Below are 115,343 nucleotides of genomic sequence, written 5' to 3'. Positions count from 1 at the left end.
AACTGTCAACTATATAGAGATTACGAATCTCAACCGGAGCCCCGTTGTGCGGGCCACACCATGGGAACCGCCCGAACTGTCCCGCTCGAAGCGAGCGCGAGCCAAGCGGATTATCACGACGGACGGGTCGGTCCCCGATACCGTTGCATCACCGGCCGACGCAGTGTACACGATGCGGCCGGTTCCACGCGGGGTAGCTAGCGAGAGAGCCGCGGTCGTCGGTGCAGATCCGACAGCGTCGTGGCACGATCTCGCCGCAGTCAACGAGTCCGCCTTCACCGTTCGGAACGGCACGACTGCAGGGGTCGTCGTCATTGAACGGACGGAGCAGCGACTGAGTGATCGCCGTGTACTGGTCGTCGTTGAACCGATCGATCGGGAAACCCGATACAGTGTCGTCGTCGATATCCGAAACGAGAGGATAGACGCGTTCGTCCGACTCCGTGGGGTACCGGAGTAGTCCGGATACATTGCTGGTCTCAACAATGATCGAAAACACCCTCCAACGTAGCGAGGCCGTCGCGGCAGGCGTCTTCGTCATCTCGACCGCCCTGATGCTTTTGCTGGCCGGCCATCTCATCACGCCGACAGTAGCCACAGTCACAATCGGCGAGACCACTGTCCAATCAGGATCTCCGGGGCCGTCCATCCGAACAGTCGATATCGCCGTACTCACAGTGGCTGCGTTCACCTCCGGTGCGAGTGCCGTGGCGTTGTTCCGTGTCGATTGGGGTGCATCGGGTTCTGCTACGGACTCGCCGGACACTCGATCGCCGGACGCTGACCATGACCACGCACCGACAGCGGACCTACTCGAAGCCCGTCGGCAGGAATGGGAAGAGACTGCGAGTCGCCTCGCGAGCAACGAACGGATCGTTTATGAAATCATGCTTGATGCCGATGGGGTTCTTCCACAGAGCGAAATCGTCGATCGAACGGAGTTCTCGAAGGCGACTGTCAGCCGGACCCTCGATACGCTCGAAGCCAAGAACCTCATCGAACGGAAGCGGCGCGGCGTCGGCAACGTCGTCATCCTGTCGTGAATCCCACGCTGATCGGGCGAATTGCTCCATTCGGGCGACAGCGTTGCTGAAACCAGCCGAAGTTATCCGCCCGTAACGATCTTGGCAACGCGGTCGCGGCTGAAAAGCTGCTCATCCGATGGAATCTCTGGATAGTGATTCCCGTTCTCGTAGGGTGGCCACTCGCCAAAGATATCCGGGTAGAGCTGTTTCGCGGTCATTTCGATCTGGAAGAGATTCATGATCGGGCCGTGATATCGCATTCCGTGTGCGTATACGCGGTCGTCTTTGACCGCTGCGAGTTCTTTTCCAACGCTGTGTGACGCGAGCCTCTCGCGGACATCGTCCATGTCGTAGCGAGGTGTCATCCCCCAGAGATGGAGGATTACGTCAGGGTCCGCGTCCAGCATCGTTTCATAGCCGACCGAACCCCAGAGACCGTCCCACGTTTCGTCCCCGAAGGCGTCGTTGGCTGCGAGCGGACGCGTGTCGGCGAGCCAGAACCCCGGTCGGTTCAGGTGATACGTCCAGAATTGGCCGTCGCCAAGTGTAACCCGAACCGCGGTCGGTCGATCTTCTTCGGGTGGAAGCTTCGTCTGGATGGTCTCGATGAGTTCTTGATGAACGGCTCTGAGTTGCTCGTAACGCTTTCGTTCCTGAAACACGGTGGCGACACGACCGAACAGCTCCCACAGCGTGTAATAGTGGTAGTTCTCACTGTAGGGTTCTTGCGGGTCACCGTGTGTTCCGCTGTAGAAATTCCCGAAAAAGGGGCCGACATTGTCGACAATTTCCTCGATATCGGCCATATCCCAGTTCTCCTGGGTAATCGCCCATGCGGGGTCGAGGAAGTGAACGTCGCTACCGAGGCTGTAGCAGAACTCCTTGCTGAAATTGTCGTAGGGGTTCGGAAGGTTCTCCCACTCAAAGGAGACACCAGAGAGCCGTTCGTAGTAGTGGTTCATCGATGGCCCAGCCATATCTGGGACGAACATCGAATTGACCGCGTCACCGTGGTTAAGTGCGACTAACATATCTGCATACTGATTGTACATCGTGAAGACGCTCTCCGGTACGGAGTCGAACTCGACCTCTCCGACAGGAGAAAGCGAGGCAACGTAGGACCCCCCATCTGACGGGGTTGATGTGCCCGTTTCCTTGTCACTCGATGTTGCTGTACTGGGCGGTTCCCCACCGTTACTGGAGCAGCCGGCTACGATTGACGTGCCGAGCAGCAGACCACCGCCGGAGAGGTAGTCTCGTCTGGTGAGACTACCTGTCCCGTCTGTCCCGTCCATGGTTTAGGTTGGCCTAATATGGCGTATATGGCTTTCGGATTAACCAGTGTACTTCGCTTGCAGGACGAAGGACTGACCACTCTATCACCGCCGTGAATCTCGACCAACTTTGTTCTATGACAGATTCTTCGGAGTTGTCTGTGGATCCCATCTATATGAACTAATTGGTTATAGATATACTACTATACACCCATCGTTGGTCAAATATGGCAACTATGAATATATCAGTAAAATATCTAGACATCAAAACCGTGATCGTAACACAGGAAGCTCGATCTTATCTCTGAGATCAATATTAACAGTGTGAAAACGTACTCCTACGACTATATGGTTCTACATTGTGACTGACATCTCTTGGATAATAAAACGTACTCAATTTCAATCCGGATGTGATATGCGCGACATCCAATCAGATAGTTGCCATTCTAAACACGATCTTTTGATACCAGCGGCCGCTGAGAGCCTGTCGAGTTCGCCGGCGTCGAATAATAACATCTGTACGGATGTTATTACCCTCCTTGCTTCAGCTCTGAGACACAGCCATTTTAAGTGATACCTGGTGCGGTACAGTGTAAACCTTCGCACGACTATCACCCAAATATGACTACCAGAACAGATCTCCAGTTCCGGATTGGGTAGCGGAGGGCAGAGACCTATTGGAACTTCGACCGGCTACAGACGGTGACCGCTGAGGAAGGTCTGATTGAGACGATTCCGGAAGAACTTCTGGAGCCCCACGTTGGGCCAGTGAACAAACACTGAGAGTTCTCCCCGCTATAGTACCAATTGAAACGATGTACACACTGATCGCACTGCTGTCGTTCGATCAGGCGTGCATTGATTTTCAATGGCTACTATAGATATGGTGCGTGAGGCTCGCCATGACGACGATACCGATCATCGACGGTCACTCGTCGAGGCTGTGGTTTTCTCGCTCGAGCAGCGGTACGGCGACACGCTTCGGCCACGGACGTGGTTCGCCCAGCTCCGTGAACTCGTTCTGAGAGCGACTCTGAGAAATATCGAACTTGCTCCGTAACATCGGTCAGTACAGCCTGTGAATTTATCGAATTGCAGGTGAGCCATCTGCGTCATTTGCATCGGCTATCCACTGCGGTTGCATCGGAAGGATATCCGACGGTAAATCGTTCATGTCGAAGAATCCGACCTCGAGGGCTTCATCCTCGTCGGCCTCGGGTGTACCCCCTTCGATGGAACACCGAAAGCAATTCGTGACGAAGTGAACTGCCTTGCCTGAGGGATACGAAAACACTTGCTGTTCCGGGTGTGAATAGACGCCTATCAGCCGCTCAACCGCTATTTGCAGTCCCGTTTCCTCGTCAACCTCTCGTGTGATAGCGTCCCCGACTGGTTCGCACCGTTCGACCGTGCCCGTCGGGAGCGCCCACTGCTCTTTGTCGGCGCGTTTCAGCAACAGCACCTCATCTACGTCATTCACTACGACAGCAGCGACGCCCGGACGTAACTCATCCGGCCACGAATAGGGTGGTGCCTCCCATGTGTCGGTTGTGTCCGTGAAGAGGTGTGCAAGAGACGAGATCGTCAAATCAGGTTGCTGAAGATCACGAGCAGATGCGGTAGTCGGTTTGTCCTCGGCCACCAGAATCCCGGTGAGCCCCGCACGGTGGGCGCCGAGAATGTCCGTGGCAGGATTATCGCCAATCGCGGCCGCTTGCACGTCGTCAGCCAGCCCGTCGAGAGCCATCTCGAACATAAGCGGCTCGGGTTTGCCAACGACCATTGGCTCTGTTCCCGCCGCAGCTTCGACTGCTCGAACAATGGCCCCGGCCCCGGGTACAGGCCCGTCTAGGGTCGGGAACGACCCATCCGGGTTCGTCCCCACGAACGTCGCTCCCCGCTGGATGTGTCTCGCCGCCCGCTGGATGTCTTGATATGACGTCTTCTCGTCCGCGCCGACGACCATCGCATTGGGATCGTCGTCCGTGACTTCGATGCCTTCCTCTTGGAGTTCGATTTCCAGCCCTGCGCTACCGACGACAGCAGCGGTGGTCTCATCCTGTTGGGAGAGGTAGTGGGCGGTCGCCCAGCCTGACGTGATGATCTCGTCTTTTTCGGCGTCGATCCCCAGCTTGCGAAGCCTGTTCGCGATCGTCTCACGCTGAAAGCGTGGGTCGTTCGTCAGGAATCGTAGTTTATTGTCCCGCTCATTAAGACGATTCACCGACTCGACCGCCTCCGGTAGGGCCTCATCCCCGAGATACACTACCCCGTCGAGGTCAAGTAAGAACGCGTCGAATTGTTCAGAAACCATACTATTTTGTAGCACCATTAGCCACTTGTATCCTGTTGTCGGGGTGCATCTGCAGTTTAACTGAGTGGCTGATTTATCGTCATTAACGAAACGAACTGGCTGTTACTCCGCGTCTAAACAAAGCCGACCAGTTCAAATGTGGTTTCGTCACGTCTACCCAAACAAACCAATCGGACGGCTTATAGCATTTTCCGCTGTTGATCATTGATCACCCAATACAGTGAGTGTAAAACCAATGTCAGGGTCGCTTCTGTTCACAGATCTTGAGTATTATACTGTGATCACGCTGTACTCCGTTTTGACTGGGATAACGCGATAGCCGTGATCGCCACCTGAATAAATCTAAACCAATCTGACAGCGCTGGGACCAGATAAATTCGAACGAATCAGTTACAGTTTGACGACGTCGCCGCTCTCCGCGGCTTTGTGAATTGCCCGGATGATTCGCATATCCTGGAGGCCGTGGCGGCCGTCCGGGCCAATGTCAGTACCAGTCAAAACGCGGTCAGCGAAGTAGTCGAACTCCTCCCGCATTTCGTCCTCCGCGTCAAAACTCTCGTGTTCGACAGTTACTGTCGTCTCGTTTCGGGACAGGTGGAGTTTTGCTTTCCCATGGAACGCTGGACGGAGTTCGATCTGTCCGTCCGTCCCAGTTATTTTCAGTTGCGTATCACTGTGGGCGTTCTGGCTATCAGTCGTGACCATTTTGATACCGTCTTCCAGCGCAAGCAATGCCCCGGAGCGTTCATCAGGCACGTCGTCGAAGGCCTCTCCATGAGAATCCATCTGTGACTGCACCGCCAGTGGTTCCCGGTCGAGCAGAAACCGAGTCGTGTTGATCGAGTAAATCCCCAAATCCATCACTGAGGTGCCATAACCTGAGAGTTCCGGATCGAGCCGCCACTGGTCCGTGTCCGGATTCATCTCGAGCAGCGGCTGACTATTGTTTCCGTATACGGATACTGGCTCACCGATGAATCCGTCTTCGATGAGTTCTTTTGCACGCCTAACAGCGGGGTCAGTCTGCATCCGGTAGGCAATCATCAACGGCACAGCGGCCTCCGCACAGACCTCAACCATTTTCTGGGCCCGTTCGACTGTTGCCTCCATCGGTTTCTCGCACAGGATCGCTTTGTCTAACTCTGCGGCTGTCTCGGCGTATTCCAGATGCAAGGCGTTCGGTGTCCCGATGTAGATGGCATCAAACCTGTCGGCTGCCTCCCCGTCGTGGAACTCTTGGTAACTGATCCCGTAGTCCACACCGTTCTCGTCGGCGAGACGTTTCGCTTTCTCCGAAGAACTGCTGACGAGCGTTGTAACTTCACCCAGATCAGAGTCCTGAATCGCGGGAAGTGCTAGGTCGATTGTCCACCAGCCAAGTCCTAACAGCGCGTATCGAACCGTTCCGTCCGTGGTGGTTTGCCAGTCACGCTCATTATACGTATCAATCCAGTCTTTCATACAAATATGTTTTAAACCTTGACGCTAAAAACTTCGGTTTCTGAACACGCAAACACCATGCTGGTGGGTGGGGTGACGTCGCCGGAGTATGTCACTGTACTATGCTGTAATCTTGTTACTACTGGCTCTCTTCTTCAGCTAGTGCTATTATACTCTTTCTCACTATGGAAAAAATAGAAAGAAATTACTGCTCAAACGCACTCGTTCAAACAGTTAATACGGTATTATGCGGGTAGGTGTATCCTAATGGATATGAATCCGCCAGAATTACCCGCAAATTGTCTACTCTATGAAGGTATTATATAATCATAACTTAGAAATTAGGTTAGGCTGACATTTGTATGTACTATTTGAAACACTGCGTAGGTTTAAATCCCCTGGATTGGGGCTCTATTCAAACCCTGAGAATTGTTGGAGTGTCCTAGGTCCGTCTTTAGCAACTGATAGTGACGATTGACGGCCTCGTCTCCCATTATTTCATTAAGCACAACAGCTACGGCTGTCAATTACATATAAATATGTACTCTATATCCGACTGTAGCATAGCCGTAGTAAGCGCATATTCATGTTTTGGGAAGTCGATTGTAAACACATTGGAAAATCTTACAGGGTGCCAAGCTGAATGAAAAATACTGCAAATCGAACATTAATCTCGGGAGGAACTGTTGTTACGCCGACCAGCGAAATTGAGAACGGGACAGTAGTATTCTCTGATGGAAAAATAGTCTCGGTGGAAGCAGAATCTCATGACTCCCCGGACATTGATGCGACGGGGAAGTATGTCCTACCTGGATTGGTTGATCTTCACGGTGATGATATCGAACGGCACCTATTTCCGAGAGCTGGTGAGCGCGTCAACACGACTGTCGCTCTGGACCGATGTGATATTGCCAATGCCAGCGCGGGAGTTACGACAAAGTATCATGCCATTGCGTTCGAAGACGTCCCAGATGATAACCGGAGTATCGAATTAGCCCGTCGCTTGGCCGAGCATATCCGAGATTTCAACTGCGAAACCGGCGCCAGGGTCGATAACAGACTCCATATGCGGTGTGAACTCACCAACGAAACGGCTGTCGACGCCGTCTCGCAAGAAATCCAATCAGGGGGAGATCTCGTCTCCCTTGTCTCACACATTCCCGGAACGGGCCAGTTCGCTGGCGAAAATACACTTACACAACGCTATAATCTTCCGGACGGGGTCTCAGAGTCAAGCCTTCAGACCCTCGAAACACGCCGCAATGGTGTCTCCGAAAAAGAATTAATCTCGCGCGCACGAGAGATTACAGAGCTAGCAAGCAATAGAAATATCCCAGTCGCCTCACACGACGATGAAACCGTTTCGAGCGTGGACAACGCCGCTGCTATCGGGGTAGACATAAGCGAATATCCGCTCTCCCACCGTGTTGCCCAGCGGGCAACCGAGTTAAACTTGGCCGTTGCGATGGGTGCGCCGAATGTGGTTCGCGGTGGGAGTCTGTGGGACGGGCCCGATGCGTCTCAGGCAATCAAAGACGGTGTTGTCGACATTCTCTGTAGCGACTTTCGTCCGCAATCACTGCTTAGCTCTGTTTTCATCGAAAACGGTGACCCTCTCAAAGACCGGGTGTTACGTGTCTCTACTGCACCAGCTGCCGCTGCCGGCCTGTACGACCGTGGCCGATTGGAGTGTGGAGCAAGGGCCGATCTGATTATCGTCGACCCAGACCCGGTTCCATCGATAGCACGAACATATGTTGCCGGCGACGAAGTGTATCGCTCTGGATAGCCTACTCGTGACGCGTACTGCGTAAAAACTGCGCGCGGAACCAAACCGTTCTTATCGGGCTACTCGCTGTCCGACTCTTCGCGCTCAACTGACCAGTGATACACCGAACATGCGCCTGCAACACCCACTACCAGGGAGAGCAGACCTAAGACCATGCTCCCGGGAAGTGAGAAGGCGACAGAGGCGGCTAGGACCATCGCACCGAGCACCGAGACGGCCGCGTAATACTGATACCACTGTCGGCCCTCCGCCTCTTCTTCAGAACGGTTGAGGTACTTTTCGAAGTCGTCAGCCTTGTCGGTAAGGGTTATATGCCCTCGGTCTTGGTTAAAATCGACGACACCGATGTCGTCCATCTTCGGGAGATGGCACTGGTACAGTCCTACGTACACGCGCTTGCGCTCACTTGATGTCAACGCATCAGTTGTGGTCTCGTTCTCAATGGCCGCGACGTGTTCTGCGAGTTCTCCAAGAGAGACCTGTTCGCCTCGTTCTCGAAGAAAGTGGAGGACCTCTCTGCGGCGGCTGTTTTTCAGTATTTCAAAAATAACGTCTAGAGATGCACCTGAGTCGTCCTGCTCCTGTGACGTCGCTTGGTCCGCACTGCTTTCTTTCCCTTTTGGCGATGGGACAGATTCGTCGCTTAGTTTATTATTCGGTTCTGCTTTCGTTTGTGCGGTGTCTTTGACTCCCATATTTACCCACTTCCTGTGTGCTGCGACATCGTCCACCCGTCTGGAATCGCGCTCACACAGCCCCCCGGCTGTATCGACGGAGCGTTACGCTGTCAGCCAGCATTTCAAATCAACATCACCTTGCCACTTAATACTTTGTTATGTAATCGATTAGATAATTTTTCTTTGATTACCGCCGGGGTAGTCAGTAGTTGTTTGGGTATTCCGGGAGTAACAGTGTTCTTTGAATCAATTTTCGGTGATCGATAATAAATGTCCGCTACAGTGTGTGTTGAGATACGCAAAATACGTAGACTACCCGTAAAAACGCTGAGGCACTCCTCTGCTACGGTTACACGTCATTCACTTCCTCGAAATCGCACAGGGTAAATCGTAGCGTATATGGACCGTTTCTATCAGTCATGCAAGTAACGCAATCTTATCAGTATCAATTAAACAGCTATCTGGACCGCACAGAGGTCCCTGGAGGAACGAAGTCCTCGATAAGATGCTCTTCTGGGTTATCGTCGGGAATTGGAGCCTTACGATCTCCACGGTATCTGTTGTTGATCGGTTGTCGCCTGATTGCCGAACACGTAGGTGAAATGCGCGGTATATGAATTGAGCGGAAGAGCGATATTACTCACCACATACTCAGTATGCAGGGTACTCAACCGGAATCGTGTATGGCTACGAAGCGAGACCAAGAGACACGAGCGAAACAATTAACCACAGGCACATGGAATATCACTGTACACGAGTTTGTGTCCAAAGAAGGTAGCTGGTACACTCGTGCATACGAATAGATACGATGGCAGACTTTGATCAGTGGGACGAAGTGAGCTACGTAATCAGTTCACGGTATCGAGTCGAGACTCTCCGCCGGTTGTCAGAAGGCCCTGCGACACCGTCGCTAATTGCGGACGACAGGGAAATGAGCATTGCTCACGTTTCGCGCGCCCTACAGGAACTCCGTGAGTCGGAACTGGTTGACCTATTAGTTTCCGAAGATCGGAAGAAAGGGCGCGTGTACGACATCACTGAGAAGGGTGTCGATATTTGGGAAACAATCGAACGGAAGAACATGGCGTAACTGTCGCGTCTCGGCCTCGAACTGATAGGATTGCACAGTCGCGTCGACTTAGAACCATCTCTCTCCCTGTTTTCGATTCGAATTGAACTTGTAATTTGATGTGGGTCTCTCGCGTATGCGATATTCCATTACACCACAAGGTGGTGTGCTTTCCATAGATTCAGCTAACGGTAGTCGTTAAACTGAGGCGCCAACGAACGGTATCGACTCACTACGACTATGGCTGAAAGCTCCACTTTGGGGGACGTGTCTGGTGGTAAACGTATGCTACCCATTCTGAGACCTCCCTGTAGAAATCCGCTCTTCGATATTGAATGCAAAGAGTGTCTAACGGTGGGTATAGCAGCCGTAACAATAATGATTTGTAACATACCTGCGTACGCATGTTGTCCATAGGCTACGGAAAGTTACTGATTGGGTGCGTCGCTGGACTGTTACTCATTGGAGGTGCTACGCTGGGGCTTGGAATCGGTGGTTTCGCCGATGGACCGGCAAATACGGAGACCACTGTGAGCGAGGACGAACTGGAGATACGCACTGTGCAGTCTCCGACCGAAATTCGGCCGGATGAGCCGTTGCGTGTGCATATTCAAATCACAAATGCGGGGTCGGAAACGACAACACAACAAGTAGCGCTACGATTGAACAGGGACGGACAGTCTCCTGAAACGGTGGCAACAAAACAAGTCGAGGTTGCGGCTGCAGAACCGACGGACGTGACGTTCGCTGTCGAACCTGACCAAATCAGTCCCGGGGAATACACGCACGCCGTTGCCGTCGGTGAGTCATCGTCCCCGGAGTCAACTGGGAATGTGGCTGTCCTCACCCCGCCTACGTTTGTCCTCGCCGATACCACTGAAAACGCTACAATTGTCCGTGGAACGAACGCCTCCATCCGAGCAAACCTGACCAATGTCGGTGCATATCGTGGCGTCCAGACAGTGCGAATCGCTGTCGATGCGGACCAAAACGGCCAGTACTCCGATGCTGAAACGCTGAACGAGAGTGTCCACTCGCTTGCGGGCGGCCAGAGCCAGATGAGCACTGCCACGGTCCGAACTGCTGATCTGGAGCCTGGCCGATATCAATACAGGGTCGCCACCGAAAACACGACAACGACCGGAACACTCCATGTCCAGCAACCGGCGACGTTCCGTGTGCAGAACACGACTGCACCGGCCAACGTAACGAGGGGGGAAACTGCCAATGTCTCAGCAGTCGTCGAGAACGTTGGTGACGTGGACGGGATCGACAACGTCACGCTCCGGAGTAATTCCATGAACACCACCTATTCCCGCACCGTTTCACTTGCTGCCAACGAAACGACAACGGTGTCTATTGATGTGAATACGACGAATTTGAGCCGCGGGACACACAACCATTCGCTTGGAACTGCTGACGACATAGATACCGTCTCGATGACGGTACAGGACAGTCATTTCGAGGTGTCGGATTTGGCTGGACCGAATGTCCTGTACGTCGGTGATACGGCTGTGTTCTTCGCGGACGTAACGAACACCGGTGAAACCACCGGAACTCAATCGATCCAGCATCGTATCGACAGCGATGACGATGATCGACCGGAAGCCTATGGAGTCGACAGAAATGTCACGCTCGCACCCGGCGAGTCGACTCGCGTTCGGTTCGAGGTTGAATACACGGTAACCGACTCGACGGATTACCCCGTAGAACCACTGAGTCTGCAGACGTACGTCTATGGCATCTACTCAAAAGACGCGCGTGCGTCAACAGCTATGTCGGTCAAGCCGTCATGGGCAAAAGACGGCGGGTCCAGCGGTTCCGACGGAAGTACCAGTGTCTCTGATGGTGACCGCGCTTCGCTTGATGAAATAACCCAGGACAAGTACGGACGCTACTATAATGAGGTGAGCGGTGAAACGAAGCGCCAGATCGAAGAGATTCACGAACGCCAACCGTTCGCGGACAGTCTTGCGGCCGTAGAGGTGCGGACGCGTGAGGAAATCGCCCGGCAAGAGTACGGGGCCGATGTGAAAGCTGGGGAGAAGTTTAATTTCACAGGACTAGAAATCGAAACCCAACAGAAGGTCGAAGCGGACTTCGATGCACAGTTCCAGACTGATTCCGGTGACCGAATCGAGTCCTGGGACGAACTGGCCAACGACACGTACGGGAAGTCGTACGAGAACCTAACCGATAGTCGTCAGGCGGACATCAGGACGACGTATCAGGATCAATTCGAATAACCACTCCCTCTAACAGTAGTAATCGCCGTACGTGGGCGCTTTTCGGAATCGGCCTAACGAGATATTTATCGATCCGACAGTCCACTGTATATGACCGCTAACCCTGGAAAGTAAGGAATAACAATAGATCGATTTGTCCAACATGGCGACAGAGAGGGCCCTATTGGTGGCCGGTGAGCGGCCCTACGACCTACCATGACTATCACTGAATCAGAGGTTGCTATTGGCGCGTGGGTCTGGCATGAAAGCCGACCCGAGATGAGTAGCTCCCTTTTCGGTAACTCTGTGCGTACCGTAGCGGACCCATTCCACTCACCAACAGGGGGGACATAGAGTGTATAAAGGCTCGACCGTCGGTGTCGTCGTTCCGGCACACAACGAAGAGGGGTTCATCGGTGAGGTCGTCGACTCACTTCCGGAGTACGTCGATCAGGTGTTCGTTATCGACGACTGCTCGACAGATGGCACATGGACCGAAATCAAGGAATACGTGGATACTGAGGTGAAACACGCAAGTGTGACTGGTGACTCCGCACAACAAATAGTTGTCGCCGACGGGGCCGGGACAACGGTATCTGAAAGCCAGACGTTTCTCGATAAGCGGATCGTCCCAGTCCGTCATCAGACTAACGGCGGTCGCGGGGCTGCCGTACAAACCGGATACGAGCTAGCGCTTATGAGCGGCATGGATACGGTTGCAGTCCTTGATGGCGACGGCCAGATGGATCCGAACATCCTCGATGAGATACTCGACCCAGTCGTTGAGGGGGATGCGGATTACGCGAAAGGCAACCGCCTCATATCGCGACGCCACTGTACTCAGATGTCTAACTGGCGGCTATTCGGGAATGCGCTCCTCACGATGCTGACCAAGATTGCGAGCGGACACTGGCAAATGCGCGACCCACAGAACGGATACACCGCGATTTCTGCGACGGCGCTTGACCAGCTCTCGCTGAACGATCTGTTTGACGACTACGGATTTCTGAACGATATGCTAATTCACTTAGATGCGAATGGGATGACTGTTCAGGACGTACCGATGGAAGCACTCTACGGCGACGAGTCGAGCGGGATTCGATACGGCTCGTTCATTCCGAAACTATCGATTCTGTTACTTCGTGGGTACGTCTGGCGGTTACAGCAAAAGTATCTCTCCCGAACAGAATCAGAGTGATCACTCTGAACGGTTGGATATCGTTCTTTGACACCACATTCGACACCGTCAATGACCGTTATGCAGTTTTTACTTATCATGGCGTAGGCGTGAGCGGAACTTATGGGCAGGTGGTCGGATACTTCGCCAGCGACTGTCGATTTGCTTGTTACCGGGGGGTACACAGCGGTTGTACTCTTCGCAACGCTGTCGTCTCTTGAAGGGGTGCTCCTCGCGGCCGTCGCGTTACCCTTCTTGCTGTTCGTCCCGGGCTATGCTGTAGTCGCGGCCCTTTTTCCAACTCGGAACCCGGAGGATGAACACCACCGGCTGATTACCACAGAACGGATGCTGTACTCGGTTGTAGCAAGTATCTGTTTGGCAATTATCGTCGGAGTCAATCTTGAGTTCACGCCCTGGCCGATTCGCCCGACTCCGGTTGTCACTGCCCTTGCTATCGTAACCGTTGGGGCAACCGGAATCGCGTGGTATCGGCGCTACAAAAGGGCACAGACGGGCCTGAGCCAGACCTCGATGCCCTTCGGAAACTCACGAGCGGCCAGCGGTGGTTCCGATGGGGAGGGAGTCCAGCTGGGGACCGTAGTTGTCGGTGTGGCGATCCTCGTGACGTTTGCCAGCGTGACGCTGGTCGCGGCTCAGCCACAGCGCGGCGAAGCGTACACAGAATTCGGGCTGCTGACCGAGAATGAGACTGGCGATCTGGAGGCAAGCGGCTATCCGGAGCAGATCGCGTTGGGCGAGCCTGAACAGATGTACTTCACCGCCACGAATCACGAGATGGAGACAACCGAGTATGTCGTCGTCGTGCAGATGGCCAGAACCGCACCGACAGGAGAGGTCATCGAGCGCATACGTCTCGATACTTACAGCAACCGGACAGCGGCTGGAGACCGCTGGCTGCAGCGTCACACGGTGACGCCGGTACTGGAGGGCGAGCGCCTGCGGTTGACGTATTTGTTGTACAGGGGAAGTCCGCCGGATCAACCCACAGCTGAGAACGCGTACCGTGAGGCTCACATTTGGGTCGACATAACGTGAGCTAACAACGACAGGAGTCTGGGAGTAGGTTTTGGACAGTTCTGATGGATGGTATAGACCGGAGCTATAGTAACAATTGAAACGATGTACACACTGATCGCACTGCCGTCGTGCGATCAGGTGTGCATTGATTTTCAATGGCTACTATAGTCACGAGGGGGTGAGCGGCTCGGATCGTTTATCGACACTATCGGTGGTCTCCACCGATACGAAATTTCGAATAAACGCTTCGTACTGGTCGATCACAGCCGCGGGAGCGAAATCGTTCGCACGCTCGATCAGCACATCGCTCGGGAGTGGCTCGTCGAGCGTCGTCCGGATGGCCGCTGCGAGTCCCTCGTCGTCATCGACATCGACGAGTGGGCCGTACTCACCATCTTTGAGGATCTCTGCCGGGCCGCTGGGACAATCGGTCGAGACGACCGGACATCCGCAGGCAAGGGCCTCGATGAGCACGGTCGGCAGTCCCTCGTGGACCGAAGACATCGCGAGGACGTCCGAACCCGCCATGTAGCCGTAAGGGTTGTCGACAAAGCCGGGAAACGAAACCGCAGCGTCGATACCTAACTCGGCCGCGAGGGTTTCGAGTTCGGCTCGCTTCGACCCGCGGCCGACAATAATCGCACGCGTGTCCGGTCGAGCGGCATGGACCCGTTCGAAAGCGCGGAGGAACGATCCAAAGTTCTTCGCTCTCTCCAGGCGTCCGACACCGAGAACGACGTCAATGTTTGCCGATTCGATCCATGGATGATCCACCGGCTTCCCTGCCCGCTCTTGGACCTCATCGACAGGGATCGGATTGTGGAGGACAGACACCTTCTCGCGGTCGACACCGACGTGTTCCACGATGCTCTTAGCGACACCTTCTGAAACGGCGACGAACTGGTCCGACTGACCGGCGAGGCGACGCTGCAGCCACTGGACGAGCTTCTCTTTCGATTCCTCTTGCATCCCGAGCGTGTTGTGGATCGTCGAGATGGCGGTAGTGTCAGCGCCCGATAGAATCTGCGAAATCATGTGCATATCGTTGGCATACGTCATCTGTGAGAAGAGTATCTGGGGAGATTGTCGCCGCAGATATCGTACGAGAGCGGGAACGCTCGCACCGATTCCTATCCCTGGTATCCTCTGTGTTCCGAGGTCGACGACGTTTACGCTTCCGGCGACATCGGTCCGGAAATCCCCCTCGTTGTACGACACGACAAGGTCTACGTCATATCCGCGCTTAGAGAGCCCGTTCGCGACAGAAACTGTCACACGCTCGGCACCACCGACTGTCAGAGAGGGAACGAAGAACGCTATCGGTCCAGTGTTTTCCATTAGTTCACAGTCTGTGTGAAAGGGCTTGTTTATACTCACCCTACGCCGATTCTCGGGACACGTTTTTGACTTCCCGCAATGCTTTGGTCGATTCGAATAGCTCGAATCGTTCATTCAGGCAGCGTAACGGCCCAGAATTTCTCTGGGGACGTTCCACAGCGGACTGACAGACCCATATAGGCAGCGTTGAGCGGAAGATAGCCCGTCTGACTCGCCCATGTAGGGAGGGTATAATTTTGAGCATCGATGTAGATTACGCGAACAATGTGTGGAATCTGTGGTCAGTATGTTCGATCTGGCTCTCCTGAAACCGACGTTCTTGAGCGTATGAACGACTGCCAGTGTCACCGAGGTCCTGACGACGATGGGGTTTTCAGAGATGGAAGTGTTGGACTTGCACACCGCCGGCTCAGCATTATAGACCCCGAGAACGGGGGACAGCCGATCCACAACGAGGACGGTACCGTAACCGTCATCTTCAACGGAGAGATATATAATTACGGGGCTCTCAAGGAACGACTCACGTCCGCAGGACATCGATTTACCACTCAAACCGACACCGAAGTACTGGTCCATCTCTATGAGGAAGAAGGTCCAAGTTTCGTCGACGAACTCGACGGAATGTTCGCGTTCGCTCTGTGGGACAGTGAGCGAGAACGTCTGTTACTGGCCCGTGACCCGATGGGTATCAAACCTCTCGTTCTCGCCGAAACGGACGACAAGCTCGCGTTCGCCTCCGAGCTCCCATCGCTGTTCGAGAGCGACATTGACCTCGGCGGCATAGATCGGGACGCACTGGCTCAGTACTTCGCATTCGGATATATTCCGGCACCGAAAACGGCCTTCCGTAACGTTTCGAAGGTCAGACCCGGCGAGCGGATACTCATATCGGACGATGGTATCGACCGCGACAAATACCACGAGCCATCGATCACGCCTCGTGATCCCGACATTGATACCGCTGCCTCACACCTACGCTCGCTCGTCGAATCGGCGGTCGAAAAACGCCTGATGGCCGACGTTGACCTCGGAGCGTTCCTCAGCGGGGGGATCGATTCGACGATAATCGTCGGGACGATGGCACAGTTACTCGATGATCCCGTGAAGACGTTTACCGTCGGTTTCAATCAGGATCGATTCGACGAATCCTGGGCGGCACGAGAAGTGGCGTCTTTCCACGATACCGACCATCACGAGATCACACTCACAGCGAATGACGTACGCGAGTCCGTACCGGACGTACTGAATAAATTGGGGGAACCCTTCGCCGATCCGGCACTGATGCCGAGTTACGCTGTGTCTCGCGCCACGAGAAATAACGTCAAGGTCGCACTCTCTGGTGACGGTGCTGACGAACTGTTCGCCGGCTACGATAAGTACCGAGTCGAGTCCCTGTCAAAGTACTACCGAGCGCTTCCGTCCCAGATACGGAAATACGCCGTCGAGCCGGCTGTGAATGCACTACCCGCCTCACGAGGGACTGCGGTCGGCGACGCCGTTTACAAAGGACAGTGGTTCATAAATCGGAGCGGAGAACGATCCGTTCCGGAGCGTCACTTCGATTTAATGCGTGTCTCCGATGACCAAGCTATCCAGTCCGTGACGAACGTTGACCCAATCGAAGCTGGGCAGACCGCCCTCCGGACACAGCACGCCGCGATATCCCCAGAATTGGCCGATAGAGAGAGCTTGGCACGGATACAGGCTGTCGATACCCGCTTATCGCTCCCAGATCAGATGCTCATGAAAGTCGACCAGGCCAGTATGTACAACTCACTCGAGGTACGCGTTCCGTTCCTCGATACTGATGTCGTTGAGTACGCACTCAGTCTCCCAACAGACCACAAACTAACTGGCCGCGATCGAAAACGTGTGCTGAAACGAGCCTTCGATGATGTACTGCCGGAGTCTATCTTACAGCGAAACAAACACGGGTTCGATATGCCGATCGGTGAGTGGTTTAAACACGAGCTTGCTGACGAGTTCGTCTCGATGGTCCGTGCTACTGATCTGGGGATTCTCGATACCGCGGCGATTTTAGAACTATTCGATGAACACCTTGATGGAAACCACGATCACTCGCGGTTCCTCTGGACCGTCTACGTCTTCAAGCACTGGGCTGTGCGTATGCAAGAGCAGGGGGTCCTCGAATAGGAATACGGTAGCAGGTGTGACTACATACCACCATCTGGTGTCTTGTACTGGCTATAGAGGCCTATTACTCAAAAAATCGGACTATTAACTATACCCCTCTACCTGTAAGAGTCGGGCGAAATAAATGCACATACTCCGGGTCGCCCAAGACATCTTCCCTGAAACTGTCGGTGGTGCGCCATATCACATACATGCTCTGAGCCGTGATCAGGCTGCGATGGGGCACGAGGTCACCGTCTTGACTGTCTCGGAAGAGGTGGAAGAGCGAGAGGTTACCGATCAAGACGGGTATACGTTGATCAAACAACCGCCGAAGCTAGAGCTCCTCGGGAATCAGATCTTCGCCAACACTGTCGGTGATCTACGTGGTCTGGAAGACTTCGACGTGGTTCACACCCACTCTCACCTGTTCTTCTCGAGTAACGTGGCCGCGCTGTACTGCCGAATGGCCAACATCCCGATTGCAATCACATGTCACGGCCTCAACTCACAACGAGGTCCGTTCTGGTTCTCGCGTGCACACCTTCGTACGCTGGGTAAGTGGACGTATGACTCGGCCGACGTCACGCTTTGCTACACCGATGTCGAGCAATCCAAACTTCGTGACCTCGGTGTCGACGCTGACATCGCGGTTGTAAACAACGGAATCGATACCAACCGTTTCTCCCCTGCTGGACAGACCCATCCCGATATCGCGAACCAGAGCGGCCAGGCAATCGTGTTTGTCGGCCGCTTAGTCGACGGAAAGCGACCTCAGGACGTGTTAGCTGCATTCGATACGGTACGAGAGCGCTGTCCGGACGCATCGCTGTTCTTCTGTGGCGACGGCCCGCTTCGAGACAGTCTCGAATCGACGGTCGCTGACGAGGGACTTACAGATGCTGTAGAATTCCTGGGGCGGGTCCCCTATCAGAAAATGCCCTCGGTGTTCAGAGCAGCGGACCTGTTCGTCCTTCCGAGTCGGACTGAAGGCTTTCCACGGACAGTTATCGAAGCTTTAGCCTGTGAAACACCAGTTGTTGCCAGCGATCTCGAACAGACCTCGAAAATAGTCAACCAAACGGGAGAAACAGTCCAAGTTGGCAACGTCGAGGGATTCGCGACGGCGATTTCTGATTTGCTCAGCGATCAGCGCGCCCTCTCAGAACTGGGAAAACACGGCCGAGCAATCGTCACGACGCGTTACAACTGGGAAGAGACAGTGCAAGAGACAACGGAAATACTGGGCCAAGTGGCTGAAATCGGTGACTCCGTGATTCGAGACAAGACGGAATCGACCAGCAGTCCCACACCTGTGGTCAAGGACGAGATCTGAACGAATGGCGAATCGAGCCTCGACTGATTCCGGTTGCACAGTTCCACACCACTGTCGCGTTTTCGTGGCCCAATCGATATTGCGGTTCAGGTGGTCTATTGAAGCTGGTCGAGGCCTGACTTTGGTGAGGGCGTGTATCCACTGCGCGTTAGTCGCTGATTACTTAATATCTACCGTATGCAAGGCAGGGAAAGACGTGGACCTCACACTGCATCGCGAGCCAGAAGGGTAATAAATGAGTCACGAGACAAATCTCGACCGGGAGTCGTTCGACAGCTTCGAGTTCGCCAACCGTGACATACAGGAATATCTGGTCATACTCCTATCCGGTATCCTTATCCTCGAGAGTGCGCTCTTCCTGTCCATTCAACCGGTAACCGGATATGAAACTTCGCTGGTAGATGGACTGTCCCAGCTGTTCTGGTTCACTTTCTATTCGGTCATGATCGGTGGAATATTGACGCTGATAGCAGCGGCTATTACGCAAACGAGGTACTGGCGACATGGTCTTGGCCTCGTCCTTTCAAACTACGCGCTGTACTTCTTCCTCCCAAAAGCTCGCGGCTATCGGTTTTACGGACAAGGAACGGCAGATGCACTGCAACACTTCGGCGATGTTAGGGCGATTCTCGAAACGGGAACACTTCCCGGAATCTGGTATCCAGGTGAACATGTGCTGATGGCCGAGATGGCGATGCTAGGTGTCCCGATTGACGCGATGCCATACTTGGTAGCGTTGTTGTTTACGACGCTTCAGATAATCGGAATCGGAGTCCTTGTGAAGACGCTCTCGGGTAAACGGGGAAGTCTCGCGGCCGGATTAGCAGCCGGTAGCACTCTCATCTATACGACCTTCCATCTCTCAAACCACCCGGCGATGAACTCATTCATGATCGTTCCGGTCCTGCTCACGCTCACAGAACTGTACCGACGGAGTAACGACAACGAGTACCTGCTCTTGATTCTTCTGGTTGGCCTGTTCATCATCTACTCACACCCGATGACAACCCTGTTTATGCTAGGTATATTACTGTTAACCTCGGTGTATTCCGGGCTGTTCGGACGGCTTTCCCTATCGTCCACTCCGCAACTCAGTCCGCGGCTTGGTGTGGCCTTTCTTCCGCTCCTATTCGCCTGGCTCACCAATTTCGGTCAGACACGCCAGGCCATAATAAAAGTCGTTGCGGCACAGGATGATATGAACCCAGCAGCCAGAGAGGTACAACGAGCCGGCTCAGTCCAGTTTTCACCTCTACAGCTCGCCGAGAAATTCATCACTCTGTACGGCTCGACCACAATTTACTTCACTATCGCCGGGACATTCGTCCTTTTGACCCTATACTGGTTTCTCTCCGAACGGATGCGGTACGACTGGGGCTTCGGTTCGGTTCACTTCGTTGCAGGACTCGGTATCGCAGCGATCTTCCTCCTTAGCAATCTCATCGTGAAAGGTATAATAAGAGTAAACAGATACGCACTCCTGTTCGCTGCAGTCCTCGTGGGGATGGCACTCATCCATAGCGCCACCAAGCGCAACTCGGTAACCACCGTTGCTTTGACCGTACTCGTACTCCTAAGTGCCTGTCTCGCTGCAAGTGCTGCCTACGAGCCAAACCGTCACATGACCTACGCAGAGTACGATGGGTCTCAATTCATGGCAGCGAATATTGACGAAGGGGTTCCGATCCATGCAATGGATACGTCACATAAGATGGAAGCGTTCGTCTTAGGCACAAACCATCCCCGCTACTACCCACAGAGTTTCGGTATGAACAATAACTTGCCTCGGAACCTCGGCTATTTCAGCCAGGATGTTATCGCCTCTGATACGTTTGGCCGAAGTTACGTTGTCACGAAGACACACGATGTCAAACAGCACACTGCCTCGTATTATACAAAAGACCAACAGGAATATCTATTCCGATACGGTGAAGACAGTCTGGCGAGAATACACAACGATCCAACGGCAAACAAGGTTTATACCAACGGTGGGTTCACTGGGTGGTCCGTAGCGCCCCAAAATTAGCCAGCAGAGCCACGCATAGCCAGACACTAACTTTAGATGCCGCAAACCACCACCAGCCATATGCCAAATCCGCTCGTCAGCGTTGTCCTCCCGACATACAAACGACCGGACAGACTTCGGAGTGCAGCACGGAGTGTCGCAGAGCAAACGTACCCAAACATCGAACTCATCGTCATCGACGATCACTCCCCGCAGCCGGCAGCCGATACACTAGCCGGAGAGCCGCTACGGGGTATTGAAGTCAACTGTGTCCGTCACCAAGAGAACAGAGGAGCGAACCAGGCAAGGAACACAGGCATTGAGCGGGCAGAAGGCGAGTACATCGCGTTATTAGATGACGACGACGCCTGGGACTCCGAAAAGATTGCTCGACAGGTTACTGAGATGGCAGAGAGCGCTGACAGCGTCGGCGTAGTCTACACCGGCTGTGAGTACGATTACGGGGACTACACACGGGACGTTATCTTCACGGCGGAAGGGAATGTTACCAAAGACCTCCTCCTGGGGGAGTCGTTCGGTGAATTCTCGACACTGATGGTTTCGGCTGATATCATCCCACAGGCCGGGCTGCCTGACGACCGGTTTCCCAGCTGGCAAGATAGAGAGTGGCTGATACGACTCTCGCTACATAGTGAGTTTCGCGTGATCCCCGAAGTACTGACATATCGGAACTGTCCTGAGAAAGCGGACCGAATCAGCAATAACTACGCTGAGAAGCGGGATATCTCCTACCCGTTAATGGTAGAGAAACACCGAGAACTCGCTGCAGGGTACGGACGCCGGTACGAACGGGCCTTCCTCGCGTCACTGCTGTTCATTCTTGGACAAGAAGCGTTACGTTCCAGAGCATACTCTGATGCGAGAACGCAACTGCTTAAATCAGTGTATTATTGGCCGTTTCGAACCGACAGGTGGCTGTTTGCACTCGCTGCGCTTGGGGGCAGATTTAGCTACAAGCCGGCGAAAAACGCCATGAAGGCCCTCAACTCGATTAAAACTGAAACAATTACGAAATGAGATGTTTTCGGTAGATATCCCGTCCAGTCACCGGGTACTGTTTTTTTTATGTGCTGTTTCATACCTCGTAGGTGTGTCTTTACTATATTGTTGTAGTAGCCACCCTCTGATAGCATGGAGATCGACGTAGAGAACGTCCTCATATACGTTGACGACGCTGTCAGATATAACGCAATTAACGATGATCTCGCGGAACTCGGGCAGACCCATAAGACGATTGCAGCATCAACACACACGCCCACGTCGTTCGGGAGTTTGTTGACCGGGCTGTTACCACCGAACAGCAACATCCACAGCTTCAAGCATTCTGTGCCTGCAAACGTCCGCTCAGTATTCGATATTGAGAGTCACGAGGTTTCGATAGCTGCTCAGGGCGGCATGAATCACAGTATTGCGGAGATGTTTGCTAATCCCCCACGGAAATCGATTGACGATGTCGAGCCACCATTCGTCCACGTTGCGCGCCGGCCCGGTGGCCACGCGCCGTACGACGGATTCGACTGGGACGACTACGAATACCGCAACGAGACCGCTCTCGAATATCTCTGGCGCGTATCGTCGGACCCGGAAACGGCGAGAAAAGACTACTACAATGGTGTAGACCGGTCGTTCGAAGAGTTCAAGCGCGTCCTCCAGACGCTTGAACGCAGAGGCCTTCGTGAAGATACCCTCGTTATCTATACCAGTGACCACGGTGAGGTCCTCGGAGAGTACGGGTACTTCGGACACACACACCTCGCGACGCCTGAGGTCGTATACGTTCCGACGTCGTTCATTCATCCGGAGCTGGACTCCTCTGGCGAGAACGGGCTCTTACACCATGTGGACATCTTACCGACGGTCACCAGTGCGATGTCCTCGCGACCTGATTTCGGTAGGGTGGATGGGAACACAGAGGGAGAGGGTCGGACGACGGGCTATACGCACCTGAACCACATTCGATACGGCTCGTTACCGGGGCCCGCCGAGACGTTCGTCAGTCTCACTGGCGGGTTTGAGCGGACAATCAGGAGCCTCTGGGACGAACACGGTGGCCACACGTTCGTGGACGGACACAAAACGACATCATCGATTGTCTTTCTGGCGTTGCTACTGCAGAAACCCTTCGGTCGACAGGTCTTCCACAACAGGAAGCTTCGAGATTCATACTGTCGGTTCCTGCCGGGACATCAGGCGTATGGGGCCCCGAAGTTTACTGAGGACGAAGCGCGGGCGGAGATCGCGGATATCCTCTCCGGGGAGAGTGAGGAGACAGTACGCGACATCGACGAGGAGACGACAGAACAGCTCGAAAACATGGGTTACCTTTGAGCATGACCGTTCCCGTGAACACGGAGTCCACACCTCATCTTACAAATAGCAGACAGCCCTATGGAGTGATTCAAGAATGACAGCGGAGCGTAAGACTCTCTGGTACTTTATCGGTGCACTTGTCGTCGGTGGTGCCGAGCGCACACTCATCGACCTGGCGAACGAAGTCAACGGAGAGGAGTACGACGTCACCATCTGGACAATATTCTCTACGAACCCGCTCGAAACAGAACTCTCACCGGAGGTCACCGTTCGGTCGCTTACGGACGCTGGTCGTGTTGCGAACGGGGCGATAGAGGGCGTCGAAAGCCCGCTCGTCTATCTGTTCGCCCCGCTCAAGTTCTGTCTCGCCGCCCGTCGTGAACAACCCGATCTCATACAGTCATTCCTCTTTTACGACAACGTAATTGCCAGGCTCGCCGGCGTGTTCTGTTCTGCATCCATTATTACCGGCATTCGTGAAGTACCTAACGAGGAACCGTTCGTACGCAGCGTTATCGATCGGATGACGATCTCACTTTCAGATGTGATCGTTTCGAACTCCACAGCGGGACGGGACTACGCTGTTGAACGCGGTGCAGAGGAAGAAAACGTGGCAGTGGTCTACAATGGCCGGAACATCGAACAGTACCGAACGACAGACTCGGCGGAGCTGCGATCAGAGCTAGACATCCCGATGGGGGCCACTGTAGTCGGAACCGTCGGTCGTCTCGTCGAGCGGAAAGGCCATTTCGATCTGCTTGATGCGTGGCCGTCTATCGTCTCCGAGATACCCGATGCACATCTTGTTTTCGTCGGTGACGGTCGCGATCGGGAGAGGATGGCGGAACGGGTCGACTCACTCGGATGTGCTGATTCGGTTCATTTCCTCGGAACGCGACAGGATGTCCCAGCGCTTCTCGGTGCGATGGATGTCTTCGCCTTCCCATCTCATTACGAGGGGCTCCCTGGTGCAGTGATCGAAGCGATGGCCGCGGAGCTTCCGATCGTCGCGACACCTGTGGATGGTACTAGCGATCTGTTGGAGAATTACCGGACGGGGTTGTTCGTCGACGTGCAGGCACCCGACGAAATTGCGTGGGCCACCATCCGTCTACATCAGCACCAGCCACTCGCTGAAACGCTTGGAACCGCCGCAGGACAGCGGGCGGCAAGCGAGTTTACGATCGAATCGATGGTGGACGGGTTCGAGCGATTGTATCAGGAAATCGAGACAGAGCCCGAAGAGACCCCCTACGTACAGCCGCTGACCGGGTAACGGTCCCCCGCAAGCTTACCGGGAGAGTAACAACAGTATATTTTACTTGGTTTGTGTAAATTGACAGATATGGCTGAAGAGACGCCGAATCATAGCTACCAGCGTCCGGATCGCGGAACACAGGATTGGCATATCCCGTTGAACGAGAATTTCTCTCGTATCGATACTGAGGTCGAGATCAAGGATGCTGCCGAAAATCTGGATCAGTATCAACCAAAAGAGGGGGCCAAGTTCCTCGCGACAGATTCGCGACGCATATTTATGGGAAGCGGAGAAGAGTGGCTGGAGTTCGGAAGCACGGCAGGCCGCGCACGTTCCGTTTCGCTTGGTGAGACCAGTGAGAGAGCCACGGTAATGAGTGACGGAACGTTCATCGCCCAACCAGGACAACTACAAGACGTTATCGATACCGCATCTACTGGATCTGAGTTCGGACAGGCTCCTGCACAGACAGTCAAGATGGTCTCCGGAGAGACGTACGAAGTATCCGAGACGGTCCGGCTCAAGAGAGGTGTTAGACTGGAGTGTAATGGGGCTAGAGTCGTCCCGACTGGCGATTTTGATGTTTTCGAACTCGTCCGTGATACCGTTCTGATTGACCCGTTTGTCGATACTCGCGGCAAAAACTGGAGTTCGACACAGATTGTTATTGGTCCCGAAGACGCACAGAAGTTAGATACGGCCAACCGCGCCTGGGTAAAGGACGCGTATCTCCTTGGAGACACAGGCAAGGGTATCGGCATTCAGTTTCGTGGTGGATCGAAACCCTGCTCGATGCAGGTCGCTAATGGGACCCTCGACGGGTTTGATCGAGCAGTAGATTTCTACGCTGCTGGGGAGAACCGCGATCCGCAAGGCGACTGGTCGAACGGGAATCAGTTCTGGGGGCGGATACAGGACTTCCGGATCGGGATTAGTATGCGGTCGGACGGTGCGGAGGTGAGCGGGAATACCGTCCGCGTACAGACTCAGCCTGACCCAGAAGTAAGTGAATGGCTCTGGAAAATGAAGGACGACCCCCGAGAGTCTCGCGGTGATAACAAATTCGTGATGAAAGGCAATACTGTAATGGCTTATCCGTGGGACGTATCGTCATTCAAGCAGAACAACTCATATTATTCAGAGAGTGATCGAGATGCGCCATTCTGGTTTATCGGACGTGGTCGTCGGTACGGAAATTCACTCATGGATCTGAGCGGGGTACGAGGAAACCAGTACGTACTCAACGATTCAGATACGCCCGACCGAAACGGTATCTTCACTGCACACGGTGGCTTCGTCGTTGGTACAACAGAGTTTGAGACAAACCCGGCATATCAGCGAAACGATAGCCGACATTGGCACCCGCAGTCGCGCAATGCGGAGTAGATAGTTACTCCCACGCTATTATCGCCTAAGGGCCGCTCAGACCTTAGTTCTTTGAGTCTTCGTGCCACATACGACTTTCGCTATTCCGCTGGTACGCAGGCGGGTGTGAGAACTGCCTGGTGCCGGTGACTTCGCCACCATGATAGGTGAAAATCCCGTTCCGATCTGGGTAATCCGAATTGTTAACGATATACTGGTTCCCGAGCTTTCCGGACTGGTCAACGAGTGAATTACCGTAGTTTATTCCCTCGCCGATATACCACACCGGCGGCTTACGGTCGCTACTCTCAGCGAAGGGATTGTTGTCGATATAATTGTTGTTGTCCCACGGATACACCATCATGGTGTTCCCAGACTTCCGGTACATATTGTCGTCTCGGTCGCTTTCGGATCGGGGGTCGTCCTCCATGTACCAGAGCCATTCGCTCACGTCGTTGTCAGGCTGGACCATCAACTTGAAGACGTTACCGGAAACTTCGGCGCCCTCAGAGCGCTGGTTGACGCCAACACGGAAGGCTTCCAGTGAGCCGTAGAACTGGTTCCCGTTCGACCAGTCGCCCTGTCCGCTGTAATCGTCACCGCTGGCATAGAGGTCGATCGCGATATCGAATCCGTGTATTGTTCCGCTGGCGACCTGCATCGAGCAGGGTTTCGAGCCGCCCAAGAACTGGAGTCCGATGCCCTCTCCGGGAGTCCCCCAGAGATAGGCATTTTCGACGGTTGCGCGGTTCGCCAGTTCGATTTTGTCTGCGTCCGGTGCGCCGACGACGACCTGCGTCGAATTCCAATTGACCGATCGGGTGTCAATGAACGGGTCGATGAGTTGCGTCCCGCGGTACATCTCGATGACGTTGAAGTCACCTTCCGGCATGATCCGAGCGCCGTTACATTCGAGTCGGATGTTACGTTTCAGTTTGATAGTATCCGACGGGAAGTAGTTCTCCCCGGAGACGAGCTTTACAGTTCGGCTCGGTCCCTGTGCCCATGTGTGTGACTTGGACGCTTGATCGATCACGGACTGTACTTCGCCCGGCGGTGCGATGAGCGAACCGTCGTCGGCCTCGGAAACTGAGTCGTCGGACGCACTGAGGCTCCCGACGCGGTTCCAGTTGCTGCCATCGCCAATGTATACCGTGCCGGTATCGGTCGCGAGGAACTTCGACCCCGTCTTCGGTTCGTACTGGCTGATGTTGGACTCAGCGTCCCGGAGTTCGACGTGGCTGTCGAGCTTTTCGAAGTTTTCGTTAAGTGGTACGTGCCAATCGAGCGTGCCCTCCGCGGGTGTGTTGTATCGTTCTGCCATTGTTCTGTTGTATTACTGGGTACCCCCGTACCCACCCATTCCGTAGCCGTCGCTGCCGAAGTCGTCAGTGTCTGACTCCGTCATGGTCTCGGTTTCTGTCGGCGTCTCCGTTTCGGTCGGTGTCTGTGTCGCCGTCTCAGTTTCAGTCGATGTTTCCGTCTCGGCCGCTTCGCGGAATTCGAACCAGTTGAAATCAATGCCGGAGCCAACTGCTTTCACCTGGATGACGTGCTCGCCACCATCCTGGACCGTTACGTCAGGAAGCGTTGCCGTTTCCCAAGTCGTCCAGCCGCCGGTGTTCGGTACATCCACTGTCCCGAGTTGCTCGCCGTCGAGGCTGAACTGCAGTTGCCTGTTGTCTCGTGTCGTCGCGACGCGAACGTCGATGTCGTATGTTCCGGCCGGCACCTCCGCGGTGTATTCGAGCCATTCGCCGTCCTCGAAATACCCAACGTTGTACTTCCCGGAATTGTCCTGCGTTTCCCGGATATCGACGTCGGAGTCCCGATAACCGAGATCGTACTCACTGCCGGCAGTAGTGTCGTGATACGACACGCCCTCGCCGCCCAGGTCGAATGCTTGTGACTGTACCCTGCTAGGAAGCGTCGGGACGCCGTCGAACGGCTGATTCCCGGCGACCTCGAACTCGGCCCAGTTGAAATCGATGCCGGACCCGATAGCTTCGACCCGGAGCACTTGCTGTCCATCGGCATCGATGGTCACGTCCTCAGCTATTGCCGTCTCCCAGGTCGTCCAGCCGCCGGTGTTCGGCACGTCCACCGTTCCAAGTTCTCGGTCGCCCAAGTGGAACCGGAGCTGTCTGTCGTCCTGTGTCGTGGCGACACGGACTTTTAGATCATACTGGCCTGGCGAAACATCAGCCGAGTATTCGAGCCATTCGCCGTCTTCGAAGTAACCGATGTTGTACTCCCCAGAGTCGTCTTGGGTCTGCCGGATGTCGACATCGGTGTCACGGTAACTGGTGTCGTATTCGTTCCCAGCGGTCGTATCGGAGTACGATACTCCTTCGCCACCCGTGTCGTAGTTTTGTGCCTCGATGCGCCCGGGAATCGTTGCTAGAGTCCCATTGTACGGTTTCTGCGCATCGACTCTATCGAATTCAAGCCAATTGAATTCTACACCGGAATCCAGTGCTTCGACGCGAAGCGTCGATTGCTGCTCGGACTCGATTTCGATGTCTTCTACTGTGACTGTCTCCCACGAGGTCCAGTCGCCCGTATTAGGGACAGCGACCGTCGTGAGGGTACGATCTCCAAGAGACAGTTCGAGTCGCCCATCAGAGAGTGCTGACGCCACTCGGACTCTAATATCGTACGTCCCCGGCGAGACATCAGTTGTGTATTCGAGCCACTCTCCGGCCTGAAAGTAGCCGATATTGTACTTTCCTGACTCGTCCTCTGTTGGTCGGATATCAACGTCAGTATCTCGGTTAGCGGAACCGTAGATATTTCCGCTAGACGTGTCGTGGTACGCCTCGCCTTCGCCACCGATGTCGAAGTTCTGGGCCTGAATACGTCCGGGAATTGCCCTGACTGTCCCTTTGTACGGTGACTGAGACTGCGTCGTACTATCCGTCGAAATGGTGAGTGAGTAATCGCCACCGCTTCGACTGACGTCCATGACTTGCAGGTAGTGTGTACTACCGGCTGAGAGTGATTCCGGCAGATACACCGGGACATCTGAACTCGCGTACGCCTGGGAGAGTAATTCACCATCCGGATTGAACAGTCCGACCGCAGCAGCACCTGTGTCTGTACCCGGTGTGAATTTAACCGCTACATTTTCGCTGTCGGGCCTGAACGCAAAGAGATCAGAGGAGCTTGGAGACAGTGTTGTTGAGAGCGGAGAATCGATGCTGAGGCTGCTGACCGAACTTGCCATACTGGTGTCTTCGGCCACCTTCGAAACATCGACTGCGCTGAGTTGTGTCGTAACTGCAGGCTCACCACCGTATCCGAATTTTGCTGCCGATCCTCCTGCGGTAGGATCACCTTTACCGGCGCATCCTGCCAAAGACGCAGCGGCAACACCTGCTAATTTCATGCACGTGCGGCGGTCTATGACGGTTGTTCCCGTCGTACTACTTTTATCTCGCGACACCTCACCACTGTCGTGCGAGCGATTCTGTTCTTCGTTGGTCACACTCCGGTAATCCCTATTTACTATTTTATTCGTTGTTACCGGTTGAATCTTGTTTGCATAACTTGCTGACCATGCGATACTTTCTTGCATACCACATTTGGAACAAATATTATAATCGAAAATGGCAGTTGGGAAACTAATACTCGTTTAGTATGGTAGCATTACGGTATCTTTGTAATGTTAGGAAGGTACTACCATCTGATATCACTCTACTTCGTGACCAGCAGATCCGCTCGATCTGAAAGTCAATCGGCCTAGGTCACCGAGTCCTGTTTCAGAGACCACGACCTCGTCGCTCAAATTCTCTTGTGGTGGCAAGATGTTCAAGCCGTTTGCGAGTAATTTTGTGGTCTCTATCAGTCCTGTCCGATTTACATGCTATTCTCAGCAATGAGTACAAGATGGCTGTCACTCACGTCTGTAGCTGTGAACCATTACAGCCTCTCGGAGTATATTCGGTTCAGCAGCCGTACTATTGGGCTGCTCATAAGATGCGGATTGACATTTGTGAATCACCTCGTGCAATACTTCGGTACTGGCATTTTCGATTGCGATGAATTCTCTCGAAAACAACCTTGTTGCTGGACCTAACGCAGAGTGTATTCAAAGGCGATATTCTCTGGGAAAATGCGTCCCACGCTCCACGCGATATTTCTGAATGAGGCTCTACTTTGGAGCGGTCTATCTCATTCCGCGGTCGGGTCCTCGACTCCGACTCGACACCGACGTTGTAGGGACTCCTTCTCGTTTGCCAGGCACGACAGCGAAATGATGGTGTCAGCGTTCAGGAGAGATGTCTGAAACGAAATGTGGTCGCCCACTCCAATCCCGCTGTAGAGCGTTCTGGATGTCCGGTATTCTATCGTTCCGGTCCGACTGAACGCTTTGGGACTGTCGTTGTGGTGGTTTACTGTGACGTGGAACCGTATCGAGTCGTACCTTTCCCGCAGGGAGGTTGCAACCTCAGGTGATATCTCTGCTGGTGACTGCCCAAGCTGTCCCTCGTGTTCGGATGAAACAGTTGTCCCGTCATCGTCAGTGACGGTGATCTCAGTCGTCTCCCCCTCGGCGATGCCGATGAACCGCTTTTGAACTATCTCACCTTGATTCACGAGCAGCAGCTGATCTAACCACCGCCCGACCTGTAAGAACGGGACGACGCCAGCAAGCACTGTTCGTCGCTTCATCGCGCTGTGCTCCTCTTTTCGCCGGGTCGATTGATTTGGATTGTCTGTCTCATTTCGATCACGCCAACGCATCGAATATTGATTCGAGGTTCTGCTTGACTTCCCAATTGAAACTAAACATGAGAGCCAGGGCCAGGGCCACATAGACTCCAATACCAACGAGGACCAACAGGATAAACTCCAATACCGGCGCATTGAGGGTCACCGTCTGATAGACGTAGGCCACTGCGACTGCCATCCCAAGACTCGCCACCAGTGGATACGATACCTCCTTGAGGACTCGAACCGGAGACGCTTCCACGGTCCGGGCGATAAGATAGATGTCGATCGGCATCATCGGGAAAATGTAGATACCCGTAATGAGAGCTGCAGTACCTTCGATTCCATACATCATCGTGACCGGATAGATGAATACAGCAATGAGGGCCACACGTACAGCAGAGAGTTTAGCGATATAGTCCGGTCGCCCGACTGCTTTCCAGACCGGTCCCATCGTCGCACCCATCGAACGCAACAGTCCGTAGATAGCCAACAACTGCATCACTGGTATCATCGGCTGCCATTCGGGGGTAAAAAACGCCTCGACAAACGCGGGTGCGACTGCCGCGATACCCATTGCCGCTGGGAACGAAGCCAATGTGGTCATTCTGAGCGTCTGGAAGTATCCGGACCGCAGCTTCTCGACGTCGTTCTGCACTTTCGAATACGCCGAGAACGTCACACTGGAGATTGTCTGTGTGATTTCGGTCGCCGGCGCGTTCGAGAGCCGGTAGGCGAGCTGGTAAAATCCCAGTGCACTTGCCATGAGCGCCCAGCCGACAAACGCGTCGTCTCCTCTACTGTACAGGAAATACAGGATTGAATTGGCCGTAACCCACTTTCCGAAACTGTAGCGCTTCTTCGCGACATCGATATCGAACGAAGGCCACGGACGGTACCCGTCTGCCAGATACGAGACGAGAAACCGGGCGGCGTCCCCGGCGATAAATCCGATTGCCAGTGCATAGACAGTTGGGTCATACAGAGCTATGCCTACGGTGACGACGAAGTATGCCACCGCGCCGCTGACCCTATACACGAACTCTTTGTGGAAATCTAGACTCTTCTGGAAATAGACGACAGCAGGGTTTCGTAACCCAACAATAAACGGTGAGAGGGCGATGACCCGAAATAGATCGGTCGCCGCAGGTTCGTTGAACAACGACGCAATAAACGGGGCCCCGAGGAACAGAATAACGGCAATTACAGTCCCTCTGGCTGTCTCGATTGTCCAAGCAGTGTTGAGCTCGTCGTCGACGTTGTCCTCCTCGGCCTGTATCAGAGCGGACTTGATTCCCAACTCGGAGAACTTCTTGAGTGAAGAGAGCGTCAACAGCGCGATCCCCATCAACCCGACTGCACGCGGGGACAACAGTGAGGCAACGATGACTAGCAACAACAGTTCTAGTCCCCGTTCTGTGACGTTCATCACACCGACCCACACGCCACTCTTTACGGTTTGCTCCATCACGTCATCACTGGCCGGGAGCAGCCTCTTTATCAACCGTTTCAGTTTATCTAGCATCGCCGTTCGAACTCCCTGTTGCGTGTGTGACGAGCCACAACACTAGGCCGATTGACGGACACCAGTGTGTTCTTCCGACTCAGTACTCGATATTGCTGTGCCTGCATAGACTCTCCGTTGCTACATACTTCGGATACCATCTGTTTGTTATGGGCGGGGTAACTGTGACGCAGCCGCATTATCAGGGCGTATCTTGCCACTCAGTCTCAGTGTGCAACTGTTCGGGGTGTACTGGAATTTATCGATTGTCAGCAGTGAGTACTTGCCCGCTTTCGACCATCGACTCCAGCGGGTTGTCGTCGATTTCTAGTGGGAAATCGACTCGCCCACACCGCCGAGCTGACTCCCAGCACCCGAATATAAGCTCCGTTGCCTGCAGAGCATTGTCAGCTGAAAGTTCAGGTTCACGACCCGCGTCCAGTGCGTCGACGGTGTCCGCTATGGCACGGTCGATATAGGTTTCAGGTCTCGCGTTTTCTACAGTGGCTCCCGGTATACGAGCGCTGATCTTCTGTTTTGCAGCGTCGAATATTGTCTCGTTGGGACCATGTACGTCCTCTCCCCCAGTGTCGACCGTTGTCCAGTTTTTCCCGGTCCGGACCCGTAGCGGAACCTCACCACCTATTTCTATCATTCCGTCTGAGCCCAGCAACCGCATATGACAGTCGACAATGCCACCGTCCCCTGTCGATGCGAGCCCGTTGACACCGTTCGTATACCGCCATTGCGCGATGGCCTGATTCTCGTTGTGGGCCCCAAACTGCACGTTTTCCTCGCTGTATTCGATCCCAGCCATCACCCATTTCGACATCGCTTGGTCAGTGAAGTACCCACAGAGGTCAAACAGGTGCGACCCGTAATCAAATAGATTTTTTCCACCGAGTTCGATTCGCTCTAATGAGCCTATTTTTCCGTTTTCAAGCAGCGACTTGGCCGTCCGGAACGGCTTTCCGAACCGTCGTTGGTGGTTGAACGTAAGCTGGATTCCGGCCCGCTTACAGGCCGATGCCATTTTCTGACAGTCCTCCCATCTCGTTGCCATCGGCTTTTCACAGTGGATCGCGTCCATTACCCCACTCTCAGCACACGTCATCACGACAGGTGCGTGGATATGGGGCGGAACGCAGACACTGACAATGTCGGGCTCGACAGCAGTGAGCATCTTCTCAGTGTCCGTGTAGACGTTTCCGTCAGGGAGGTTCCATTGTTCTCCGAAATTTCTCGCATTCTCAGGGACGACGTCGGCACAGGCGGTAAGTTCACACGAGTCTAACCGCCTGTACGCGCCTGCGTGCCTATATGCCATTGCGAACCCGTCGGTATCCGGGTCGTCCGGATCTGCACCAGTCCCAATGACTGCGACAGTGTAAGTCATCGATGGAAGGTGGGATAGTAGCCTCAATAGTAGTAACCTCGTACCGATTCATTCAGACAGTCCACGCTGACTGGCTGGTCTACCAATGCTACCGTGACAATATATCTGAAACTCTGGCCTCCTTCTATCAGAGAGGGTGTACGCAGCCATCTCGTGTAGTTTTAGAACACGCACAGTGTATTATATGACTCTTAACTACTGCGATCTTGGCGGATTCCAACCAGGACAATCAGACCACCAGCTAAGCATCTGTTCACTCGTGAACTGACCACGGTCGCTTCTTGATCGAATATATGAAGCCAGCTAAACCAGTTGGCGTTTAATCCCGGGATGCCCCTATTTGTATAGTAGCCGGGTCTCTGTCCAAATCATATGTGATCAATGATGGGATACGCTGCAGCATGGCTGCCGGTATGGCCTGTTTACTAAAACGGTCTCCGTCGTTGGATTCTTGATAACGATGGACCACATTCGTCGCCGACAAAGCGTAGCTACGGTCGCGAGGGGGACTATCTCACCGTACTGATGTCTTCAGATGAAGAGACTAGAACCGTGGAGTCGGAGCAGGCGACCCGACGGACCATTCTATCCCTTGTTGCGACTGGACTCTCGTTCGGAGTTGCAGTGCTTTTGAAGCGGGAGATATTGTATCGTGGGTACGGCGAAGATGGGTATGGTGAACAGGGGTTCGGCGAGTAACTAGTACGGCATATATCACGACTCTCTCTGAGGAAAGAGTTGGGCCAGCAGCTGCTAGTTTGCCTAAATTCAGAACACCGAAGAGACCCAGAGACAGTTAGTCTGACGGTCCCGCGGATTCCGAGGGTCGGTCAATATTAGGTACTTCGCCTCTGTCCTCTTCGTAGTGGGTGTGGTTGAGGAATCCTCGAATACGTCCAGCTGTCTTTGCAACAGTACTGCCCGCTTCTATAACGGTAGCTACCGGCGTTATTCTGACGTAATTCAGCGGGTCAAGTACCTCACAGAAAATATTCTTGAGTTGATCTGATCGCGAGACGTTACATTTTGACCAGTAGTACGGACTCTTTGTTTCGAGCTTATACTGTTTCTTCCAGTATTCAGTAATAGACGACGCGTACGGATGGTCAACGATGAGTTCGGGATCGTACCGAATATCAAACTCGGCTCTAACTCGCCTGGCGAGTTCCTTTTCCTCGTGACCCCACCCCATCTGTTCGTCCCACCCACCGACCGCCTTGAACACGTCCCTGTGAACGCCCATGTTACAGCCCCAGAAGTGGTTGACGTAGCAAGGATCGTCCCCCCAGTCGTAATGGGTGGTGAAATGGCGAGCAAACACATCATTGACTGGGTGAATGGTTCGACCGGCGTATGCCGCCTCTGTTTCGAGGAGTTCATCCGCTTTTTGAAGATATTCTGGGCGAGGTCGGGAATCATCATCCAGAAATACGATCTTGTCGGTTGTGGCTTGTTTGATCCCCTCATTTCGGGCTCTAGTCACAGGGCTCTCATCACACACGATAACCTCAAAGTCGTCGAACGCGTGCTCTTTGAGGCACTGTATTGCTTCAATCTCATCCCGCGGCTTCAATGTCGCGATAACAACGCTGACCGATACCATTAATTCTTCTATGAAGTAGAACTCCCCTTCAAGACATTAGTATAGGCATCCTGTCATTAGTAGGCAACGCATTCACCTGTCCTACCCTGGCATGGTTGCAATGACTGCCTGTACCCACGATACAACTCCATAGATGAACACCACAAACCCACCCATGGAAACCCAGCGTAGTCGTTTGTGATTTTTTGGGCGGACACCGTCTGGGTTACTGAGTTCGACCGCAAACAGAAAGCCTGCGTAGCTGAGCAGGTAATACAACAACGGGTTCCAACGGCCGATAAATATCATCCCCCCCAACGTCGCCGAGAGCCAGATGATGAAGACTCCCACGAACTGTCGAACCCATCCAGCGCACATAGCCAATCAATACATGGTCTTCCCGTTTTGTTATGCTACTACTAGCGCGTACTATTTGAAGGTGGTTTGGATCTCCTTACAGCGGCAGCCACCGTGTGGTAACTGCCGGCGCACAATCTCTGCCATAGAAAACTGGCAATGAAATGGACAGTATTTCGAAGCCAATGAAGTAACTGACGTTGGGATCCGCCATCAACTCACGATAAATCATATAGCTAACTGATAGGAACTCTCAGTGCCACATCGTCGTGATCCTAGTGGACAGATCTTTTGAGTGAACCTTCGATGTCAGGTTAGTGTAGCCGCTTCTTCTGAAAGGCGCTGTTCTGCAGTCTTCCTGTCTTCAGGATACCCAACGTCGACACGCCACCCGTTGAGACGAACAGCGTCGATCGTTCTTCCGCTGTCCATCAGTAAATCAATGGCATCGCTAAGTTCGTACTCGCTACGGTCAGAGGGCTGAACCAGACTACATGCTTTGAATATTGCTGGCGAAAACGTGTAAAAGCCGGTCATGACCAGGTTTGACGGAGGGTCGTCCGGCTTCTCAACTACATCGGTTATTTCACCATATTTATTCGTCACGCAAACGCCATATCTAGACGCTTCGTCTTCCGGAACCTCCTCTACCAGAAATGCGCAGTCGACACGCTGTTCTCGTTGTCGTTGTACGACTGTGTCGAGGTTTCCTCGAAACACATTATCTCCCAGCATCAACATAAAATCGTCCTCGATTTCCGGTTCGGCCTGTAACAAGGCGTGCGCTAGCCCAGCAGGTTCCTCCTGATGGACGTATGTTATCGGGACGCCGTTATACGAGTTTCCGTAATAGTCGATAATCTGCTCTTTTCGGTATCCGACGACGATAACAAACTCGTCTGCATCAAGTGAAACGAGCTCGTCAAGACAGTGGGTCAGAAGCGGTTTTTCGTCTACCTCAACTAACGCTTTCGGGAGGTCATCAGTCAGCGGCTGAAGTCGTGTGCCCTTCCCGGCCGCGAGAACTACTGCTTTCATCACTCACACGCTTTCCCAGATACCACATTGTAATGCTGCTACTAATCGGCCCTGTCATCGGTGGGTAAACCACTATTCTTTCCGCTGGTAACGTTGTTCAGCTATCGGCGTAGATCTCGAAGCGAATCCGAGTGGATAACGATGAACTCTTCTTCACCGAGTTGTGACTCATGCTCCGGCAAAAATATCAACTGTGAATCAGTCGAAGATTTGACAACAGTTAGTTCTTCCATCTCGTAGCCTAGGTCCGATTCCCAGTCTGGATCTGTCGGTACGTCTTCCCACTCCTCTGAGGACATCATTCAGCCGCCACTCCATTCAAATTTCCCGGTCTTGACAAATTCAATCGCTTGTGTGTAAACCGCGCACTCTGACCCTGGCCCCATAGCCCTACTCTTAGATTAAGACAATCTTTAAATTGTCTCTCTACTGCACTTACATCGAGCATATCTCGGAAAGGTGTAATTACTATATTAAAGATTGCGTCCTTATACCCAGCATCTACACATCATTTATACTCCATTTACTTACCAATCTATCCTACCGTCTCCCCCCAATAATACGGTGAAAACAGACTAATCTCCAATGGTAGGATAAAATTACTCCGACATTCGATGAACTAGACTGGGACATATCACTGTTTTGTGGCATAGCGCGGAGGAGCAGATGAACTGGGTACAGCCTTCGAATTTACTATCGGATCAAGTTCATTCGGAGATTTTTGAGTGTCCCCGTATCAGTGCCTCTCATATATCTGAAATCCATGTTCGCTCATCCGTAGCACATTGTTGATTTCACAACGTTGCTCGAAGAGCGTGTTTGAGAGCGTCTCGGCCGGGTTTCCGAAACAGCTCTCGNCGCTCATCCGTAGCACATTGTTGATTTCACAACGTTGCTCGAAGAGCGTGTTTGAGAGCGTCTCGGCCGGGTTTCCGAAACAGCTCTCGGCGTAGTTGAAACGCTCTGAGATACTGTGTTAGCTTGTCTTTGGAGATACCTCGGTGGGGCGAGAGCCACCGTCGCACCCGCGACGCGTGGCTCTCGCAGGTGTTGACGTGCACCTCGTCATCGGCGTATTCGCCGTCGCCGTGGACGACATATTCGCGGTCGAATGCGTTGTCGTCTTCGAGCGGTTCGTACGCTCGAAAGCCGTCGGTATAGACAGTGAGCGACTCCTCTTTGCGGTCGGCCAGCAGGAGTCGAATCGTCGATTCGTCTGCGGCTTTCGCCGGGATCACGTACCGCTGTCCGGTGCCGCGGTCGGCGATGATGAAAACGGGTGGTTTGTCTCCACTATACGAACCACGCCCACGCGTGGACAGGCCACGCGAGCGCGACTCCCGGTCGCGCTCGCGGCCTTTCTTCCCGGCAGAGACGTACACTTCGTCGATTTCGACCGGACCAACGAGATTGAGGGAAGGCGCATCGAGCGCTCTGGCGAAGCGCTCGATGCGCCGGTGCATCGTTTTGTATGTCACTTCGATTTCGCATTGTAGTTGGCGAAGATTCGTGTTAAACCGGAGAAACGCGTAAATTGAGAACAACCACCGTCGGAGCGCAATCTTCGAGTGAGCGAAAATTGTGCCCGTCTTGTCGTTGAACGTGCGGTCGCAATTCTTACAGAGATACCGTTGAAACTCTCTGTAGCTGCCGTTTCTGACCGTCCGGTCAGAGCGGCAGCGAGGACAGGTAACACCATCACGCCAGCGGACCTGCTCCAACAGGTCCGCTGCGACCGATTCCGACCCAAACACATCTAGCGGAATCATTCGTGTCGGGCACCGCTGACGCGGTGCCCTTGTCCTCTTCGACTCCGCAGCCACCGCTCTGCAGTATCAACAATCTCCTACGCAAGAGCGATCAACGAATGTAACGTGAGTCAGTCTCGAATCAGAAAAGTCAGCCTGTTGTAAATATGTATTGCGAAACGTAGCATCAAACAAGTCGGCATTCTCAAAATCCGCAAACCCAAGGCCGCCTGCTACCCGAGTTTCAGTTGACAGATCTGCATGAACTAAGGAAGCGTCGGTAAATTGTGCACCACGCCCTTCTATATTCTGGAAAACAGCATGGTCGGCGTGACAATCTGTAAAATCAGCATCATCGATATGAGTACCCGTAAAATCTGCTCTGTGGAGAAAGCAACCAGTGAAAATCGCCCCTGAGAGTCTTGAAGAGTTGAATTTCGCCTTCCATAACTGGCAATCTTCAAAGCTAATATCATCTCCCGAGGTTACTCCACAAAGATGGGGTTGATCTATTCTCTCAGGTCGATTTAATCTTCTATCTGCTAGCTCATTGGTCGGTTTGCCATATTCTTCGGCGTGCCAAATACAGTAGTCTGTTCCGTTCCAGGTCTCGCGCCAGCAACTCACACCACCTAATTCATCCCGTATATCATCATGAGGAGTCACATAGTCGCAGCGATTTGAAGAGTTGGGCGCAGAATTAGTGGCAGTATATTCTGATTTAACCTTTTTCGATGAGGAAGAATTCTGAGTGAGATATGTCCATATCTTCTTAGCACGGCCAGCCAACCGATAGATTGGTTGATATTTATTAGAAAAAATATTAGATGAGACGGTAGCCAGCATATTGGTAGCGTATCCTTGGTGGTGTATTAAATTGTGGAAATAGTTGTAAAATCACAGAACAGTGACACTCACGCCCAAACCTTCGGCCGTGAGATGGCGGGAAAAAAGCCGGTATGCTCCAACCACCAGTTTCGCGGTGGTTCGCTGGAGCAGTATCTACGCGACGGGTACCCGAAAGGCCGTACAGTCTGACTCTCGCCACGGCAGTTGCTCTCGCCCGTTCTCTTCAGACCATGCGAGGATCGCTTCGACGAAGGTGCGCTGAGGGTCTAACACGGACCCTTCTGGCTGCCTTCTAATTGAAATGCGTTCGTAGACGGTCTGTTTCCGTAGTCGTCAGATGTGGTCGAGGTAGCCCCGGCGCTGCTCCAGTTTCACCTCCTCGGACCGCTTGTCGTAGTGCTGGTCAAGCACTTTGCGGCTAACGTTCATCCTGTCACTGACTATCTCGACGGGCACGTCTTCTGAGAGGAAGTGCGTGATACTGCCTCGCCTGACCGAGTGCGGACTCACCGATTCGGGGCACCTCGGTTTCTCATCGCCCTCGCAGTCGGGGCAGGGTTCCCCGCGGTAACACGGTGCAGTAACGCGATATATCCTCTTGCGTATCGTCCCTCGGTGCATCCGACCGTAGTTCGTCGTCAGCAACGGGTCACGTCCGTAGTCGTCTGTCACGTCCAGACGCCGGTCGGCGATGTAATCTTCGAGCAACTCACCGAGCGCCGGCGTCATCGCCACTAAGCGCTCCCCGGCTTTCCCGTTCTTCAGCGTGGTGTCCTCCTCGGGACGATGGACTAAGCGGATGCGCCCCTGTTCGAAGTCGACGTCCTGAACGTCGAGAGAGTTCGCCCCACCGATCCGCATCCCGGTCTCCCACAGCAGGCTGAGGATGACGTGCTCGGTCGACCCGTACTCGTACTTCGTGAGGTAGTCGAGAATCTCTTGGGCCGTGTCGGAGTCGAGCGTCTCGTCGCGTTGCCGTTCTTCGGGGCGCACACGCGGAATCATGACTTTAGTGTAGAGGTTCTCCGGGACCGCTTCGATCGTACCGGCCCACTTCAGGAACACGCGAAGGGAGCTCATCTGCATGCGGAGCGTGAGCTTGTTGAGTCCGCCGTCGCCCTTCCGCCACAGCCGGTACTGTTGAATGTCGCGGCCTGAGAGCGCGTTGAGATTGTCTATCCCTTCCTCCTGGCACCACTCGATGAAGTGGTTCGTCCGGTAGAGATAGTTCCGGACCGTCGACTCTGAGCAACCGGTCTCCTTGTGATCGAGGAATAGTTCCTGAGCTGTACTCGGATCTAACGGTTCTAATTCGTCTCTATCCGTGGTCATCGTTGTCACGGGCCGCCTGGAGAACCCCTCTCGCGCGCGAAACCAGCATCGAAGAGTCAAGGCGCACTGCTAGACTTATCCGCCCCAACCCATTCTTGTGACGAACAGGCGTGAGGAGCAGAATGGTCCGGCGGATTCGGACCCTGCGAGACGAACGCAGTGAGTCTCGCTTCGGTGAGAATCCGCCCCAACCCATACGCTCGCTTCACACCTTTGAAGGACAGAATACCACTGTATGAGGCTGTGCTACGGCAGTTTCCATCGAGGCCAGTAGTACACGGAGAGCGAGGGGTTTGCCCGTCTGCAGGGCTTTGTTCCACCCGCGAGAGCAGATTCGATACCGGTGACGGCAGTGTCACCGAACCAAGACCAAAGAGTGATTGCAGTTCACTCCCGACAGTTTTTACCGCTCGGTAAACAAGGAGGAGTATGACTGAGAGCGAGTCGCAGGCGTCGACTGACAGGCCCATCTCCGGAGAGTCGGTCCGCCATGGGACGGGTGTGAATTCGAACCGTGCGTTTCCGACGGACGGCTATCCGCACAATCTGGACCCGTTCGTCCTGTTCGAGCAGTTCTATATCGACCCCGACAAGGGGTTCCCGATGCACCCCCACCGGGGGTTCGAGATCGTCTCGTACATGATCGAAGGCGGCATGGAACACGAGGACTCGCTCGGCGTCGCAAACACCGCGTACGAGAGCGATGCGATGCGAATCACGACCGGAAGCGGGATTCGCCACTCCGAGTTCCCCGCGGATGGGCAGGCCTGTACCGGACTCCAGCTTTGGGTGAATCTGCCGCAGGCGGAGAAGGACGCTGAGCCGGACTACGTCGACGCGACGGCCGACGCGCTTCCGACGGAGAAACGGGACGGCGCGACGGTCACGACAGTTGTCGGCGAGGGCTCGCCGATCAGCCTCTATACGCCGATGGAGTATCTGGACGTGTTAGTGACCGACGCGTGGACGTGGTCGGTTCCGGAGGAGTGGTCCGGGTTCCTCTACGGTGTCAGTGGGAACGGAACGGTCGAGGGGCATTCGTTCACTGACGGTGATGTTCTGCCGGTCACTGATGCGCGGTCAGTGACACTCCGGAGCAATGAGTCGCTCCGTGTCGTCGCCGTCTCGGGCCGTCCGCACGGCGAGCCGATCCGACAGCGCGGGCCGTACGTTCTATGAGTGGCCGGCGTTATCCGGTTGAGAGACATATGTGACCTTCCGGCCGAATTTTACCAGATGGTAAAACTCTTTTATTGGTGGCCCCTGGCTTGAGACATGGCAGATGTAGCAGTTGTCGGCGGCGGCCCCGCCGGACTGAGTGCGGCACAGTACGCGGCGAAAAACGACCTCGAAACGGTCGCCTTCGACACGGACGAGTCGTGGGTGCACAAGGCCCACCTGTTCAACTACCCCGGCGTGCGATCCATCAGCGGCGACGAGTTCCTCACCATCGCTCGCGGGCAGACCCGCGACCGTGGCGCAACGCTGCACGAGACAGAAGTCACCGACATTGAGCAGACTGACGACGGGTTCGTCCTGACGACGGACGACGACGAGTACACCGCGGAGTACGTCGTCCTCGCGACTGGTGGCGACCGCAGCCTCGCCGAGGACCTTGGCTGTGCGTTCACCGATGAGGATGTCGTCGACGTGACCGTCGACATGGAAACGTCGGTCGAGAACGTGTACGCGACCGGTGCAATGGGGCGAGCGGAGAAGTGGCAGGCGGTCATCGCAGCCGGCGACGGCGCGGCCGCCGTCCTCGACATTCTCTCGAAGGAAAAGGGCGAGTATTACCACGACTTCGACATGCCGTCGGACGTGCCGGAGCTCTAACGATGCAGCCGGAATCTACAAACACAATGAATCCCGCTACTATCCCGAATTGTACTGTTGGAAACACTCGTCTGACCTCGGTGGTGAGTTTGTGATGGCACCCGGACTCGACGTCGTGTTGCTCGTCGTCGGCCGCGTCCTCTTCGGCGGCGTGCTCGCCTTCACCGGCCTGAGCCACTTCACGCAGACCGAACAGATGGCCGGCTACGCCGAGTACAAGGGCCTCCCGGCGCCCAAATTCTCCGTCCTCGCGTCCGGCGGGCTCCTCATCCTCGGCGGACTCGGTGTGACCGTGGGCGTCTTCCCGGTCGTCGCGGCGGTCGCCCTCGCCGCGTTCCTCATCGTTTCGGCGGTTGCGATGCACGACTTCTGGGCCGTACCGGATGAGGACCGGCAGGACGAACTGAACAGCTTCCTGAAGAACGTGACGCTCGCTGGCGGCGCGCTCGTCGTCGCGGCGTCCGCAACCGGGACGTGGGCGCTCAGCGTCGGTATCAGCCCCGTCTGACGCTGTCTTTTCCAGTCCCGTCTACTGCGGCGGGTACAGCGAGTCGAGAATGAACTCGTTGACGGCGCGCTTGGCTTCGTCGGGTGCGTCCTCGTGGCCAAGGGCGATCCGTCGGCCCCGGGCCGCGTGAATCACGTCCGTGACGAGCTGGCCCATCAGTTCGGCGTCGACGTCGCGAAACGTGCCCTGCTCAACTCCGTCTTCGATGACAGTCGAGATGCTTTCTCGAAGGCGGTCGTAGTGCTCGTTGAACAGCGCTCGGTGCTCCGCGTCGTTTTGCGCGTAGGCGTACAGTTCGTGGTACACCTTCATCCGGTCCCAGTGCGAGAAGTCGTCGAACTCCGGGCCGAACAGGCATCGGTCGATGCGTACATCGAGCTCTGTGCGGGGATCGGTTTCGTCGTCGACCTCGACGCTACCCTCGTACTGGTCGATGATGTACTCCAGAAACGAAGATATCAGGTCGTACTTGCCGTCGAAATGATAGTGGATCACCTGCCGGGACATGTCCATCTCCTCGCCGATGTCCCGGACCCGCAAGTCCTTGTAGCCGTGCTTGCTCAGCGCCCGAAAGGTGGCCTCCATGATGACCTCGCGGGTGTCCTGTGGCGTGCTCTGCCCGTCCGATTCGCTCATGGTCTGTTTTATCGTGGTAGGCACATATCGGTTTCTCCCTCCGTCGGGACTGGCGATCCGGCGTCGAGCGGGACGTGCCTCGCCTCGAGGCTGTACCCGCTCCCCTCGCTCACGCGCGTTCGACGAACCGAGCGTCGGCGGAGGTGTGATCTCGGTTGAACGACAGCACCTTCGCCCGGATCACGTCGCCGGCCGACACAGACGACGGCACGTCCTCGGTGAACAGGACGAATCCCTCGACTTTCCCGACAGCGACGCGGTCGCCGGAGTGATGGTCGCTAAATTCGGTGATGCCGAACTCGTAGGTCTCGCCGAGTTCGACCGGCGGGTCTCGCTCCTGTGCGGCCTCGTGAGCGCGTTTCGACGCACTGCCGGATGAACGGCGGGTAATCGCGAACGCCAGCGCGAGGCCCACGGCGAGGGCGGCTCCGCCGGCGGCGAGCCAGATCAGTTCCATGCCAAGGGTTGCAGGACGAACGGATTAATACCTTTCAGACTCCGGCGACAGAACTTACAGTCCGAGGCGGTCCCGGATACCGCCGCCGCTGGCGTCAGAATCCTCGCCCTCAGGGCCCCACTCCGTCGGTAGCTCGGCCGCGAGCGACGTGACCTCGTCGTCGCTGTAGCGGTGGTCCGCCGTCGCGTCGTCGAGCCAGTCCGCCCACTCCTCGGCCGTCATCCGGCCCTGCGAATCGACCTCCCACTGGTCGACGAGCGCCTCCCGGTCGCGGAACGGGATGTCCATGCCGCTGTCGCCCCAGTACAGCGGGGAGAGCGCGAACTCGTGGGTGTCGTCCTCCAGCCAGACGACCCGATAGGGGTAGTCGTTGTAACAGAACACGTCGTCCGGCGAGACGACGTCGCCGTTGGGGAGCTCCAGGGTTCGGGACATTACGCTACTGTAGGGGCTACCCACGTTTCAGGATTATGCGTCGGTAGGAATACCGGAGCCACCGGAGCAGCGCCGCTACACGAGCGGGTCACACAGCGCCCACTCGTCGCGCTCGGGGTCGAGGTTCGAGGGTTCTGCGCCGCGGTCGGTCACGATGCCGGCGTGGTAGTAGATCGCCTTCAGTTGGAAGACGGTGGGTGAGTGGTAGACGCTGCCGTCGGTGAGTTCCGAGCGGCGGAGTTCGCCGTCGCCGGTCAACACTCGCTGGCGAACGGTCTCGTCGCCACGGAGGAACAGTTCGACGGTGAACTCGGGGTGGAGGGCGTGGAGGTACTCGACGAACTCGACGAGCGACGGGGAGTCGAAGCCGTCCCGGTGGCAGGCGTAGAGCCCGTCGACGAGCAGCTCCGTGGCCGGGTAGTCGGAGACGACGCGGCGGACGAGCTGGCCCCACTGTGGCGCGACGTCGATGAATCGCTTGCGGGAGCGCTGCCAGTCCTCGAACCGTCGGAGGGCAGCCTCAACGTTGCCAACCGTCCGGAGCGCGAACCGGACGACTTCCCGACCCAGCGGTGTCAGCGTGAGCGATCCCTGGCCGGCGTCGATCAGGTTCAAGAACTCCGCACCGGCGAGAGCGCCGTCGACGGCCCCGACGACATGAGACGCAAGCAGGTCCCGTGCGTCGCCGTCATGGTAGACGGCCAGCGGGACAGCGATGTAGTTCTTCGGATGGTTGAGCCCGAAGTTCTGGTCGGCGACGCCCTGGGCACTGGCCTGGAACCGGATCGCCGAGGCGGCGTCCATCGATCCGTGGCCGACCACGCGGGGCCGTTCGAGGACCGAAACCGAGCCGTCGGGGTCGACGCCCAGCACGCCGACGTTCAGCTCGCGGGCCATCGTCCGCGCGGCGGTGGAGATGCCGCTTCGCGGGGCGGTCAGGAACGCGACGTTCGCCTCGTTGAGCCGGTCGTGGGCCTGGACGACCCCGCGCTCGGCGTCGACGCCACCGCCGCCCGTGTAGCCCTTCGCCTCGACAGCGATCAGCGGCGGCCGGTCGCCGAGCCGGTCGACGGACAGCAGGTCCGTCGAGAGCGTCTGCACGCCGACGAGGTCGGGATAGCCCGTTCCGACCTGGATGTGGTTGAACGGCGCGAGCGTCGCCTGCACGGACGCCTCGATGGGCGTCTCGTCCAGCCAGCGCCGCTGGGCGAACTGCGTGTCCGCGACGACGTAGGCGTCCTCGCGGTCCGCGAACAGCCGGTCTTTCGTCCGGGCGAGTACCTGTGGCTCGGAGAGTCCCGACGCCGCTGTGGCCATAGGCGGCGTTCACACAGGGCGGACATGAGTGTTCTGTCCCCGGAGAATCAGATCGGGGCCGCCGCTCTGGGCCACACCACCCGGCAGCAGTGTTATCTTCTGCCACGGTCGATAGGTAGATATGACAGCACCACTACCGAACAGCGTCCGGGACTGGTTCTGGAGCCGCCACTCGAATCCCAAGAGCGGCTGGTCGCGCGTTCCGACCGGCGCTGTCATTGTGTACGCAGTGTATCAGCGTCGCTGGCGACTCTTGGCCGCGGCGCTGCTATGGACAGCTATCAACCCAATCCTGTTCGCGCCGCCGGACACCGAGGATGCTTGGATGACCCGCGCCGTGCTGGCAGAGCGGTGGTGGCTCGGGGAGCAGGACAACGGAACGATGGGCCTCGATTATCCGAACGTGTGTAACACCGGCGGCGCGCTGGCGTCGGCTCTCGCGCTGTACGCCGCCTGGCGTCGACGACCGGTCAGCGCCGCGGTTGCCACGCTGGCGATGAGCGGGCTGAAGCTCTGGTGGCTCAGAGAGATCGTGCAGCGGTACGACAAACGCGGTTCGGAGCAATCGGCGCTCGCGTGAACGGCGAAGCGAGCCTCGAAAAGAGGAATGTCTCTGTTGGTCGTCAGTACTGGTGGAGCGGTTGCTGGCGGATTTTGGCCCGCAGCTCCCCGATCGAGGGGTCGCCGTCGCCGCCGAACTGCTGTGTCACGGAGTGGACCTCCTCGCGGGAGATCTTGACGTTGCCCTGCTCGATGACGTCGGCGGGTCGCTCGCGGAGTTCCCGGATCGTCCCGACGGCAAGCAGGAACGGAATCGCCCACGCGGAGAGCGTGTTGCCGCGGGTCTCCGGCATGGCTTCGAGCCACGCCTGCGCGTCGTCGAGGTAGCCCTCCGCTCGCTCGGTGACCTGCTCGATGACGGGGACCAGCGAGTCGACGTTGTCGGTGTCGCTCACGTCGCTGTGGTCGAGCCCCTGCTCGTGGAGCAGTTCCAGCGGGAGGTAGACGTTGTTCTCCTCTTCCATGTCCGTCGCGGCGTCCTTGGCGACGTTGACGAGCTGGAGCAGGAGGGCAAAGGAGCGGGCGTTTTCTTCCATCTGGGCGACCTGCTCGTCGGTGGCCTCGTGGGAGACCAGCCCGGTCACCAGCGTGCCGACGGTGCCGGCGGCGTACCAGCAGTACTCTTCGAGTTCGTCGAGCGTCTTGATTCGCAGTCCGCCGGCGTCGGCGTAGCGGTCGACGAACATCGCCATCCCGTCGACGAGCTCCCGGACCGGCCCGCGAATCGTTTGCGTGGAGTGGTCGTCGAGGGTGTGAAACACGTCGACGATGCGGCCCGCGTTCTCGACGACCTCCCAGTCGGCGTTCGTCGTCGTTGGAATCCACTCCTCGACGGCGTCGTGAAACGACGACACGGTCGTCCCGCTCGACGGTTCGAGCGAGCGGCTGTACGTCTGCAGGAGTTCGGTCTGCACCGCTGGAGGGAGATGACCGGCGTCTTCTATCGTGTCAGCCACACGGCAGAGAAGATAGCCCAGACAGATGTCCCGGGCCATCGGTTCGTTGAGTTCCGAAATTGTGAGACTAAACGTCCGTGACACACGATGGACGGCATCGTAGCACCACTCGATGTCTTCCGAAGACGACCGGTCTGTGTGGTTCTGAGACATTCCCGACATCCGGGGTAGGGCATACGATGATAAAAATGGGACGGCTACGGCGTCAGTTCGATCCCCGTCACGGTTCGATGTTTCGACAGACTCACCAGTGTCCGAGTCTAACTGTAAGTATGAACGGCACAGCGACGGGGAGGCCGCGACCGTGAACAGCCAGGACGCAGTAGTGTTGGCGCTGACGGTCGTCGCTGCGATCATCCTCCCGGGCCTCGCAAACTGGGGGTTCAGCACGCTCGGCTACCCCTGGATCGGGAGCGCCGCCTGGGCGCTGGGGTACGGCCTCGGCGTCGTCTTCATCTGGCACGAGTGGGTCCGGCCGCTCGATATCACCGGTCCAGAGGGCGTCAGCCGAAGCGAGGACTCGGGCGAGTAACGCGCTGCTCGGCCGCACCTGACTACCGGCCATCAATTTTCTCAGCCAGCCACGTCGCAAGAACTGGAATGTTGAATATCTTTCATACAACACCTGTGGTACCCGCCTGACAACATTTATACCCGTGGTCGGCCCAACGTGAGTTATGACAAACGAGGCGCTCGGCGAGGGTCGTCCCGGGACGAAGGGACGCGCCGGGTGGACACGCGAGCAGGCGAGTCGGATCGAGCGGACCGACGACACCGTTGCCCCCATCGTCTACCCGCCCGCGACCGAACAGATCCCTGAGGTCCACATCTGGGATACCTGGTTCCTCCGCAACCGCGACGGCACGCTGGCGACGGTCGACGGCTACCGGGTCTGCTTCTCGCTGACGGCTCCGTCCGACTTGCTACCCGGCAAGCGCCACGACGTGGCGACTATCCGCTGTTTCTACTCCGACGACGGCCGGAACTGGCACAACGCCGGCCCGGTGTTCGAGGACGCGCTGGGCCAGCGCCAGTGGGCCGGGTCCGCCTTGTACGACGACGACGGCAGCGTCTATCTGTTCTATACGGCGGCCGGCGAGGAGGGAGCCGACGACCTGACCTACACGCAGCGGATCGTCGGCGCGGGCGGCGGCAGCATCGACACGACGGACGGGTTCGAGCTCTCGGGGCCGTGGACCCACCACGAACTGCTCCAGCCCGACGGCGACCGCTACGAGCGCGAAGACCAGTCCCGCGGGATGATATACACCTTCCGCGACCCGTGGTTCTTCGAGGACCCCGAGACGGGCGAGACCTGGCTCCTGTTCGAAGCGAACACGCCGGTTCCGGAGGGGAGCGACGTCTGCGATGGCGACGCCGCATTACAGGAGTTCAACGGGAGCGTTGGCGTCGCCCGCTCGCCGACGGGCGACCCGCTGGAGTGGGACCTCGAAGACCCGCTGCTGGACGCCGTCGGCGTCAATCAGGAGCTCGAACGGCCCCACGTCGTGTATCGAGAGGGCCTGTACTACCTGTTCATCTCCAGCCACCTCCACACGTTCGCGCCGGGGGTCGAGGGCTTCGACGCGCTGTATGGCTTCGTCGCGACGGACCTCCGCGGCGAGTACGTCCCGCTGAACGAGTCCGGACTCGTCGCCACGAATCCCGAGAATGCGCCGTTCCAGTCCTACTCGTGGATGGCGTTCCCCCACGGCGACGAGGTGCTGGTCCAGAGTTTCTTCAACTACTACGACTTCGACGGCGACACGCTGGACGAAATCGCCCATCTGTCCGAATCCGAGCAGATGCGTCGGTTCGGCGGCTCGCTCGGCCCGACGCTCCGGCTCGATGTCGAGGGGAGCCGAACGCGTATCATCGGAACTCTCGGGCACTGGCACATCCCGCTGGACGGCGAGACGCTGCCGCTGACGGACAGGGAACTGATCCGGCGCGGAAAGGGCAACGAGACCAGCGCCGGGAGCTACGGCACCCGAACCGAGACTGGCACCGAGTCAAAGTAACGAGCGCGGAATCCGTCTTTTCGCAGGAATCCAGTCGGGCTGGTTACCAGACTGAGTCCAGTTCCCAGATATCCAGCGACGCGATAGTGGCGCGCCCGCCGTCGGCCGACAGCGAGATACCGGTCGCGTCCTCGCGGGTCGGATACACGCGGCTGGTCAGGCAGTGCCGTTCGTTAGCGAACACCTCGACGACGCTCCCGTCGACGAAGACACGCAGCGACAGCGGCGCGTCGTACGGCTGGACTCGCATCGACTGGGTATCGCCGGTCGCTTGCGGGTCGATGCTCGACGCCGACCGGTCGACGGCGATCTCGCTCTCGTAGGAGTATCTGATGGGTGTCCGCTCCTCGCCGTCCGGCGATTCGAGGACGGACAGCTCGACGGCTTCGGCGTCTTCCAGCCGGACGGTGGCGCGGAGTTCGAACGACCGGCTCTCGACCGGCAACTGCTCGGTGTCGCCGGGGTCGAGGCGCACCACGTCGTAGCCGGTGTTCTCGCCCCGTAGCTCGGTGAGCTCGGGGGCCGGCCGCTGGCACAGGCCGCCGTCGTCAGCCAGCGACAGCTCCCGGGGGAGCGACATCGCGCCGGACCAGCCGGCGTCCCACTGCCCGCTCACGTCGCGGGCTTCCGGGAGCCACCCCCAGGTCAGGATGCGGCCGTCGTCGGTCCACATCGACTGCGGGGCGTAGAAGTCGCCGTGGTCTAGCTTATCGCGGCGGTCGACGTCGAACTCACCGTCATCGTATGTCCCGAGGAAGTACACCACGTCCTCGTAATTCGAGATGTGGAGGAGCTGTCGGTCACCGAAGTCGAGCAGCTCCGGGCACTCCCAGACGGTCCCGGCGGTGTCGCGGTCGCCGGCGAGGATCGGTCCCTGATACTCCCAGTCCCGGAGGTCGGAAGACTCGTACAGCAGCGCCGCCCCGCCGCCACCCTCGATGCCGGCCCCGATGAGCTGGTACCAGGTCCCGTCCTCGCGCCAGACGCAGTGGTCCCGGAACTCCCCCTCCCAGTCCTCGGTGCGGAGCACCTCCGGTTCCGTCGGCAGTTCCTCGATGATGGGGTTGTCCGCGTCCTTGTCCCAAGTCGTGAGGTCGTCGTCCGCGGCGGTCGCGATACAGGGAAGCTGGCGTTTGTCCCGGCCGCCCGTGTACAGTACGGTCGGGACGCCATCGTTGTCGACCGCACAGCCGGACCAGCAGCCGTCCCGGTCCGGGCCGTCGGGCGAGGGCGTGAGCGCCACCGGGCGGTCCTCCCAGTGGACGAGGTCGTCGCTGACGGCGTGGCCCCAGTGGATCGTGTTGTGGAACGGCCCGGCCGGGTTGTACTGGTAGAACAGGTGATAGCGACCGTTCCAGTGGATAAGGCCGTTCGGGTCGTTGAGCCAGTTCGCCGGCGGCGTTACGTGGTAAGACGGGCGACTCGGGTCATCGCCGAGCCGCTCGCGCAACTGCCCGAACGTGTCGACGTCCTTCGGACGGCCGGTCAGCGGGTGCCGTTCGTCCGTCGCCAGGAATCCCAGCGCGTTCTCGATGAGCGTCTCGCGGTTGCCCCGGCACACGTCGTGGGTCGGCTGGGCGAACGCTACGGACGACCCGATGCCCAGCACCTGCCCGGCCCCGGGCTTCCAGGAGAGAATCGACATCTGCTTGACCACGTCGGTGTCGCCACGGACCGTACTCGCGAGCACGTCCCCGGACTGGGGCGCGATGGACTCGTATCTCGCGTAGGGGATCGTGACGCCGGCACCGCGCGTATGCACGCGGAGGGTGTCGTAGTCCGCGTGAATCGGGTGGTCCTCGTACAGGGCCTGCCAGAGGTGGCCGGTCGGCTCCGGAATCTCCTCCCAGCCGGTGGCGTCGGGCGCGACGGCGTCGAACCCAAGCGGCTCGACGGCCGAAAGCGCGCTCAGTGTCAGCAGGAGCGAACCGCCGTCACGAACATACGCGGCCAGGGCCGGCGCGTCGGCCAGCGCTCGCTCGTCGAACAGTTCGTCCCGATGCCACCAGAGGACATCGTACTCGGTCGGATCGACCGACGAGAGCGCGCATCGCTCGGCATCGTCGACTGTCTCCTGACACCAGTCGTACGCCGCTGCCTGCTCGTCCGTGCAGGCGTCGGCGTAGAGACAGCCGATGCGTGGCGAATTTCCCATTGCTCGGTTATCCCCTCCTGAAATATAAAAACATTCGGCAATCGTTCCTGAACGAATTTGCACGCTCTTGTAGGTTACGTCGCTGAGTGGCCAGTGAAGCGTCAGGTGGGCGGCCCATAGCGTGGCCGCAACACGAGTCAGCGACGAGGCAGAGATATCGGCAACGCCGTCAGTAGCCAGAGCAGTGGCTGAGAGTGGGACTGTCGGTGGAAAAGTGGGCTGGACCGGTCAGTGAACGCGGGCGTTGCGGGCCTCGTCCTTCCAGTCGATGACGGTTTCGTGACAACTGGGACAGACGAACTCGGTGAGTTTTGTCGTCTGATCGTTGTATGACATCCGCGTGCCACAGTTGGTGCAATCCATTATAATTGTATATATTCCACTAATGGATATAAATTTTCTCCTGACCATAGTCGGCCCGGCCGGGAGACGGCCTGACACGGCTGAATTATGCTATATCATCACACGCCACTGATTAGAAGCCCTCATTCTGTGACGATAGCGCCACCGCTACACAGTTTCTGCAGAGCGCGGACGGTCACAGGCAATGGACGGCCAGCCGAGAACGGATGGCTGGTGGGGACTACGACCCGCTGTGTCCCGTCGAGTCGATTTTCGGATCGGTGCCGTCGATACCGTTCTCGATATCCGAGAGGTCGGTCGTGTCAGTCGGTGACGGCGAGCGTTCGTCGGCGGTCGTGATGTCCAGGTCCGGCGTTGTCCCAGTCTCGTCGAAGCGGTCGTCCACGTCGACGGGTTCGCCATCGAGTCTGGACATCACGACCGCCGACGAACGCTCGCCGTCACCGACTGACACGACCGACCTCTCGGATATCGAGAACGGTATNGGTCGTCCACGTCGACGGGTTCGCCATCGAGTCTGGCCTCCGTCCGCGAGAGTCGCTGTTCCACGGCATCCAGTTCCGCTTTCAGGTGGTCGGTGGCGTCCGGATAACAGTCTCTGGCGTCCGCCAGCGCAGTTTCGAACGCCGCTTGCGCCGTCTCGTACTCCGCTAACGCGGCGTCGGGCTGGCTGGCTGGCGTCGGCGTACCAGTCCCCGGCCTCCATCGCGTCCGTCGCGACCGTCCGCCGCGCGGCGACGAGGTTCTCCGCGACGGCCCCCAGTCGGTCCCGGACCTTCTCGGGGTCGCCGGCGAACCGCCGCTCGTCCGCGCCCCAGTCGAGTTCGAGGACGTCCCGGTAGGCTTCGAGCGCCTCGGCCCAGTGATCGGCGGCGACAGCGGGGTCTTCCGCCGCGACGGCCTCGTTGTCGGCCGCGACCGCAGTGCGTAGCGGCGACTGTTCGAGGTCCTCGATGACTGTGTCGAGCCGGTCCCGCTCGGCGCGGATATCCGGAAGATCGGTGACGGCCTCTGTCGGGAGCGAAAAGAGCTCGTCGTACTCCGCTCGCGCCGCCTCGTAGGCGTCGTACGCCGCTTCGAACTCGTTCTCCCGCCAGTGCCGCTCACCGGTGTCGACCGCCCGCCGGGCGCGGCTCCGGCGGACTTCCGCGAGTGTCGCAACGTGGCGCTCCCGCACCGTCGTGACACGCCCTTCGAGCGCGTTCGCGTCTCCGGGCGGCCCGAACTCGGTGGCCGTCTCGCCGGCCGCGTCGAGGCGGTCCCCGGCTTCCAGTACCGTCTCCAGTGCCTGCTCGTGGTCCCCGCGGTCGCGCTGCTCGGTCGCCGTCACGAGGAGCCGCTTGACCTCGTCCAGGATATTCTCGACGCGGACCCACGCCTGTGACGCGTGCGAGAGGTACGCCGTCAGGTCCACCAGCCCCTGCTTGCCACAGTGGACCTGCCACTCCGTGTCGCCACACCGCCGAAACGTGATCCGGCCGTGTCCGAGCGACCGGTCACCCGAAATCTGGTCGATATCGACGTGTGGGATGGCGAACCGCGTGTCGCCGTCGTCGTCGCCCACCAGCAACAGGAACCGCTTGTCAGTCACGATCCCGATCATCCGGTAGTTACTTCCTGGTCGCACCGTCTCGCCGGACTCCGACGTGCCGATTTCGATGCCGTGCTTGCGACTGGTGAGGGCGAACTGTGCCGTCTCGTCGTCGTCGACGGCTCCCAGTGCTGGCCCATCGTGGAGATATCCGGCCGAGAGGAGTCCGCCCGAACCGGTGCCGGTGAGAACGTCGGGCGGATCTCCATCGAAATTATCTAAGTTGATAATTTTTCCCATTACCGGGTAGAATAGGCCTTAAGACTTGATATTCACGTATCTATTCTGATATCGTTGTAGTAAATTAATCTGGTTCGAGAGCATATCGTGCTGCTGTTCTTCGGTCACGGCAGCCCTGTCGACTACGCCGTGACCCCCTACCGTACGTCAGCCGGCAGACGGCTGTCTGACTTGGCTTTAGGTATCATGTCTCCGTACTCGGTCACATGCCACGTACCCGTCTCAGCGGGGGTTCGTCTCAGGAGCGACAGGGTGGTGGTCTCTCGACCGACGCGACCCGCCTTGGAATCGACACTGACGTATTCGAACTGCTCTCGACCGATCGTGGTCACGAAATGGCACAGTCCGAGCCCAGAATCGAACGGTGGCTGAACTGCTGGCGGAACCCCTAGTTGGTCTCGACGAGACGCGCCGCGATCCGCTGTGCGCCGATGGTCGGCGCGACGTCCGGTTCGTCGGCGGCGATGACCTCGATGTCACGGTTCAGCTCCGCACTGAGTCGTTCCTCGAACTCGTCGACGATGCCGGGGATACAGGCCATGCCGCCGGTGATGGCGATCGGCCGGTCCAGTGCTAGCTGGTACACTTTCATGTAATCGTTCGCCAGCTCCGGCAGGAACGTGTTCGCCAGTTCGTCGACAGCATCGTCGAGATACTCGTTGACCGCGTCCATCACCGAGCGCTCGATGGTGAACTCGTGTGAGCCGCCGCCGGGCTGCTGGATGATGTCCGTGAACGGCTCGAAATCGACGAAGTCGGCGTGTTCTTCCTTGTATTCGCGGGCGGTCTGGTTGTCGATGTTGACACGGCCCTGCGTTTCCTCCTCGACGTAGTTGGCGATCATCCGGTCGACTTCGTTCCCGGTCACCGCACCCGTCGTGAACGGAGAGAGCTGTTCACCGCGGCGGTACGCGGAGGCTTCGAGGTTCGTCGACCCCATGTTGACGGCGACGAAGATCTCGTCGATGGCTTCCAGGTCGTCGCCGAAGGCCGGAATGGAGCCACACAGGGACTCCGGATAGCTCTCGACGAGTTCCAGCCCGATAGAGGAGTTCTCGATGACGTTCTGGAGGTTCTCCAGCCCGGTCGGGTTGTCGATAGTCGGGATGGCGTACACGACGCCGCTGTTTGCCGGAATGTCGTGCTCCTCGATGATCGCCTCGAAGAACGTCTTGGTCATCTCGGCCCGGTCGGCGTCCTCGGGGAGCCCCGACCGAAGCATATACTCGACGCGGTCCGGATACTCGCGGGCCGCTTCCTCGCCGTAGAGGATCTTCTCCTCGCCGGTCAGGGCGTCCTCGTACGTCGCCATGCACGTCAGTGTCTTGATGATCCGGTTCTCCGTGCCGTGTTCGCCCGGCAGGGCAATGACGGTCCGGGTGCTCCCGAGTTTGACCCCGACCGGAACAGCGGCAGCGCCGTCCGACGACACACCGGCGTCCGATTCGGACCCGGTGCCGTCGTCCGCATCCTCGTCACTCATATACGGTCGTCCTTGTCGACCGCCCGATATATATCCTCTCCCTAGTATTCAGGACTGATAGCTGTCCTCTCAGGTGGCTGATACTGAAACCCCTTCCGTAGCGGGGATTCGAAGCGAAAAACTGGTGTTGAAAACGAGAGTTACGTCATCGCAGTGAGCTTCGCGACGTAGACGAGACTCAGCATGTGGTCGTCGACGCTCAGTTCGTTGTCGTCGTTCGTCGCCGACTCGTCGATGCCGAGCAGATAGTCTGAGAGGTCGTCCTGTACGTCCTCGGTGATCCAGTCGATGGATCGGTAGTACTCGAGCGCTTCGTCGGCCCCCTGATACCCGGAGTGCATCAGCAGGAACTCCAGCCACTCGAAGACCACGAACTCCGCGGCGTAGGTCTCGGGCAATGTTTCGAGATAGGGCTTCTCGTTGGCGTCGCCGCCGAGGAACGGCAGCAGTTCACGGTACAGCCCGGAGCGGAACGAACTCCCCGCAAGCACCTCTTCGTCGGAGTCGTCAAGGCCCATGTCGAGGCCCGTCGGGTCCGGGACGTCTTCGTCGCTCATCCCGTTCCCCCGCTGACGAGCCATCTTCCGTAACTCGTCGAGGTCGTAGTCGCGCGGGTTGATGGTCATGATACTGACCCTTCAATCTACACAATCATAAATCTTGCACACCGTCAGACGGCCGTCATGCACACGCTCGCGGGCGTTTCCGTCTCGTCCGCGTTCCGTCCCCCAGTTGCGACGTTGATAATCGGGACCACATTTTTATAGTGACTCGGAGTCGACCTGTGGACACTTGGATGATGAACCGGCAATCAGAAACCGGTCCAGCCCGCTTCTGTGTGACCAACGCGAAAGGCGGGACCGGAAAGACGACAGTTGCTATCAACGTAGCCGGTGCACTGAACGACCGCGGCCGGGACGTCCTCTTTATCGACCTCGATCCCCAGGGCAACGCCACGGAAGGCGTGGGTCTCGTCGAGGCGTACGACGCCGACCCCCCGACGCTGTTCGACGCACTGACCGGCGACCCATCGGCGCTGGGTGAGCTTATCTGCGAAGGCGAGGAGATGGACGTGATCCCCTCCAGCATCGATATGCTCCAGGCCGAGCACGAACTGACCATCGCCGACCTCATCGCCCGGGTCAACACCCAGGGCGGGGATATCGATCAGGCCGCGCTGGCCTCGTTCGCGATCAACATCACGCCGGAGATGGTCACGGGGTCACATGCGCTCGACACGCTCGACCGGGCGCTGTCGACGCTCAACGGGGACTACGACTACGTTATCATCGACTGCCCGCCGTTCTACGGGAAGCTGACCGACACTGGCATGTACGCCGCACAGAACGTCCTCATCCCCGCACTGACAGAAGCCACCTCCGAGCGGGCCATCGAACTGCTGATGGATCAGATGGCCGCGATGGAGCGCCAGACCGACGCGTCGATCAACACGCTCGGCGTCGTCGCCAACCGCGTCGAGACCACGTCCGAGGACGAGACGATGCTCGAATGGTTCAACATGGCGTTCCCGGACAGCCCGGTCTGGGAGGTCCGCAAACGGGTAGCGCTTCAGCGCGCGTTCAGCGCCGGCCAATCGATTTTCGCGACCGAGGAATCGTGTGACATGGCGGCCGTCTTCGAGGACATCGCCGCTGAACTCGACGAGCAGTTCGGCTTTACCGACACAGAGGTACCAGCATGAGTGACGACGAACGCATGGACAGGGCGGAGCGCATCCGGCAGATGCGCGAGGGGAACAAGGCAGAAACCACCGACGACACCGAGGAGACAGACGACGCCTCCGCGGACGGCTCCGGTGAGCAGCCCACCGACGAGGGCGAAACCGAGGAGACAGCAACTGAGGCAGTCGCCACGGACTCAGCGGCCGCCAGCGGTGACGCGGCTGACGAAGCGGGTGCTGCCGATGAACAGGCCACCGACGACGGCGGCAGCGACACTGGCGCCGACGGCGCAGCGACTGATCAGAGCGACACTGACGCGATGGCCGCCGCACAGCGAGCGGCTGAGGCCTCCGCCCAGGTGTCCACTGAGAACGACGACACCGGTGTTGCCGACCAGCCGACGGACGACCTTTCGGCGTCGGCCAGCCCGATGCAGGGGCCGACCGGCGTCGAGTTGCCGGACCAGGAACTCATCGAGGAGGCGATGGCGTCGGACAACACCGCCACGACCGAAGGCGGCGCTCGCGCCGCGGCTATCGACGACGACGCGACCCAGACGGAAGAGATGGTCCGGGTACTCGAGTTCGCGCTCGGCGACGAGTACTACTGTCTCGACATCGACTACGTCGAGGAGATCGTCAAACGCGAGACGGTCACCCGCGTGCCCAACACCGAGGACTACGTCGAGGGCGTCGTCGACCTCCGCGGGCAGATTACGACGATTCTCAACCCCAAGGCGATGATGGACATCGACAGCGACGGGACTGAGAACCTCATCGTCGTCTTCGACGCAGGTGTGTTCGAGGAACAGGGCGCGATGGGCTGGATCGTCGACGAGGTCCGGCAGGTCGTCCCTGTCGCCGAATCCGAAGTGAACACCGCCCCGGTCGACGGCGAGTACATCAACGGCGTCGTCGACCGCGACGGCGAGGACGAGTTCGTCATCTGGATCGAGCCCGACGACGTACTCGGGAACGCAACTGCGGACAGCGAGGACTGACGCGCCGCTGTACTGTTTTCAGCTTGACTGCATCCCCTCGTAACGGACAGAACTGCCGTGCTGCATAGAGCGGTTCCACGCAGCACAGGCTCCGTTCCTTTCGTGTCGGAGACGTTGAACCAACCGCTCGTTGACCGACAAGAACGGTGTGAGAGTTGGTTCGAAGTCGATGTCTGGTCCTACGTGAGACCGAGTACCACCGGGAGTTGCGGGGCTGAATCGGTCTCTGCATATTGACCCGGCGGGGTTCGCGAGATACGCCGTCAGGACTCGCGCCACTTGTGGCCGCAGTCGACGCAGGTGAACAGCCGAACCTCGTAGGAACCGCCCGGTTTCGGCAGCATCTCGTAGTAGGCCCGGTCGCTGTCGCAGTCGTCCGCCGGACAGGGCTCCTGCATCGTCTCGGAGGTGCTCTGGGTCGCGTCGGCCACGGCGGGTGCCCCGTCATCCCGCTGTGCATCCTGGGTCGCCATCGCCGCTTCTGCTTGCGAGTCCCGGGGCGCCTCGTTTTCACAGGAGCGACACACCCAGGTGTCGCCCTCCGTGTGCATTACCGAACCACACTCATCACAGAATTGCATATAACGTCGGGATACACGGGTGTCGGATATATGTGTTAACTTCCGCTCCGCCGTGGGTTTCAGGTACCCGCTCGTGCTGACGCCCGTGAAAATCTCTCGTCTTTGAGAGGGTCACCCGGGCCGCTTTCCTGCCTCTTACTCACTGTCCGGCTTCTCGTCGTGGAGGTCCAGTTCCTCGCTGACGAGGTCGACCGCGTTCTGGACGGCTCCGACCGTTCCGAGATAACCCGCGCCGACAGTCGTCTTGAGCGCCAGCGCGGCCCGCCCGGTGAGGATAGAGGGGCCGACCTTCGCCACGGCGTCGTCGCCGACCGAGACGAGCCACCCAGGGACGTTGAACTGGTACTGGGTCAGTCGGGGCTGGAAATCGCCGGGGCCACCCTGCTGCTGGTCGACGAGCGTCCCGATGTTGTCCGCGGCCACGCGGGCCTCGCGGATGGCCGCCGCCGCGCTCGCCGGCACGGCCTCGCCGTCGCTGTCGACGACCCGGGCGGCGTCGCCGACGGCGAACGTCGACTCGCCGAGTCGGAGGTCCGCCCGGACGACGGGGCGGTCGGCATCGAGCGCTGGCGACCCCTCGATACCGCCGGTCCAGACGAACTGGTCCATCGCTAGGTCCGTGCCGTCCTCGAGCGCAATCGCGTCGGCATCGGCTCCGGCCACGCCCGTTCCGGTCCTGACTGTCACGCCGGCGTCGACCAGCGCGTCGTGGACGGCCGACTGGAACGACGCCGGGAACGACGGCGCGACGGCGTCTTCCTGTTCGAGCAGCAGCACCTCGATATCGCTGTCCGAGGCCATTTCGGCCAGTTCGCCGGCCACCTGCACGCCAGACAGGCCAGCGCCGCCGACGACCACGCGGTCGCCGTCGCCGAGGTCGAGGAACTGCTCGCGGATCTCGCGGGCGTCGTCGAGGCGCTTCAGCGGCGCCGCGTGCTCGCGCACGCCCGGAAGGTCGTAGAAGGCCGTTTGCGCACCGAGACACACCGCACCCACGTCGTAGGACAGCGTCTCGGAGCCATCCAGCGTCGCCGTCCCTTCGTCGGGCGAAACGTCCGTGACCGTCGCCTGTCGGACCTCGCAGTCGAGGACGGCGTCGAGGTCGACAGTGATCTCGTCGGCCAGCGACGGCCGGCGGACGACCCGGTGGAGTTCGTGCTGGACGAGGTGTTCGGGCTCCTCGTCGACGACGACCAGCGAGACGCTATCGGGAAGAGTCTGTTCGAGCTTTCTGGCGAGCGTGAGCCCGGCGTATCCGGATCCGAGAACGGCGACGCGCATTGTGTTCTCCGGTTAGGACGGCGTCGGGTTAACCCTGTGCTCGGGAGCGACGATTCGATCAGTGCCGGTTCAGAACAGCGCCTTGTCCTCGTCAAGAATCTGTGCGGGGCCGCCAACATCCCAGACGCGGGTGTCGACGCCGCAGTCGGCGACCGTCTCTTCGACGCGGCCGACGTACTCCTCAGTCGTATTGATGTAGACGCTCGCGCCGGTGTCGACGGAGAAGTACACCGGCACGTCCTCGGTGTTCCGGAGCTCCCGGACGGCGTTGAAAATCTCGATGGTGCGGGGCTGCCAGTACACCCAGCCGGCGGGACCGGTCATCGTCGCGGCGGCCAGCGACAGGGAGTCCTTCTCGGCGAGGTCGAAGACGGCGTCGAAGTCGCCGTCGTACAGCGCGTCGCGCATGTCCGAGATCTGGCCGTGGATGTGGGCCATCCGCGACTCGAACATGTGGCTCTCGGCAGCCTCCTTGTGGGCTTCCTCGGTTTCCTTGTAGGATGGGACCATCCCGGCGACGATCCGCAGGTCGTCTTCGAGGTCCGTCTCGATGCGCTCGCTCCGACAGTCCTTGTCGTTCATGCCGGTCCGCAGGTGGGAGAACGCGCCCGTCACCGCGCGAGCGGCCGAGGAGGAGCCGCGCCGGGCGACCGTCGATATCTCGGGTCGCGTCATGTCGAGCCCTGCTGCCTCAACGAGGGCCATCGCCGCGGCGGCAAAGCCCGAGGAGGAGGAGCCAAAGCCGATGTTCGTCGGGAAGTTGTTCGCCGACTCGAAGCGGACGCCGTGGTCGATGCCCGCCAGGTCGCGGACGTGGTCCACGACGGCGTCGATGCGCTCGGCACCGCGGCCAGTGACCTCCTCGCCGTCGATGACGTACACGTCTTCCTCGCGGTCCGGGTCGAAGGCGGCCGTCGTCTTCGAGTGGCTCGGTGCGGTACAGACGGAGATGCTGTCGTGGTACGGCAGTCGCAGTTCCTCGTCGCGCATCCCGTGGTACTTGACCAGCCCCTGAATCGGATGTGCCTTCGCGGTCGCTTTCATACCTCACCCTTCCGGGCCGGTCACTTTGCTATTGCGAACCGCCGGCGCTAGCATGGAGTCAAGTCACGACGGCTACCTACCCGACAAAAAACGTCCTACAGCGTCAGTAGTCGGGATTCTCCTCGCGGATGCCCTCGCGCTTGTTGACGAGGCGAGCGAGCGTGAACAGGGCGTCAGAGAGGCGGTTCAGGTAGATGATCGCCGTCTCGTTGACGCCAGCCTCCTCGGCAGCAAAGGAGACGCAGCGGCGCTCGGCGCGCCGACAGACCGCACGGGCGTGGTGGAGCTTCGCCCCGGGTTCGGAACCGGAGGGAAGGATGAACGATTCGAGCGGGTCAAGCTCCGAATCGGCCTCGTCGATGAGGTCCTCCAGCGTTTCGACGTGGGACTCCTGTATCCGCGGGTCGCCCTCGTCGGGGTCGGGGTTGGCGAAGTCGGCCTGGACGATGTGGAGGTGGTTCTGGATGACACGGAGCTTCTCGTCGATGTCGTCGTGGCCGGTCGGCCGCACGACCCCGACCAGCGCGTTCACCTCGTCGACGGTCCCGTAGGCCTCGATACGGCGGCTGTCCTTCGATACCCGCTCCATGTTCCGGAGATCCGTCTGGCCCTGGTCGCCGCGGCCGGTATAGATAGTCATAGCTGAATCTGGCACTGCCAGCGTCTTATAGCCGTGGGCGAATCGTTGGGGCGCGCGGGCAGCCCGTGGCGACTGGAGACCGCCAACACCGCGTTCAGAGCCGGCGGCGCACTTCCGAGAGCGCAGCCGGCGAGATATCCAGCTCGGCGAACAGCGCCTCGCGTTCGTCACCCTCGCCGTGGCCAGCGACGAAGCCGTTGAGCCGGGCGGCGACCGTCGAATCGACGAACGTGTCGCCGTAGCGGTCTTCGAGCTCGTCGGCGACCACCGGCGTCGAGCGGAGCTCGTACTTCTGGTGATACCCCTCTGCCAGGTAGAACCGGTCGAGGGCTTCGATTGCCGTCTCGACTGACTTCCCCGTCCGCGATTCGAGTTCCTCGCGCGTCCGCTTGGCGGTTTCACGCTGCTGATCGTTACGAGCCAGCACCACGCCGCGGTACTGGCGTTTCAGAGGGGCAGAGAACGGCGCGTGATTCGCCCAGAACACGTCCAGCAGGTCCTCATAGCGCACTACCTCGGGGTCGTACTCGACCTGGACGACCTCGGTGTGGTCGCCCAGCGAGTAGTAACTGGGGTCCGGGTCGGTGCCGCCGGCGTAGCCGACTCGTGTCCTAACCACGCCCGGTGTCGCGCCGAAGCGGGCGTCCGGCCCCCAGAAACAGCCCATGCCGAACGTCGCCGTCTCGGTCGCCGACGGCGGCAGCGATTCAGCGTCGACGGCCAGTTCGGTCGGATGGGTCGGCTCGTACGCGCTCGGAATCATACTGGGATACAGGGGTTCGAGCGGTTTGCCTGCTTCGACGCCCCGAGTGGAACCGGGAAATTCAACTGTACCCCCGCGGAAACAACTGGATATGGGCCTCGAACTCGAACACTACTGTCCTGAATGCGAAGAGTACCGCGACTTCTGGAAGGTCGCGAGCACGACGATGCACCTGGGGACCAAGATCAAGTGGCACTGCCCGGAGTGTGACTACGGGTTCGTCCGCATCGACGGCGAAGTCGACACCGGCCAGGCGGCATAGCTCTCCGGAGCGGTATAGAGACCTCTTAGCAGCCGTTTTACATCGTCCCTGAGAGATATCCATTACCGATGAGTCTCGACCCGGACGGTGCGGGAAACGCGACCGCCGAGCGAACGCAGGCCCCGCACGACCTGTCGATGACCGTGGTTGAGTACACCGGCGAACCGGACCGCTGTACCGTGTCACCACGGGGGCTCTCCGGCATTGCCAAACTGTCGACGTGGATTACCGTGGATAAGGCGGTCGTCGTCGACCTGAATACGATGCGGTGACCGAGAGTTTTTATCGGGGAACCACGGACCTAGAACCGATGAGTATCGAGGTCCTACTGGTAGACGAGGATGTAGACGTTCTGGACATCGTCGGGACGTTTCTGGGACAGGAAGACGGGTTCGAGATCACGACGGAAGCCGACCCAGAGGCGGCACTGGACCTGGCAACTGACGGCGATTTCGACGCCGTCGTCAGTGACTACAAGATGCCCCGACTCGACGGGATGGAGCTGTGTGCTGCGCTCCGAGAGAACGACGTTGACATCCCGTTCCTGCTGTTTACGGCCCGCGAGTACGACGACGTCGCAGATGCTGCCGCGGAGCACGGCGTCACTGCCGTGGTCCAGAAGGGGACGGGCACGGAGCAGTACAGCGTGCTCGCCGACCGGATCCGCGACGCCATCTAGGTATCCAACCGAGGCAGTTCTAGCGTGACGACTGTCCCGCCGTCCCGGCCGCTAGCGAAGTCGACGGTGCCGCCGTAGGTTTCGGTCACCCAGACGACCAGCCACAGGCCGAGTCCCGTCCCGTGACGGAGTTGTGTAATCGGTTCGTCGCCGGTCACGACGTCGAGTTCGTGCTGTGGAATCCCCGGGCCGTCGTCGGCGACAGTGATTGAGACGGTTCGCTGGTCGGCCGTCACGTCGACGCTAATCGACGGGTCGTCGCCGGCGTGTTCGAGGCTGTTTTCGAGGAGTTCACCGAGGATTCGATGTAGCCGCCCATCACCCGCCGTAACCGACACATCCGGGAGGTCTGTTTTGATTTCACCGGCGTACTCGTCGTGATACGAGGATACGGTATCCGTAACGGTTGCGGGCACGTCGACCGAGTCCACGCCGTACTGGTCGCGGCGAACGGAACGCTCCATGTCGCGCGCCCGCTCACTCAGCGACGCCATCTCCTCCGCCTTTCGCTGAAGCCTGTAGAGAATGGCCCGCTGGTCCTCGTCGTCGATACGCTCGTCCAGCGCGTCAGCCATCCCGAGGACGACAGTCAGGTCGTTCCGGAGGTTGTGCCGAAGGACGCGGTTGAGCAGTTTCAGCCGGCGTTCGCGCTCGCGCTGCTCAGTGATGTCGGTGTAGATACCGAACCCGCGGACGCTGTCACCGTCCCGGCTGTACGGCACGCCCCGGAAGAGGAAGTCACGGAACCCCGTCTCGGTCATCAGTCGGAGTTCGGTCTGGAAGGGGTCGCCGTTCGTCTGCTTGTCGTCGAACTGGGGCAGTTCGTCGTGTGCAGTGTCCGGTGGTCGGAGGAGGTCGGACAGAGGACTGTCCACAGCCGTATCCTGACCGTACCCGAACACGTCAGAGAACGCGGGGTTGACCGACCTGACGACCGACTCGTCCGCGACCGTCTCCGTTTCGATGACGGCGTCTGGGAGCGTGTTGAACAGGTACGAGAACCGGTCACGCTCGTCTTTCAGCTCTGCCCGCGCCTGCTTGAGTTCGGTCAGGTCCCGGACGACGCCGACAGTGCCGCGGAACTGGTCCGCGTCGAGCAGCGATACCTCGATTTCGGCCGGACGCGTCCCTCCGCTGGCCGTTTCCAGCGCCGCTTCGAGCTGGACCGCCCCGGTTCCGCCCGCGCGGCAGAGGTCGCCGATACGACAGGCGAACTCGTCGATAGTGTCCTGGTCGAGAACAACGCGCGGGTGCTGGCCCAGAAGCGTCGCCCGCTCGTAGCCGAGCCACTCCGCGAGCGGTTCGGTGACCAGCTGGAACCGACCCTCGTCGTCGAGGACGTACATCATGTCACGGACGTTTTCGAACACTGACTCGTACCGTAACAGGCTTCGCTCACGCTCGACGCGGTCGAACGCGGCGGCCGCATTGGACGCGAGAATCTTGCCGACGGAGACGTCCGACTCGGTGAACTCGTGGCCCTGTCGCGCACCGATGCTCACGACTCCGTGGTCTCCCATCGGGAGGTACATCACCGCTGTCAGCACGTCGGAGTCGTAGTTGTCGATCCGCTCGAACTCGTCAACGATCAGCGGCTCGTCGCGCTGGAACGCGTCGCCGGGGAACCCTTCGTCGGCGTCGTACACCGGTCGTTCCGGGACCTTGTCGCTGGCTGCGACCGGTCGGAGCGTGTCCGCCTCCTCGTCGTACAGCCTGACGAGCGAGTGGTCGAACCCGAGATCCGACTCGGTCGCCTCGATGACTGTTTCGGCGACCTCCTGGGGTGTCTTGGCCTGCATGAGCGACCGAGTCGTATCAAGCAGTCCGGACAGCGCCTCGTCGCGCCGTTTCTGTTCCGTGATATCCCGGATGACGCCCGCGGTCCCAGCGAATCGCTCGTCGTCGTCGTACAGCAGCGTCATGTGGTCCTGGGCGGGGAACGAGTTCCCCGACGCCTGCTGAATCTCCAGTTCGAACGATTCCTCGTCGTCGCGGTCCCCGAATATCATCTCCTGAACGATTGATTCGGCGCGCTCGACGACAGCGTCGTTCTTGATGAACCCGGTGTAGGCGCCGAGCAGCTCCGACTCGGAGTAGCCAGTGAGGTCGGTCATTGCTTGGTTGACGAACTCGAAATACCCCTCTGAGTCGAGTGCATAGACGCCGTCATCGACCGCTTCGATGATGTTCTCGTATCGTTCGAGTTCGTCCTCGCGGCGGCGGCGTTCGAGTTCGCGGTTCATCCATTCGGTCAGCAGTTCGAGAAATGCCTGCTCCGAGTCCGAGAACGGCTCCGGACGCGGGTCGCTGTCGGCGAAACACAGCGTCCCGTAGGTCGTCCTGTTGACGCTGAGTTCGCTCCCGATATAGCAGGATATCCCGGATTTCTGTGCGATTGGCGGACCGCCCGCCACGTCAGTAGCGTCGGCGACCTCGTACATCTCGCCGGTCTCGATGACCCGATCACAGTAGGTCTCTTCGACCGGGGTCGTGGTCCCGGGCTCGAAGCGGGGGTGATCGCCGACCATTACCGCGACCTCGTGTGTCCCGTCCGCGATCCGGTTCAGAAAGCCAAGTGACACGCCGAGCCGCTGGCATCCGATTTCGAGGACTCGTTCGACCGTTTCGGTCTCCGTGAGCCCGTCTTCCGTTGCGAGCTGTGCTAGCTTCCGAAGCGCCGCGTTGTTCGTCTGTAGCTCGTGCTTGCGCTCGATGGGATCGGCTGGACTGTCGGCGTTCGTGTCGGTCCCTGTCAGGATGTCGCCGACCCGTGTCGCCAGGTCCACGTCGCTCCGCGGGACGTACTCAGTGACGGCCAACTGCGTCGCACGGGCGGCGACCTCGCCGTCCGGTTCGGCCGTACAGAGAACGACCGGGAGGGCGTCGTATTGCTCGCGTATCGCCGCCAGCACGTCCAGACCCGTTTCGTCCCCCGGGAGCTCTTGCTCGCAGATGACGGCGGCGTAGTCGCGGTCGGCCAGCTCCGACAGCGCGTCTGCCGCGCTGGTGACTAGTGTGGCTGGGGCCGGTGTGTCTGGTGTGGCTGTGTCCGCGTCATCGTCGGTAGGACCTACGTACAACAGGTGCGGCGTATCGGACATAGCGTTGCGTTGTAACTGCTATACAACGGGGTGGCATATACGCTCGGGCGGGAGTATCAATTGTCGAAACGAGCAGCTACGTGTCGTCAAGCGCCTGCCAGGAGAGCCGCGGATTTCGGGCCGCAGTCGCCTGGTCGATGCGTTTCGCCGCCGGACGCGACGGCGCGTCGGCCAGTTCGGCGTCGGAGTCGCCGGCCACGGCGTTGAACGCGGCCGCGAGCTGGTCCAGCGAGCGTTTGGTTTCGCTCTCCGTGGGCTCGGTCATCAGCGCCTCGTCGACGATTTCGGGCCACTTCGTCGTCGGCGGGTGGACGCCGTAATCGAGCATCCGCTTGGCCGCGTCGGCGGCGTCCTGCTCGCCCGCGCTGGCGACGAACTCGTGGTGGAACGGGCCGAAGGGCACCTCGTACTCGATCTGCTCGGCGAGGTAGTTCGCGTTCAGCACGGCCTTCGCGCTGGCGTCCCGGAGTCCCTCGTCGCCCAGTCTGGCGATGTAGGCGAAGGTCTTGAGCAGTACCGGCCAGTTACCGTAGAAGCCGTGGACCTTCCCGATCGTGTTGTCCGGCTCGTAGTGTTCGTAGTTGCCGCCGCGCTCTCTGACGTGTGGGTCCGGGAGGAACTGGGCCAGTTCCTCGCGGACGCCGACCGGGCCGGCCCCGGGGCCGCCGCCGCCGTGGGGCGTCGCGAACGTCTTGTGGACGTTGTAGTGCATCACGTCGAAGCCCATGTCGCCGGGGCGAGCCCGCCCGAGCAGGGCGTTGAGGTTCGCGCCGTCGTAGTACAGCAGGCCACCGGCGTCGTGGACGATGTCGGCGACGTGCTCGATGTCGCGCTCGAACAGCCCCAGCGTGTTGGGGTTCGTGAGCATGAGCGCGGCGGTGTCGTCGCCGACGGCCGCCTCCAGCGCTTCGATGTCGACCCGGCCGTCGTCGCCGCTCGGGAGCTCGACGACCTCGTAGCCGGCCATCGCCGCCGTCGCGAAGTTCGTGCCATGGGCGGAGTCCGGGATGACGACCTCCGTGCGCTCGTCGCCGTTGTTCTCGTGGTAGGCCTTCGCGATCTGGATGCCGGTGAACTCACCGGCCGCGCCGGCCGGCGGCTGCAGTGTCACAGCATCCATGCCGCCGATGCGGCCGAGATAGTCCTGCAGGCGGTGACACAGCGCCAGCGTCCCCTGCACTGTGGAATCAGGCCGGTCCGGGTGGATGGCGGCATCCGCCCGTGCGGCCACGTCCTCGGTGAAGGAGGGGTTGTACTTCATCGTACACGAGCCAAGCGGGAACGGCCCGCTCTCGACGCCGTAGTTCATCTGGGAGAGGCGCGTGTAGTGCCGGGCCAGTTCGGGTTCGGCGGGGTCCGGCAGGGAAAGCGAGTCCCGTGTCAGATCGTCGGGTAGCGGCGAGTCCTCAACCTCGACCGTCTCGTTGGCTTTCTCCGAGAGCAGCGGCTCGTACCGGTCGTCACTGTCGTCGGTCCAGCGCGCCTGGTCGTATTTCACGCGAGACACCTCCGTGTCGAGCGTGAAGCTCGTGGGACGTGGTTTGTCCCACGGTGTTTCGCTGAGTAGCGCGAAGCGAAGAGACACCCCCGTGTCGAGCGTGAAACTCGTGGGACGTGGTTTGTCCCACGGTGTTTCGCCGAGTAGCGCGAGGCGAGTGTCATTTCGCCACCTCCCGGAGCGCCGCGACGAACTCGTCTTCGGCTTCGGCGGTCGTCTCAGTCGCACACACCTGCACCAGATGGTCGCCGACCGCGTGGACCGCAAAGCCCTCGGCTGCGAGGTCGGCGACGATGGCGCTGGCCGGCTGGTCCGTACGGGCGAGGAACTCCCTGAAGTGGTGGCGGTCGTGGACTGGTGCCTGCACCCCGACGATGTCGTCGAGGCGGTCAGATAGGTCACGGGCGCGGGTCACACAGTCCTCGGCGAGGTCGATCAGCCCGTCCGGGCCGAGCCACGCGGCGTGCATTGCGGTCCGAAGCGCGACCCACGCCTGATTCGTACAGATGTTGGAGGTGGCCCGCTCCTTGCGGATGTGTTGCTCCCGCGTCTGGAGCGTCAGTGTGTACGCGCGGCGGTCGGCGGCGTCTTCGCTGGCCCCGACCAGCCGGCCGGGGACCTGCCGAAGGTACTCCTCGCGGGTGACGAACATTCCGAGGCCGAATCCGTAGGCGGTGCCGGTCCCCAGCGACGCGGCGTCGCCGACGACTACGTCGGCTCCGACGTCGGCCGGGCGCTCCAGCAGGGACAGCGCTATCGGGTCCGAGCCGAGACAGAACAGCGCCTCGTGATCGTGGGCCAGGTCGCCGACAGCCCCGAGCCGTTCTTCGATGACGCCCCGGACCGTCGGCGACTCGGCGTACACCATCGCAGTGTCGTCGCCGATCTGGTCGGACAGCGCCGCCACGTCGACAACGCCGTCGGTCATCGGATAGGATTCGACGGTAAGGTCCGGGCCATCGGCGTAGTTCGACAGAACGGTGCGTTTGCCCTCCCGGAGGTGCTCGGGAACCAGAATCCGGTCGCCCGAGACCGAGCGCACTCGCTGGGAGAGCGTCGCCGCCTCGCCCAGCGCCGTCGCGTCGTCGTACATCGAGCAGTTGGCGACGCCCAGTCCCGTGAGTTCGACCAGCATCGACTGGAACTCGAACAACGCTTGGAGAAAGCCCTGTGCGACCTCTGGCTGGTACTGCGTGTAGGAGGTCAGGAACTCCGAGCGGCTGGCGAGGTCGTCGACGACGCTCGGGACGTAGTGGTCGTAGTGGCCACGGCCGAGAAACTCGGTGAGGTCGGCGTTGCGGCCCAGGAGGCCGGCGACTTCCCGGCGCGCCGCCCGTTCGCTCCGGGCGTCGATACCGAACTCGCCATCGAAGGCGACGGACTCGGGAACGTCGAACAGCGATTCGAGGTCGTCGGCCCCGACTGCATCGAGCATCGCCGCGGTCTCTGCGGCCGTCTGCGGTGCGTACGGACTGCCTGTCGCGTGTGAGTCACTATTGCTCATTGGAGAACCACCCAGTAGCGCCGGGGTGACATGATATCGGCAGCTAGCGACCGTGTCCACATTAGGTTACTCCTTTCACCCCCGCAAGAGATCACTGCCACCGGGAGGTTACTCGATCTGGTCGCGGTACGCGGCGGGTGAGAGCAGCTCGTCGCTCTCGTCGGCGATCTCGACCTCAAGCATCCACCCGTCACCGAACGGGTCCTCGTTCAGCAGTTCCGGCTCGTCGCGGAGCCGGTCGTTGACTGCTGTGACGGTACCGGAGACGGGGGCGTACACGTCGGACACGGCCTTGATAGACTCCACTACGCCGAAGTCCTCGCCCGCAGTCAGCTCCGCCCCTTCCTCGGGCAGTTCGACGAACACCACGTCGCCGAGTTCGTCCTGTGCGAACGCCGTGATGCCGACCTCGGCGGTGTCGCCGGAGACGCGTACCCATTCGTGTGACTCCAGATATCGCAGGTCGTCGGGAACGTCGAAGCTCATCTATCGAGGAATGGTGTGCTCCTGGTACGTGCTTTCTTCGGTTCGCCGCGGACGACAACGCGGACGGACTCGTCCGGTTGGGCGTACGCCGCCGGGACGTAGGCGAGGGCGATCGGCGCTCCGAGCGTCGGACTCATCGTGCCGCTGGTGATGTGGCCAATCGGCTCTCCGTCCGGCGTCGTCACGTCGTACCCGTGGCGCGGGACGCCGCGGTCGATGAGTTCGATGCCGATGAGCTTCTCTTCGGGACCGTCCGCGGCGATGCCCTCCAGTGCGTCCCGGCCGACGAATTCCGTATCGAGCTTGACGGTCCAGCCGATACCGGCCTCGTAAGGCGTTCTGGGCTCGTCGACCGGGTGAAACTCCTGACCGGAGAGCAGAAAGCCCATCTCAAGGCGGAGGGTGTCGCGCGCGCCGAGCCCGCAGGGCTGGCACTCAAGCGCGCCCCAGACCGCCTCGGCTTCGTCGGGCGGACAGAGGATTTCGAAGCCGCGTTCGCCCGTGTATCCCGTCTGAGCGATCAACGAGTCGACACCGGCGACAGCCCCGTCAGCCACCTCGAACCGCGACAGGTCAGCGAGCGAGACAGCTGTCTCGGCTGCCAGCAGGTCCGGCGCGTCGGGCCCCTGAACGGCAATCATCGCGTACTCCTCGGTCCGGTTCGTCACTGTCGCGTCCAGACCCCGTTCGTCTCGCTCAGAAAGCCACCGTTCGGTCATCTCCCCGTCGTGCCCGGCGTTCGGGATGAACAGGAACTCGTCGGCCGCGCCTTCGGGCAATCGGTAGACGACGGTGTCGTCCAGCATGATTCCGTCCTCGTCTGTGATAGCCCCGTACTGGGCCTCGCCCGGGTCCAGCACGGTCACGTCGTTGGTGGTCAGCCGCTGTGTCAGCGTCGCCGCGTCCGGACCGGCCACGGTTATCTGTCCCATGTGCGAAACGTCGAACTTCCCGGCTTCGCTCCGGACGGCCTCGTGTTCTGTGCGGATCGACTCGAACTCGACCGGCATCTCCCACCCGCCGAAATCGGTGAACGAAGCGTCGGCTCGCTGGTGAACCGCAGAGAGCGGTGGTGCCCGCAGTGTCATACGCGGACCTCTCGTACCGCGTGGTCTTACCGTTTGGCCCTTGACCGCCTGTGGCCTCATGATAAATCATATGTGGCGATATCAAATCGCCGATTGCGCTAGATGGAGCGACAGAACCGGGACGGAAAATACGCTGTCGTTCGTTACTCGCTCCGCGCCAGCGGGAACGCGAGTCGAACTCGCGTTCCGCCGCCATCGGCGTCTTCGTTGAGCGTCACAGACCCGCCGAGACGTCGGACAAGCCATGTAACCGCCCACAGCCCGAGACCGCGACTGTGTGCCACTGGCCCTTCCGTCTCCGAAGCCAGGACCTTGCGCTCCATGTCGGGGATACCGGACCCGTCGGTATCGACGCTGACTGTCACCTGGCCCGACGAGGTCTCTTCAGCCGTAAGTTTGACCCTCGGGCTAGGTAGATCACTGTATTCCAGCGCGTTTTCGACAAGAATCTCCAGCATCAGGTCGATAGCCATCCTATCACCAGCCACCTCCGCGTCGGTAGGTGTCACCTCGATTGCGGCCTCGGGATGCTGGTCTACAAGATCGTCACGGACATCGGTGAGGACTTGCCGTAGGTGGACTGTCCCGCTTCGGAGGTCGCGCTCGATGACCCGGTCGAACGTCCGTGCTCGTTCGGCCAGTGAATCGAGCTCTTTCGACGCGTTCTCGATTCTGTCGATGTGTCCTCTGGCAGCGTCGACTGAGAACTCGGACGAGCCGAGTTCTTCTTTGAGGAGCCTCGAATTACCCCGTATCACGGTCAACTTGTTTCGGATGTTGTGCCGGAGAATCCGACTCATGACCATTATCCGCTGTTCTCGCTCCTTGTCCTGAGTGATGTCGCGAACGATGCCTCGCAGTTTCGGTTCCCCGCCCCGGACGGTTTTTTCTGCCCGGAGTCGGAACCAGCGCTCGGTTTCGTCCGCGGTCTGGCGGCGCGCTTCCAGCTCCATCGGGCCGCCGGTTTCGCGACAGGTCTCGATAGCGTCACGAAGGGCCGCTCTATCGTTGGGATGGTACTGCTCGAGTGCCTCCTCGAGCGTCGGATTGTACTCCGGGAGCCCGTACAGGCGTTTCATCCCCGCGGTTCCCTCTATTAGACCTGTCTCCAGATCCAGTTCCCATCCGCCGACGTCGGCGAGCATCTCCGTCCCGATAAGCCACTCCAGTTGCTCCTCCCGCTGTTTCAATCTCGTTGCGTCGTCCATGCCAACGGCGACACGCTCGACGGTCCCGTCATCACCCAGTATCGGCGCGGCATTGCTCGAAAGCCACCGTTCGGTCCCGTCGGCGAGTTCTATCCAGTGCTCGAATCCGAACACTGGCTCGCCGGATTCGAGTACTCTCGTAACCGGATGCTCCGCTTCAGGGACCGGAGTGCCGTCTTCGTAGAAGATATTCCACTCCGCTTCGTCGTACCGCCTCCCAGTGATTGTACCGCGTTCGAGGCCAAGCAAGTCCTCAGCGCGGTCATTGGCGAACAAAATCTTGCCTGACGGTTCGACGACGACGAGACCGACCGGGCTTATCTCGAACACTCGCTCGATGAGGACCTGCTTCTCCTCGCGTCGCTTTCGCTGCGTGATATCCTCGGCCAGCCATAGCACGTGTTCTGTACTGTCACTGCCAACCGGCGTGACGCGAGCCTCGAAGTACCGATCCCCATCGTCGAGCGATAGGTGGTACTCGATGTGTTGTTGTTCGCCTGCCTGCAGAGCGTCCTCGATGACTGTGTAGAACTGGTCAGCCTGTGCTGTGGAGAAGACGTCCCAGAGATCTGATCCTAACAACGTTTCCGGCTGTCTGAAGAATAGTGCCCCGTTGTGGGCATTATGGATGACGTCGACAAAGACGCCATCAGCATCTAGTACGATCGCTGGGTCGGAAATTATCTCGCAAAGCCCGTTTAGGACGTCTCGATTGTGAAGAGATTCCTTACTCATAGTACCGAATATCGAGCAGTTGCCGCCAGTCGCCGCTGTCTGGAAAGACTATCCATGAAGTGAGGAGGGGATCCTCCTAAGTGTTGTGCAGTCACATTTGATATAGCGGTTACTGATTTACGATATGAAACGGCACGCATAAGCGGGCCGGGAAGGGAAAGGGGCGCATGGAGCTGTTTCGTCGGATATTCGGGGAGAAAGACTCGCAACAGCGCGTTGGACTGTTCGTCGACGGTCCGAACGTGCTCAGGTCTGAGTTCGATGTCGACCTCGACGAGGTCCGGGACATTGCAGTCGAATACGGCCCGATGGCGTTGACTCGCCTCTACGTCGACCAGAACGCCTCGCCGGGGCTGATTCAGGCCGCCGAGGCCCGGGGCTTCGAGGTCCGAACCACCAGCGGTGACGTTGATGTCCGACTCGCCGTCGACGCGACAGATGCCGTCGCCTCGGGACAGATCGACGTCTTGGTCGTCGCCTCGCGGGACACGGATTTCAAGCCGGCGCTGGAAGTGGCTGCACGGGAAGGGGTCAAAACGGTCGCCATCGCGCCGGGAGAATACGGCCGCTCGGACGCGTTACGCAACGCGGCCGAAGACGCAGTGACGCTCTGAGGGCCGAACTCCGTGACGCCAACTGTTTTTTCCGCCAGTGCATTGGCCACGTATGGACATCGACGACACGCCGGTACTGGATAACCACCTCCATCTCGATCCGGTCAACGGCCGGAACGTCGCGGCAGCCGAGGAGTTCGCCTCACAGGGCGGCACACACTTGTTAGTGCTCAACAAGCCGTCCTGGCACCTCGTCGAGAAGGCGACAGAGGCGGAGACGTTCCGCGAGGTGTTCGACCTCACCGTCGAGGCCGCTACAGCGGCGTCCGAAGTGCTCGATGGCTGCGCCTGGCCCGTCCTCGGCGTCCACCCGGCGCTGATTTCGAAACTCGTTGATGACGGCTACACGCCGCCGGAAGCACGGGACATCATGCAGACCGGCCTCGACGTGGCGGCGGAGTACGTCGATAACGGTGACGCGCTCGCGATGAAGTCCGGGCGACCGCACTACGACGTTGACGACGCCGTCTGGGAGGCCTCCAATGCGGTGATGTGCCACGGGTTCGAACGCGCCGCCGACGTGGGCTGTGCGATACAACTCCATACGGAAGGCGGCGAAGACTTCGAAACAGTGGCTGGCTGGGCCGAAGACCGTGGCCTCGACCGTATGCAGGTCGTCAAACACTACTCCGGCGGGCGGCTCCGTGGCCCAGTCAAATCAGTGCTTGCGGATAAGGACGAACTGGAGATTGCGGTTGAGACGGACGAGCCGTTCCTGATGGAGACCGACTACATCGACGACCCGGACCGTCCCGGCGCAGTGCTCGGCCCGAAAACGGTGCCACGGCGCGTCCGCTGGCTACTGGAGAACGGCCACGAAGACGCAGTCAGAACGGCACACGTCGAGACGCCGGCAGACGCGTACGGCATCGACACCGAGGCGACGCTAGAGCGGTAGGCGGCGACGGCAAAAGCGAGCCGCGACGGCTATCCGAACTTGCCGGTGATATAGTCCTCGACGCGCTGACTGTCGGGATTCTCGAAGATTTTGTCCGTGTCGTCGAACTCGACCAGCTCGCCACCGGTGAGGAAGACGGCGGTCTTGTCCGAGATACGGGCCGCCTGCTGCATATTGTGGGTGACGATGACGACGGTGAACTCCTCGGCCAGTTCCTCGATGAGGTCCTCGATTTTCGAGGTGGCAATCGGGTCAAGCGCCGACGCCGGCTCGTCCATCAGGATTACGTCCGGGTCGACGGCAATAGCGCGGGCGATGCAGAGCCGCTGTTGCTGGCCGCCCGAGAGGTCGAGCGCGCTCTTGTCCAGTTGGTCTTTGACTTCGTCCCACAGCGCGGCGCGCTTGAGCGCCGTCTCGACTTTGTCGTCTATGTCCTCCGTCTGGTCCTGAATCCGGAGGCCGTAAGCGACGTTGTCGTAGATGCTCTTCGGGAAGGGGTTGGGGTGCTGGAACACCATTCCGATGCGTCGCCGCAGCGCCACCGGGTCCACGTCGGCATCGTAGACGTTTTTCCCCTCGAAGTAGAGGTCTCCCTCGACCCGCGCCGCGTCGATGAGATCGTTCATGCGGTTGATACACCGCAGGAACGTGGACTTGCCACAGCCGGAGGGTCCGATCATGGCCGTCACCTGTTTTTCCGGGATAGCCAGGTCGATACCCTGTAGCGCCTGCGTCTCGCCGTAGAACACGTTCAGGTCGCGGGACTCGATGACTGGCTTCCCCGTCTCGCCCGCGTTCGCGTCCGTTCCCTCCACGTCGATCGACTGGTCGATGAGAGGGTCGCCGGACGGGTCCGGCGACGACGCGGCCGTTTCAGTGCTCGGTGTGGGCTCGGTACTCTCGTTGCTCGTCATCTCGTTCTCTGTCATGAATTATCCTGTTCGCTGATACCGGTTCCGGATGACAATCGCTGTCGCGTTCATCACCAGCAACACTGCAAGCAGTGTAATCACGCCGGCCGCCAGCACGCCGTGGCGGAACGACGGGTCCAGCTCCGACGACCACGAGAAGATCTGGCGGGGCATCATACTCGCTACGTCGAAGAAGCTGTTTGGCGCGAGTCGGACCGACGCCGCCGCCCCGATCATCAGCAGCGGGGCCGTCTCGCCGATAGCCCGACCCAGCGCCAGTATCGTCCCGGTCAGAATGCCCGGAAGTGCTTCGGGGAGGACGACCTGCCGAATCGTCTGCCAGCGGGTCGCCCCCATCCCGTAGGAGGCCTGTCGGAACGAGTCGGGAACGGAGCGAATCGCCTCCTGGGCGGAGATGATCACGATCGGGAGTATCAGCAGGCCGACGGCGAGGCCGGCGACGATGACTGACCCCTGAGGCCACTGGAGAACCCGGATGAAAAGCGCCAGTCCGAGCAGGCCGTACACGACCGACGGCACACCGGCGAGGTTCCCGATATTGATCTCGATGAGCGTGACGAACTTGCCCATCAGTCCTTGTGAGGGAGCGTACTCTTCGAGGTAGATCGCCGCCCCGACGCCGACCGGGAACGTGGTGAGCACGATCACGATAATCATCATCACCGAGCCCACCATCGCGGGGTAGATACCGGCATCGGCGGCGGTCCGCGAGGTCGCACTCGTCAGGAACCCCCAGTCGAGCCAGGGGTCCGGGCCGGCGAACCCGAGCGCGCCGGTGACGACGCTGCCGACGACCACGCCAAGCACGGCGGCGACCGGGAAGGCGAGGCCGCGGACGCCCTCGCCACGACGGAGCACGCCTTCGACGTAGACACCCAGCGGGAGTACGGCGAACGTGACTACGAGCAGCCACACGTCAGTCCCGATCCCGAGTAGCGGCCCGGCGACGACGCCCACCACCGCAACTGCCGTCGTCAGCCCGACGACGGCCAGGCCGTCTCGCCGCGACTCACGTCGCTGTTCGACGAACCAGCCTGCGGCACCGGCGACCGGGAGCACGAGCGTCAGGAGTAACATGACCCAGTCCGTGGGCACGAACGGGAGCATCATGATGGCTTCTCGGAGGCTTATTACGCGATAGTACAGCCCGAAGTCGAGGCCGAGCGCCGCGGCGGTGTCGGTGACAAACCGATTGAAGCTGGTGGGTGGCAGCCCGAACACCGTGACTATCGGGGCGAGGAGCACCACGGCGAGGCGTTCGAGCGCGGCCTTCGGCCGCAGTCGGCCGTGTGCGGCGATCAGGCCGCCGGCCACGACCAGCGAGATGAGGAGCGCGAACCACTCGAGCACGGAGAGCAGTTCGATGAACAGGACCGCAAACCCGCCTGTCAGCAGGAGTCCGACGACCGGGAGCCCGCTGGTGACGTAGGCGACCTCGCCGGCCGGTTCGTCGAGTCGATAGTAGTAGACGGCCAGTGCGGCCAGCGGCACCAGCACGGTGGCGGCGTAGGTCGCCAGCCATCCCGCGTCGGCCGAGAAGGGCCGGAACGCGTCGTTGGCGACGAACAGCAGGAGGAGCAGGACGGAAACGAGTCCGAACGCAGTCGCTGCGAGACAGGTCGCCTCGAAGGCACGCCCCCGAAGATGGTTGACATCGCTGTCCTCCCCGTGCCAGCCCGTTTCAGGTTCTCGTGTTGCCATCAGTTCAGTCCTCCAGTGTTCATTCGTACTCCTCCCGGTAGCGCGCCGCGATTCGGTTGCTCAGCAGGTTCAACAGGAACGTGATGACGAACAGCGTCAGGCCGATAGCGAAGAGACTGGTAAAGCCCAGTTGACTGACGCTGTCGGCGCTGTTGATCTGGACCATCGCTGCCGTCATCGGCTGATACCCCTGAAAGAGGTTCGCGAGCGGGTCCGAGAGGTTCAGCATCCGGGGCCGGCTGCCGGCCGCGACAACGACGATCATCGTCTCGCCGATAGCCCGCGACAGGGCGAGGATGAACGAGGAGAAGATGCCCGAGGCCGCCGCGGGGACGACGACGCCGGTTGTCACCTCGAACTTCGTCGCGCCCATCCCGTAACCGGCCTGTCGCAACGAGTCTGGGACAGCGCTCATCGCGTCCTCGCTCAGACTGGAGACCATGGGGATGATCATGATCCCGACCATGATGGAGGCGCTGAGGATGTTGAACGTGTTGACCGGGAGTCCGATGGTCTGGAGGAACGGCGTCACGTACACGAGCGCGAAGATACCGTAGACGACGGTCGGGATACCAGCCAGAATTTCAAGGCCCGGTTTCAGCACTGAGCGCATCTGGTCGCTGGCGTACTCACTGAGATAGACCGCGGCCGCGACACCCGTCGGGAGTGCGATGACGGCGGAGATCACTGTGACCAACAGCGTGCCACTCAACAGCGGGAGCAACCCGTAGACGTTCCGACTGATGAGGAACTCCGTTCCGGTGAAGAAGTCGACCGGGTTCACCAGCGTAAAGAACGTAATCGCGTCGCGTGCGAGCAACACGACGATGCTGACGGTGACGAGAATCGACGTGGCAGCACACAGGAGCAAGACGTATCGGTACATACGCTCGCGTGCTGCACGCCCGCTCGGTCTGGACGTAATATTCGGCCCGGGCGTCTCGGTACTCATTGTGTTGTCTCTCATAATGTACTCATGTGAGTAAGCCGACTCTCGACCGTGTTAGCCGGCGATCTCGTCCAGCTTTTCGAGGTTCTCGTCGCGCTGCTCGGCGCTCGACGGCACGTACCCGATTTCCTGGACGACATCGGTTTCGGCCTGTTCGAGGTAGAACTCGACGAACTCGGAGACTTCCTCCGTCTGGAGGGCCGACTCGGCCACATAGAGGAACAGCGGCCGGGCAAGCGGGTAGGAACCGTCCTTGGCGTTTGCCAGGCTCGGCGGTGTACATTCGTCACCCTCCTCAGCCCTGACTTCGACGGCTTTCACCGCCTCGGAGTTCGAGTTGTAGTAGGCGAAGCCGAAGTACCCAATGCCGCCTTCGTTGTCGCGGATTCCCTGGACGATAGTCTCGTCCTCCTCGGTCGGCTGGTACTCGGTCGTGTGTTCAGTGTCTTCGCCGACGACGTTCTCGTTGAAGTAGTCGAACGTCCCGGAGGTCGACGCCGGGCCGTAGCGTTCGATCTCCATATCGGGCCACTCGTCGCGCACGTCCGACCAGTTCGTGACGCCCGCTTCGTCGCTCCAGATCTGGCGCAGTTCGTCGAAGGTTATGCAGTCGACCCAGTCGGCGTCGTTGTTGACCGCGACGGTCAGTGCGTCGCCCGCGATTTCGAACTCGACAGGCTCGACGTCGTTGCCAGAACACTGCTCTATCTCGGCGTCGCTGATGGGGCGGGAAGCCCCGTTGATATCAGAGTCGCCGGGACAGAACCAGTTCTCGAAGCCGCCCCCGCTTCCTGTGGAGTCGACGGTCACGTTGACGTTTTCATGTTCTTCCATGAACTCCTCGGCCATCGCGTCGGAGATGGGAAACACAGTACTGCTGCCCTTGATAATGACCTGTCCCGAGAGGCCGTCAGAACTGCTCCCATCAGAACTGTTGTTACCGGAGCCATCGCCGTTGCCACTGCTCGTGTTCTGCGTACAACCGGCCAGTGCCAGCGTCCCAATCGCACCAGAACTTGTTAAAAATCGGCGGCGTGAGAAACCACCGCTCGGTGAATCTGTCATCACCTGATGGAAGTTACAGAGCGGATAAGTACCCTACTATTAGCCCTATATCCGGGTATAAATACTATATACCTCTATATATTTTCCGAGGCCGTTACTATTTCACGGGGCTAAAACGGGATATCGGGTGTTTGAACCCGATAGCGGCCAAGCCAGTGAACAAGTCACTGGGTCAGAAATTGCCACAGTACCCCATAATTCACCGCCCTCACCGTGTGTCGTTATTTCATAACAGCATAAGTCAGAAACCCAACCCGTAATATATAGTCACAGCATATTTTATAAATCTACAGCGCGTATTCGTAGTACTATGGAGACGCGCAAAGTACAGCTGACGGGCGGGTCCACGTACACTGTCTCACTACCGAAGGAGTGGGCGACTGAGAATGGTGTCGAGAGCGGCAGTATCGTCGAGTTTTACGCCGAAGACGACCTGCTACTGGTCTCGCCACAGCACGGCGACGATCACGTCGAGGGAACGCTGGACGTGACTGGCCTCGAAAACAGGCACGAACTCACGCGGGCAGTGATGACGATGTACGTCAGCGGCTTCGACATCATCCGACTGGAGGCCGCTCGGATAACGGCCGAGCAGCGACGGATCATCCGCGATGCGACACAGGGACTGGTCGGCCTGGAGATGATCGAAGAGACGGCTGACCGAGTCGTTCTGCAGGACCTGCTCGATTCGTCGGAGCTGTCCGTCCTCAACGCTATTACGCGTATGCGGCTGGTCTCGTTGACGATGCTCTCCGACGCTGTCGAGGCGCTCATCGAGGACGACAACGACCTCGCAGAAGACGTTATACAACGCGACGACGACGTGGACCGCCTCTGGTACATGGTCTCGCGCGTGTTCCGAACCGTCCTTCGCAATCCGACGGCTGCCAACGAAATCGGCTTCCCGCGTGAGACAGTGTTCGACTACCAGTCCAGCGCCCGTCAGCTAGAGCGCATTGCCGACCACGCGACCAAGATCGCCAGCCTCTCTCAGGAGATCGGTGAAATCACCGGCGAAACTGCCGACCTTCTCGACCAGTTGGAAACCGAGGCCATCGCCGTCCCCGAAACCGCGATGGATGCGCTGTTGGCTGACGACAACGACGAGGCCGTCGAGTTGGCAAACGAGGCCCGTGCTCGTATTCCCGAAGTCGACGAAACCGCCCGCGAGGTCGACGGGAAAGTCAGGGAGCTAGACCCACAGAGCGCACAGCTACTTGGCCGCGTGGTCGACTCGCTGTCCCGAACCGCCGACTACGGCGGCAACATCGCCGAAAGCGCGCTCCAGAAGGCCGCTCCCCGGCCATAGCTGACGCTGTCGCTCCGAGTCCGTGAACAGCCGAAAAAGCTGATTGCGTGCCGGATTACTCGACCAGCACGGCGTTGACCTGACCGTGCTGCCCGGGGCGGGAGGTCACGCGGGCCTGTCCCTCGGAGGTGTCGAGGATTGCGCCTTTCGTGATGATGTTTCGCCGGGCGTAGTTCGGGTTCGACGGATTCTCGACGACGTTCTCGATGGTCGCTTCGATGGTTTCCGCGCCGTCGGCGATACTCGCAACGTCGGTCTTGACCGCACGGACCTTCTGGGTGTTACCGCGGGAGTCGACGGTCTTCAGTCGCTGCTCGCCGACCTGCGTCTCGACGGTGTCCTTGCCGAGCTCGTGTTTCTTCTTCTTGTGGTTCGGTCGTCGGCGGCCGCCTGTCCGCTTGCGAGGGGAGCGTCCCTGGTCTTTCATACGGGAAGGAAGACCCAGCGGCTACTTGAACCGTTCGATGCCGACTCGCCATCGTAATCGTTACCCCCGCGCCGACCGGTTGCTCTGACGATGAGTCTGAAGACGGCCGTCGCCGCGCCGTTCCGCCAGCGTGGAACCGACCGGATGGCGGAAAGCGAGTTCGTCGTCGCGCTCTCGCTGGACCGGAACTGGTTCTCGCCCGACCAGGCCAAGACGCTGGTGGACGTGGCCGCGAGCGAGGGGCTGGTCGAACGGGACGAGGACGACCTCGTCGTCGCTTTCGACGCGACACACACCGCGATTCCGGACGGGTTCACGCCGGGTGAGGAAATCCTACAGTCGCGGTCGACGTTCGAGCGGGTGCTCGACGCGGTCGTCGAGGCCGGCATCGAGAAACAGACCGCTGTCGCCGGCATCAACGCGCTCCAGTCCGACATCGGTGTCACGCTCGAGGCCGCGGCCGTGGTGTACGCGCGGAGTGAGGGTGTCGACGTCGAAGCCATCGCTGCGGACGTTCGGGAGGAGCTCTAATGGTCAAAGACAGGATCGCTGACGGCCGACGGATCGGACAGTTACTCGCCTCGGAGCTGACCGGCCTCCAACGCGGGCCGCTCTCAGGCGTTTCTGTCGTCGATGCCGACAGGGACGTGGACCCGACGCCGGACGGGGCCTTCGCCTACCGCGTGACGGCCGACGACGCCGAAGTGGCAGTCGTCGAGGTAACGTCGGCGACGGCTCGGTTGGTCCTGGAGCGAGAGCCCGCAACCGTGCCGGAGCGCGATGATCTCACCGTCGACGGGACGACAGTTGTCGTTCACAGCGGCGCAGCGGTGAAAGCCGCGGTCGACGTGCTGGAGCAGTCCCTCTCGGAGTAAGACGGGTTTTTCGACCGAAGGAGACGATTGGACTGCGGCCGAAATATCTGCAATCAGTGGCGGCTCGGCTCGGCAATAGCCGCAGATGTCCATGCGACGAAGCCAGTGAGGACGAGCACGGAGCCGAGTACCGCTGTCGCGGCAGCGATAGCAAGCACCAGCGTCGGGAGGCCGAGCGGCGTTCCGACGGCGATGACAATCGGTGTCGCCGTGATACAGAGCGAGCCCAGCGCGACGGCCCGGCGCTGTGTCGTCGTTAGTTCGATGCCGAGATGGAACAGCGACCCGGGCTCCGGGTCGGGAGCGGCGAGGCCGAGACACAACAGCGGAACGCCGATAAACACCAGCGTTGCCGCGACAGCGTACGACCAGAACAGCCACTGACCGGACGCGGGCGCGAGCGACAAAAGCGCGCCGACGGCCACGAGCAGGACACCGCCGACGAGTCCGAACTGCCGCAGCCGCGGGTCGTCCAGGGCTTCGCTCAGGTCTGGGAGGGTCTCGGCCACATGGCCGACATCCATGAAACGGTCCATGAGCGCGCTTCTACCTGCGGTGTAAAATAGACAGGGGAGAAAATATCAGATCTGATTCCGCCGAAGCGGGACACGACGCGAGAAGGAAACGCTTGTATCGCTGCCAGCCGCCGCGGTATCTATGCACTTCTTCGACCGTCTCGCGGACCGCATCGCGACCGCCGACAGCGTGGTGTCGGTCGGCCTCGACCCGGACCCCGACCGCCTGCCCGACAGCGTGCTGGACGCCGACCTCCCGCGCTGGCAGTTCAACCGGCGAATTATCGACGCGACCCACGACCACGCCGCCTGCTACAAGCCCAACGCCGCCTTCTACGAGGACGCCGACGGCTGGCGCGTCCTCGAAGAGACCATCGCCTACGCACACGGAAAGGACGTGCCCGTGCTGCTGGACGCCAAGCGGGGCGATATCGGCAACACGGCGCGGCAGTACGCCCGGATTCTCGACGACGAGGAGGGGCCTGCGGCCGACGCCATCACGGTCAACCCGTTCCTCGGTCGCGACTCGCTTGAGCCGTTTCTCCAGCGCGCGGACAAGGGCGTGTTCGTGCTGGGGCGTACGTCCAACCCCGGCGGCGAGGACCTCCAGGACCTCGAACTGGCCTCCGGCGAGAAGCTCTATGAGCGCGTGGTCCACCTCGCGGACCTCTGGAACGGGAACGGGAACGTCGGCCTCGTCGTCGGTGCGACCAACCCCGACGAACTCGAAGACATCCGCGAACTGGTCCCGGACATCCCGTTTCTCGTCCCCGGCGTCGGCGCACAGGGTGGCGACGCCGAGGCCGCCGTCGAGCACGGTCTCGCCGACGGCGTCGGCCTCGTCAACTCCTCGCGGGGCATCATCTTCGCCGGCGAGGATGCCGACACGCGGCGGGACGACTCCGGCGACGCGTTCTTCAAGGCCGCCGGACAGTCCGCAAAACAGCTCAAACAGCGACTGAATCAGTTCCGCTAATCAAAACCGGTACGTGTCCACGCCGTCAGGCATATCCTCCGGCGATGTCCGGTCGCTCGGCTGGCCGACCTCCGCACCGCACTCGACGCACATCCCGATGTCCTCGTCCCAGTGGCGGTCACAGACGAGTCGCCCGCATCTATCGCAGGTGTGGTCCACGTCGGGGCGCTCACAGATTTCACACAGTCCGGCTACGCTCATGCGGGTAGCTAGCATAGCTGGCTGTTTGAATCTTTGGCGCAGTGGCCACGAAGTATTTCCCCGTGGGCATTCCTCTCTATACTATGTTGCCACTCCTCCAGCTCGGATCGCTTCCCTCACCGCCGGCGATACTCGTCGGCTTGCTGGCTATCGCCGTGGTGCTACTGGTCGGTCGGCTCGTGATGAAGGTGGCGTGGCGGCTCATCATCATCGCTATCATCGCCGTCGCAGTCCTCTGGATACTCGGAATGCTCGGCTTCCAGGTGATCTAGAGTCCGGCGAGGAAGTTCCGGATCACGTCGTGGCCGACCGCGGTCAGGACTGACTCCGGATGGAACTGAACAGCTTCGATGGGGTGCTCGCGGTGGCGGACGCCCATCACCAGTTCCGTGCCGTCCTCGGTCTCCGTCGTCGCGCTGACGACGAACTCCTCGGGAACGTCCTCTGCAATGAGCGAGTGATAGCGCCCGCCCTGGAACCCCTGTTCCAGTCCCTCGAAGACGCCCTGCTCGTCGTGGTCGATGGGGAACGCTTTCCCGTGAATCGGCTCCGGCGCGCGGCCGATGGTACCGCCGTAGGCGTACACCGCCGATTCGAGGCCGAGACAGACGCCCAGCGTCGGCACGTCGGGGCTGACCGCCCGGAGGACCTCCAGCGTGACGCCGACGTCCCGCTCGTTCTTCGGGTGGCCCGGACCCGGCGAGAGGATGATTGCGTCGGGGTCGAACGCCTCGACGTCTTCGAGCGATGCCGTGTTCCGGACGACTTCAGTCTCGGCGTGTTCGGAGACGTACTCGACGAGGTTGTACGTAAATGAGTCGAAGTTGTCCACGAACAGCACGCGGAGGTCGTCCCTGACGGCGGCTTGGCCTGCGGGTTGAGATGCGCTCATCGGGACACCTCCTCGGGGCCGTCGGCTCCGCTCGCAGCCTCGGCGTCGTCAGCACTCCCAGTCGTGTCGACCGGCTGGCCTTTGATTTCGTCCAGCGCTGTCAATACGCCGTCCATCTTCTGCTCGGTTTCGACGTACTCGCTTTCCGGGTCCGAATCCGCGACGATGCCGGCCCCGGCCTGGACCGTGATGCGGTCCCGGTCGCCCTCGTCCTCGACCGTCGCTGAACGGATCACGATGGCGAAGTCGGTGTCGCCGTCCCAGTCGAAGTAGCCGACGCCGCCGCCGTAGGGGCCACGCGGCGAGCGCTCCAGTTCGTCGATAATCTCCATCGCGCGAATCTTCGGCGCGCCCGAGAGCGTTCCCGCTGGGAACGTCGCGCGGGCGGCGTCGAAGGCGTCCTTGTCTTCGGCCAGTCGCCCCGTCACCGTCGACTCGATATGCTGGACGTGGCTGTACTTGAGCACGTTCATGAACTCCGGGACGCGGACGCTGCCGGCCTCGGAGACGCGGCGCACGTCGTTGCGCGCGAGGTCGACGAGCATCGTGTGCTCGGCCCGCTCCTTGCCGTCGGCGAGCATCTCGCCGGCGAGGCGGCGGTCCTCGACGGGGGAGTTCCCGCGCGGGCACGTCCCCGCGATGGGGTTCGAGACGACGTGGTCGCCGGCGACGGAAACGAGCGTCTCCGGGCTCGCGCCGACGATAGTCAGGTCGTCGTAGCCGAGCAGATACATGTACGGCGACGGGTTCACCGCCCGGAGCGCCTCGTAGAACCCGAGCGGGTCGACCTCGCCGTACAGCTCGCGGGTCCGCGAGATGACGCCCTGGTAGATGTCGCCCGAGAGGACGTACTCCTTGGCGCGCTCGACGGCGTCCTCGTACTCGTCTCTGGGGCCGGCGACTTCGTCCGCACGGCGGAAGCCGCCAGTCGAAAGCGGCGACAAGTTCGAGAGGACGCCCTCGACGCGCTCGGCCTCGGCGACCAGTTCGTCGTAGCGGTCACCGGCGTCCTCGCCCTGCCTGACAACGGGTGTGAACACGAGCGAGACAGTGTCCTCGACGTGGTCGAAGCGGACCGTCGACGTCGTGAGGACGAACTGGGCGTCCGGGAACCGCGAGTCGGGCCGGTCCAGCCCGACTTCGTCGAGCCAGAGGTCGTAGACTGCGTCGTACGAGAGGAAGCCGACGAGGCCGCCTTCGAGGTGCTGCCGGTCCATATCCGGGAAGTTCCGCAACGCCACGTCGGGCATCGCCGCCCGGAGGTCGTCGACCACGTCGCCGCCGTCGGTCGTCACGAGGTCGGCGTAGCGGTCGTCGAACGCCTCGACCTCGCTGTCGTCGCCGGTCACAGTGACGACGGCGCGCGGGTCGTAGCCGACGAAAGAGAAGCGGGCGTGGCGGTCGTCGGTCTCCGGCGCGAACGCGCCGTCGGGGTCGCTGGAGGCGACCTTCTCGGCGCTTTCGAGCAGGAACGTGTAGTCGTTTGCGGCCACGTCGCTCGTGCGGCCGGTCAGCGCCGCGTACGCGGTCAACGGTTCCACGTCCACGTCCAGTTCCGCGGCCGCCCTGACGACGACCGGGCGGTCGGCCTTGGCGTGTTCGACGAACTCCTCGCGGGAGATGTCGAGGGTCATACCGTACCCTCCGACGCTCGCGTGGCGTTCCGGACGAACCGCTCGACGGCGTCGTGGTCTTTCGTGCCGCCCGAGGACTCGACGCCGCTCGCCACGTCGACGGCGAACGGGTCGACCGCTTCGACAGCCTCGGCCACGTTCTCGGGAGTCAATCCGCCGGCCAGCACGACGGGGACGTCAAGCGAGTCGACGAGGTCGCGCGTGCGCTCCCAGTCGTGTGTCTCGCCCGTGCCACCGCCGCCGTCGGCGTCGACCGAATCGACGAGCAGGGCGTCGGCGTGGGCAGCGTAGTCCTCGATGGCTGGCGCGTCTGCCTCGACCACAGCCACGATGTTCTGGGTGATTCTGCTATCGAGAGCCCCGAGTTCGGCCGGTGAGAGCCCGTCGTGGACCTGCACCGCGTCGGGTTCGATCCTGTCGATGCGCCTGACGGCCTCTTGGACCGTTGTTGGCATCGTCACCAGCACGCTCGTCACGAACGGCGGGACGCCCCCGGCGAGCGTCTCGGCCGTCTCCTCGTCGACTTCCCGCGGTGTGTCGACCGGGACGCCGTGGATGACGCCGACCGCGTCAGCGCCGGCCGCAACGACGGCGTCGCGGTCCGTACTGTCCGTCACGCCACAGATCTTCACGCGCGTCATGCACCGATCAGGTCGTCGAGTTTGTCGGCCGCCGCGCCCGACTCGATGGCCTGCCGAGCGTGCTCGACCCCCTCCTCGTGCGTGTCGGCGACGCCGGCGACGTAGATGGCCGCGCCGGCGTTTGCGAGGATGATGTCCCGCTTTGCACCGGTCACGTCGCCAGTGACGATGCCACGGAGGTCGGCGGCGTTCTCCTCGGGCGATCCCCCGGAGATAGCCTCGATGTCGCGTGTTTCCAGACCCATATCCTCCGGAGTGATGGTGTACTCCTCGATCCGGTCGCCGGTGACCTCCGCGACAGCCGTCTCGCCGTGGATAGCGATCTCGTCGAGGCCGTCGCCGTGGACGACCAGCGCCCGCTCGACGTCCAGTCGGGCCAGCGCCTCCGCCATCACGGGCACGAGGTCCGGGTCGTAGACGCCCAGCACCTGCGCGTCCGCGTCGGCGGGGTTCGTCAGCGGGCCGAGGATGTTGAAGACGGTCCGCATTCCGAGTTCCTGACGCGGGCCGATGACGGCTTTCATCGCCGGGTGGAACACGGGCGCGAGCATGAAGCCGATGCCGTCTCGTTCGATAGTCTCCTCGACGGCCGGCGGTTCGGCCTCGATGTCGACGCCGACCTCTTCGAGCACGTCGGCGCTCCCCGAAGATGAAGAAACAGAGTAGTTACCGTGTTTGGCGATGGGGACGCCAGCACCGGCCGCGACGATGGCGCTCGTCGTCGAGACGTTAATCGTGTTGTAGTCGTCGCCACCGGTCCCACAGGTGTCGACAAGCCCCTCCCGGTCCGGTCGAATGGTCCGTGCGGCGTCACGCATCCCCTCGGCGAAGCCGGCGATCTCGGCCTCCGTCTCCCCCTTCGCCCGCAGTGCCGTCAGGAGCGCACCGATCTGTGCCTCTGTCGCATCCTCGAAGACAGTCGTCGCAACGGCTCGGGCCTCGTCCTGTGTCAGGTCGTCACCGTCAGTGACGCGTTCGATGTACTCTTTCATTGTATTCACCAATGGACTTTTTCGTGTTGTAATGTACAAATCCGTACATTGACTTAAGCCTATCGGGACCCCGACTCGCTGCCGTATCTGTGTGGGCAATCAACAGACAACGTGGCGATACGGAATCCGAAACCTTCAATTACACCCACCGGAAACAATGTGGTGTACCACGCAGTGAGGGTTCGTGGTCTAGGTCGGTTATGACACCTCCTTGACATGGAGGAGGCCGGCGGTTCAAATCCGCCCGAACCCACTACTTCTGTCGCAAGCAAACCGCGAGCGACGAATCTACGCGTGAGTGCGGATTTGAACCCTGAAAGGCGAACGAAGTGAGTCTTTCTCTGGTTCACAATCCGCCCGAACCCATTTCTGACGACGTAACCGACGAGCGTAGCGAGTCGCGTTCGTCGTCTGTCTCTACTATCGTCGAGTAAGTGATTCCGACGGATGTGTGTTTCAACAGAGTCGGGATGAGACCACCGGACTGACAGAGTCGTCCCATAGTTTCTTGCCCCAACCGGTTTAGAGTCATCTATATGAGAGATCAGGTCCAGTCGGCGGATGCGTTCGAACAATTCGTGCTACTGGCGGTTGCAGAACTCGAAACGGTTGGCGAAACGCCGGCCCACTCCTATCATGTGACCCAGACGGCGAAGGCGCATCTCGCAGATATCGACCGACAGCCGTTCGGCGGCGTCGAGCGCCAGAAGGTCATCTCGGCGCTGGGCCAACTCGCCGACAAGGGGCTGTTACGAACCGAACAGACGGAGTCACCGACGGGGAAAGGACGGCCTGGGTACGAACTGGCCGGAGACCCGGACGAAGTGCTCGAAGTGCTGTCGGCGACAGACGAGTTCACGTCGTATATCGAAACGGTCCGGTCCTCGTAACCGATCCCTCGTTAGACGACGCTCACGCCGCCGCGCTCCTGATCGAGGGCGGGTGGCTGGCCCGCTTCGAGGCGTTCGAGCCGGTCCATAATCGTGTGGACGACATCGCCTTTCGTACAGGGTGCGACGTGGACGAGTTCGTTGCCGTCGTACTCAGCCAGCCCCATGACTGGTAGCGCCATGGTGTCGTACGCCGATTCCGCCACTTCTGAGTCAACGGTCGTGTCCTGATAGAAGGAGTCCAGCGAGACGTTGTTGGTCAGCGCCCACTGCTTGAACTCGGCGACGCGGTTCAGGATGTACGTGCCTTCCTCCGTCCGTGCGGCGGCCGACTGGGGTGCGATCTGCTTGCCCCAAACGATGACGTTGAACCCGTCGATGTGGTCGTTCTCGTCGAGCGTCTGGAGACGGTCGATGACCGCCTCCTGTCGTTCGTGTGCGCCGTCGGGCAGCATCGACCGAACGTACAGCTCGATGTGAGGTGTCGGGATAGTATCACTCATAGCTATCAGACAGCACTCCCGGCTGACACATATAGGTACTGTGAGAGATGTCTGCATAGGACAGATTGTGTCTTCAGACCCTGATACGCACGAAATCACCATTTCCTGTGGGAGGGGGTCTACTTCCAGTTGTAACGCTAACGCAGGAGTAGTTAACAACTGAAACCAGTATTCGATTACTGACTATTCGGCGTTTGACCCGGACGAAAGACCGTGGAGGTTCTCGTGGATGCCGAGAATGAGTGCGGGAACCACGATCATGAAGATGTGCTCTTCGATGGGAATCCCGAGCAGGTCGACACCGGTCCGGAGTTTGATCGCGAAGACACCGACGGTGAGGGTGTACCAGTCCCAGACGTAGGCAATCGGATAGAGCACGACGATGGTCTTGGCCGCCATCCGGAGGGCGTTCGCACGCCAGAGCAGCACGAGGGCAATACTCCCCCAGACCACCTCTGTGGCCAGATAGGTGTAGGGACCGAAGACGCCGATGTCGGACAGCATACACTGACCTTAGACCCAAGGGCCTAAAGCTTAGTTCGTCTCTCGGTTTCCGGGGACTAAACCAACCTTGATAACCCCACACGTCGAATCTACGAACTGTGAAGAACGATGGATATTGCTGATATCGCCACCAGAGAGTTTGTCGAGGTTGACGCCAACAAGCGCCTGGGGAAAGTCCGGTCTATCTTCGAACGCGAGAACCCTAAGGGCATTATCGTCACGGAAGACGGTGACTACGCTGGCGTTATCACGCAGAAACAGCTGGTCCAGTCCCACGTCGAGGACAACGCGAAAGCGGGGGCGATGACGCGCTCGGCACCGAAAGTCGAGCGCACCGACGACGTGCGCGAGGTCGCGCGCGTCTTGGTCGAGGGTGGAGTCAAGCTCGCGCCGGTGTTCGAGGCGGACGAGCTCTGGGGTATCGTCACCGAAGACGATATCCTCGACGCGGTTCTCGACAACCTCGACGCGCTGAGCGTCGAGGACATCTACACGCGAGATGTCATCACGGTGTCCGAAGACACCAACGTCGGGCAAGTCGTGAATCTCCTCCGGAAACACGGCATCTCCCGGCTGCCGGTGCTCGGTGACGACGACGGCCTGACCGGAATGGTCACGCGCCACGACATCGTCGACGTCGTCGTCCGGGACATGAACAAGACGACGCGGGGCGACCGCTCCGGCGAGATCGAGCGCGTGCTCGACATGCCCGTCTACGACGTGATGAGCAGTCCGGTAGAGACGGCGAAGCTCGGCGACTCCGTCGAGGACGCCGTCGCGCGGATGCTCGAAAACGACTTCGCCGGGCTCGTCGTCACGCCGGAAGACGATGACACCCACGTCGCCGGCATCCTCACGAAAACCGACGTGCTCCGCGCGCTGACCTACACCGAGGAGGAACACATGGACGTTCAGATTACGAACATCAAACTGCTGGACACCATCTCCCGTGCGGACATCCGGGCCGACATCGAGGCGGTCGCGGACAAGTACGGGGCGATGCAGGTCCAGCACGCCCACGTCCGGTTCCACGAGCACAAGGAGAAACTCCGTGGCACGCCGCTCATCCAGTGTCAGATCCGCCTGCGGACCAACAAGGGCCAGGCGGCCGGCTCCGGCGAAGGCTACGGCGCTGAAACCGCGTTCAACGTCGCGCTCGACAAGCTAGAGCGCAACGTCCTCGAACTGAAAGGCGTCCAGGCCGACGAGGAGTACCGCGGCCAACTCCTCCGTAAGCTCGGCGAACTATAACCGGATACTCGCTTTTTCTATCGCTCGGCGACCTGCACGAGCTGCTTGCCGATGTTCTCGCCCTCGAACAGCCCGAGGAACGCGTCGGGCGCGTTCTCGATGCCTTCGGTGACGGTTTCTCGGTAGGAGATGTCACCCGAGGCGACCCACTGACCGAGCTGCTTCGTCGCTTCCTCGAACCGCGGCTCGAAGTCGGAGACGAGAAGCCCTTCGACGGTCGCCCGGGACTGGATGACCTGGGTCAGCTTGCGCGGCCCCATCGGGACTTCCTCGCTGTTGTACAGCGAGATCTGTCCGCAGACGGCGACGCGCGCGTCGGTGTTGAGTCGCGTGAACACCGCGTCGGTAATCGGTCCGCCGACGTTGTCGAAGTAGGCGTCGACGCCGTCCGGCGCGGCCTCGTCCAGCGCGGCCCGATAATCGTCGGTCGTCTTGTAGTTGATCCCCTCGTCGAAGCCCAGCTCGTCTTCGAGGAACGAGACCTTCTCGTCGGAGCCGGCGAAGCCGACGACGCGTGCGCCCTGCAGCTTGGCGAGCTGACCCGCCACGGAGCCGACGGCCCCGGCAGCCCCGGTGACGACGAACGTGTCGCCGGCCGAGGGCTGTGCCACGTCTCGGGTGCCGAAGTACGCTGTCAGACCCGGCATCCCCAGAACGCCGAGTGCCGTCGAGATCGGTGCGAGTTCCGGATTGACCTCTGTCAGTACCGGTCCGGGTGCCGTGGCGTACTCCGCCCACTCTAGCTCGCCGGTGACGACGTCGCCCTCGTCAAACCGCGCACCGTTGGATTCGACGACCTCACCGACGACGGCACCCTTGAGCGCGTCGCCCACGTCCCACGGCTCCTCGTACGATTCGCTGTCACGCATCCGGTCGCGCATATACGGGTCCACAGAGAGGTACAACGTCTTGATGAGCACCTCGCCAGGCCCCGGTTCCGGGATCTCTTCCTCGGAAAGCTCGAACGTATCGTGGTCGGGGGTCCCTTCGGGCCGCTTTGCTAGCCTGTAAACGCGGTTAGTGTTCGACATCATCCCCTATACACTTGGGACCCGAAAGGGGGCTTCGAAAGGAGAAACAAACACCGGTTGTATAGTTTATCTAATAATTATCCACGGGTGTTGTGCGGCCGGCGGCAGGGGCATCGCTGATCGGGACTGTCGAAACCGTAAAGCGCGTTCGAACCGCAGCGAGAAACAGGAACTGAGAGCGACGGGGTGTTACTGGAAGCCGATCCGGCCGCCGGTTCCGGCCTGCCGCTGCGGGCTGGACCCGCCTCTGAACTCCTCTTCCATCTGCTCGTAGTACTCGCGGATGTCGTCGGTGATGGTCGGGCGCACGCTGTCCATCGCCTGTCGGAAGTGGCGCATCTCGACTTCCTCCGCGTCGTCGTCCTCGCGGAGAGCCTCAATGGCGGCTTCGCGGGCGATGGATTCGAGGTCCGAGCCGACGAACCCGTCGCTGACTTCGGCCAGTTCGCGCAGGCTCACGTCGGGCGACAGCGGCGTGTCGTCCGTGTGGATCTTCAGGATCTGCTCGCGGCCCTCGACGTCGGGCTCGCCGATCATCACCAGCCGGTCGAACCGGCCCGAGCGGATCAGCGCCGGGTCGATCATGTCCGGCCGGTTGGTCGCGCCGATGACCATCACGTCCTCCATCTCCTCCAGTCCGTCGAGTTCAGTCAGGAGCTGATTGACGACGCGTTCGGAGACGTTCGACCCCATCTCGCCGCCCCGACCCGGTGCGAGCGAGTCGAGTTCGTCGAAGAAGATGATGGTCGGGGCGACCTGCCGGGCCTTCCGGAACGTCTGCCGGATGGCCTTCTCGCTCTCGCCGACCCACTTGCTCAGCAGTTGCGGGCCACGGACCGAGATGAAGTTGGCGTCGGTCTCGTTGGCGACGGCTTTCGCCATGAGCGTCTTCCCGGTTCCGGGCGGGCCGTACAGCAACACTCCCGACGGCGGCGTCACGCCCATGCGCTCGAACTTCTCCGGGGAGTTCATCGGCCACTCGACGGCCTCCTGGACCTGCTCTTTGGGGCCGCTGAGGCCGCCGACGTTGTCCCAGGACATCTTCGGGAGTTCGACCAGCACCTCCCGCATCGCCGACGGACTCACCTCGTTGAGTGCGCCCTTGAAGTCGTCCCGTTTGATTATCATCCGGTCGATGAGACTCGGCGGGATGTCCTCCTCGTCTAAGTCGATCTCGGGGAGGTAGCGCCGGAGCGCCTTCATCGCGGCCTCCTTGGTCAGGCTCTCGATGTCGGCCCCGACGAAGCCGTGCGTGTCCGTCGCCAGCTTGGCGAGGTTCACGTCGTCGGACAGCGGCATGCCGCGGGTGTGGATCTGGAGGATCTCCTCGCGACCCACTTCGTCCGGCACGCCGATCTCGATCTCGCGGTCGAAGCGGCCCGGGCGGCGCAGCGCCGGGTCCACGCTGTCGACGCGGTTCGTCGCGGCGATGACGATGACCTGGCCCCGCGATTCGAGGCCGTCCATCATCGTCAGCAGCTGGGCGACGACCCGGCGCTCGACCTCGCCGGTCACGTCCTCGCGCTTGGGCGCGATGGAGTCCAGCTCGTCGATGAAGATGATCGAGGGCGATTCCTCGCTCGCGTCCTCGAATATCTCGCGTAACTGCTGTTCGGACTCGCCGTAGTACTTCGAGATGATCTCGGGACCGGCGATAGAGAAGAAACTGGCAGAGGTTTCGTTGGCGACAGCCTTCGCAAGCAGCGTCTTCCCGGTGCCGGGCGGCCCGTGGAGCAACACCCCCTGTGGCGGCTCGATGCCGAGCTTCTTGAAGATCTGGGGGTGTTTCATCGGCAGCTCGACCATCTCTCGCACCCGCTGGATCTCGTTCTGGAGGCCGCCGATGTCCTCGTAGGTGATGCCGCCGCCAGTCTTCTCGAAGCCGGAGATCGGCTCCTCGCGGAGTTCCACTTCGGTATCTTCGGTGATGAGACAGACGCCCTCGGGCTCAGTCTCGACCGCGATGAGCGGGATGGCCTGGCCCGGCGAGCGCATGAACGGGTGGTTCGTCGAGGACATCACCGGGACGATGTCGCGCTCGACGACCGGCCGTTTCAAAATCTGCCGTTTGACCATGCCGGCGGCGTCGGAGCCGAACTGGACCGAGGCCTCCTCGGGCGGCGCGAGGACGAGCTTGTCGGCCTTCTCGGCCTCGGCCTTCCGGATGGTGACGCGCTCGCCGATGCCCACGTCGGCGTTCTGGCGCGTGAAGCCGTCGATGCGGACGGTGTCGGTGTTCCAGTCCTGCCGGTCGGCCCGCCACACCTTGGCCGCGGTCGTGTCGCTCCCTTCAATCTCGATGATATCGCCGGGAGAGAGCTTGAGGTGCAACAACGTGTCGGGATCGAGTCTGGCGATACCGCGCCCCGAGTCGTTCGGGTACGCTTTCGCCACTTCCAATTGGACTTCGTTCATAGTAGAGCCTGCTTACAACGAACTCGGGTAGCCCCGGAGATATGCTTTATGCTACCGGCGGGCAAGACGCCCGGCGACGGGTTTATATGACACCTAATAACACACCGCACAGCAGGGGCTAATACCCTCCGGCTTGAGTGGCGGTAACACAGGCTGCCGCCATCGCCGCGTTTCATAAGGCTGGACGCGATAGCGCCGGTATGGTATTTCTCGTTCCCTTCGACGGGTCACCGCTCGCAGACGCCGCGCTCGACCGTGCCGTTTCCTACGCCGCGGCCCTCGACGAGGGCGTCGTCGCCGTCGCGTTCATCCCGACCGGGGCCGACTACGCCGAGCGACGCCGTCGCGTCGACCCGACCGAGGACTTCGCCGCCGAAACTGCCGCGGACGACCTCCGGCGCAAAATCGAGGAGGCGACCGACGACTCCGAACTCCGGTACGACGACGTGAGCGCCCACTCCACCAGCGAACTGTCGACGACGATCAGACAGACTGCCCGCGACGTCGACGCCAGCGTCGTGTTCCTCGGCAGCGACGACACGGAGGACATCGTCGTCCCTATCGGCGAGGTCACGGACGGCGAGGCCTACGACGTCCATATCGTCCGACGGACCTGAGCGGTCCAGCGACCTGACACGCTGGGTGGAATCGTAGTATGAGGGCTTTTACTCGCGGGGCGCGACGCCCCGTGTATGCGAACACTCGCTTTCGACGGCCGGATGGGCGCAGCCGGCGATATGCTTCTGGGGGCGCTACTGGCTGCCGGGGCCGACCGCGAAGCCCTATCACCGGTCGAGGACGCACTCGCTATCGAGTACGCCGTCTCCGAAGTGGACCGATGCGGCATCGCCGCCACGCGCGTCGAGGTACTGCTGACCGACGCCGAGACCGATAGCGACGGGTCTCACGACAACTCCGGAGGCGACGCCGGGCATTCACACGAACATACGCACGGCGATGGCCACGACCACCCGCACAGCCATTCTCACGAACACACGCACGACGACGGCCACGACCACACCCCCGCTGAGGGCCACGGCCCGAGCCGAACGTACGCCGAGGTCGTCGAACTCGTCGAGGAGATGGACCTCCCGAAGGCCGTCAGAACGGACGCGCTGGCGATATTCGAGATACTCGGCGAGGCCGAGGCGTCGGTCCACGGGACGGACCTCGACGACACGCACTTCCACGAGGTCGGGGCCGACGACGCCATCGCCGACATCGTCGGGGCTTGCCTCCTGCTCGATGACCTCGACGCCGAGCGGGTCGTGACGACGCCGCTGGCGACGGGCGGCGGGAGCGTGGAGATGAGCCACGGCACCTACCCGGTCCCGACTCCCGCGGTAGTCGAGATCGCCGAGCGGGCCGACTGGTCGCTGCAAGGCGGCCCTATCGACAGGGAACTCCTGACGCCGACCGGCGCGGCGATTCTCGCCCACGTCGCGGACGGCACCGAGTCGCTGCCGTCGCTCGACATCGACGCGTCGGGCTACGGCGCTGGCGGGTGGGACCTCGACGACCGCCCCAACGTCCTGCGGGCGATGGTCGGCGACGGCGCGGGGCGGCTCCGTCGCGACGAAATCACGGTCCTCGAAACGAACGTCGACGACGTCCCGCCCGAGGTGCTCGGCGACCTCCAGCGCTCGCTTGCAGAGGTCGGCGCACGCGACGTGTCGATAGTGCCGACGACGATGAAGAAGTCCCGGCCCGGCCACATCGTCAAAGTCATCTGCAGACCGGAAGACGCTGAGCGGGTCGCGCGTCGCCTCGCTGAAGCGACCGGGACGCTCGGCGTACGCGAGTCCGGGGCCGGCCACCGCTGGGTCGCCGACCGGGAGTACGAGACGGTTGTGGTCTCCGTCGACGGCGAGGAGTTCGAGGTCACGGTCAAGATCGCAAGCGACACCGACGGCACGGTGTTCGACGTGAGCACGGAGTACGACGACGCCGCGGCCGTCGCGGACGCGACCGGCCTTCCCGTTCGTGAAGTGATGCAACGGGCCGAGCGGATGGTTTCGCGTTAACCGCTCTCGTTGGCTGTTTCGTCTTCTGAATGGGCCGCTTCCTCACCGCTTTTCGCCTCGCTCCCGCCGGCCGGGCTATCGCTGTCGTGTTCGGCCAGCGCCTCCTCGACGGTGAGCGCGCCGGTCGCGACCTGCCGGGCGAGGTCCTCGCTGATGGCCCGGTTCGTGTCGCTTTCCTCCCGCGAGCGGTCCTTGATCTTCTGGAGTTCCCCGGCCGTGGGCTCGATGGTTCGGCTCTCGATTTCCGCGCCGTCGAGGCGGGCGATGTTGACCGCGGCCAGCACGTCGCCCATCCCGCGCGCCCCGGAGCCGAGGTACGGCGTCGTCCCCGTTTCGTCAACCAGCTCCACCGGCACGGACTGGATGTCATCGATGATGCGCGCGCCGACGAGCCGCGCGCCGTCGCCGATGCGAACGACTGGATTGACAGCGTCTTCGACCTCCTCGCGGACGATTTCGCCGGCCTCAGCCGCGGGCACCTGAAACGCTGCGACGACCATGTCGCCGTGGAGAATCGCGACGCCCGGTCGCTCGCCGGGGTCGATACCGATGACGGTGCGACCGTCGCCACCGCGGAGTGTCGAAATAACGGCTTCGACGGCCCGCCGCGGCGCGTCCGGGTCCGCCTGTACGACATCCACACCGTGGGGGATTTCGACCGACTCCCCCGCCGCGATGACCGCGACGTCCGCCCCTTCTGGCCACTCGTCGCCCGGTTCGATAGTCGTGAACGCTACGCCGCGGTCGCGTAGCTCGTTCACGACGCCGTGGTACACTTCGAAATCCTCGGTGGCGACGACAATCACGGCCGGATTTCGGACGCCGATCACTTACAGATGTGGGAGTCCGGTGGTCCATATCTGTGTTTCAGATAGTTATGAGAAGGATAAGGATGCAGTTAGATAGAGGCCGTCTGTGCATCTACTACGTTTGATAGATTTTTTATGACAGGTGGCTGGACTGTTAGTGATGCGTTCGGCGGCCAGTACCGACCGGGGGGAGACGGAGTCCGACCCGCTGTTCGGCGGAGTCAGCGGCGCCTATCTGGGCTCGATGCTGGTACCGCCAGTCATACCGCTCATCGAGCGTGTCGGCGTCACCGAAGCCGGGACGCAATATCTGGCGCTGATCGGAACCGTTGGCCTCGTGACTACCGTGACGGGCTGGGTACTCTCCAGTCGACCACCAGTGGCCGTTACACTCGGCGCGACTCGCGCACGCTGGCTTCCGTCGGCGATTGCGTTCGCGTACGCCGTCATCGGCTTCGCGTCACTTGAGACGACTGGCGTCGTCGGCGTGCTGGCGTTCTTCCTCGGCCTGCTGGCCTTTCTACTCGGAGGCGCTATCGCAGTCATGGCACAGACGCGGTACACCGCCGCGGTCACCGCCGGCACGGAGGAGGTGACTCGCTGGCGGGCGAGCTGGCCCGAGTCCGCGCGGCGGCGGCGGTTGTACGTCGGCGGGGCCGTTGTCGGCGTCGCGGCCGTCGGCGTCGCAGTCGGTGCGGTGTTCGATCTCGCCCTGCTCCAGTACACCGGTCAGGTGCTGTTCCCGTCCGGGTTCGTTCTCCTCCCGACGGGCGGGACCCGAACCGCCGTCGCGACTGAGCGCGGTCTGGAAATCAGGCTTCCGGTGGCGAGGTGGTTCTACGCTTGGAACGAACTGGAATCCTACGACCTCGACTCCGAATCGCTCGTTATCACCCGCAGATGGGGATCAGACCTGCGGTTTGCGACGGCTGACATCGACGACGTGTCGCTCGTCGAGTGGACGCTGGCCGAGCGGCTTTCGGACGACTGACAGCAGCCCAATCAGGTACCAGCGTTTTTATCCGAACCTGCCCAACCCTTGCTCGTGAGCGAGTACGTCCCGACCGGGTGTGATGCAATCGACGACCTCCTGGGTGGTGGGCTGGAGCGCGGCGCGGTCACGCAGGTGTACGGCCCGCCAGCGGCCGGGAAGACTAACTTCGCCCTCTCGGCGGTGATGGAAGTCGCCGCCGCAGGCGACGCGGCGCTGTACATCGACACTGAGGGCCTCTCGGCCGACCGCATGGAGCAGGTCGCCAAAGGTCGCGCACGCGGGACGGCCCAGACGGTGGACGACCTCGCTGGCCGACTCATCATCACCGAGGCGCTGGACTACGACGAGCAGGCCGAGGCTGTCCAGGACGCCGCCGAGTTCGCCGCCGAGGTCGAACTCATCGTGCTGGACAGCGCAACCGGGTTCTATCGGCTCCGCCGGGACGACGAGGACGGCGGCGAGACGCTGCGGGACGTGGCCCGCCAAATAACCCATCTGCTCTCGCTGGCCCGCAAACACGACATCGCCGTCCTGTACACGAACCAGGTGTTCACTGACCCGGACAGCGACCGCTCGACGGCGCTGGGCGGCCATACCCTCAATCACTGGTCGGGCGCAATCGTCCGCCTGGATCGGTTCCGCGGCGGCAACCGCCGCGCCACCCTGGAGAAACACCGCGCCAAACCGGCCGGCGACACGGCCCAGTTCCGTATCACCGATGCAGGACTCGTGGGCGACGACACACCCGAGACGCCGAAGTAGGCTTTTCGTCGAGAAGCGTTGCTGTCAGGCGCGCGCCGTCGCGGCGACGGCCGCGTCGCAAGCGCGAGGGACGAGTCGCACAGGCGAGCGGAGCGAGCCGAGCAACGCAGTCGGCTGGGGAGGCGTGTGGCTGTCGCGGTTTTGTGGCTGGTGTCGGTACTCGAACGCATACCGCGCGAGCGGAGCGAGCGCGGTTTCACTCCGAGCGCGCTCGCAGAGCGCGACTCGGAGGTCGTTTTTAGCGTAGATTTTTGCGAACCCACTCCCCGCAGCGCGCTCTCTGAGCGCGCGAGGAGAGGGGGTGACGTAAAAAGGTACTCTCAGTAGATGAGGTCGTCGTCGTTCTCGACCATGTACAGCGTCCGCGCGGCGATGTTGACAGCGTGGTCCCCGACCCGCTCGATGTCCCGAATCGTCAGCAGGAGGCGGGACACGTCGGCCATCAGCTGCTCGATTTCTTCCTCGCTGGAGTCGGCGTCGATCTCACGCTCGATGAGGTCGCGCACGACCGTCTCGGAGGCGGCCTCACAGCGCTCGTCGACCTCGTCGTCGATGTCGGCGATAGCGTAGCACTGGTCGGCGTTCTCGTCGCCGTAGGCCTCCATGGCGTTTTCGACCATCTCGATCGTCACATCGGCGACGTCCTGAATGTCGACCTCGGGGTACACGTCGCGTTCAGCAGTGAGCGAGTACTCGCCGAGGTTCGTGGCGAGGTCGCCGATGCGTTCGAGGTCAGTGATGATCTTGAACGACGCGGCGATGAAGCGGAGGTCGGACGCGACCGGCTGTTGCAGCGCCAGCAGGTCGATACAGTCCTGTTCGAGGTCGAGATACAGCTGATTGATCTCGTGGTCGCCTTCGATGACCTCCCGGGCCATCTCCTCGTCTTTCTGTTCGAGCGCATCCAGACCGAGCCGGAGCCGCTCGAGAACGATCTCTGACATATAGAGGACGTCCTCGCGGAGCGAGTTCAGTCTCTCCTGATAGGAATCGCGTGGCATAGTCCGGAATGTGCTGGTTGTATGCATCAGCCTTTCCCTTCTCCCAATATCTCCCGATACCGACCGGCGCGACGGTAGCAGCGGGCGTACTATGCAGGGACAGGCATGCTCGACAGCGAAAACCGCCTACTGTGACACTGCCTCGGTGTCGTTACGGGGATGAACGTCCAGCGTCGTCGCGTCGCTGAGTGCCGTTCCGCCCTCGACGCGCTCGACGCGCAACACCACGTCCTGTGGCGTTGCACAACCACAGCTCACGAACTCGTCCCACTCATCGCCAACAGCCACTGGGCCGCCGTGGGCGCGTCGGAGGTACTGTTGGTAGGTGTCCCCGCGGAGTTCGTCGGCTATCCACTCGGTGTCGACGCCGGACCACGGGTTCCCATCGGCGGTGCTGGGGGCAAACGAGAGCACGAGACGGTCCGCAACGGGAGCCATACACTGGCTGAGGCGGGAGACAGGCTTAGTCCCTTGGGAGCGCCCTCTTCGGCGCGGCTACAGTTTGTCGTTGACCGCTTCCAAGCAGTGGGCGTCGACGAACACCACGACGTGATCGCCGGGTTCGATGACGGTGTCACCACGGGGGATGACCAGTTCGCCGCCGCGGCTGATGGCCCCGATGACCACGCCGGTCGGCAGTTCCTGCACCGATTCCTGGATCGGCCGCCCGGCGAGGACGCTGTCGGCGGAGATCTCGATTTCCAGCACCTCGGCGCGGTCGGATTCGATGATGGCGACCTTCGTCGCGTCGTACTCCCGGGTGAACCGCGTGATCTCCTCGGCGGTCGTCTCGCGGGGATTGACGGCCACGTCGACGCCGACGGCCTCGAACAGGTCGACGTACTCGCCGGAGTTGACGACGGCGACGGTTCGCTCCGCACCGAGTCGCTTGGCCAGCAGCGTCACCAGAAGGTTCTTTTCGTCGCTGTCGAGCGTCGCAACCACGGCGTCGGCGTCTGAGACGTGTTCGCGCTCGAGGAACTCGCTATCCGTTGCATCACTCTCAAGCACGGTGGTCCCCTGCAGGTCCTCCGCGAGTTCGCGTGCCCTATCGTGGTTCTTTTCGATAAGCCGGGGCTTGATCCCTCGATCCTGAAGCAGTCGCGCAGTGTGATAGCCGACGTCGCTCCCGCCGACGATGAGGACGTTCTGGGTTGTCTTTGACTCCGGCGCGATTTCAGTCGCGAACAGACGCACGCTCTCGCGGCTGCCGATGACGACGAGATCGTCACCGGCTTTGATCACCGTCTCCCCGCGCGGGATAATGACTTCGTCGTCGCGCAGTACGGCAGCGAAGGTCAGAGATTCGTAGCGGTCAGCCTCCGCGACGGTCAGGTCCGTGATAGGACTGGATTCGCGAACCTCGAACTCCCCCATCTGGACCTGTCCGTCAACGAACGTTTCGACATCGCGCGCGCCGGGGAGCCCGATGACACGGGCGATGTTTTCCGCAGTGAGCAGGTTCGTCGCAACCATGTGGTCCACACCGAAGGCCCCCTCTGACTTCTCCCAGGTCCGGAGGAACTTCGCGCTCTTGACGCGGGAAATGGTGAACGGATCAGCCGCCGTTACTGCCGTCCCACAGGTGACGATGTTCGTCTCGTCGTCGTCGGTACTGGCGATGAGAACGTCGGCTTTCTCGATACCGGCCTCCGCGAGCGTGTCGAGTTCCGCGCCATCCCCTTCGACGCCGAGGACGTCGGCCTCGTACATCAGGGCCTCCACGCGGTCAGGGTCGATATCTACGACGGCGACTTCGTGGCTTTCGGCGAGGCTCTCGGCGATGTTCGAACCGACCTCGCCCGCGCCGACGATTACGATATACACGGCTGCGCCTCCGCCTGATACATGTGCATCAGCTTTCCACCGATGGGTGAAGTGTATTTTCATCCGGCCGGCGGGCCAACCCCATCGGGGCGGCCGGGCTATCGAACCCGGCGATGAACGAGGGCTGATTCATCGGTGAAGATGTAACCTTCGAGCCGCTTACGGCTCATCTCGGAGCGGCACGTCTAACCAGGGACAGAGGGCTGACCGACGTTGGAACCGTTCGACTGAATCGAACGACTCTTTCGTCTCTTCGATCGCCTTTCGCATACTGGCGTAGTCGGTCATACACACTTCATCTGTCGCCCCACCGTTTGATTATATGCTTCTTTACGCCTGCTATCTACCCGGTAGACGCGTACTTCTGTCGGTCGCTCGCGCCGATCCGTTCGTCGAACCGACCGCAGCAACTGTGACGCGATAGCTACACAGACTCTTGTCTAGGGTTCTGGCCAACGCGTAGCGGACACTTGGCGGACCGTTCGCTTAGTAGCAGGTGACTACTCTCCCGTCGCTAGTCGGCGTGACTGCCACTCACCGTCACGCTGGCAGCTTAGTGACTATTTGTAGACGTGGCTGTGGACGCGAGTACGAGAAGATGGACTGCACTAGATCCGACTGTCGGCAGCAAGCGTTATCGCCCTCCGGATGTGCCACTGTGTCACGCATCTCTCCAGTACGTAGCTTATTTCTCCGTATCGAGAGCGGCCCGCAGACGGTCAGCAAGTGACTGTGGTGCCGACAGTGAGAGCCGATGGCTCATCGCCAGTGCTACAAACACCACGCTCACGACGAGCGCGACGGCGATGCCCGGCACTGTGACCCCGCTAAGTGCGAGTCCGCCGACGGTAATCAGTGTGGCACACGCGGTCCCGAGATACCGACCTGACCACCGCTCATCGGCCGAGGTGTGAGCACCTGTCCGGTCGTGATCGATGACGGACTCAGTCGACGGCGTCGACTCCGCGTCCGGCGTCGACAGGAGCGATGGTTCCTCGTCGAGATACCCGTCGAAGGAGTCCGCGAGTGCGGTCGCTTCGACGAGTCCGCGGTCCTGATTGTAGTTGATGACGCCTGCGTCGTCCATCTTCGGGAGGTGGGACTGGTACAGCGCGATGTAGACGCGCTGACGCTGTTTCGAGCGGAGCGAATCGACCGTCGTGTCGTGTTCCAGCGCCGCGATGTGTTCTGCGATGTCGCTCATATCGGCCGGCTCGTCGCCGGGGTGTTCGTGGAGGTACTTGAGGACCAGGCGGCGGCGACGACACTGGAGGACGTGGAAGAGGTCGTCGCGGGTGAGTTCGTCGCCCGATGTGGACTCCGAAGACGACGACTCCTCTGTCGCGGACTCCTCGGCCTCAGTTGTCGTGGGGTCGGAAGTCGTTTCAGCTATGGACATGTTCGCTCGTTCCTTTTCCAGCAACCGACATATACCGGGTCGACTGTTCCGCCGATTGCGACTGTTTCACCGATTTAACGGGTCGATAATGGCCGACTTACCCGGGGCCAACGTGCAATAAAACAGCGTTCTGAAGTGCCTACACCTATTTGCTGGGGGTTTCGGGTCAAGAACTCTGTTCCACGGCTGTTTCACACAGCATACTAAATTGTTTCATCACTACGACGGCAAATAATGTCTACAAATACACATATGTGCAGTTGCGGTAGGCGTTGTTTCTCGGGCTAATTCTGCTGTTTGTCGGCCATAGAAGGATCAGAGGGCGAAAGTTACCGTTTCTATGTGCCTGTCGGCTATCGGTGTGGCTTCAGTTACGACTGTCGTGACAGTGGCGAATAGTTTCACTTGGTGGAGACACACCCGCAAAACGCCGGTAGCGAACAGTGATGCCACTATCGACCCGGCTATCCGAGCCGTGAGCCAGTTTATCCGCCGGGCGTCGGTGGCTTGATATCGCCCGCGTGTGGCGAGTTCGCGGCTGCGGGTTTCGCCCGCTCCAGACAGATGAGGTTCTCCCGGCCGAGACGGATCTTGACGACCTCGTCGTCGTCGACCATCCGCGAAAGGAGGCGGCTGACCTTCGCTTTCGACCAGTCCGTCGCCTCGACGATGTCGGTCTGATGCATACGGCCGTTCTCGACTTGCAGCATCAGTTTCACGAGCCGCGCGTCAGGGGTGAGTTCCCAGTCGGCTTGCTCGAAGGCCTCAGCCGCGGTGTCCGCGTCGATATCTGTACGGTCAGCTCCGGCCACTCTGTCCGTCGCCTCGATTTCACGGTTGACCTCGATAATCTCTCGGTCCAGTTCGAGGCGGCGATAGATGTACAGTCTGGCCGCCACGGAAAGCTCCGTGACCCAGCCACGCCTGATCGCCGCGATTGCCACCCCGGTCCCAATGAGGAACCCAAGAAGCGAACTCGTCACCCAGACTGGCGTCAGCATGCTGTTCGGATTTGTTCCCCAGGCGACTTCCTGGCGATCGGTCAGGAAGTCACCGTCCGAATCGGCCGCGAGCGGGTCCGTTCCGAGGTCCGAAACCTCGCGCCCGTCGCTGAGACCATCGCCGTCCGTATCAGCGGTGGTCGGGGACGTGCCAGCCGCCAGTTCCTTTCCGTCGTCGAGGCCGTCGTCGTCCGTATCGCTCTCGGTAGGTGCGGTGCCCGTTTCGATTTCTGTCCCGTCTGTTACCCCATCTCCGTCAGTGTCCGCGACTGTCGGGTCCGTGCCTATGGCCAGCTCTCGCCCGTCGGCGACCTCATCGGCGTCAGTGTCAGCCTGTACTGGGTTCGTGCCAATCTCCAGCTCCCGACCGTCGAGAACACCGTCGTCGTCCGTGTCTGCGTCGGTCGGGTCGGTCTTGCCGGACGCCTCTCGCTGGTCGGACAGCCCATCGCCGTCAGTATCGGCGACGGTCGGATTCGTCCCAAGTGACAGTTCGCGCTCGTCCGACAGCCCGTCGCCGTCCGTGTCGCTCTGTCGCGGGTCAGTACCCTGTTGAAGCTCAGTCCTGTCGGCGACACCGTCTTCGTCAGTGTCTGCGGCCGCTGGGTCCGTCCCGTGCTGGTGGACTTCCGCACCGTCCGTCAGCCCGTCGCCGTCAGTGTCAGCATCAGTGAGATTTGTCCCCTGAGAGACCTCGTTGCTGTTGTTGAGCCCGTCGTCGTCAGTATCACCGGCACGCTGAATCGGCTGTAGAGACACCGACTGCCGATCTAGCGTGGTGTTAGAGCTCGTGTTGGAGAGCGAGATAGAGAGATCATCGAGCCCCGCCGCTCCGGGGGTTGTGAGGGCTGCGGTCCCGTTCGGGCCGACCGACGTACAGGCCGACCCGTTCGCACGCGCACAGACTGAGAGGTTTTCATGCGGCGAACTGACGGTCACTGCGATCCGATACCCGCTGACCCGCTCGCCGTCTATCCGTTCCCAGACGAACGCGGTTCCGTTCGGCCTGTCCGCAGCAGCCTGTGTGGGCTCGACCGACTGTATCGCCGGCGCTGTTTCGTTGCCCGCCGCTGTGTATTCAGCATACTGCCCGGCGTCCGCTGCGGTAGCGACACCAACGGAGACAGACGCGACTGTCAAGAGGAGGAGTAAAGCGCAGATCCCGCTCACGATCCGGTGTCTCATACAGTACGAGTGTCACAGCGGGACAATATCCTTTTTGGCATATAGTCTCCTTGTCACTTCGAGCCACACCTGATACTTCAATGATGGTTTCCGCTGCGTCCCAACTACTTACTCATCGGATAATCCGAGCTCCGACCCAACGACCTGATCCATCCCCCGCCGAATCCGCTGTGACATCGCCGATGGCGAAATGTCGAGTTTGTCCGCCAGCTCAGCCTGTGAGATGCCACGGGGCACGTCGAAGTACCCCTCTCTGTGTGCCGTTTCGAGCGCGACTTGCTGGTCTGCGGTCAGTCCGCATACGCCGGCGTTTGCCTCCCCAGAGGTCCAGTACAGTCGATCAAGTCGAAACGTGATATTCCGTTCAGAGCACTCAGATCGGAACTGCGACAGTGCTGCTCGCGACCGAAACTGCGCCTGTACCTGCCACTGTCCACCCGTTCCTTCGATGTCGAGCACCCGTCCACCGGCGCGGACGAGCGAGGGTGTGAGTCGGACGGCGCTGTCGGCCACCTTAACCCGATAGACGCGGTTCGTCTCCGTCCAGTCTAACACGACGGGCTCGCATACCGTGCTGTCTCCCTCCAGTTCTGTTTCGAACTGGTCAAGACCCTCACCGACGGCCTCTATCACCAGAAAACTCGACGTCCCGTCGTCGACCATCTGTTCCGGACGGACTGTTATGTCCGGACTGCTCTCGACTGCCTCCGTCAGAACCAGCTCCGGATGACTCAGACACAGATCGACACCGAGGCTTTTCTCCCGTGGTGACCCATCCGTCTCCGATGGGCTTGCCGGCCCGTATCCAGCACCATCGACTGGCTGGTCTGCCTCGGTTGCCGACCCCTGGTCGCCGGTGTTGCGCATGTGGACACCAGACGAATCGGGCACAAGGACATTATCACTATACAGATAGTGTCTGAAAATCGAGGGGCTATACTAATAGCCACTCTGTGGGTCCGGTGTTTGATCACTTTTCAAGACAGAACAGTATCTTCCAATAACAGGTTTCGCCGGGACAACTCAAACTGAATGAAATAAGTCCTACTTCACGGTGGTTCCGGACTGGCTTTGAGTAGGGTACTGTCCCACGAAATCAGCCGTATTGGCCGGTCAGATACGGCATACACCAGCTGGGTCATCCACCAACCTAGTCAGGCGCGACAGCGGTCATTCATCTTGTTCTGGTGGTGTTGACGTGGGGTGGACACCCGCAGATTGACAAAGGACGGTGTTCGGTCGGTTTGTCGGTCTCAGCTGGTCTATTCCAACCTTGCAAGTCATACGAAACGGAGGGGTCGGTGCAGTCAAGCAGTTGGGTACCAGTTGCTATACTTGCAACTTCGCTGCGTTGACTGGCCGCAGCCGGGGCAACGTTCTCAATCCATTGGAATGTATAGACGATTATGGGCGACCCAGCGTGTTACCGCGACTACTGTCCTGCATGTGACGCGCAGGTAACGATTACTGACGGTGAGTGTCCGGACTGTGGCACGAGCTTAGAGTCGTCGGGTCGTAGAACCGATTGAGATGTCACTCGTCGTGGGGAGCCCGTAGTTCAGTTGGAGCGAGACCTGAATGATTGTGACGACTAACCACACTCGGTCCGGGAGATGGGGGATCAGTCAGAGCGGAATCTTGACTGAGGGACTGTACTTACTTAGAGAAGTGCAAATTGAGAGGGGCACAGTCATAGTAGTACAACGAAACAGCCAAACCACTCCGAAAAAATGCCTACAGTATGGCAGATAGTCGTTCGTCGGCCCTCCTCGACGAGGATGGAAACCTCTTCGGCCTCGTCAACGTCGTCGATGCACTGGCCGCCCTGCTCGTCATTGCGGTCGTTGTGGCAGGCGCCGCACTTGTCCTCCAACCGGAGCCAGAGCCACCTGCTCCGAACACAACCAACGTCACTCTCGATCTCGGGACACAACCTGAATACATCGTCACAGAAATCACCGAGGGAGACACGTACAGTCCAAACGGTAATTCGGAGCTCACGATCACAGACGTCCATCTGACACCGCAGGGTAACCAGACACGTGTCATCTTACGCGCTACGCTTCAGGGACCGCCTGACGGGGACAGTCTCACATATGCGAATGCGCCCCCGCGCCTCGGGCGACCGCTGACCATCGCGACGAGTCGATACGAAGTAGACGGTCAGATCCGTGCAGTGGGTGGTGACAACAGTTTCACTCAGGAAGACACGACGGTGGTTCTCAGAGACACCATGGCCACCGCCGAAGCGCGAGACGTCACTCCCGGTGATGAGATCCGACTCAGCGGACGCACTGTCGCGACTATCGAAGACGTAGCTGCATACACAACCGAGAATTCAACCGAACAGACCGTCTTCGTCGAAGCAGAACTCGACACACACAGACAGCAGTCTGACCGTCGGTTCGGCGGCACACAGATGCGGCGCGGGCAGACGGTCACGCTCCCGGCCGAAGACTACACCTTCGACGGTCGCATTGAAAAGGTGGATAGCGGCCTCCAGCCAACGACTACTGATGTGCTCCTGGAAACAACCGTCGATGCAGAAACGGCTGGCCGTATCGCTGCCGGCGACGTCACTACCGTCGCCGGGTACGAGGCAGCCGAAGTACGAACGGTCACCACGTACGCGACCCAGAACCCCGACCGCAAACGCGCGCTCGTGGGGCTCTCGTTGGCCACTCTGGAAAACGCCGGTCGTCAGCAGTTCGGTAGCGCCGCCGTCCAGCGTGGGAACAACATCACTATTTCGACCGAAAGCTACGAACTCTCCGGCACCATCGAACGTGTTGGCGCACTCGAACCCCGTGGAACGCTCACCAATCGGACGGTAACCCTGCGAATGACCGACATGCGTGCGGACATGGCGGATGCGATCGAACCCGGCATGACCGAGACCAGTGGTGGCGAAACAATCGCTCGCGTCAGCCGCGTCAACACCGAGCCATCTGTCATCATCACGACGGGCGATAACGGCACGGTAAACGTCGCTGATCATCCGTACTTGCGTGATATCACCATCACGACTGAACTCCGGGTCCGCGAGTCGACAAGCGGTGTCCAGTTCAAAGGCGAGTCTCTCCAGCAGGGCTCGACAGTTGTGATCAATCTGGGGACAATCACTATTGAAGCGACGGTCGTGAGTGTTGGGCTCTGAACAACATCATAAACGGTATGGTAGATCACTCAAACCAGTATGTAATCGGATGTCCGAGGAATCCGGGTCGCTAAACCCTGACACTGTCGGAGAGAAAATCAGCGCGATTAGCGACGGGTCACAGGTCATCAGCACCGGGCGAGCGATCGGCACTCGTGTAAGTGAGTTCGTTCAGGAATCGTATTGCTATCGCTGGCTCACGAAGGAACCTGATCCAGACATCATCGTTATCGATCTTCGGGAGACGTACACTGTCGGTCCGTTTCTTACGCTGCTGGATACGCTTATTCCACATATTGAAGACGCTTGGAATCAGTCGCGTGTGGAGTCTGCCGCGAGCCGAGTGTTTGAACGGCTTTGTGAGGAGGTGTTCGACCCGCTTGCCGAGACGCGTGGCTACGAACTCGCAGTCTCGGTCTTGGCACCACCGGAGCCTCCGGAACGAGAACGCACCGTAGCGGATGATCCGGAGCCTGACGAAGACGAACCGTCCTGACTTTCCAGAATCTCTCTTTCCGCCCGATCCACGTCGCCTGCCACAGTTGCGACGTTTAGTTACGATTACGAATGATGCTCGTAGCCTATACGAACGCATTTTCCCCTCGCTACACACTCGCTTCGCTCGGTCCCTGGGCAAGGAAATTCCGCGTTACCGCATGAGTTGAACCGCGGGTTCACGGCGCGGCTGTGTCCGTGTCGCCAGCCTCTGGATCAAGCGGGAGAGTGATGACCAGTTCGTCGAACCAGACGACCGAGCGCTTACTCTGGCCGTCTTCCTCGAAGCCGCCGACGATAAGACGACACGTATTTGCAAAGAGAAACTCGGATATCTCGCCGCAAACCGTATTCTGGTCAGGGTCGGGAGGATAAAGAAAAACTGCCTATCGACGGCCGCCGAGGCCGTTACCGGATGCATATCTCCCGGACGTACACAGCCTTCTATACGATTGCAGAAGATGAGACAGAGGTTCGTGTGCTCGAAATGCTCCCGATTGACGAAGCCCACGACCGCTACAGATTCTGAGACTACTCTGATTCTATAACAGGACTATGACCACAAGCGGCTTGTGTACGAACCGTACTGACCGTTTATCGGATACAGATAGAATATTCGGACGGTATTCAGCCGCGTGGCGGAGCGGCGCATGGAAAATCTTCCTGGTGTCACGAACCATGTCTGAAAACGAATGTACGCTCGGTGACGACCCGGGCACAGACGGCACAGCAACTGACCATGCATCGACCGGCGAATCGCTTGAGATTCGGTATAGAGACCGCAGTGGGGTGTGGCGACGGTTGCAGTTCGACCCGCGCCCGGACGGACCTGGGTGGGACCGGCATGAGGAAGAATGGACGGGCTGTCACTGGCGGCCCGTCGGCCGTGCGGTGGTGACGGACCTGTGGTGGCAGACCAGCGTGGGTGGACAGTGACGTAGTCGGCAGCGATAGCGGCGTAGTTCTGCATATAGAAGCAGGTGGAAGAGACACACCTCGTTTCGTCTGTCTTGGAGGGTGCCCAGACAGTGCGACTCTCACCAGATTTGCTTTCGATATCTCCGCCGCGATCAGGGAGTGTGAGAAAACGAAACCGGAAATGAGAGAGGACGTTTCGTCTGTCTTCGCGCCGAGGTCTCACGGGGCGCGTTCCGCTTCGATCTCGGCTCTGATGTCGAGGACGATCTCGGGATCGAGATCGAGGCCATACTCGTAGTACCGGCCGCCGCTCTCGCCACGATTCCGATCGGTTCGATGGAGAAATCCGAGCATATGGAGGTCCGAGAGATGGTTTTGAATACTCTTGAGCGTCGTGAGCGGTTCCACGGCGTGTGAGTCCGCGACGCGCTCGTATCGGGTCTTGATCGTCTTCGAACGGGCCAGTGTCTCCTCCTGTTGCTCGAGATACGCGAGCGTTTCGAGAAGTAGCTGGGCGTGCTGGGTCTGATCGCGGATCCGATTTCGCAACCGACCGCGTTGAACGAGTTCCTGGGCCGCAACGATATGCGAATCGTCAACGCTATCAGCCTCCTGCTTTTTCGCCACCTCACCACCGACCCTGAGGAGATCGATCGCTTGTCGAGCGTTTCCCCGGTCTTTCGCCGCGATCGCTGCTGCTCGCGCGACCGCTGAGTCGTCACAGGCGCCGTCGGCAAACGCGTGATCGGCGCGGTTGGCGAGTATTGTTCGGAGTTCACTGGCGTCGTACGGGCTGAACGAAATCTCAGCTTCCATCAAGGTGTCTTTGACCTTTGGCGAGAGACCTTGTCGAAATCTGTAGTTGTTGCTGATCCCGATGACGCCGATCTTCGACTCCGTGATGTGGCCGATCGAGCGTGCCCTGGGGAGTTCGTACAGGAGCGTGTCGGCGTCGCCGAGATGATCAATCTCATCGAACACGATAAGGTGTGTCCCGCCTTGCCGGTCGAGTTGCGCGTACAGTTCCTCAAACGCATCGGCTGTACTGAGCCCTCGTTTTGGGAAGTCACTCGCAGTCTCCGGGAGCAGTTCGTTGACGAGCGCTCGGACAACCGAGTAGACTGTTTTTCCGTTACAGTTCAACTCGTGGACGAACAGGTCGTCGGCGTCGGGGCGCTCTTCGGCTTCAATTTGAAGCGCTTCCATCATGTATGTCGTCACCGCAGTTTTCCCGAGTCCCGCCCTCCCATAGAGCATGATGTTCTGTGGCGTCCGGCCGAAGAGGACGTCCTCAAGCGCGTGGCGATACTCATCGATTTCCTCGTCACGCTCAAGGATCTGATCAGGTTGGTAGTCTTCGGAGAGAACCTCCTTTGCAGTAAAGAGAGAGCGTTCGACGTCGCTAAACGGTCCGGACATATGTCTATTTGCCATGAGTTATCGATTATATATAAAACCTGCTTTTGTTTGTCTCGTTTGTCTTGGTCTATTACTAGTCATTGGTCGCCCCTCAGCTATCGAACTGCTGCCTATAGTCGGGCGTCAAGAGACAAACGAAATCTCCTCTCTGAAGGAGAGGCTGAGTGGTACCGTGGAGTACCCAGCGTCGCAGTCGAAGACAAACGAAACGTACTCTCTCCCGTTCCGAGGGCGGCTCTTTCCAGACAGAGCAGGCTGAGTGCTTCACGATTGTCTGAAAGACGGGTTCTTTTGGGCTGACAAGACATCGCGAACCATGTGACTCCGAGGAGGTTCATCAATGGTCAGCACACTGGAGCGGGGTCGTCAAGAGACGGGCTATGGACTTCCTCCGAGGATTACACCGGAAGAGTCGAGACAGACGAAACGTACTCTCTCACCCTGGATCAGATGGTATCGCCGAAGTCGTCGCAGATAGCTTCAGGTGTTCTGCGGCCCACCTCCGACCCAGATACAGTCGTCCCTGCCTCGGGTCAGAAGTGCCGACTCGGCGACCGCTTCGATAGCCGGCTGAAGGGGCTCATGAAAAAAGTTGGTGAGAACCTGCACAGCAGGGCCTCGGGACTGGAGACCCGTTCGACAAGCTATACAGACAGTTCGATCGCATCGGCGGAACGTACCTTGTCGTGTTCGACGAAATCGACCACCTGGAAGATGCGAATACGCTGCTGTACAGAGCTACCACGCGCACGAGCAAACGGTCACATCACGGACGCGAAGGTCGGGGTGATCGGGATCAGCAATGACTACACGTTTCGGCGAACGCTATCGCCGAAGGTCAAGGATACGTTGATGGAAACCGAGATTTCCTTCAGCCCGTACGATGCTGGGGAACTGCGAACGATTCTGGAGCACCGAGCGGAACGAGCCTTCGTGGATGAGGCATGTGACCTATCGGCGATCGCAAATGCGGCCGCGCTGGCCGCACAAGATATGGGGAACGCACGGCAGGCGCTCGATCTGCTCCGTGTCGGAGCAGAGCTAGCCGAACGGAACGGTGAGACGTCTGTCATGGACGATCATATTGAGGCCGCACGGGAGCAGGTACAGCGCGGTCGGCTGGAGGACAAGATCCGGGACCAAACCGAACACGCACAGTACATCTTAGAAGCGATTGCGAACTTGCAGACCCAGGATGAGGTCCCGGCACGGTCGAAAGAGCTCCAACAAACGTACGAGCAAGTCGCCGACTCACACGCCGCCTCGCCGCTGTCTACCCTGAAGAGCATTCAGGATCACCTTTCGGACCTCCATATGCTTGGGTTTCTCTGTCGCCACGATCAAGGGACTGAGTAGTGGACAGTATTACGAGTACGAACTTGATCTCGACCCGAAAATCGTCTTGGAGGCCCGGACAGAAATGGCCATACATAGCGAGTGAAAGCATACGAAACGGACTCTCACTCTCACCGAACTGCTCCCAAGTGGATGCGAGCCGAAAAGCACACGAAATCGACTCTCTTTCTGGGCGAGTTCATAGGGGCCGGCAGCGTCGAGAGAGTTCTCTCCAAGGGCGCACATGACAGCACGGGGACGCTGGATTGGGGCGTCTCCTGGCCTATCTCGTCGATACGGACGCCATGATACCTGCCCCTAGAATCGGTTCGGCGATCTCACCGACAAAGTTATTTCAGTCTGCGAGGCGAGCGTTCACGGCACAGAGCACACATCGCTCCTCAAGATCTTAGCCGCAATCGCGCACCCATAGCCGCCTAGAAGTAGCTTGCTCACGATCCAATACGGCTCAGTCCGGGCGTCGTGAAGAAGGGATTGCCATCACATTCGGACCGTGGCGACATGGGTCATGCCGATAACCCTGTAGTGAAGAAAATTGGAGACAAAATAACGGCTTATTAGTAGTTGATAAAATAAAGAAGTATAGACATTTGGCAGTTCTATCCGAACATCTGGCGCATCATCGTCTTATTGTGATAATAGTTTGAATATAGACCTAAGAATTGCCGGTATTGGCGAACTCTTGAAACCTGTTATGAGATCAGTCTGTGGCGCGTAACAATAAACCGTATGTTGAGAGCGACAGAGCCGATAACTCCGAATTATTACGGCACGGCAGTGGCCGTGTCGTCAGCCTCTGGATCGAACGGGAGGTTGATGACGAGTTTGTCGAACCAGACGACCGGACGCTTACTTTGACCGTCTTCCTCAAAGAATATAATATGCCTTGTTTTGCCACTGATTGACGGCAGCTTCAGACCCTCTCACAGAAAGATTCCGTCAGACTAACCGGGAAATGGACGCCGTCTGACGATATGGCATCGCCCAGACGGCTCGCACGGATGTGTCGAAATCTTGCCAAACAGCACGTTGACGATCCGGACGTACCCGCCGCGCCGGACGGTGCGGACGGGTACGCCAAGTGGGTACAGATCGCGTTAATTCTGTACCGAGTCGAACTGGTTAAGAGTCTCCGCGAGACGGGAGATTACCTCAACGAGATGCCCGGTGTTCTTGCTGTATTCGATCTCGACGAGGCACCCCACTATAGCTCGCTCTGCCGATGGGAACAAGAGTACCGGATACGTGAACTCCGCCGCCTGCTCCGCGCTTCGCCGGAGCAGGCGGACTGGAGTGGTGAAGCTACAATTGACGCAATCGGCTTCCAACGCGATCAAACCAGCTACCACTACCGCGACCGCGCGAACTACTCGTGGAGCGACCTCCGCGAGGAGTGTCGCTCCAACTCAACGCGACCGTTGATCAAGCACAGGGAGCAGACACTGTTGTAGAAGGCTCACAACGCCCGAATGAACGATGACTACAACCAGCGCTGGATGAGTGAAACCGGCTTCTCGCAGCTGAAGGAAGACGACGGCGAGAAGCTCCGCTCCCGGAGCTGGCACGGCCAGTTCCGGGAGCTGACACGAAAGTGTATCGTCCATAACCTGACGCAGGCGGCGAGTTAGGGCTCGCCGCCTGCTCCCCTTCTCCGGACGTACCCGGGAGAGGCATCGCCGTCGTCGGAAACAATGGAGCAAGATGATATAGTTTTGACCCTTCAGCAGACACCGTGAGTGGCGGCTACTGCATCTTCTGAGTTCAAAAACTCGCCTCTGGCGCTGTGAAACTGTAGAAAATTGACCCTATCCCAACGCTGTCTTGCGTTCAACAAGGCATTCGGCGTGCTACGTTAGGAGAAGACAGTGGTCTTTGAGAAGGTGTTCAACGGATACAAGTCCCAGATATACTCAGAGATAGATAATTGACACACTCCTGACACCCAAATGGCCTCTGCTGCTGCCGATACGCTAATCGCTCTTGCGTAGGAGATTGTGGATACTGTTGAGCAGTAGCTCTGGAGTCGAAGAGGACAAGGGCACCGCGGCAGCGGTGCCCGACACGAATGATTCCGCTAGATGTGTTTGGTTCGGAATCGGTCGCAGCGGACCTGTTGGAGCAGGTTCGCTGGCGTGACGGTGTTACCTGTCCTCGCTGCCGTTCTGACCGGACGGTCAGAAACGGCAGCTACAGAGAGTTTCAACGGTATCTCTGTAAGAATTGCGACCGCACGTTCAACGACAAAACGGGCACGATTTTTGCTCACTCGAAGGTTGCACTCCGGCGGTGGTTGTTCTCGATCTACGCGTTTCTACGCTTTAACAGGCTCTGTTGAATCACTAGACAGCGTCGGGATAGGTCGCTAAATCAAAGGAGTTGAAGCGGGATGATTCGGTTGCCTATGACACAAATCNGGCTCTGTTGAATCACTAGACAGCGTCGGGATAGGTCGCTAAATCAAAGGAGTTGAAGCGGGATGATTCGGTTGCCTATGACACAAATCTCCCGCTTCACTGGTGAGATTGTGCCGATTGCTCAAGTTGTTACCGGTGATGGAGACGAATCCGCCGCCCCGGAAGGTGGCGGCGGATTCGCCGACTATGCCCTTGTTTCCCTCCATTGTCTGCGGATTTACCTTGATGCGTCCTACCGAATGACGATTGACCTGCTCAAAGAGATGCCACAAATAACCGGGGAGGTCGGCCTTGAAGCGGCCGATCTCCCCTCTCCATCCACGTTGTGTAAGGCATTCGACCGGATCGAAATGAGCATCTGTCGAGTGTTGCTGCGCCAGTCGGCGCAGCTACACGACCCATCGAAACACGCTGCAATCGATGCCACGTTCTACGAACGCTCAGCAGCGAGCCGCCACTACTGCCAGCGAATCAGTTACCGCGTGCAGAAGCTGAAAGTCGCGAAACTCGTCGATACAGACTCCCAAGCGATCCTTGACGTACACTGCTCGACGACTCGGGAGGGAAGTGACGCAGACCTCGCTGAGCAGATCGCCCGCCGGAACGCGGGCGATCTGCGGTCTCTGGCGGCCGATAAAGGCTATGACAAGCAAGCGCTCCGCAAAGCACTCCGTGAACTCGGCATCAGACCGCTCATCAAGCACCGCATCTTCGCTCCTTACGACCACGCTCACAACGCCAGGATCGACAAACAACGCTACAATCAGCGCTCTATGACTGAAACCGTCAATTCGGCTGTGAAGCGCTCGCTCGGCTTCGCCGTGCGAGCGCGTTCCTGGTTCCGTGAATTCCGAGAAATTGCTCTGATGTGTGTCGTCTACAACATCAAACGTGCCGTCAAACAGTGAATTCCATCGCCTTATGGCGATTCAACACAGCC

Annotated in this window: 102 protein-coding genes, 1 tRNA gene and 3 pseudogenes (1 of these 106 running past the window's edge); 47 read left to right on the top strand and 59 right to left on the bottom strand. The window is 59.8% G+C overall.

The genetic code is table 11. The features are described 5' to 3' along the window. On the top strand, window positions 1-460 hold the 3' portion of the coding sequence (locus C442_RS14495) for a hypothetical protein (RefSeq protein WP_008311702.1). The gene continues 197 nt to the left of window position 1, outside the view; the window shows 460 of its 657 coding nt (coding positions 198-657); its start codon lies beyond the left edge, outside the window; its stop codon occupies window positions 458-460. 25 nt (window positions 461-485) lie between these two features. Then, window positions 486-1,043 (top strand): helix-turn-helix transcriptional regulator, encoded by a 558-nt coding sequence (locus C442_RS14490; protein WP_008311700.1) that lies wholly within the window; start codon window positions 486-488, stop codon window positions 1,041-1,043. A gap of 62 nt (window positions 1,044-1,105) precedes the next feature. On the opposite strand, the gene C442_RS14485 is transcribed toward C442_RS14490, so the two are convergent. The 3 genes from C442_RS14485 to gfo6 form a co-directional block, all read right to left on the bottom strand. Beyond that, window positions 1,106-2,320: an ABC transporter substrate-binding protein gene (locus C442_RS14485; protein WP_049943011.1), complete on the bottom strand. Its 1,215-nt coding sequence runs from the start codon at window positions 2,318-2,320 to the stop codon at window positions 1,106-1,108. Window positions 2,321-3,383: 1,063 nt separating this feature from the next. Then, window positions 3,384-4,613 (bottom strand): HAD-IIA family hydrolase, encoded by a 1,230-nt coding sequence (locus tag C442_RS14480; protein ID WP_049943042.1) that lies wholly within the window; start codon window positions 4,611-4,613, stop codon window positions 3,384-3,386. 390 nt (window positions 4,614-5,003) lie between these two features. Beyond that, window positions 5,004-6,074, bottom strand: coding sequence for a D-xylose 1-dehydrogenase Gfo6 (gene gfo6 / locus C442_RS14475; protein WP_008311691.1), 1,071 nt, complete (start codon window positions 6,072-6,074; stop codon window positions 5,004-5,006). 622 nt (window positions 6,075-6,696) lie between these two features. Here gfo6 and C442_RS14470 point away from each other — a divergent pair. Continuing rightward, a complete protein-coding gene (locus C442_RS14470; protein ID WP_049943010.1) occupies window positions 6,697-7,842 on the top strand; it encodes an alpha-D-ribose 1-methylphosphonate 5-triphosphate diphosphatase in 1,146 nt (381 codons plus the stop codon). A gap of 59 nt (window positions 7,843-7,901) precedes the next feature. Here C442_RS14470 and C442_RS14465 read toward each other — a convergent pair whose 3' ends face one another. Beyond that, on the bottom strand, window positions 7,902-8,537 hold the full coding sequence (locus C442_RS14465; protein WP_008311684.1) for a DUF7344 domain-containing protein: 636 nt from the start codon (window positions 8,535-8,537) through the stop codon (window positions 7,902-7,904). A 790-nt stretch (window positions 8,538-9,327) separates the two neighbouring features. Between C442_RS14465 and C442_RS14460 the strand changes: the two genes are divergently transcribed. From C442_RS14460 to C442_RS14445, 4 genes are all read left to right on the top strand, one after another. Further along, window positions 9,328-9,609 (top strand): winged helix-turn-helix domain-containing protein, encoded by a 282-nt coding sequence (locus C442_RS14460; protein WP_004515801.1) that lies wholly within the window; start codon window positions 9,328-9,330, stop codon window positions 9,607-9,609. 383 nt (window positions 9,610-9,992) lie between these two features. Then, window positions 9,993-11,834, top strand: a complete 1,842-nt coding sequence (locus C442_RS14455; protein WP_049943009.1) for a COG1470 family protein — start codon at window positions 9,993-9,995, stop codon at window positions 11,832-11,834. A gap of 334 nt (window positions 11,835-12,168) precedes the next feature. After that, window positions 12,169-13,011, top strand: coding sequence for a glycosyltransferase family 2 protein (locus C442_RS14450; protein ID WP_008311681.1), 843 nt, complete (start codon window positions 12,169-12,171; stop codon window positions 13,009-13,011). 102 nt (window positions 13,012-13,113) lie between these two features. Then, entirely contained in the window at window positions 13,114-14,049 is a 936-nt protein-coding gene (locus C442_RS14445; protein ID WP_008311680.1) for a DUF1616 domain-containing protein, read from the top strand. Between the two features lie 150 nt (window positions 14,050-14,199). Here C442_RS14445 and C442_RS14440 read toward each other — a convergent pair whose 3' ends face one another. Then, complete coding sequence (locus C442_RS14440; protein ID WP_008311679.1) at window positions 14,200-15,369, bottom strand: glycosyltransferase; 1,170 nt, start codon at window positions 15,367-15,369, stop codon at window positions 14,200-14,202. 264 nt (window positions 15,370-15,633) lie between these two features. Between C442_RS14440 and asnB the strand changes: the two genes are divergently transcribed. The 7 genes from asnB to C442_RS14405 all read left to right on the top strand — a co-directional run bounded on the left by asnB (window position 15,634) and on the right by C442_RS14405 (window position 25,818). Then, the gene (asnB, locus tag C442_RS14435) at window positions 15,634-17,523 is read left to right on the top strand and encodes an asparagine synthase (glutamine-hydrolyzing) (protein ID WP_275039413.1); all 1,890 of its coding nucleotides are present in this window, start codon (window positions 15,634-15,636) and stop codon (window positions 17,521-17,523) included. Between the two features lie 124 nt (window positions 17,524-17,647). Next, entirely contained in the window at window positions 17,648-18,838 is a 1,191-nt protein-coding gene (locus C442_RS14430; RefSeq protein ID WP_049943008.1) for a glycosyltransferase family 4 protein, read from the top strand. A 235-nt stretch (window positions 18,839-19,073) separates the two neighbouring features. Beyond that, window positions 19,074-20,864 (top strand): hypothetical protein, encoded by a 1,791-nt coding sequence (locus C442_RS14425; protein WP_008311673.1) that lies wholly within the window; start codon window positions 19,074-19,076, stop codon window positions 20,862-20,864. A 60-nt stretch (window positions 20,865-20,924) separates the two neighbouring features. Continuing rightward, window positions 20,925-21,881, top strand: coding sequence for a glycosyltransferase family 2 protein (locus C442_RS14420; protein WP_049943007.1), 957 nt, complete (start codon window positions 20,925-20,927; stop codon window positions 21,879-21,881). Between the two features lie 114 nt (window positions 21,882-21,995). Further along, window positions 21,996-23,192 carry a sulfatase-like hydrolase/transferase gene (locus C442_RS14415; protein ID WP_008311669.1) on the top strand — a complete coding sequence of 399 codons (1,197 nt, stop codon included), beginning with the start codon at window positions 21,996-21,998 and terminating at the stop codon, window positions 23,190-23,192. A gap of 76 nt (window positions 23,193-23,268) precedes the next feature. Continuing rightward, window positions 23,269-24,450, top strand: a complete 1,182-nt coding sequence (locus C442_RS14410) for a glycosyltransferase (protein ID WP_008311667.1) — start codon at window positions 23,269-23,271, stop codon at window positions 24,448-24,450. A gap of 69 nt (window positions 24,451-24,519) precedes the next feature. Beyond that, window positions 24,520-25,818 (top strand): hypothetical protein, encoded by a 1,299-nt coding sequence (locus C442_RS14405; protein ID WP_008311666.1) that lies wholly within the window; start codon window positions 24,520-24,522, stop codon window positions 25,816-25,818. A 43-nt stretch (window positions 25,819-25,861) separates the two neighbouring features. On the opposite strand, the gene C442_RS14400 is transcribed toward C442_RS14405, so the two are convergent. From C442_RS14400 to C442_RS14355, 10 genes are all read right to left on the bottom strand, one after another. Further along, a complete protein-coding gene (locus C442_RS14400; RefSeq protein ID WP_008311664.1) occupies window positions 25,862-27,121 on the bottom strand; it encodes a hypothetical protein in 1,260 nt (419 codons plus the stop codon). Between the two features lie 12 nt (window positions 27,122-27,133). Continuing rightward, window positions 27,134-28,762: a carbohydrate-binding domain-containing protein gene (locus tag C442_RS14395; RefSeq protein WP_008311662.1), complete on the bottom strand. Its 1,629-nt coding sequence runs from the start codon at window positions 28,760-28,762 to the stop codon at window positions 27,134-27,136. Between the two features lie 1,208 nt (window positions 28,763-29,970). Beyond that, window positions 29,971-30,471 (bottom strand): hypothetical protein, encoded by a 501-nt coding sequence (locus C442_RS14390; protein ID WP_008311660.1) that lies wholly within the window; start codon window positions 30,469-30,471, stop codon window positions 29,971-29,973. A 58-nt stretch (window positions 30,472-30,529) separates the two neighbouring features. Continuing rightward, a complete protein-coding gene (locus C442_RS14385; RefSeq protein ID WP_008311658.1) occupies window positions 30,530-32,035 on the bottom strand; it encodes a lipopolysaccharide biosynthesis protein in 1,506 nt (501 codons plus the stop codon). Between the two features lie 238 nt (window positions 32,036-32,273). Next, the gene (locus C442_RS14380) at window positions 32,274-33,410 is read right to left on the bottom strand and encodes a Gfo/Idh/MocA family protein (protein ID WP_008311656.1); all 1,137 of its coding nucleotides are present in this window, start codon (window positions 33,408-33,410) and stop codon (window positions 32,274-32,276) included. Between the two features lie 796 nt (window positions 33,411-34,206). Next, window positions 34,207-35,013 (bottom strand): glycosyltransferase family 2 protein, encoded by an 807-nt coding sequence (locus C442_RS21025; protein WP_008311651.1) that lies wholly within the window; start codon window positions 35,011-35,013, stop codon window positions 34,207-34,209. A gap of 645 nt (window positions 35,014-35,658) precedes the next feature. After that, window positions 35,659-36,387, bottom strand: a complete 729-nt coding sequence (gene aglF, locus C442_RS14365) for a UTP--glucose-1-phosphate uridylyltransferase AglF (protein WP_008311647.1) — start codon at window positions 36,385-36,387, stop codon at window positions 35,659-35,661. Between the two features lie 884 nt (window positions 36,388-37,271). Then, window positions 37,272-38,156, bottom strand: a complete 885-nt coding sequence (locus tag C442_RS14360; RefSeq protein WP_008311645.1) for an IS1595 family transposase — start codon at window positions 38,154-38,156, stop codon at window positions 37,272-37,274. 66 nt (window positions 38,157-38,222) lie between these two features. Beyond that, window positions 38,223-38,981: a pentapeptide repeat-containing protein gene (locus tag C442_RS21015; protein ID WP_080504319.1), complete on the bottom strand. Its 759-nt coding sequence runs from the start codon at window positions 38,979-38,981 to the stop codon at window positions 38,223-38,225. A gap of 336 nt (window positions 38,982-39,317) precedes the next feature. Beyond that, complete coding sequence (locus C442_RS14355; protein WP_008311643.1) at window positions 39,318-40,316, bottom strand: tyrosine-type recombinase/integrase; 999 nt, start codon at window positions 40,314-40,316, stop codon at window positions 39,318-39,320. 429 nt (window positions 40,317-40,745) lie between these two features. Between C442_RS14355 and C442_RS14350 the strand changes: the two genes are divergently transcribed. From C442_RS14350 to C442_RS14340, 3 genes are all read left to right on the top strand, one after another. Further along, a complete protein-coding gene (locus C442_RS14350) occupies window positions 40,746-41,495 on the top strand; it encodes a pirin family protein (RefSeq protein WP_008311641.1) in 750 nt (249 codons plus the stop codon). Window positions 41,496-41,591: 96 nt separating this feature from the next. After that, window positions 41,592-42,152 (top strand): NAD(P)/FAD-dependent oxidoreductase, encoded by a 561-nt coding sequence (locus tag C442_RS14345; protein ID WP_008311639.1) that lies wholly within the window; start codon window positions 41,592-41,594, stop codon window positions 42,150-42,152. Window positions 42,153-42,246: 94 nt separating this feature from the next. Beyond that, window positions 42,247-42,660, top strand: a complete 414-nt coding sequence (locus tag C442_RS14340; protein WP_008311637.1) for a DoxX family membrane protein — start codon at window positions 42,247-42,249, stop codon at window positions 42,658-42,660. Window positions 42,661-42,681: 21 nt separating this feature from the next. Here C442_RS14340 and C442_RS14335 read toward each other — a convergent pair whose 3' ends face one another. From C442_RS14335 to C442_RS14320, 4 genes are all read right to left on the bottom strand, one after another. Further along, window positions 42,682-43,296, bottom strand: a complete 615-nt coding sequence (locus C442_RS14335; RefSeq protein ID WP_008311636.1) for a TetR/AcrR family transcriptional regulator — start codon at window positions 43,294-43,296, stop codon at window positions 42,682-42,684. A gap of 109 nt (window positions 43,297-43,405) precedes the next feature. Next, a complete protein-coding gene (locus C442_RS14330; RefSeq protein ID WP_008311635.1) occupies window positions 43,406-43,753 on the bottom strand; it encodes a TRAM domain-containing protein in 348 nt (115 codons plus the stop codon). Between the two features lie 54 nt (window positions 43,754-43,807). Further along, a complete protein-coding gene (locus C442_RS14325; RefSeq protein ID WP_008311633.1) occupies window positions 43,808-44,188 on the bottom strand; it encodes a hypothetical protein in 381 nt (126 codons plus the stop codon). Between the two features lie 75 nt (window positions 44,189-44,263). Beyond that, window positions 44,264-45,505: a hypothetical protein gene (locus tag C442_RS14320; RefSeq protein WP_008311631.1), complete on the bottom strand. Its 1,242-nt coding sequence runs from the start codon at window positions 45,503-45,505 to the stop codon at window positions 44,264-44,266. Between the two features lie 121 nt (window positions 45,506-45,626). On the opposite strand from C442_RS14320, the gene C442_RS14315 reads away from it, so the two are divergent. Continuing rightward, window positions 45,627-46,085, top strand: coding sequence for a DUF6653 family protein (locus C442_RS14315; protein WP_008311629.1), 459 nt, complete (start codon window positions 45,627-45,629; stop codon window positions 46,083-46,085). Window positions 46,086-46,128: 43 nt separating this feature from the next. Here the strand turns inward: C442_RS14315 and C442_RS14310 are convergent, their stop codons facing one another. After that, complete coding sequence (locus C442_RS14310) at window positions 46,129-47,175, bottom strand: phytoene/squalene synthase family protein (RefSeq protein ID WP_008311627.1); 1,047 nt, start codon at window positions 47,173-47,175, stop codon at window positions 46,129-46,131. Window positions 47,176-47,326: 151 nt separating this feature from the next. Here C442_RS14310 and C442_RS14305 point away from each other — a divergent pair, with 151 nt between their 5' ends. Together C442_RS14305 and C442_RS14300 are read left to right on the top strand one after the other, a co-directional pair. Next, on the top strand, window positions 47,327-47,554 hold the full coding sequence (locus tag C442_RS14305; protein ID WP_049943041.1) for a hypothetical protein: 228 nt from the start codon (window positions 47,327-47,329) through the stop codon (window positions 47,552-47,554). A 145-nt stretch (window positions 47,555-47,699) separates the two neighbouring features. Continuing rightward, on the top strand, window positions 47,700-49,043 hold the full coding sequence (locus C442_RS14300; protein ID WP_008311625.1) for a glycoside hydrolase family 68 protein: 1,344 nt from the start codon (window positions 47,700-47,702) through the stop codon (window positions 49,041-49,043). Window positions 49,044-49,086: 43 nt separating this feature from the next. On the opposite strand, the gene C442_RS14295 is transcribed toward C442_RS14300, so the two are convergent. Together C442_RS14295 and C442_RS22930 are read right to left on the bottom strand one after the other, a co-directional pair. Further along, entirely contained in the window at window positions 49,087-51,198 is a 2,112-nt protein-coding gene (locus tag C442_RS14295; protein ID WP_008311624.1) for a GH32 C-terminal domain-containing protein, read from the bottom strand. A gap of 228 nt (window positions 51,199-51,426) precedes the next feature. After that, on the bottom strand, window positions 51,427-51,561 hold the full coding sequence (locus C442_RS22930; RefSeq protein WP_275039412.1) for a hypothetical protein: 135 nt from the start codon (window positions 51,559-51,561) through the stop codon (window positions 51,427-51,429). A 2,037-nt stretch (window positions 51,562-53,598) separates the two neighbouring features. Between C442_RS22930 and C442_RS14285 the strand changes: the two genes are divergently transcribed. After that, window positions 53,599-53,784 carry a hypothetical protein gene (locus C442_RS14285; protein ID WP_008311620.1) on the top strand — a complete coding sequence of 62 codons (186 nt, stop codon included), beginning with the start codon at window positions 53,599-53,601 and terminating at the stop codon, window positions 53,782-53,784. Here the strand turns inward: C442_RS14285 and C442_RS14280 are convergent. Beyond that, window positions 53,781-54,875 carry a rod shape-determining protein gene (locus C442_RS14280; protein WP_008311619.1) on the bottom strand — a complete coding sequence of 365 codons (1,095 nt, stop codon included), beginning with the start codon at window positions 54,873-54,875 and terminating at the stop codon, window positions 53,781-53,783. The two genes, C442_RS14285 and C442_RS14280, sit on opposite strands and share 4 nt — an antisense overlap. A gap of 140 nt (window positions 54,876-55,015) precedes the next feature. Next, window positions 55,016-55,501 (bottom strand): FlaD/FlaE family flagellar protein, encoded by a 486-nt coding sequence (locus C442_RS14275; protein WP_008311618.1) that lies wholly within the window; start codon window positions 55,499-55,501, stop codon window positions 55,016-55,018. A gap of 170 nt (window positions 55,502-55,671) precedes the next feature. Between C442_RS14275 and C442_RS14270 the strand changes: the two genes are divergently transcribed. Together C442_RS14270 and C442_RS14265 are read left to right on the top strand one after the other, a co-directional pair. Beyond that, entirely contained in the window at window positions 55,672-56,577 is a 906-nt protein-coding gene (locus tag C442_RS14270; RefSeq protein ID WP_008311616.1) for a ParA family protein, read from the top strand. After that, window positions 56,574-57,557 (top strand): chemotaxis protein CheW, encoded by a 984-nt coding sequence (locus tag C442_RS14265; protein ID WP_008311613.1) that lies wholly within the window; start codon window positions 56,574-56,576, stop codon window positions 57,555-57,557. Before C442_RS14270 ends, C442_RS14265 begins: the two co-directional genes overlap by 4 nt. A gap of 263 nt (window positions 57,558-57,820) precedes the next feature. Here the strand turns inward: C442_RS14265 and C442_RS14260 are convergent, their stop codons facing one another. The 5 genes from C442_RS14260 to msrA all read right to left on the bottom strand — a co-directional run bounded on the left by C442_RS14260 (window position 57,821) and on the right by msrA (window position 61,866). Then, entirely contained in the window at window positions 57,821-58,138 is a 318-nt protein-coding gene (locus C442_RS14260; RefSeq protein WP_049943004.1) for an RPA12/RPB9/RPC11 RNA polymerase family protein, read from the bottom strand. A 135-nt stretch (window positions 58,139-58,273) separates the two neighbouring features. Beyond that, window positions 58,274-59,419, bottom strand: a complete 1,146-nt coding sequence (locus C442_RS14255) for an NAD(P)/FAD-dependent oxidoreductase (protein WP_008311609.1) — start codon at window positions 59,417-59,419, stop codon at window positions 58,274-58,276. Window positions 59,420-59,488: 69 nt separating this feature from the next. Continuing rightward, the gene (gene mvaD, locus C442_RS14250; protein WP_008311607.1) at window positions 59,489-60,463 is read right to left on the bottom strand and encodes a phosphomevalonate decarboxylase MvaD; all 975 of its coding nucleotides are present in this window, start codon (window positions 60,461-60,463) and stop codon (window positions 59,489-59,491) included. A 103-nt stretch (window positions 60,464-60,566) separates the two neighbouring features. Further along, window positions 60,567-61,103 (bottom strand): cob(I)yrinic acid a,c-diamide adenosyltransferase, encoded by a 537-nt coding sequence (locus C442_RS14245; protein ID WP_008311605.1) that lies wholly within the window; start codon window positions 61,101-61,103, stop codon window positions 60,567-60,569. A 94-nt stretch (window positions 61,104-61,197) separates the two neighbouring features. Further along, entirely contained in the window at window positions 61,198-61,866 is a 669-nt protein-coding gene (gene msrA / locus C442_RS14240; RefSeq protein ID WP_008311603.1) for a peptide-methionine (S)-S-oxide reductase MsrA, read from the bottom strand. 91 nt (window positions 61,867-61,957) lie between these two features. On the opposite strand from msrA, the gene C442_RS22240 reads away from it, so the two are divergent. From C442_RS22240 to C442_RS14230, 3 genes are all read left to right on the top strand, one after another. Next, window positions 61,958-62,128, top strand: coding sequence for a DUF7838 family putative zinc beta-ribbon protein (locus C442_RS22240; protein ID WP_004591646.1), 171 nt, complete (start codon window positions 61,958-61,960; stop codon window positions 62,126-62,128). A gap of 68 nt (window positions 62,129-62,196) precedes the next feature. Beyond that, window positions 62,197-62,400, top strand: a complete 204-nt coding sequence (locus tag C442_RS14235) for a DUF7511 domain-containing protein (protein ID WP_008311597.1) — start codon at window positions 62,197-62,199, stop codon at window positions 62,398-62,400. A gap of 38 nt (window positions 62,401-62,438) precedes the next feature. Beyond that, window positions 62,439-62,807: a response regulator gene (locus tag C442_RS14230; protein WP_008311595.1), complete on the top strand. Its 369-nt coding sequence runs from the start codon at window positions 62,439-62,441 to the stop codon at window positions 62,805-62,807. On the opposite strand, the gene C442_RS14225 is transcribed toward C442_RS14230, so the two are convergent. The 6 genes from C442_RS14225 to C442_RS14200 form a co-directional block, all read right to left on the bottom strand. Then, on the bottom strand, window positions 62,804-65,908 hold the full coding sequence (locus tag C442_RS14225) for a PAS domain S-box protein (protein WP_008311592.1): 3,105 nt from the start codon (window positions 65,906-65,908) through the stop codon (window positions 62,804-62,806). The two genes, C442_RS14230 and C442_RS14225, sit on opposite strands and share 4 nt — an antisense overlap. Window positions 65,909-65,984: 76 nt before the next feature. Then, on the bottom strand, window positions 65,985-67,406 hold the full coding sequence (gcvPB, locus tag C442_RS14220; RefSeq protein WP_049943039.1) for an aminomethyl-transferring glycine dehydrogenase subunit GcvPB: 1,422 nt from the start codon (window positions 67,404-67,406) through the stop codon (window positions 65,985-65,987). Window positions 67,407-67,566: 160 nt separating this feature from the next. Continuing rightward, window positions 67,567-68,910 (bottom strand): aminomethyl-transferring glycine dehydrogenase subunit GcvPA, encoded by a 1,344-nt coding sequence (gcvPA, locus tag C442_RS14215; protein WP_008311588.1) that lies wholly within the window; start codon window positions 68,908-68,910, stop codon window positions 67,567-67,569. 108 nt (window positions 68,911-69,018) lie between these two features. Then, window positions 69,019-69,396 carry a glycine cleavage system protein GcvH gene (gene gcvH / locus C442_RS14210; RefSeq protein ID WP_008311586.1) on the bottom strand — a complete coding sequence of 126 codons (378 nt, stop codon included), beginning with the start codon at window positions 69,394-69,396 and terminating at the stop codon, window positions 69,019-69,021. After that, the gene (gene gcvT / locus C442_RS14205; protein WP_008311584.1) at window positions 69,393-70,484 is read right to left on the bottom strand and encodes a glycine cleavage system aminomethyltransferase GcvT; all 1,092 of its coding nucleotides are present in this window, start codon (window positions 70,482-70,484) and stop codon (window positions 69,393-69,395) included. Before gcvT ends, gcvH begins: the two co-directional genes overlap by 4 nt. Before the next feature lie 143 nt (window positions 70,485-70,627). Then, window positions 70,628-72,427 carry a sensor histidine kinase gene (locus tag C442_RS14200; protein WP_049943003.1) on the bottom strand — a complete coding sequence of 600 codons (1,800 nt, stop codon included), beginning with the start codon at window positions 72,425-72,427 and terminating at the stop codon, window positions 70,628-70,630. Window positions 72,428-72,594: 167 nt separating this feature from the next. Here C442_RS14200 and C442_RS14195 point away from each other — a divergent pair, with 167 nt between their 5' ends. Then, the gene (locus tag C442_RS14195) at window positions 72,595-73,041 is read left to right on the top strand and encodes an NYN domain-containing protein (protein WP_008311579.1); all 447 of its coding nucleotides are present in this window, start codon (window positions 72,595-72,597) and stop codon (window positions 73,039-73,041) included. Between the two features lie 52 nt (window positions 73,042-73,093). Next, entirely contained in the window at window positions 73,094-73,939 is an 846-nt protein-coding gene (locus tag C442_RS14190) for a TatD family hydrolase (RefSeq protein WP_008311577.1), read from the top strand. A 29-nt stretch (window positions 73,940-73,968) separates the two neighbouring features. Here C442_RS14190 and pstB read toward each other — a convergent pair whose 3' ends face one another. From pstB to C442_RS14170, 4 genes are read right to left on the bottom strand one after another with little or no spacing between them, the layout of a single operon-like run. Further along, window positions 73,969-74,868 (bottom strand): phosphate ABC transporter ATP-binding protein PstB, encoded by a 900-nt coding sequence (gene pstB / locus C442_RS14185; protein ID WP_008311576.1) that lies wholly within the window; start codon window positions 74,866-74,868, stop codon window positions 73,969-73,971. Window positions 74,869-74,871: 3 nt separating this feature from the next. Beyond that, on the bottom strand, window positions 74,872-76,572 hold the full coding sequence (gene pstA / locus C442_RS14180; protein ID WP_008311575.1) for a phosphate ABC transporter permease PstA: 1,701 nt from the start codon (window positions 76,570-76,572) through the stop codon (window positions 74,872-74,874). Window positions 76,573-76,591: 19 nt separating this feature from the next. After that, the gene (gene pstC, locus C442_RS14175; RefSeq protein ID WP_049943002.1) at window positions 76,592-77,524 is read right to left on the bottom strand and encodes a phosphate ABC transporter permease subunit PstC; all 933 of its coding nucleotides are present in this window, start codon (window positions 77,522-77,524) and stop codon (window positions 76,592-76,594) included. A gap of 51 nt (window positions 77,525-77,575) precedes the next feature. Next, a complete protein-coding gene (locus C442_RS14170; protein ID WP_049943001.1) occupies window positions 77,576-78,586 on the bottom strand; it encodes a PstS family phosphate ABC transporter substrate-binding protein in 1,011 nt (336 codons plus the stop codon). A gap of 310 nt (window positions 78,587-78,896) precedes the next feature. On the opposite strand from C442_RS14170, the gene C442_RS14165 reads away from it, so the two are divergent. Beyond that, the gene (locus C442_RS14165; RefSeq protein WP_008311572.1) at window positions 78,897-79,895 is read left to right on the top strand and encodes a phosphate uptake regulator PhoU; all 999 of its coding nucleotides are present in this window, start codon (window positions 78,897-78,899) and stop codon (window positions 79,893-79,895) included. A gap of 55 nt (window positions 79,896-79,950) precedes the next feature. Here C442_RS14165 and C442_RS14160 read toward each other — a convergent pair whose 3' ends face one another. Then, complete coding sequence (locus C442_RS14160) at window positions 79,951-80,322, bottom strand: 30S ribosomal protein S8e (RefSeq protein ID WP_008311571.1); 372 nt, start codon at window positions 80,320-80,322, stop codon at window positions 79,951-79,953. 90 nt (window positions 80,323-80,412) lie between these two features. On the opposite strand from C442_RS14160, the gene C442_RS14155 reads away from it, so the two are divergent. Together C442_RS14155 and C442_RS14150 are read left to right on the top strand one after the other, a co-directional pair. Continuing rightward, complete coding sequence (locus C442_RS14155; RefSeq protein WP_008311569.1) at window positions 80,413-80,853, top strand: DUF2240 family protein; 441 nt, start codon at window positions 80,413-80,415, stop codon at window positions 80,851-80,853. Beyond that, window positions 80,853-81,197: a hypothetical protein gene (locus C442_RS14150; protein WP_008311568.1), complete on the top strand. Its 345-nt coding sequence runs from the start codon at window positions 80,853-80,855 to the stop codon at window positions 81,195-81,197. Before C442_RS14155 ends, C442_RS14150 begins: the two co-directional genes overlap by 1 nt. A 53-nt stretch (window positions 81,198-81,250) precedes the next feature. Here the strand turns inward: C442_RS14150 and C442_RS14145 are convergent, their stop codons facing one another. Beyond that, the gene (locus C442_RS14145; protein WP_049943000.1) at window positions 81,251-81,733 is read right to left on the bottom strand and encodes a hypothetical protein; all 483 of its coding nucleotides are present in this window, start codon (window positions 81,731-81,733) and stop codon (window positions 81,251-81,253) included. A 121-nt stretch (window positions 81,734-81,854) separates the two neighbouring features. Between C442_RS14145 and pyrF the strand changes: the two genes are divergently transcribed. After that, a complete protein-coding gene (gene pyrF, locus C442_RS14140) occupies window positions 81,855-82,688 on the top strand; it encodes an orotidine-5'-phosphate decarboxylase (protein WP_008311564.1) in 834 nt (277 codons plus the stop codon). Here the strand turns inward: pyrF and C442_RS14135 are convergent, their stop codons facing one another. Then, a complete protein-coding gene (locus C442_RS14135) occupies window positions 82,689-82,889 on the bottom strand; it encodes a hypothetical protein (RefSeq protein WP_008311563.1) in 201 nt (66 codons plus the stop codon). Between the two features lie 83 nt (window positions 82,890-82,972). Here C442_RS14135 and C442_RS14130 point away from each other — a divergent pair, with 83 nt between their 5' ends. Further along, window positions 82,973-83,161, top strand: a complete 189-nt coding sequence (locus tag C442_RS14130) for a hypothetical protein (protein ID WP_008311561.1) — start codon at window positions 82,973-82,975, stop codon at window positions 83,159-83,161. Here the strand turns inward: C442_RS14130 and trpG are convergent. Genes trpG through trpD form a run of 4 tightly spaced genes read right to left on the bottom strand, consistent with a single transcriptional unit; the run spans window position 83,158 to window position 87,048 of the window. Continuing rightward, window positions 83,158-83,781, bottom strand: a complete 624-nt coding sequence (trpG, locus tag C442_RS14125) for an anthranilate synthase component II (RefSeq protein WP_008311559.1) — start codon at window positions 83,779-83,781, stop codon at window positions 83,158-83,160. The two genes, C442_RS14130 and trpG, sit on opposite strands and share 4 nt — an antisense overlap. Beyond that, window positions 83,778-85,415 (bottom strand): anthranilate synthase component I, encoded by a 1,638-nt coding sequence (trpE, locus tag C442_RS14120; RefSeq protein WP_008311557.1) that lies wholly within the window; start codon window positions 85,413-85,415, stop codon window positions 83,778-83,780. Before trpE ends, trpG begins: the two co-directional genes overlap by 4 nt. After that, a complete protein-coding gene (locus C442_RS14115) occupies window positions 85,412-86,056 on the bottom strand; it encodes a phosphoribosylanthranilate isomerase (RefSeq protein ID WP_008311555.1) in 645 nt (214 codons plus the stop codon). The genes trpE and C442_RS14115 overlap by 4 nt, the downstream gene beginning before the upstream one ends. Beyond that, window positions 86,053-87,048, bottom strand: coding sequence for an anthranilate phosphoribosyltransferase (gene trpD / locus C442_RS14110; protein ID WP_008311553.1), 996 nt, complete (start codon window positions 87,046-87,048; stop codon window positions 86,053-86,055). The genes C442_RS14115 and trpD overlap by 4 nt, the downstream gene beginning before the upstream one ends. A 178-nt stretch (window positions 87,049-87,226) precedes the next feature. Between trpD and C442_RS14105 the strand changes: the two genes are divergently transcribed. Both C442_RS14105 and C442_RS14100 read left to right on the top strand, forming a co-directional pair. Next, a tRNA-Val gene (locus C442_RS14105) sits at window positions 87,227-87,301 on the top strand. 283 nt (window positions 87,302-87,584) lie between these two features. Further along, complete coding sequence (locus tag C442_RS14100; protein ID WP_008311551.1) at window positions 87,585-87,938, top strand: Cdc6/Cdc18 family protein; 354 nt, start codon at window positions 87,585-87,587, stop codon at window positions 87,936-87,938. A gap of 11 nt (window positions 87,939-87,949) precedes the next feature. On the opposite strand, the gene C442_RS14095 is transcribed toward C442_RS14100, so the two are convergent. Continuing rightward, window positions 87,950-88,441, bottom strand: coding sequence for an HTH domain-containing protein (locus tag C442_RS14095; protein ID WP_008311549.1), 492 nt, complete (start codon window positions 88,439-88,441; stop codon window positions 87,950-87,952). Window positions 88,442-88,624: 183 nt separating this feature from the next. Next, window positions 88,625-88,945 (bottom strand): lycopene cyclase domain-containing protein, encoded by a 321-nt coding sequence (locus C442_RS14090; protein WP_008311548.1) that lies wholly within the window; start codon window positions 88,943-88,945, stop codon window positions 88,625-88,627. Between the two features lie 108 nt (window positions 88,946-89,053). On the opposite strand from C442_RS14090, the gene C442_RS14085 reads away from it, so the two are divergent. Continuing rightward, window positions 89,054-90,196 carry a CBS domain-containing protein gene (locus C442_RS14085; RefSeq protein WP_008311546.1) on the top strand — a complete coding sequence of 381 codons (1,143 nt, stop codon included), beginning with the start codon at window positions 89,054-89,056 and terminating at the stop codon, window positions 90,194-90,196. A 17-nt stretch (window positions 90,197-90,213) separates the two neighbouring features. Here the strand turns inward: C442_RS14085 and C442_RS14080 are convergent, their stop codons facing one another. Together C442_RS14080 and C442_RS14075 are read right to left on the bottom strand one after the other, a co-directional pair. Next, window positions 90,214-91,227: an NADP-dependent oxidoreductase gene (locus C442_RS14080; RefSeq protein WP_049943038.1), complete on the bottom strand. Its 1,014-nt coding sequence runs from the start codon at window positions 91,225-91,227 to the stop codon at window positions 90,214-90,216. Between the two features lie 189 nt (window positions 91,228-91,416). Then, on the bottom strand, window positions 91,417-93,642 hold the full coding sequence (locus C442_RS14075) for a CDC48 family AAA ATPase (RefSeq protein ID WP_008311543.1): 2,226 nt from the start codon (window positions 93,640-93,642) through the stop codon (window positions 91,417-91,419). A gap of 200 nt (window positions 93,643-93,842) precedes the next feature. Here C442_RS14075 and C442_RS14070 point away from each other — a divergent pair, with 200 nt between their 5' ends. Together C442_RS14070 and larC are read left to right on the top strand one after the other, a co-directional pair. Next, entirely contained in the window at window positions 93,843-94,259 is a 417-nt protein-coding gene (locus C442_RS14070) for a universal stress protein (protein ID WP_008311542.1), read from the top strand. Between the two features lie 75 nt (window positions 94,260-94,334). Further along, the gene (gene larC / locus C442_RS14065; RefSeq protein ID WP_008311541.1) at window positions 94,335-95,666 is read left to right on the top strand and encodes a nickel pincer cofactor biosynthesis protein LarC; all 1,332 of its coding nucleotides are present in this window, start codon (window positions 94,335-94,337) and stop codon (window positions 95,664-95,666) included. Here larC and C442_RS14060 read toward each other — a convergent pair. Further along, the gene (locus C442_RS14060) at window positions 95,663-96,472 is read right to left on the bottom strand and encodes a hypothetical protein (RefSeq protein ID WP_049943037.1); all 810 of its coding nucleotides are present in this window, start codon (window positions 96,470-96,472) and stop codon (window positions 95,663-95,665) included. The genes larC and C442_RS14060 overlap by 4 nt on opposite strands. 163 nt (window positions 96,473-96,635) lie before the next feature. On the opposite strand from C442_RS14060, the gene C442_RS14055 reads away from it, so the two are divergent. Together C442_RS14055 and radB are read left to right on the top strand one after the other, a co-directional pair. Beyond that, window positions 96,636-97,466 carry a hypothetical protein gene (locus C442_RS14055; protein WP_008311539.1) on the top strand — a complete coding sequence of 277 codons (831 nt, stop codon included), beginning with the start codon at window positions 96,636-96,638 and terminating at the stop codon, window positions 97,464-97,466. Between the two features lie 54 nt (window positions 97,467-97,520). Next, window positions 97,521-98,231: a DNA repair and recombination protein RadB gene (gene radB, locus C442_RS14050; protein WP_008311538.1), complete on the top strand. Its 711-nt coding sequence runs from the start codon at window positions 97,521-97,523 to the stop codon at window positions 98,229-98,231. Between the two features lie 320 nt (window positions 98,232-98,551). On the opposite strand, the gene phoU is transcribed toward radB, so the two are convergent. The 7 genes from phoU to C442_RS14020 form a co-directional block, all read right to left on the bottom strand. Then, complete coding sequence (gene phoU / locus C442_RS14045) at window positions 98,552-99,232, bottom strand: phosphate signaling complex protein PhoU (protein WP_008311537.1); 681 nt, start codon at window positions 99,230-99,232, stop codon at window positions 98,552-98,554. Window positions 99,233-99,358: 126 nt separating this feature from the next. Next, window positions 99,359-99,670, bottom strand: a complete 312-nt coding sequence (locus tag C442_RS14040) for a hypothetical protein (RefSeq protein ID WP_008311535.1) — start codon at window positions 99,668-99,670, stop codon at window positions 99,359-99,361. 57 nt (window positions 99,671-99,727) lie between these two features. Then, the gene (gene trkA / locus C442_RS14035) at window positions 99,728-101,059 is read right to left on the bottom strand and encodes a Trk system potassium transporter TrkA (protein ID WP_008311534.1); all 1,332 of its coding nucleotides are present in this window, start codon (window positions 101,057-101,059) and stop codon (window positions 99,728-99,730) included. 159 nt (window positions 101,060-101,218) lie between these two features. Further along, window positions 101,219-101,347, bottom strand: coding sequence for a hypothetical protein (locus C442_RS22925; protein ID WP_004957274.1), 129 nt, complete (start codon window positions 101,345-101,347; stop codon window positions 101,219-101,221). Between the two features lie 397 nt (window positions 101,348-101,744). After that, a complete protein-coding gene (locus C442_RS14030; protein ID WP_049942999.1) occupies window positions 101,745-102,458 on the bottom strand; it encodes a DUF7344 domain-containing protein in 714 nt (237 codons plus the stop codon). 485 nt (window positions 102,459-102,943) lie between these two features. Beyond that, entirely contained in the window at window positions 102,944-104,644 is a 1,701-nt protein-coding gene (locus tag C442_RS14025) for a helix-turn-helix transcriptional regulator (RefSeq protein ID WP_008311525.1), read from the bottom strand. A 108-nt stretch (window positions 104,645-104,752) separates the two neighbouring features. Beyond that, window positions 104,753-105,511 (bottom strand): helix-turn-helix domain-containing protein, encoded by a 759-nt coding sequence (locus C442_RS14020; protein ID WP_008311524.1) that lies wholly within the window; start codon window positions 105,509-105,511, stop codon window positions 104,753-104,755. Window positions 105,512-106,385: 874 nt separating this feature from the next. On the opposite strand from C442_RS14020, the gene C442_RS14015 reads away from it, so the two are divergent. The 3 genes from C442_RS14015 to C442_RS22235 all read left to right on the top strand — a co-directional run bounded on the left by C442_RS14015 (window position 106,386) and on the right by C442_RS22235 (window position 109,232). After that, entirely contained in the window at window positions 106,386-107,801 is a 1,416-nt protein-coding gene (locus C442_RS14015; protein ID WP_008311523.1) for a DUF4330 family protein, read from the top strand. A gap of 49 nt (window positions 107,802-107,850) precedes the next feature. Beyond that, complete coding sequence (locus tag C442_RS14010; protein WP_008311522.1) at window positions 107,851-108,297, top strand: hypothetical protein; 447 nt, start codon at window positions 107,851-107,853, stop codon at window positions 108,295-108,297. Window positions 108,298-108,974: 677 nt separating this feature from the next. Continuing rightward, entirely contained in the window at window positions 108,975-109,232 is a 258-nt protein-coding gene (locus C442_RS22235; protein ID WP_152418468.1) for a hypothetical protein, read from the top strand. Window positions 109,233-109,433: 201 nt separating this feature from the next. Here the strand turns inward: C442_RS22235 and C442_RS14000 are convergent, their stop codons facing one another. After that, window positions 109,434-110,633 (bottom strand): orc1/cdc6 family replication initiation protein, encoded by a 1,200-nt coding sequence (locus tag C442_RS14000; protein ID WP_008311520.1) that lies wholly within the window; start codon window positions 110,631-110,633, stop codon window positions 109,434-109,436. Between the two features lie 608 nt (window positions 110,634-111,241). Here C442_RS14000 and C442_RS13995 point away from each other — a divergent pair. The 4 genes and pseudogenes from C442_RS13995 to C442_RS13985 all read left to right on the top strand — a co-directional run. After that, a pseudogene (locus C442_RS13995) lies at window positions 111,242-112,074 on the top strand (cell division control protein Cdc6); the annotation flags it as partial. An 889-nt stretch (window positions 112,075-112,963) separates the two neighbouring features. Continuing rightward, window positions 112,964-113,617: pseudogene (locus C442_RS13990) on the top strand (transposase). Between the two features lie 437 nt (window positions 113,618-114,054). Then, window positions 114,055-114,312: pseudogene (locus C442_RS21010) on the top strand (transposase); the annotation flags it as partial. A gap of 168 nt (window positions 114,313-114,480) precedes the next feature. Next, window positions 114,481-115,311 (top strand): IS5 family transposase, encoded by an 831-nt coding sequence (locus C442_RS13985; protein WP_008311517.1) that lies wholly within the window; start codon window positions 114,481-114,483, stop codon window positions 115,309-115,311. Window positions 115,312-115,343 lie beyond the last annotated feature (32 nt).

This window comes from Haloarcula amylolytica JCM 13557, assembly GCF_000336615.1.
Taxonomy (GTDB): Archaea; Halobacteriota; Halobacteria; order Halobacteriales; family Haloarculaceae; genus Haloarcula; species Haloarcula amylolytica.
Note: the sequence above shows the minus strand (reverse complement) of the source record. Positions and strands in the feature narration are given on the sequence as shown.

Bases quoted from the DNA above. Each gene is read 5' to 3' on its own strand.
- C442_RS14080 (WP_049943038.1), bottom strand. From the start codon at position 91,227: ATGTCGAACACTAACCGCGTTTACAGGCTAGCAAAGCGGCCCGAAGGG.
- C442_RS14200 (WP_049943003.1), bottom strand. From the start codon at position 72,427: ATGAGTAAGGAATCTCTTCACAATCGAGACGTCCTAAACGGGCTTTGC.
- C442_RS14075 (WP_008311543.1), bottom strand. From the start codon at position 93,642: ATGAACGAAGTCCAATTGGAAGTGGCGAAAGCGTACCCGAACGACTCG.
- C442_RS14000 (WP_008311520.1), bottom strand. From the start codon at position 110,633: ATGTCCGGACCGTTTAGCGACGTCGAACGCTCTCTCTTTACTGCAAAG.
- C442_RS14445 (WP_008311680.1), top strand. From the start codon at position 13,114: ATGGGCAGGTGGTCGGATACTTCGCCAGCGACTGTCGATTTGCTTGTT.
- C442_RS14380 (WP_008311656.1), bottom strand. From the start codon at position 33,410: ATGACTTACACTGTCGCAGTCATTGGGACTGGTGCAGATCCGGACGAC.
- C442_RS14385 (WP_008311658.1), bottom strand. From the start codon at position 32,035: ATGCTAGATAAACTGAAACGGTTGATAAAGAGGCTGCTCCCGGCCAGT.
- C442_RS14255 (WP_008311609.1), bottom strand. From the start codon at position 59,419: ATGCGCGTCGCCGTTCTCGGATCCGGATACGCCGGGCTCACGCTCGCC.
- C442_RS14085 (WP_008311546.1), top strand. From the start codon at position 89,054: ATGGATATTGCTGATATCGCCACCAGAGAGTTTGTCGAGGTTGACGCC.
- larC (WP_008311541.1), top strand. From the start codon at position 94,335: ATGCGAACACTCGCTTTCGACGGCCGGATGGGCGCAGCCGGCGATATG.
- C442_RS14280 (WP_008311619.1), bottom strand. From the start codon at position 54,875: ATGAGTGACGAGGATGCGGACGACGGCACCGGGTCCGAATCGGACGCC.
- C442_RS21015 (WP_080504319.1), bottom strand. From the start codon at position 38,981: ATGCTGGCTACCGTCTCATCTAATATTTTTTCTAATAAATATCAACCA.
- C442_RS14025 (WP_008311525.1), bottom strand. From the start codon at position 104,644: ATGAGACACCGGATCGTGAGCGGGATCTGCGCTTTACTCCTCCTCTTG.
- C442_RS14355 (WP_008311643.1), bottom strand. From the start codon at position 40,316: ATGACCACGGATAGAGACGAATTAGAACCGTTAGATCCGAGTACAGCT.
- C442_RS14095 (WP_008311549.1), bottom strand. From the start codon at position 88,441: ATGAGTGATACTATCCCGACACCTCACATCGAGCTGTACGTTCGGTCG.
- C442_RS14360 (WP_008311645.1), bottom strand. From the start codon at position 38,156: ATGATTCCGCTAGATGTGTTTGGGTCGGAATCGGTCGCAGCGGACCTG.
- C442_RS14285 (WP_008311620.1), top strand. From the start codon at position 53,599: ATGCCACGTACCCGTCTCAGCGGGGGTTCGTCTCAGGAGCGACAGGGT.
- C442_RS14470 (WP_049943010.1), top strand. From the start codon at position 6,697: ATGAAAAATACTGCAAATCGAACATTAATCTCGGGAGGAACTGTTGTT.
- C442_RS14230 (WP_008311595.1), top strand. From the start codon at position 62,439: ATGAGTATCGAGGTCCTACTGGTAGACGAGGATGTAGACGTTCTGGAC.
- asnB (WP_275039413.1), top strand. From the start codon at position 15,634: ATGTGTGGAATCTGTGGTCAGTATGTTCGATCTGGCTCTCCTGAAACC.
- C442_RS14485 (WP_049943011.1), bottom strand. From the start codon at position 2,320: ATGGACGGGACAGACGGGACAGGTAGTCTCACCAGACGAGACTACCTC.
- gfo6 (WP_008311691.1), bottom strand. From the start codon at position 6,074: ATGAAAGACTGGATTGATACGTATAATGAGCGTGACTGGCAAACCACC.
- C442_RS14055 (WP_008311539.1), top strand. From the start codon at position 96,636: ATGCGTTCGGCGGCCAGTACCGACCGGGGGGAGACGGAGTCCGACCCG.
- C442_RS14325 (WP_008311633.1), bottom strand. From the start codon at position 44,188: ATGTCCCGAACCCTGGAGCTCCCCAACGGCGACGTCGTCTCGCCGGAC.
- phoU (WP_008311537.1), bottom strand. From the start codon at position 99,232: ATGCCACGCGATTCCTATCAGGAGAGACTGAACTCGCTCCGCGAGGAC.
- C442_RS14160 (WP_008311571.1), bottom strand. From the start codon at position 80,322: ATGAAAGACCAGGGACGCTCCCCTCGCAAGCGGACAGGCGGCCGCCGA.
- C442_RS14010 (WP_008311522.1), top strand. From the start codon at position 107,851: ATGTCCGAGGAATCCGGGTCGCTAAACCCTGACACTGTCGGAGAGAAA.
- C442_RS14455 (WP_049943009.1), top strand. From the start codon at position 9,993: ATGTTGTCCATAGGCTACGGAAAGTTACTGATTGGGTGCGTCGCTGGA.
- C442_RS22235 (WP_152418468.1), top strand. From the start codon at position 108,975: ATGTCTGAAAACGAATGTACGCTCGGTGACGACCCGGGCACAGACGGC.
- C442_RS14245 (WP_008311605.1), bottom strand. From the start codon at position 61,103: ATGACTATCTATACCGGCCGCGGCGACCAGGGCCAGACGGATCTCCGG.
- C442_RS14170 (WP_049943001.1), bottom strand. From the start codon at position 78,586: ATGACAGATTCACCGAGCGGTGGTTTCTCACGCCGCCGATTTTTAACA.
- C442_RS14415 (WP_008311669.1), top strand. From the start codon at position 21,996: ATGGAGATCGACGTAGAGAACGTCCTCATATACGTTGACGACGCTGTC.
- C442_RS14420 (WP_049943007.1), top strand. From the start codon at position 20,925: ATGCCAAATCCGCTCGTCAGCGTTGTCCTCCCGACATACAAACGACCG.
- C442_RS14145 (WP_049943000.1), bottom strand. From the start codon at position 81,733: ATGGACCGTTTCATGGATGTCGGCCATGTGGCCGAGACCCTCCCAGAC.
- C442_RS14405 (WP_008311666.1), top strand. From the start codon at position 24,520: ATGGCTGAAGAGACGCCGAATCATAGCTACCAGCGTCCGGATCGCGGA.
- pstA (WP_008311575.1), bottom strand. From the start codon at position 76,572: ATGGCAACACGAGAACCTGAAACGGGCTGGCACGGGGAGGACAGCGAT.
- C442_RS14260 (WP_049943004.1), bottom strand. From the start codon at position 58,138: ATGCAATTCTGTGATGAGTGTGGTTCGGTAATGCACACGGAGGGCGAC.
- pstB (WP_008311576.1), bottom strand. From the start codon at position 74,868: ATGACAGAGAACGAGATGACGAGCAACGAGAGTACCGAGCCCACACCG.
- C442_RS14465 (WP_008311684.1), bottom strand. From the start codon at position 8,537: ATGGGAGTCAAAGACACCGCACAAACGAAAGCAGAACCGAATAATAAA.
- C442_RS14135 (WP_008311563.1), bottom strand. From the start codon at position 82,889: ATGAGCGTAGCCGGACTGTGTGAAATCTGTGAGCGCCCCGACGTGGAC.
- C442_RS22240 (WP_004591646.1), top strand. From the start codon at position 61,958: ATGGGCCTCGAACTCGAACACTACTGTCCTGAATGCGAAGAGTACCGC.
- C442_RS14430 (WP_049943008.1), top strand. From the start codon at position 17,648: ATGCACATACTCCGGGTCGCCCAAGACATCTTCCCTGAAACTGTCGGT.
- C442_RS14015 (WP_008311523.1), top strand. From the start codon at position 106,386: ATGGCAGATAGTCGTTCGTCGGCCCTCCTCGACGAGGATGGAAACCTC.
- C442_RS14390 (WP_008311660.1), bottom strand. From the start codon at position 30,471: ATGAAGCGACGAACAGTGCTTGCTGGCGTCGTCCCGTTCTTACAGGTC.
- C442_RS13985 (WP_008311517.1), top strand. From the start codon at position 114,481: ATGACACAAATCTCCCGCTTCACTGGTGAGATTGTGCCGATTGCTCAA.
- C442_RS14100 (WP_008311551.1), top strand. From the start codon at position 87,585: ATGAGAGATCAGGTCCAGTCGGCGGATGCGTTCGAACAATTCGTGCTA.
- trpE (WP_008311557.1), bottom strand. From the start codon at position 85,415: ATGACCCTCGACATCTCCCGCGAGGAGTTCGTCGAACACGCCAAGGCC.
- C442_RS22925 (WP_004957274.1), bottom strand. From the start codon at position 101,347: ATGACCGACTACGCCAGTATGCGAAAGGCGATCGAAGAGACGAAAGAG.
- C442_RS14400 (WP_008311664.1), bottom strand. From the start codon at position 27,121: ATGGCAGAACGATACAACACACCCGCGGAGGGCACGCTCGATTGGCAC.
- gcvH (WP_008311586.1), bottom strand. From the start codon at position 69,396: ATGAGCTTCGACGTTCCCGACGACCTGCGATATCTGGAGTCACACGAA.
- aglF (WP_008311647.1), bottom strand. From the start codon at position 36,387: ATGAAAGCAGTAGTTCTCGCGGCCGGGAAGGGCACACGACTTCAGCCG.
- C442_RS22930 (WP_275039412.1), bottom strand. From the start codon at position 51,561: ATGGATTGCACCAACTGTGGCACGCGGATGTCATACAACGATCAGACG.
- C442_RS14070 (WP_008311542.1), top strand. From the start codon at position 93,843: ATGGTATTTCTCGTTCCCTTCGACGGGTCACCGCTCGCAGACGCCGCG.
- C442_RS14345 (WP_008311639.1), top strand. From the start codon at position 41,592: ATGGCAGATGTAGCAGTTGTCGGCGGCGGCCCCGCCGGACTGAGTGCG.
- C442_RS14440 (WP_008311679.1), bottom strand. From the start codon at position 15,369: ATGGAAAACACTGGACCGATAGCGTTCTTCGTTCCCTCTCTGACAGTC.
- C442_RS14410 (WP_008311667.1), top strand. From the start codon at position 23,269: ATGACAGCGGAGCGTAAGACTCTCTGGTACTTTATCGGTGCACTTGTC.
- C442_RS21025 (WP_008311651.1), bottom strand. From the start codon at position 35,013: ATGGTATCGGTCAGCGTTGTTATCGCGACATTGAAGCCGCGGGATGAG.
- C442_RS14295 (WP_008311624.1), bottom strand. From the start codon at position 51,198: ATGGGAAATTCGCCACGCATCGGCTGTCTCTACGCCGACGCCTGCACG.
- C442_RS14320 (WP_008311631.1), bottom strand. From the start codon at position 45,505: ATGGCCACAGCGGCGTCGGGACTCTCCGAGCCACAGGTACTCGCCCGG.
- C442_RS14040 (WP_008311535.1), bottom strand. From the start codon at position 99,670: ATGGCTCCCGTTGCGGACCGTCTCGTGCTCTCGTTTGCCCCCAGCACC.
- C442_RS14115 (WP_008311555.1), bottom strand. From the start codon at position 86,056: ATGACGCGCGTGAAGATCTGTGGCGTGACGGACAGTACGGACCGCGAC.
- gcvPA (WP_008311588.1), bottom strand. From the start codon at position 68,910: ATGAGCAATAGTGACTCACACGCGACAGGCAGTCCGTACGCACCGCAG.
- gcvT (WP_008311584.1), bottom strand. From the start codon at position 70,484: ATGACACTGCGGGCACCACCGCTCTCTGCGGTTCACCAGCGAGCCGAC.
- C442_RS14165 (WP_008311572.1), top strand. From the start codon at position 78,897: ATGGAGACGCGCAAAGTACAGCTGACGGGCGGGTCCACGTACACTGTC.
- C442_RS14020 (WP_008311524.1), bottom strand. From the start codon at position 105,511: ATGCGCAACACCGGCGACCAGGGGTCGGCAACCGAGGCAGACCAGCCA.
- C442_RS14490 (WP_008311700.1), top strand. From the start codon at position 486: ATGATCGAAAACACCCTCCAACGTAGCGAGGCCGTCGCGGCAGGCGTC.
- C442_RS14270 (WP_008311616.1), top strand. From the start codon at position 55,672: ATGATGAACCGGCAATCAGAAACCGGTCCAGCCCGCTTCTGTGTGACC.
- C442_RS14090 (WP_008311548.1), bottom strand. From the start codon at position 88,945: ATGCTGTCCGACATCGGCGTCTTCGGTCCCTACACCTATCTGGCCACA.
- C442_RS14480 (WP_049943042.1), bottom strand. From the start codon at position 4,613: ATGGTTTCTGAACAATTCGACGCGTTCTTACTTGACCTCGACGGGGTA.
- C442_RS14350 (WP_008311641.1), top strand. From the start codon at position 40,746: ATGACTGAGAGCGAGTCGCAGGCGTCGACTGACAGGCCCATCTCCGGA.
- C442_RS14395 (WP_008311662.1), bottom strand. From the start codon at position 28,762: ATGGACGTCAGTCGAAGCGGTGGCGATTACTCACTCACCATTTCGACG.
- C442_RS14265 (WP_008311613.1), top strand. From the start codon at position 56,574: ATGAGTGACGACGAACGCATGGACAGGGCGGAGCGCATCCGGCAGATG.
- msrA (WP_008311603.1), bottom strand. From the start codon at position 61,866: ATGATTCCGAGCGCGTACGAGCCGACCCATCCGACCGAACTGGCCGTC.
- C442_RS14275 (WP_008311618.1), bottom strand. From the start codon at position 55,501: ATGACCATCAACCCGCGCGACTACGACCTCGACGAGTTACGGAAGATG.
- C442_RS14195 (WP_008311579.1), top strand. From the start codon at position 72,595: ATGGAGCTGTTTCGTCGGATATTCGGGGAGAAAGACTCGCAACAGCGC.
- C442_RS14425 (WP_008311673.1), top strand. From the start codon at position 19,074: ATGAGTCACGAGACAAATCTCGACCGGGAGTCGTTCGACAGCTTCGAG.
- trpD (WP_008311553.1), bottom strand. From the start codon at position 87,048: ATGAAAGAGTACATCGAACGCGTCACTGACGGTGACGACCTGACACAG.
- C442_RS14330 (WP_008311635.1), bottom strand. From the start codon at position 43,753: ATGGAACTGATCTGGCTCGCCGCCGGCGGAGCCGCCCTCGCCGTGGGC.
- trpG (WP_008311559.1), bottom strand. From the start codon at position 83,781: ATGAGCGCATCTCAACCCGCAGGCCAAGCCGCCGTCAGGGACGACCTC.
- C442_RS14225 (WP_008311592.1), bottom strand. From the start codon at position 65,908: ATGTCCGATACGCCGCACCTGTTGTACGTAGGTCCTACCGACGATGAC.
- C442_RS14190 (WP_008311577.1), top strand. From the start codon at position 73,094: ATGGACATCGACGACACGCCGGTACTGGATAACCACCTCCATCTCGAT.
- C442_RS14030 (WP_049942999.1), bottom strand. From the start codon at position 102,458: ATGTCCATAGCTGAAACGACTTCCGACCCCACGACAACTGAGGCCGAG.
- C442_RS14300 (WP_008311625.1), top strand. From the start codon at position 47,700: ATGACAAACGAGGCGCTCGGCGAGGGTCGTCCCGGGACGAAGGGACGC.
- C442_RS14315 (WP_008311629.1), top strand. From the start codon at position 45,627: ATGACAGCACCACTACCGAACAGCGTCCGGGACTGGTTCTGGAGCCGC.
- C442_RS14335 (WP_008311636.1), bottom strand. From the start codon at position 43,296: ATGAGCGAATCGGACGGGCAGAGCACGCCACAGGACACCCGCGAGGTC.
- C442_RS14460 (WP_004515801.1), top strand. From the start codon at position 9,328: ATGGCAGACTTTGATCAGTGGGACGAAGTGAGCTACGTAATCAGTTCA.
- C442_RS14310 (WP_008311627.1), bottom strand. From the start codon at position 47,175: ATGTCTCAGAACCACACAGACCGGTCGTCTTCGGAAGACATCGAGTGG.
- mvaD (WP_008311607.1), bottom strand. From the start codon at position 60,463: ATGAAAGCGACCGCGAAGGCACATCCGATTCAGGGGCTGGTCAAGTAC.
- pstC (WP_049943002.1), bottom strand. From the start codon at position 77,524: ATGAGTACCGAGACGCCCGGGCCGAATATTACGTCCAGACCGAGCGGG.
- C442_RS14130 (WP_008311561.1), top strand. From the start codon at position 82,973: ATGTTGCCACTCCTCCAGCTCGGATCGCTTCCCTCACCGCCGGCGATA.
- C442_RS14340 (WP_008311637.1), top strand. From the start codon at position 42,247: ATGGCACCCGGACTCGACGTCGTGTTGCTCGTCGTCGGCCGCGTCCTC.
- C442_RS14150 (WP_008311568.1), top strand. From the start codon at position 80,853: ATGGTCAAAGACAGGATCGCTGACGGCCGACGGATCGGACAGTTACTC.
- pyrF (WP_008311564.1), top strand. From the start codon at position 81,855: ATGCACTTCTTCGACCGTCTCGCGGACCGCATCGCGACCGCCGACAGC.
- C442_RS14235 (WP_008311597.1), top strand. From the start codon at position 62,197: ATGAGTCTCGACCCGGACGGTGCGGGAAACGCGACCGCCGAGCGAACG.
- C442_RS14155 (WP_008311569.1), top strand. From the start codon at position 80,413: ATGAGTCTGAAGACGGCCGTCGCCGCGCCGTTCCGCCAGCGTGGAACC.